At 62.5% G+C, this 115,343-nt stretch carries 110 protein-coding genes, 2 pseudogenes and 3 riboswitches (1 of these 115 running past the window's edge); of the genes and pseudogenes, 62 read left to right on the top strand and 50 right to left on the bottom strand.

Annotated elements, in window-relative coordinates:
- From B0E55_RS03510 to B0E55_RS03500, 3 genes are all read right to left on the bottom strand, one after another.
- Nucleotides 1-530: the 5' portion of an MFS transporter gene (locus B0E55_RS03510; RefSeq protein ID WP_007733487.1), read on the bottom strand. The gene continues 778 nt to the left of window position 1, outside the view; only the first 530 of its 1,308 coding nucleotides appear in the window; its start codon is at nt 528-530; its stop codon lies off the left edge, out of view.
- Nucleotides 531-682: 152 nt separating this feature from the next.
- Nucleotides 683-1,114, bottom strand: a complete 432-nt coding sequence (locus B0E55_RS03505; protein ID WP_019744926.1) for a MarR family winged helix-turn-helix transcriptional regulator — start codon at nt 1,112-1,114, stop codon at nt 683-685.
- A gap of 65 nt (nt 1,115-1,179) precedes the next feature.
- Nucleotides 1,180-2,634: an NCS2 family permease gene (locus B0E55_RS03500; RefSeq protein WP_020970489.1), complete on the bottom strand. Its 1,455-nt coding sequence runs from the start codon at nt 2,632-2,634 to the stop codon at nt 1,180-1,182.
- A 102-nt stretch (nt 2,635-2,736) separates the two neighbouring features.
- Here B0E55_RS03500 and B0E55_RS03495 point away from each other — a divergent pair, with 102 nt between their 5' ends.
- A complete protein-coding gene (locus B0E55_RS03495) occupies nt 2,737-2,994 on the top strand; it encodes a DUF2530 domain-containing protein (RefSeq protein WP_019744928.1) in 258 nt (85 codons plus the stop codon).
- 90 nt (nt 2,995-3,084) lie between these two features.
- Nucleotides 3,085-4,125 (top strand): iron-siderophore ABC transporter substrate-binding protein, encoded by a 1,041-nt coding sequence (locus B0E55_RS03490; protein ID WP_052740959.1) that lies wholly within the window; start codon nt 3,085-3,087, stop codon nt 4,123-4,125.
- Here the strand turns inward: B0E55_RS03490 and B0E55_RS03485 are convergent.
- The 3 genes from B0E55_RS03485 to B0E55_RS03475 all read right to left on the bottom strand — a co-directional run bounded on the left by B0E55_RS03485 (nt 4,115) and on the right by B0E55_RS03475 (nt 8,235).
- On the bottom strand, nt 4,115-4,666 hold the full coding sequence (locus tag B0E55_RS03485) for a phosphatase PAP2 family protein (RefSeq protein WP_020908797.1): 552 nt from the start codon (nt 4,664-4,666) through the stop codon (nt 4,115-4,117). The two genes, B0E55_RS03490 and B0E55_RS03485, sit on opposite strands and share 11 nt — an antisense overlap.
- A 6-nt stretch (nt 4,667-4,672) precedes the next feature.
- Nucleotides 4,673-7,345: a sacsin N-terminal ATP-binding-like domain-containing protein gene (locus B0E55_RS03480; protein WP_019744931.1), complete on the bottom strand. Its 2,673-nt coding sequence runs from the start codon at nt 7,343-7,345 to the stop codon at nt 4,673-4,675.
- 68 nt (nt 7,346-7,413) lie between these two features.
- Complete coding sequence (locus tag B0E55_RS03475; RefSeq protein ID WP_019744932.1) at nt 7,414-8,235, bottom strand: DUF3027 domain-containing protein; 822 nt, start codon at nt 8,233-8,235, stop codon at nt 7,414-7,416.
- A 38-nt stretch (nt 8,236-8,273) separates the two neighbouring features.
- Here B0E55_RS03475 and B0E55_RS03470 point away from each other — a divergent pair, with 38 nt between their 5' ends.
- The 3 genes from B0E55_RS03470 to B0E55_RS03460 all read left to right on the top strand — a co-directional run bounded on the left by B0E55_RS03470 (nt 8,274) and on the right by B0E55_RS03460 (nt 11,362).
- Nucleotides 8,274-9,104: a glutaminyl-peptide cyclotransferase gene (locus tag B0E55_RS03470; protein ID WP_153211771.1), complete on the top strand. Its 831-nt coding sequence runs from the start codon at nt 8,274-8,276 to the stop codon at nt 9,102-9,104.
- Nucleotides 9,105-9,173: 69 nt separating this feature from the next.
- Entirely contained in the window at nt 9,174-10,868 is a 1,695-nt protein-coding gene (locus tag B0E55_RS03465) for an MFS transporter (RefSeq protein ID WP_030244200.1), read from the top strand.
- Nucleotides 10,869-10,894: 26 nt separating this feature from the next.
- Nucleotides 10,895-11,362, top strand: coding sequence for a DUF2771 domain-containing protein (locus B0E55_RS03460; RefSeq protein WP_225989529.1), 468 nt, complete (start codon nt 10,895-10,897; stop codon nt 11,360-11,362).
- A gap of 88 nt (nt 11,363-11,450) precedes the next feature.
- On the opposite strand, the gene B0E55_RS03455 is transcribed toward B0E55_RS03460, so the two are convergent.
- The gene (locus B0E55_RS03455; RefSeq protein ID WP_007733502.1) at nt 11,451-11,864 is read right to left on the bottom strand and encodes a cold-shock protein; all 414 of its coding nucleotides are present in this window, start codon (nt 11,862-11,864) and stop codon (nt 11,451-11,453) included.
- A gap of 215 nt (nt 11,865-12,079) precedes the next feature.
- Here B0E55_RS03455 and B0E55_RS03450 point away from each other — a divergent pair, with 215 nt between their 5' ends.
- Both B0E55_RS03450 and B0E55_RS03445 read left to right on the top strand, forming a co-directional pair.
- Nucleotides 12,080-12,307 (top strand): hypothetical protein, encoded by a 228-nt coding sequence (locus B0E55_RS03450; protein ID WP_080909106.1) that lies wholly within the window; start codon nt 12,080-12,082, stop codon nt 12,305-12,307.
- A gap of 33 nt (nt 12,308-12,340) precedes the next feature.
- Entirely contained in the window at nt 12,341-12,730 is a 390-nt protein-coding gene (locus B0E55_RS03445) for a YccF domain-containing protein (RefSeq protein WP_003939919.1), read from the top strand.
- Between the two features lie 121 nt (nt 12,731-12,851).
- On the opposite strand, the gene B0E55_RS03440 is transcribed toward B0E55_RS03445, so the two are convergent.
- A complete protein-coding gene (locus B0E55_RS03440) occupies nt 12,852-14,249 on the bottom strand; it encodes a YncE family protein (RefSeq protein WP_080909105.1) in 1,398 nt (465 codons plus the stop codon).
- Between the two features lie 394 nt (nt 14,250-14,643).
- Nucleotides 14,644-14,853, top strand: a riboswitch (cyclic di-AMP (ydaO/yuaA leader).
- Nucleotides 14,854-14,861: 8 nt separating this feature from the next.
- On the opposite strand from B0E55_RS03440, the gene B0E55_RS03435 reads away from it, so the two are divergent.
- The gene (locus B0E55_RS03435; RefSeq protein ID WP_019744938.1) at nt 14,862-15,425 is read left to right on the top strand and encodes a transglycosylase family protein; all 564 of its coding nucleotides are present in this window, start codon (nt 14,862-14,864) and stop codon (nt 15,423-15,425) included.
- A gap of 83 nt (nt 15,426-15,508) precedes the next feature.
- Here B0E55_RS03435 and B0E55_RS03430 read toward each other — a convergent pair whose 3' ends face one another.
- Complete coding sequence (locus B0E55_RS03430) at nt 15,509-15,697, bottom strand: hypothetical protein (RefSeq protein WP_019744939.1); 189 nt, start codon at nt 15,695-15,697, stop codon at nt 15,509-15,511.
- A gap of 60 nt (nt 15,698-15,757) precedes the next feature.
- Here B0E55_RS03430 and B0E55_RS03425 point away from each other — a divergent pair, with 60 nt between their 5' ends.
- Together B0E55_RS03425 and B0E55_RS32430 are read left to right on the top strand one after the other, a co-directional pair.
- Nucleotides 15,758-18,082, top strand: coding sequence for a helicase-associated domain-containing protein (locus B0E55_RS03425; protein WP_020908802.1), 2,325 nt, complete (start codon nt 15,758-15,760; stop codon nt 18,080-18,082).
- Between the two features lie 87 nt (nt 18,083-18,169).
- Complete coding sequence (locus B0E55_RS32430) at nt 18,170-18,295, top strand: hypothetical protein (RefSeq protein ID WP_019744941.1); 126 nt, start codon at nt 18,170-18,172, stop codon at nt 18,293-18,295.
- A gap of 425 nt (nt 18,296-18,720) precedes the next feature.
- Here B0E55_RS32430 and B0E55_RS03415 read toward each other — a convergent pair whose 3' ends face one another.
- A complete protein-coding gene (locus tag B0E55_RS03415) occupies nt 18,721-19,371 on the bottom strand; it encodes a TetR/AcrR family transcriptional regulator (RefSeq protein WP_020908803.1) in 651 nt (216 codons plus the stop codon).
- Between the two features lie 54 nt (nt 19,372-19,425).
- Nucleotides 19,426-19,737 carry a hypothetical protein gene (locus tag B0E55_RS03410; protein WP_020970497.1) on the bottom strand — a complete coding sequence of 104 codons (312 nt, stop codon included), beginning with the start codon at nt 19,735-19,737 and terminating at the stop codon, nt 19,426-19,428.
- A 217-nt stretch (nt 19,738-19,954) separates the two neighbouring features.
- Here B0E55_RS03410 and B0E55_RS03405 point away from each other — a divergent pair, with 217 nt between their 5' ends.
- From B0E55_RS03405 to B0E55_RS03385, 5 genes are all read left to right on the top strand, one after another.
- The gene (locus B0E55_RS03405) at nt 19,955-21,148 is read left to right on the top strand and encodes an LLM class flavin-dependent oxidoreductase (protein WP_020908805.1); all 1,194 of its coding nucleotides are present in this window, start codon (nt 19,955-19,957) and stop codon (nt 21,146-21,148) included.
- Nucleotides 21,145-22,224 (top strand): alcohol dehydrogenase catalytic domain-containing protein, encoded by a 1,080-nt coding sequence (locus B0E55_RS03400; RefSeq protein ID WP_080909104.1) that lies wholly within the window; start codon nt 21,145-21,147, stop codon nt 22,222-22,224. The genes B0E55_RS03405 and B0E55_RS03400 overlap by 4 nt, the downstream gene beginning before the upstream one ends.
- 180 nt (nt 22,225-22,404) lie before the next feature.
- Nucleotides 22,405-24,063 (top strand): DNA repair helicase XPB, encoded by a 1,659-nt coding sequence (locus B0E55_RS03395; RefSeq protein WP_019744947.1) that lies wholly within the window; start codon nt 22,405-22,407, stop codon nt 24,061-24,063.
- A 102-nt stretch (nt 24,064-24,165) separates the two neighbouring features.
- Complete coding sequence (locus B0E55_RS03390; RefSeq protein ID WP_080909103.1) at nt 24,166-26,244, top strand: peptidase; 2,079 nt, start codon at nt 24,166-24,168, stop codon at nt 26,242-26,244.
- A 74-nt stretch (nt 26,245-26,318) separates the two neighbouring features.
- Nucleotides 26,319-26,981 (top strand): DUF3239 domain-containing protein, encoded by a 663-nt coding sequence (locus B0E55_RS03385; RefSeq protein WP_020970500.1) that lies wholly within the window; start codon nt 26,319-26,321, stop codon nt 26,979-26,981.
- 9 nt (nt 26,982-26,990) lie between these two features.
- Here B0E55_RS03385 and B0E55_RS03380 read toward each other — a convergent pair whose 3' ends face one another.
- The 6 genes from B0E55_RS03380 to B0E55_RS03355 are packed head-to-tail and all read right to left on the bottom strand — an operon-like array spanning nt 26,991 to nt 33,360.
- Complete coding sequence (locus B0E55_RS03380; protein WP_080909102.1) at nt 26,991-27,977, bottom strand: LLM class F420-dependent oxidoreductase; 987 nt, start codon at nt 27,975-27,977, stop codon at nt 26,991-26,993.
- 13 nt (nt 27,978-27,990) lie between these two features.
- Complete coding sequence (locus B0E55_RS03375) at nt 27,991-29,223, bottom strand: MFS transporter (RefSeq protein WP_020970502.1); 1,233 nt, start codon at nt 29,221-29,223, stop codon at nt 27,991-27,993.
- Nucleotides 29,220-30,566, bottom strand: a complete 1,347-nt coding sequence (locus B0E55_RS03370) for an LLM class flavin-dependent oxidoreductase (RefSeq protein ID WP_080909101.1) — start codon at nt 30,564-30,566, stop codon at nt 29,220-29,222. Before B0E55_RS03370 ends, B0E55_RS03375 begins: the two co-directional genes overlap by 4 nt.
- 31 nt (nt 30,567-30,597) lie before the next feature.
- The gene (locus B0E55_RS03365; RefSeq protein WP_019744953.1) at nt 30,598-31,470 is read right to left on the bottom strand and encodes an ABC transporter permease; all 873 of its coding nucleotides are present in this window, start codon (nt 31,468-31,470) and stop codon (nt 30,598-30,600) included.
- The gene (locus tag B0E55_RS03360) at nt 31,463-32,284 is read right to left on the bottom strand and encodes an ABC transporter ATP-binding protein (RefSeq protein WP_019744954.1); all 822 of its coding nucleotides are present in this window, start codon (nt 32,282-32,284) and stop codon (nt 31,463-31,465) included. The genes B0E55_RS03365 and B0E55_RS03360 overlap by 8 nt, the downstream gene beginning before the upstream one ends.
- Nucleotides 32,281-33,360, bottom strand: a complete 1,080-nt coding sequence (locus tag B0E55_RS03355; RefSeq protein WP_080909100.1) for an ABC transporter substrate-binding protein — start codon at nt 33,358-33,360, stop codon at nt 32,281-32,283. Before B0E55_RS03355 ends, B0E55_RS03360 begins: the two co-directional genes overlap by 4 nt.
- Before the next feature lie 277 nt (nt 33,361-33,637).
- On the opposite strand from B0E55_RS03355, the gene B0E55_RS03350 reads away from it, so the two are divergent.
- A complete protein-coding gene (locus B0E55_RS03350) occupies nt 33,638-34,600 on the top strand; it encodes a sigma-70 family RNA polymerase sigma factor (protein WP_080909099.1) in 963 nt (320 codons plus the stop codon).
- On the opposite strand, the gene B0E55_RS03345 is transcribed toward B0E55_RS03350, so the two are convergent.
- Complete coding sequence (locus B0E55_RS03345) at nt 34,576-36,297, bottom strand: FUSC family protein (protein WP_080909254.1); 1,722 nt, start codon at nt 36,295-36,297, stop codon at nt 34,576-34,578. The two genes, B0E55_RS03350 and B0E55_RS03345, sit on opposite strands and share 25 nt — an antisense overlap.
- A 187-nt stretch (nt 36,298-36,484) precedes the next feature.
- Here B0E55_RS03345 and B0E55_RS03340 point away from each other — a divergent pair, with 187 nt between their 5' ends.
- Nucleotides 36,485-37,663 (top strand): acyl-CoA dehydrogenase family protein, encoded by a 1,179-nt coding sequence (locus B0E55_RS03340; RefSeq protein WP_080909253.1) that lies wholly within the window; start codon nt 36,485-36,487, stop codon nt 37,661-37,663.
- A gap of 4 nt (nt 37,664-37,667) precedes the next feature.
- Here the strand turns inward: B0E55_RS03340 and B0E55_RS03335 are convergent, their stop codons facing one another.
- Nucleotides 37,668-38,294 carry a TetR/AcrR family transcriptional regulator gene (locus B0E55_RS03335; protein WP_020970505.1) on the bottom strand — a complete coding sequence of 209 codons (627 nt, stop codon included), beginning with the start codon at nt 38,292-38,294 and terminating at the stop codon, nt 37,668-37,670.
- Nucleotides 38,291-38,947 carry a TetR/AcrR family transcriptional regulator gene (locus B0E55_RS03330; protein ID WP_020908817.1) on the bottom strand — a complete coding sequence of 219 codons (657 nt, stop codon included), beginning with the start codon at nt 38,945-38,947 and terminating at the stop codon, nt 38,291-38,293. Before B0E55_RS03330 ends, B0E55_RS03335 begins: the two co-directional genes overlap by 4 nt.
- A gap of 183 nt (nt 38,948-39,130) precedes the next feature.
- Between B0E55_RS03330 and B0E55_RS03325 the strand changes: the two genes are divergently transcribed.
- Genes B0E55_RS03325 through fadD11 form a run of 7 tightly spaced genes read left to right on the top strand, consistent with a single transcriptional unit; the run spans nt 39,131 to nt 47,400 of the window.
- On the top strand, nt 39,131-40,687 hold the full coding sequence (locus B0E55_RS03325; protein ID WP_080909098.1) for a flavin-containing monooxygenase: 1,557 nt from the start codon (nt 39,131-39,133) through the stop codon (nt 40,685-40,687).
- Complete coding sequence (locus tag B0E55_RS03320) at nt 40,687-41,619, top strand: metal-dependent hydrolase (RefSeq protein WP_080909097.1); 933 nt, start codon at nt 40,687-40,689, stop codon at nt 41,617-41,619. Before B0E55_RS03325 ends, B0E55_RS03320 begins: the two co-directional genes overlap by 1 nt.
- Nucleotides 41,616-42,707 (top strand): PDR/VanB family oxidoreductase, encoded by a 1,092-nt coding sequence (locus B0E55_RS03315; protein ID WP_080909096.1) that lies wholly within the window; start codon nt 41,616-41,618, stop codon nt 42,705-42,707. Before B0E55_RS03320 ends, B0E55_RS03315 begins: the two co-directional genes overlap by 4 nt.
- Nucleotides 42,704-43,204: an SRPBCC family protein gene (locus B0E55_RS03310; RefSeq protein ID WP_080909095.1), complete on the top strand. Its 501-nt coding sequence runs from the start codon at nt 42,704-42,706 to the stop codon at nt 43,202-43,204. The genes B0E55_RS03315 and B0E55_RS03310 overlap by 4 nt, the downstream gene beginning before the upstream one ends.
- Entirely contained in the window at nt 43,201-44,634 is a 1,434-nt protein-coding gene (locus B0E55_RS03305; RefSeq protein ID WP_080909094.1) for an aldehyde dehydrogenase family protein, read from the top strand. Before B0E55_RS03310 ends, B0E55_RS03305 begins: the two co-directional genes overlap by 4 nt.
- A gap of 4 nt (nt 44,635-44,638) precedes the next feature.
- Complete coding sequence (locus tag B0E55_RS03300; protein WP_046379079.1) at nt 44,639-45,601, top strand: SDR family oxidoreductase; 963 nt, start codon at nt 44,639-44,641, stop codon at nt 45,599-45,601.
- Nucleotides 45,598-47,400 carry a fatty acid--CoA ligase FadD11 gene (gene fadD11 / locus B0E55_RS03295; RefSeq protein ID WP_080909093.1) on the top strand — a complete coding sequence of 601 codons (1,803 nt, stop codon included), beginning with the start codon at nt 45,598-45,600 and terminating at the stop codon, nt 47,398-47,400. Before B0E55_RS03300 ends, fadD11 begins: the two co-directional genes overlap by 4 nt.
- Here fadD11 and B0E55_RS03290 read toward each other — a convergent pair.
- The 5 genes from B0E55_RS03290 to B0E55_RS03270 all read right to left on the bottom strand — a co-directional run bounded on the left by B0E55_RS03290 (nt 47,376) and on the right by B0E55_RS03270 (nt 51,197).
- Nucleotides 47,376-48,461 carry a sulfate/molybdate ABC transporter ATP-binding protein gene (locus B0E55_RS03290; RefSeq protein ID WP_070385589.1) on the bottom strand — a complete coding sequence of 362 codons (1,086 nt, stop codon included), beginning with the start codon at nt 48,459-48,461 and terminating at the stop codon, nt 47,376-47,378. The two genes, fadD11 and B0E55_RS03290, sit on opposite strands and share 25 nt — an antisense overlap.
- The gene (locus tag B0E55_RS03285) at nt 48,458-49,267 is read right to left on the bottom strand and encodes an ABC transporter permease (RefSeq protein WP_020970514.1); all 810 of its coding nucleotides are present in this window, start codon (nt 49,265-49,267) and stop codon (nt 48,458-48,460) included. Before B0E55_RS03285 ends, B0E55_RS03290 begins: the two co-directional genes overlap by 4 nt.
- Nucleotides 49,264-50,073 carry a molybdate ABC transporter substrate-binding protein gene (modA, locus tag B0E55_RS03280; protein WP_058037805.1) on the bottom strand — a complete coding sequence of 270 codons (810 nt, stop codon included), beginning with the start codon at nt 50,071-50,073 and terminating at the stop codon, nt 49,264-49,266. The genes B0E55_RS03285 and modA overlap by 4 nt, the downstream gene beginning before the upstream one ends.
- Before the next feature lie 24 nt (nt 50,074-50,097).
- The gene (locus B0E55_RS03275; protein ID WP_003940157.1) at nt 50,098-50,493 is read right to left on the bottom strand and encodes a TOBE domain-containing protein; all 396 of its coding nucleotides are present in this window, start codon (nt 50,491-50,493) and stop codon (nt 50,098-50,100) included.
- A gap of 125 nt (nt 50,494-50,618) precedes the next feature.
- The gene (locus B0E55_RS03270) at nt 50,619-51,197 is read right to left on the bottom strand and encodes a carboxymuconolactone decarboxylase family protein (RefSeq protein WP_020908828.1); all 579 of its coding nucleotides are present in this window, start codon (nt 51,195-51,197) and stop codon (nt 50,619-50,621) included.
- A gap of 135 nt (nt 51,198-51,332) precedes the next feature.
- On the opposite strand from B0E55_RS03270, the gene B0E55_RS03265 reads away from it, so the two are divergent.
- Together B0E55_RS03265 and B0E55_RS03260 are read left to right on the top strand one after the other, a co-directional pair.
- A complete protein-coding gene (locus B0E55_RS03265; protein WP_080909092.1) occupies nt 51,333-52,523 on the top strand; it encodes a pyridoxal phosphate-dependent aminotransferase in 1,191 nt (396 codons plus the stop codon).
- Nucleotides 52,520-53,530 (top strand): AraC family transcriptional regulator, encoded by a 1,011-nt coding sequence (locus tag B0E55_RS03260; RefSeq protein ID WP_019744973.1) that lies wholly within the window; start codon nt 52,520-52,522, stop codon nt 53,528-53,530. The genes B0E55_RS03265 and B0E55_RS03260 overlap by 4 nt, the downstream gene beginning before the upstream one ends.
- On the opposite strand, the gene B0E55_RS03255 is transcribed toward B0E55_RS03260, so the two are convergent.
- Both B0E55_RS03255 and B0E55_RS03250 read right to left on the bottom strand, forming a co-directional pair.
- On the bottom strand, nt 53,527-53,952 hold the full coding sequence (locus tag B0E55_RS03255; protein ID WP_003940409.1) for a VOC family protein: 426 nt from the start codon (nt 53,950-53,952) through the stop codon (nt 53,527-53,529). The two genes, B0E55_RS03260 and B0E55_RS03255, sit on opposite strands and share 4 nt — an antisense overlap.
- A 57-nt stretch (nt 53,953-54,009) precedes the next feature.
- Nucleotides 54,010-54,450: an Lrp/AsnC family transcriptional regulator gene (locus B0E55_RS03250; protein WP_020970517.1), complete on the bottom strand. Its 441-nt coding sequence runs from the start codon at nt 54,448-54,450 to the stop codon at nt 54,010-54,012.
- A gap of 79 nt (nt 54,451-54,529) precedes the next feature.
- Here B0E55_RS03250 and B0E55_RS03245 point away from each other — a divergent pair, with 79 nt between their 5' ends.
- The 3 genes from B0E55_RS03245 to B0E55_RS03235 all read left to right on the top strand — a co-directional run bounded on the left by B0E55_RS03245 (nt 54,530) and on the right by B0E55_RS03235 (nt 56,875).
- Entirely contained in the window at nt 54,530-55,267 is a 738-nt protein-coding gene (locus tag B0E55_RS03245) for an AzlC family ABC transporter permease (protein WP_020970518.1), read from the top strand.
- Nucleotides 55,260-55,589 carry a branched-chain amino acid transporter permease gene (locus B0E55_RS03240; RefSeq protein WP_003940007.1) on the top strand — a complete coding sequence of 110 codons (330 nt, stop codon included), beginning with the start codon at nt 55,260-55,262 and terminating at the stop codon, nt 55,587-55,589. The genes B0E55_RS03245 and B0E55_RS03240 overlap by 8 nt, the downstream gene beginning before the upstream one ends.
- 140 nt (nt 55,590-55,729) lie before the next feature.
- Nucleotides 55,730-56,875: a HoxN/HupN/NixA family nickel/cobalt transporter gene (locus B0E55_RS03235; RefSeq protein WP_080909091.1), complete on the top strand. Its 1,146-nt coding sequence runs from the start codon at nt 55,730-55,732 to the stop codon at nt 56,873-56,875.
- Nucleotides 56,876-56,896: 21 nt separating this feature from the next.
- On the opposite strand, the gene B0E55_RS03230 is transcribed toward B0E55_RS03235, so the two are convergent.
- The 3 genes from B0E55_RS03230 to B0E55_RS03220 all read right to left on the bottom strand — a co-directional run bounded on the left by B0E55_RS03230 (nt 56,897) and on the right by B0E55_RS03220 (nt 59,161).
- Nucleotides 56,897-57,265: a hypothetical protein gene (locus tag B0E55_RS03230; RefSeq protein WP_080909090.1), complete on the bottom strand. Its 369-nt coding sequence runs from the start codon at nt 57,263-57,265 to the stop codon at nt 56,897-56,899.
- A gap of 299 nt (nt 57,266-57,564) precedes the next feature.
- Nucleotides 57,565-58,560, bottom strand: coding sequence for a type I glyceraldehyde-3-phosphate dehydrogenase (gap, locus tag B0E55_RS03225; RefSeq protein WP_080909089.1), 996 nt, complete (start codon nt 58,558-58,560; stop codon nt 57,565-57,567).
- A gap of 22 nt (nt 58,561-58,582) precedes the next feature.
- Nucleotides 58,583-59,161: a TetR/AcrR family transcriptional regulator gene (locus tag B0E55_RS03220; RefSeq protein ID WP_080909088.1), complete on the bottom strand. Its 579-nt coding sequence runs from the start codon at nt 59,159-59,161 to the stop codon at nt 58,583-58,585.
- A gap of 129 nt (nt 59,162-59,290) precedes the next feature.
- On the opposite strand from B0E55_RS03220, the gene B0E55_RS03215 reads away from it, so the two are divergent.
- Entirely contained in the window at nt 59,291-59,875 is a 585-nt protein-coding gene (locus B0E55_RS03215) for a hypothetical protein (RefSeq protein WP_080909252.1), read from the top strand.
- Between the two features lie 191 nt (nt 59,876-60,066).
- Nucleotides 60,067-60,294 carry a hypothetical protein gene (locus B0E55_RS03210; RefSeq protein WP_020970523.1) on the top strand — a complete coding sequence of 76 codons (228 nt, stop codon included), beginning with the start codon at nt 60,067-60,069 and terminating at the stop codon, nt 60,292-60,294.
- A 94-nt stretch (nt 60,295-60,388) separates the two neighbouring features.
- Here the strand turns inward: B0E55_RS03210 and B0E55_RS03205 are convergent, their stop codons facing one another.
- The gene (locus B0E55_RS03205; RefSeq protein ID WP_080909087.1) at nt 60,389-60,805 is read right to left on the bottom strand and encodes a DUF7144 family membrane protein; all 417 of its coding nucleotides are present in this window, start codon (nt 60,803-60,805) and stop codon (nt 60,389-60,391) included.
- Nucleotides 60,806-60,952: 147 nt separating this feature from the next.
- Here B0E55_RS03205 and B0E55_RS03200 point away from each other — a divergent pair, with 147 nt between their 5' ends.
- Nucleotides 60,953-61,585 (top strand): alpha-ketoglutarate-dependent dioxygenase AlkB, encoded by a 633-nt coding sequence (locus B0E55_RS03200; protein WP_029256052.1) that lies wholly within the window; start codon nt 60,953-60,955, stop codon nt 61,583-61,585.
- Here the strand turns inward: B0E55_RS03200 and B0E55_RS32115 are convergent.
- The 4 genes and pseudogenes from B0E55_RS32115 to B0E55_RS03190 form a co-directional block, all read right to left on the bottom strand.
- Entirely contained in the window at nt 61,578-62,045 is a 468-nt protein-coding gene (locus B0E55_RS32115; protein WP_338013643.1) for a class I adenylate-forming enzyme family protein, read from the bottom strand. The genes B0E55_RS03200 and B0E55_RS32115 overlap by 8 nt on opposite strands.
- Nucleotides 62,046-62,069: 24 nt before the next feature.
- Nucleotides 62,070-62,231 (bottom strand): annotated as a pseudogene (locus B0E55_RS32530) (AMP-binding protein); the annotation flags it as partial.
- A gap of 80 nt (nt 62,232-62,311) precedes the next feature.
- A pseudogene (locus B0E55_RS03195) lies at nt 62,312-63,031 on the bottom strand (AMP-binding protein); the annotation flags it as partial.
- Nucleotides 63,032-63,111: 80 nt separating this feature from the next.
- The gene (locus B0E55_RS03190) at nt 63,112-63,939 is read right to left on the bottom strand and encodes a crotonase/enoyl-CoA hydratase family protein (protein ID WP_019744984.1); all 828 of its coding nucleotides are present in this window, start codon (nt 63,937-63,939) and stop codon (nt 63,112-63,114) included.
- Nucleotides 63,940-64,044: 105 nt separating this feature from the next.
- Between B0E55_RS03190 and B0E55_RS03185 the strand changes: the two genes are divergently transcribed.
- Nucleotides 64,045-64,818, top strand: coding sequence for a hypothetical protein (locus B0E55_RS03185; RefSeq protein WP_080909086.1), 774 nt, complete (start codon nt 64,045-64,047; stop codon nt 64,816-64,818).
- Between the two features lie 22 nt (nt 64,819-64,840).
- On the opposite strand, the gene B0E55_RS03180 is transcribed toward B0E55_RS03185, so the two are convergent.
- A complete protein-coding gene (locus tag B0E55_RS03180) occupies nt 64,841-65,533 on the bottom strand; it encodes an SDR family NAD(P)-dependent oxidoreductase (RefSeq protein ID WP_080909251.1) in 693 nt (230 codons plus the stop codon).
- A gap of 134 nt (nt 65,534-65,667) precedes the next feature.
- On the opposite strand from B0E55_RS03180, the gene B0E55_RS03175 reads away from it, so the two are divergent.
- The 8 genes from B0E55_RS03175 (at nt 65,668) to B0E55_RS03140 (ending at nt 75,482) form a co-directional block, all read left to right on the top strand.
- The gene (locus tag B0E55_RS03175; RefSeq protein WP_047889918.1) at nt 65,668-66,585 is read left to right on the top strand and encodes a LysR family transcriptional regulator; all 918 of its coding nucleotides are present in this window, start codon (nt 65,668-65,670) and stop codon (nt 66,583-66,585) included.
- A 139-nt stretch (nt 66,586-66,724) separates the two neighbouring features.
- Nucleotides 66,725-68,101 (top strand): MFS transporter, encoded by a 1,377-nt coding sequence (locus tag B0E55_RS03170; RefSeq protein ID WP_021345319.1) that lies wholly within the window; start codon nt 66,725-66,727, stop codon nt 68,099-68,101.
- A gap of 63 nt (nt 68,102-68,164) precedes the next feature.
- Nucleotides 68,165-69,046, top strand: coding sequence for a shikimate dehydrogenase (locus tag B0E55_RS03165; protein WP_080909250.1), 882 nt, complete (start codon nt 68,165-68,167; stop codon nt 69,044-69,046).
- 44 nt (nt 69,047-69,090) lie between these two features.
- Nucleotides 69,091-71,043, top strand: coding sequence for an oxidoreductase (locus B0E55_RS03160; RefSeq protein ID WP_198538392.1), 1,953 nt, complete (start codon nt 69,091-69,093; stop codon nt 71,041-71,043).
- Entirely contained in the window at nt 71,040-71,864 is an 825-nt protein-coding gene (locus B0E55_RS03155) for an aldo/keto reductase (protein WP_080909084.1), read from the top strand. The genes B0E55_RS03160 and B0E55_RS03155 overlap by 4 nt, the downstream gene beginning before the upstream one ends.
- Nucleotides 71,864-72,958, top strand: a complete 1,095-nt coding sequence (locus B0E55_RS03150) for a Gfo/Idh/MocA family protein (protein WP_080909083.1) — start codon at nt 71,864-71,866, stop codon at nt 72,956-72,958. Before B0E55_RS03155 ends, B0E55_RS03150 begins: the two co-directional genes overlap by 1 nt.
- Complete coding sequence (locus B0E55_RS03145; protein WP_080909082.1) at nt 72,955-74,682, top strand: FAD-dependent oxidoreductase; 1,728 nt, start codon at nt 72,955-72,957, stop codon at nt 74,680-74,682. Before B0E55_RS03150 ends, B0E55_RS03145 begins: the two co-directional genes overlap by 4 nt.
- On the top strand, nt 74,679-75,482 hold the full coding sequence (locus tag B0E55_RS03140) for a sugar phosphate isomerase/epimerase family protein (protein WP_080909081.1): 804 nt from the start codon (nt 74,679-74,681) through the stop codon (nt 75,480-75,482). The genes B0E55_RS03145 and B0E55_RS03140 overlap by 4 nt, the downstream gene beginning before the upstream one ends.
- A 54-nt stretch (nt 75,483-75,536) precedes the next feature.
- Here B0E55_RS03140 and B0E55_RS03135 read toward each other — a convergent pair whose 3' ends face one another.
- Entirely contained in the window at nt 75,537-76,625 is a 1,089-nt protein-coding gene (locus B0E55_RS03135; RefSeq protein ID WP_003940571.1) for a 3-deoxy-7-phosphoheptulonate synthase, read from the bottom strand.
- A 373-nt stretch (nt 76,626-76,998) separates the two neighbouring features.
- Between B0E55_RS03135 and B0E55_RS03130 the strand changes: the two genes are divergently transcribed.
- Nucleotides 76,999-78,048, top strand: coding sequence for an ABC transporter substrate-binding protein (locus B0E55_RS03130; protein ID WP_241895996.1), 1,050 nt, complete (start codon nt 76,999-77,001; stop codon nt 78,046-78,048).
- Between the two features lie 47 nt (nt 78,049-78,095).
- Here the strand turns inward: B0E55_RS03130 and B0E55_RS03125 are convergent, their stop codons facing one another.
- The 3 genes from B0E55_RS03125 to B0E55_RS03115 are packed head-to-tail and all read right to left on the bottom strand — an operon-like array spanning nt 78,096 to nt 81,180.
- The gene (locus B0E55_RS03125) at nt 78,096-79,196 is read right to left on the bottom strand and encodes a DNA alkylation repair protein (RefSeq protein WP_080909249.1); all 1,101 of its coding nucleotides are present in this window, start codon (nt 79,194-79,196) and stop codon (nt 78,096-78,098) included.
- A complete protein-coding gene (locus B0E55_RS03120; protein WP_080909079.1) occupies nt 79,196-79,513 on the bottom strand; it encodes a nuclear transport factor 2 family protein in 318 nt (105 codons plus the stop codon). Before B0E55_RS03120 ends, B0E55_RS03125 begins: the two co-directional genes overlap by 1 nt.
- A complete protein-coding gene (locus B0E55_RS03115) occupies nt 79,510-81,180 on the bottom strand; it encodes a PucR family transcriptional regulator (RefSeq protein WP_080909078.1) in 1,671 nt (556 codons plus the stop codon). Before B0E55_RS03115 ends, B0E55_RS03120 begins: the two co-directional genes overlap by 4 nt.
- A 195-nt stretch (nt 81,181-81,375) precedes the next feature.
- On the opposite strand from B0E55_RS03115, the gene pruA reads away from it, so the two are divergent.
- A complete protein-coding gene (pruA, locus tag B0E55_RS03110; RefSeq protein ID WP_080909077.1) occupies nt 81,376-83,037 on the top strand; it encodes an L-glutamate gamma-semialdehyde dehydrogenase in 1,662 nt (553 codons plus the stop codon).
- Nucleotides 83,037-84,002 carry a proline dehydrogenase family protein gene (locus B0E55_RS03105; protein ID WP_080909076.1) on the top strand — a complete coding sequence of 322 codons (966 nt, stop codon included), beginning with the start codon at nt 83,037-83,039 and terminating at the stop codon, nt 84,000-84,002. The genes pruA and B0E55_RS03105 overlap by 1 nt, the downstream gene beginning before the upstream one ends.
- Here the strand turns inward: B0E55_RS03105 and B0E55_RS03100 are convergent.
- Together B0E55_RS03100 and B0E55_RS03095 are read right to left on the bottom strand one after the other, a co-directional pair.
- Nucleotides 83,999-85,297: an NtaA/DmoA family FMN-dependent monooxygenase gene (locus B0E55_RS03100; RefSeq protein ID WP_080909075.1), complete on the bottom strand. Its 1,299-nt coding sequence runs from the start codon at nt 85,295-85,297 to the stop codon at nt 83,999-84,001. The genes B0E55_RS03105 and B0E55_RS03100 overlap by 4 nt on opposite strands.
- Before the next feature lie 113 nt (nt 85,298-85,410).
- Nucleotides 85,411-85,956: a CGNR zinc finger domain-containing protein gene (locus tag B0E55_RS03095; RefSeq protein ID WP_080909074.1), complete on the bottom strand. Its 546-nt coding sequence runs from the start codon at nt 85,954-85,956 to the stop codon at nt 85,411-85,413.
- Between the two features lie 68 nt (nt 85,957-86,024).
- On the opposite strand from B0E55_RS03095, the gene B0E55_RS03090 reads away from it, so the two are divergent.
- The 9 genes from B0E55_RS03090 to B0E55_RS03050 all read left to right on the top strand — a co-directional run bounded on the left by B0E55_RS03090 (nt 86,025) and on the right by B0E55_RS03050 (nt 96,135).
- Entirely contained in the window at nt 86,025-86,972 is a 948-nt protein-coding gene (locus B0E55_RS03090; protein WP_080909073.1) for an EamA family transporter, read from the top strand.
- Nucleotides 86,973-87,017: 45 nt separating this feature from the next.
- On the top strand, nt 87,018-87,974 hold the full coding sequence (locus B0E55_RS03085) for an ABC transporter ATP-binding protein (RefSeq protein ID WP_069145719.1): 957 nt from the start codon (nt 87,018-87,020) through the stop codon (nt 87,972-87,974).
- Nucleotides 87,974-88,768, top strand: a complete 795-nt coding sequence (locus B0E55_RS03080; protein ID WP_019745005.1) for an ABC transporter permease — start codon at nt 87,974-87,976, stop codon at nt 88,766-88,768. Before B0E55_RS03085 ends, B0E55_RS03080 begins: the two co-directional genes overlap by 1 nt.
- Nucleotides 88,769-89,893: a sensor histidine kinase gene (locus tag B0E55_RS03075; protein ID WP_021332163.1), complete on the top strand. Its 1,125-nt coding sequence runs from the start codon at nt 88,769-88,771 to the stop codon at nt 89,891-89,893. It begins immediately after the preceding gene.
- Nucleotides 89,890-90,519: a response regulator transcription factor gene (locus tag B0E55_RS03070; RefSeq protein ID WP_019745007.1), complete on the top strand. Its 630-nt coding sequence runs from the start codon at nt 89,890-89,892 to the stop codon at nt 90,517-90,519. The genes B0E55_RS03075 and B0E55_RS03070 overlap by 4 nt, the downstream gene beginning before the upstream one ends.
- Before the next feature lie 220 nt (nt 90,520-90,739).
- The gene (locus B0E55_RS03065; protein WP_019745008.1) at nt 90,740-91,177 is read left to right on the top strand and encodes a helix-turn-helix domain-containing protein; all 438 of its coding nucleotides are present in this window, start codon (nt 90,740-90,742) and stop codon (nt 91,175-91,177) included.
- Between the two features lie 97 nt (nt 91,178-91,274).
- A riboswitch (cobalamin riboswitch) is annotated at nt 91,275-91,483 on the top strand.
- Nucleotides 91,484-91,642: 159 nt separating this feature from the next.
- Complete coding sequence (gene metE / locus B0E55_RS03060) at nt 91,643-93,907, top strand: 5-methyltetrahydropteroyltriglutamate--homocysteine S-methyltransferase (RefSeq protein WP_080909248.1); 2,265 nt, start codon at nt 91,643-91,645, stop codon at nt 93,905-93,907.
- A gap of 219 nt (nt 93,908-94,126) precedes the next feature.
- A complete protein-coding gene (locus B0E55_RS03055) occupies nt 94,127-95,071 on the top strand; it encodes an alpha/beta hydrolase (RefSeq protein ID WP_080909072.1) in 945 nt (314 codons plus the stop codon).
- Nucleotides 95,068-96,135 carry a quercetin 2,3-dioxygenase gene (locus tag B0E55_RS03050; protein ID WP_080909071.1) on the top strand — a complete coding sequence of 356 codons (1,068 nt, stop codon included), beginning with the start codon at nt 95,068-95,070 and terminating at the stop codon, nt 96,133-96,135. Before B0E55_RS03055 ends, B0E55_RS03050 begins: the two co-directional genes overlap by 4 nt.
- Before the next feature lie 42 nt (nt 96,136-96,177).
- On the opposite strand, the gene B0E55_RS03045 is transcribed toward B0E55_RS03050, so the two are convergent.
- On the bottom strand, nt 96,178-97,776 hold the full coding sequence (locus B0E55_RS03045) for an ABC transporter substrate-binding protein (RefSeq protein ID WP_021332161.1): 1,599 nt from the start codon (nt 97,774-97,776) through the stop codon (nt 96,178-96,180).
- 174 nt (nt 97,777-97,950) lie between these two features.
- Nucleotides 97,951-98,565, bottom strand: coding sequence for a TetR/AcrR family transcriptional regulator (locus tag B0E55_RS03040; RefSeq protein ID WP_080909070.1), 615 nt, complete (start codon nt 98,563-98,565; stop codon nt 97,951-97,953).
- A gap of 104 nt (nt 98,566-98,669) precedes the next feature.
- Here B0E55_RS03040 and B0E55_RS03035 point away from each other — a divergent pair, with 104 nt between their 5' ends.
- The 5 genes from B0E55_RS03035 to B0E55_RS03015 all read left to right on the top strand — a co-directional run bounded on the left by B0E55_RS03035 (nt 98,670) and on the right by B0E55_RS03015 (nt 104,652).
- Nucleotides 98,670-99,221 carry a MarR family winged helix-turn-helix transcriptional regulator gene (locus B0E55_RS03035; RefSeq protein WP_019745012.1) on the top strand — a complete coding sequence of 184 codons (552 nt, stop codon included), beginning with the start codon at nt 98,670-98,672 and terminating at the stop codon, nt 99,219-99,221.
- Between the two features lie 109 nt (nt 99,222-99,330).
- Nucleotides 99,331-100,530, top strand: a complete 1,200-nt coding sequence (locus B0E55_RS03030; RefSeq protein WP_080909069.1) for a homogentisate 1,2-dioxygenase — start codon at nt 99,331-99,333, stop codon at nt 100,528-100,530.
- Nucleotides 100,527-101,396 carry a hypothetical protein gene (locus B0E55_RS03025; protein ID WP_019745014.1) on the top strand — a complete coding sequence of 290 codons (870 nt, stop codon included), beginning with the start codon at nt 100,527-100,529 and terminating at the stop codon, nt 101,394-101,396. Before B0E55_RS03030 ends, B0E55_RS03025 begins: the two co-directional genes overlap by 4 nt.
- Nucleotides 101,393-102,583, top strand: a complete 1,191-nt coding sequence (gene fahA / locus B0E55_RS03020) for a fumarylacetoacetase (RefSeq protein ID WP_080909068.1) — start codon at nt 101,393-101,395, stop codon at nt 102,581-102,583. The genes B0E55_RS03025 and fahA overlap by 4 nt, the downstream gene beginning before the upstream one ends.
- A 78-nt stretch (nt 102,584-102,661) precedes the next feature.
- Nucleotides 102,662-102,755, top strand: a riboswitch (SAM riboswitch).
- A gap of 31 nt (nt 102,756-102,786) precedes the next feature.
- Complete coding sequence (locus tag B0E55_RS03015) at nt 102,787-104,652, top strand: FAD/NAD(P)-binding protein (RefSeq protein WP_080909067.1); 1,866 nt, start codon at nt 102,787-102,789, stop codon at nt 104,650-104,652.
- Between the two features lie 52 nt (nt 104,653-104,704).
- Here the strand turns inward: B0E55_RS03015 and B0E55_RS03010 are convergent, their stop codons facing one another.
- From B0E55_RS03010 to B0E55_RS02995, 4 genes are all read right to left on the bottom strand, one after another.
- Nucleotides 104,705-107,128 (bottom strand): ATP-dependent Clp protease ATP-binding subunit, encoded by a 2,424-nt coding sequence (locus B0E55_RS03010; RefSeq protein ID WP_029256076.1) that lies wholly within the window; start codon nt 107,126-107,128, stop codon nt 104,705-104,707.
- 114 nt (nt 107,129-107,242) lie between these two features.
- Entirely contained in the window at nt 107,243-107,758 is a 516-nt protein-coding gene (locus B0E55_RS03005) for a hypothetical protein (RefSeq protein WP_019745018.1), read from the bottom strand.
- Nucleotides 107,759-107,770: 12 nt separating this feature from the next.
- A complete protein-coding gene (locus B0E55_RS03000) occupies nt 107,771-108,907 on the bottom strand; it encodes an MFS transporter (RefSeq protein ID WP_080909066.1) in 1,137 nt (378 codons plus the stop codon).
- The gene (locus B0E55_RS02995) at nt 108,904-109,806 is read right to left on the bottom strand and encodes an NAD(P)-dependent oxidoreductase (protein ID WP_046379105.1); all 903 of its coding nucleotides are present in this window, start codon (nt 109,804-109,806) and stop codon (nt 108,904-108,906) included. Before B0E55_RS02995 ends, B0E55_RS03000 begins: the two co-directional genes overlap by 4 nt.
- Before the next feature lie 102 nt (nt 109,807-109,908).
- Here B0E55_RS02995 and B0E55_RS02990 point away from each other — a divergent pair, with 102 nt between their 5' ends.
- Complete coding sequence (locus B0E55_RS02990; protein WP_019745021.1) at nt 109,909-110,493, top strand: CGNR zinc finger domain-containing protein; 585 nt, start codon at nt 109,909-109,911, stop codon at nt 110,491-110,493.
- Here the strand turns inward: B0E55_RS02990 and B0E55_RS02985 are convergent.
- The gene (locus B0E55_RS02985) at nt 110,490-111,119 is read right to left on the bottom strand and encodes a TMEM175 family protein (RefSeq protein WP_019745022.1); all 630 of its coding nucleotides are present in this window, start codon (nt 111,117-111,119) and stop codon (nt 110,490-110,492) included. The genes B0E55_RS02990 and B0E55_RS02985 overlap by 4 nt on opposite strands.
- A 216-nt stretch (nt 111,120-111,335) precedes the next feature.
- Between B0E55_RS02985 and B0E55_RS02980 the strand changes: the two genes are divergently transcribed.
- The 3 genes from B0E55_RS02980 to B0E55_RS02970 all read left to right on the top strand — a co-directional run bounded on the left by B0E55_RS02980 (nt 111,336) and on the right by B0E55_RS02970 (nt 115,024).
- Entirely contained in the window at nt 111,336-112,586 is a 1,251-nt protein-coding gene (locus B0E55_RS02980) for an MFS transporter (RefSeq protein WP_078377366.1), read from the top strand.
- 16 nt (nt 112,587-112,602) lie between these two features.
- On the top strand, nt 112,603-114,267 hold the full coding sequence (locus B0E55_RS02975) for an amidohydrolase (RefSeq protein ID WP_020970557.1): 1,665 nt from the start codon (nt 112,603-112,605) through the stop codon (nt 114,265-114,267).
- Nucleotides 114,268-114,364: 97 nt separating this feature from the next.
- On the top strand, nt 114,365-115,024 hold the full coding sequence (locus tag B0E55_RS02970; RefSeq protein WP_080909065.1) for an LppP/LprE family lipoprotein: 660 nt from the start codon (nt 114,365-114,367) through the stop codon (nt 115,022-115,024).
- Nucleotides 115,025-115,118: 94 nt separating this feature from the next.
- On the opposite strand, the gene B0E55_RS02965 is transcribed toward B0E55_RS02970, so the two are convergent.
- On the bottom strand, nt 115,119-115,343 hold a 225-nt coding region (locus tag B0E55_RS02965), incomplete at its 5' end, for a DUF6537 domain-containing protein (RefSeq protein WP_133053397.1).

Here is a 115,343-nt window from a genome sequence, read left to right as displayed (position 1 = left end):
GTCGCGACGTTGAGCAGGAATACCCACCCGGTTCCGATCAGGTTGATCAAAACACCCGAGATGGCCGGACCGACGATGCGGGCCGTGTTGAACGTCATCGAGTTGAGCGCGATGGCATTGGACAGGTGTTCCTTGCCCACCATCTCGATAGTGAACGACTGACGCACCGGTGCGTCGAGCGCCGAGACACAGCCGAGGGCAAAGGCGATCAGGAAGACGTGCCACAACGCGACGAGCCCACCGACGTCCAACAGACCCAACACCAGTGCGCATACCGCACTCGCCCACTGCGTGAAGATCAGGATCCGACGCTTGTCGTACCGATCGGCCAGCACCCCACCCCACACCGACAGAAACAGCGTCGGACCGAACTGCAAGGCCATGACGATGCCCACCGCCAACGCGTTGCCGTCCGAGAGCGTCAGTACCAGCCAGTCCTGGGCAATACGTTGCATCCACGTGCCGACCAGAGAAACAATCTGTCCGGAAGCCCAAAGGCGGTAGTTGCGGTTGTGGAGCGCGGCAAACATGCCGGAATCGGGGTCTCGGGGCACCCCACCATCTTGCCCCTCGAGTAATTCGTTTGGGCAACGACCTCTATGTAGCGGAGCTACGCGACCTCTATGTAGCGGAGCTACGCGACGTCTCAGTAGCTGAGCTACACGACCTCTAACTCGCGGAACTACTCCGTCTTGTTGACCATCTCCGTGATGATCCCGACGGCACCGCGCAGCGTCGCGAGTTCTTCGCCACCCAGCCCGGCCAGCTGCTCGTTCATCCACGCCTCACGCGCATGGGTCTCGTCCGCGAGCAACGCCTGCCCGGCGTCGGAGAGATTCACGATGATCTGACGACCGTCCGTGGGATGCGGCGAGCGCTCGACCAGACCGAGCTCGGCGAGAGAAGCAACAACGCGCGTCATCGACGGCGGCTGAACTTTCTCACGTGCTGCGAGTACGCCAGGGGTCATCGGGCCGTACTGATCCAGGCTCGCCAAAGCGGACAGTTGCGTCAGCGATACCTGAGCGTCGACTCTGCGGCCGCGCAGATGCCTGGTGAGACGCACTACAGCCAGGGAAAGATCGCTGGCCAGCGCACGAGTTTCGGTGGTCACGCGTCAGACAATACGTCAAGAGCTGGCCGGTAGCTCACGTAATCGAATACCGGTCAACCCTGATTTCACGTAAGGGCGTCGGTAATGGGTCCGACAGTGAAGTAGGCCACAAAAAGTGCCGCCACGATCCAGAGCAACGGGTGGATCTTCTTGATACCACCGCTGGCAGCGTGCAGGACCACCCATGAAATGAAGCCGACACCGATGCCGTTGGCGATCGAGTAGGTGAACGGCATGACGATCATGGTCAGGAACGCCGGGAGTGCCACCGAGAACTTGGTGAAATCGATGTCTCGGACCTGTCCGATCATCAGCGCACCGACGACGACGAGGGCAGGCGCAGCTGCCTCGATCGGCACGACGGAGTAGAGCGGCGTCAGGAACATCGCGACGAGGAAGAGCAGTCCGGTCACGACATTTGCCAGGCCCGTGCGGGCGCCTTCGGCGATACCCGACGCGGATTCCACGAACACGGTGTTCGACGACGCCGAAGCGCCACCGCCGACGATGGCACCGGCGCCTTCGACGACAAGCGCGCGACCGACGTTGGGGAGGTTTCCGTCCTTGTCGGTCAGGCCGGCTTCCTTACCGAGACCCGTCATCGTGCCCATGGCGTCGAAGAAATTCGCGAGCACGAGGGTGAAGACAAGCAGGCTGGCGGCCAGAACACCGATGCGGGTGAACGCGCCGAAGATGCTGACGTCGCCGACCAGGCTCAGATCAGGCATACCACCGAGCATCTCCGGGATCGCGGGGATGCTGAGGTTCCAGCCCTTGGGGTTCGTTCCGAGCGAGGGTCCGACATCGGCAACTGCCTCGATGATCGCGGCGAGGATCGTCGTGACGACGATGCCGATCAACAGTCCACCACGAACCTTGCGCACAACCAGAACACCCATGAGCAGGACACCGAAGATGAACACCACGGTCGGCCACGAAGCGATCGAGCCGTTGATTCCGAGTCCGACGGGAACCGTCGTACCGGCGGCGTCGGGGATGCGGCGGACGAATCCGGCGTCGACCAGCCCGATGAAGGCGATGAACATGCCGATACCGGCCGCGATCGCGGACTTCAATGCCGAGGGAATCGCATTGAACACCGCAGTTCGGAAGCCGGTGAGTGCCAACAGAACGATGATCACACCGTCGATGACCACCAGTCCCATCGCCTCGGGCCAGGTGACCTGAGGTGCGATGGTGACGGCGAGCAGGCTGTTGATGCCGAGACCCGCGGCGATGGCAAACGGATAGTTGGCAACGAGACCGAAGACGATGCTCATCAGGCCGGCAACCAGAGCGGTGACCGCAGCCACTTGGTTGACCGGAAGGATGTTGCCGAGAACGTCGGTCTTCGCTGCAGCGTCGTCAGCCGAGAAACTGCCGAGGATCAGGGGGTTGAGGACCACGATGTAGGCCATCGCCACGAAGGTGACGACACCGCCGCGAACCTCGGTCGAGATCGTCGACCCTCGTTCGCTGATCTTGAAATAGGTGTCGAGGATCTTGCCGGGTGCCGCCATGTTTGTTCTTTCCCCATCGCTGTAGGTCGCCGTGTGCCGGCGCACATGAAGCCGGTCGCACTAGGGAGAGTAGGCCACCGGGGTACGGGTAGCGTTAATTTTGTGACGGAGACTCGCAACACAACCAGCCTGATCGGCAAATTGTCCGCACCCGCGCCGGCACTGATCATCGGCACCGCGTTGTGGGTGGTCGCCACGATCGTGGTCGCGGTGAGCGGCGATCGTTGGTCGGATGCACTCCCGATCTGTTACGCGGGTATCGGAGTCGGCTTCCTCGGCCTCGCTCTGTTCTCCATTCAACGACGCGCAGCTGTGCGCGGTGACAAGGGCGCACAACAGGGCGCCGGTCTGGTCGACTGAGCAGGTCGATTCACCCTGTCAGTATGGTAAGCCTACCCTGCACTCTGGTGTCGGTCTTAGCTTGTCAATGCTGAAAGGAACCACGTAACCGTGAAGATCTCCCACCGAAATCGTTGGAAAAGCCGAGGACGTTGGACGAGACTGACACCCGTTGCTCTGGTCGCCCTGGTCGGCACAGCACTCGTCTCCTGCGGTTCGAACGACGACGCAGCAAGTAGTTCGTCGAGTTCCGGTGGCGGCGCCTTCCCCGTCACGATCGATCACGCTTTCGGCAGCACCACGATCGATTCCGAACCACAACGGATCGTCACTGTCGGTTACAACGACGAGCAGGCTCTGCTGGCCTTGGGCATCAAGCCCGTCGGAATGGTCAATCAGTACCCGGGCGAGCCGGACGTCAACCGCACGTGGCCGTGGGTCACCGGCCCTTGGGGCGGAACCGAACCGACCGTCGTCGGCAGCAATCCCGAAACCACGATCAGCGTCGAAAAGATCGCTGCGCTCGAGCCCGACTTGATCCTCGCGCTCTACTCGAGCATCGACAAAGACCTGTACAGCACACTTTCCGCGATCGCCCCGACCGTCGCGAAGGATCCGGCCTACGGCGACTACGCAACTCCGTGGCAGATCACGACGAAGACCGCAGCGAAGGCAGTGGGTCGCGAGGCCGACGGCGCGAAGTTGGTCGCCGATATCGACAAGCAGTTCGCCGACGCCAGAAGCGCTCACCCGGAATTTGCAGACCAGACCGCGGTGATCATCAGCGTCGACACGACCCCGGAGTTCTACGCCTTCTCCTCCGAGGACGCCCGCGGACGGGTCCTCGGCAGTCTCGGATTCAAACCTGCTCCCGCGGTCGAGGCATTGATGAACGGTGAGTTCTACGCGCCCATCTCCACCGAGCGACTAGATCTCCTCGACGTGGACCGTCTCGTTGTCATCGGCAATCCCGATGCCGCCCAGGCGGTCCGAAACAATCCGGGCTTCCAGCAACTCGACGTGGTCAAGAACAATCGCGTCGTCTACGTCAACGACGATCAGGCCCCGCAGGTCGGTGCGGCCCTGACCGCGAGTTCCGCACTGAGCTTGCCGTGGGCGACAAGCCAACTACTCGCCGAACTCACGAAGTAACCAGCGCCCGGCGCTTCCTGATCTGCGCAGTTCCCCAGATCCACACTCCGGCCCACACCATCCCGAACGCCCAACCTGCCAGCACATCGGTCATCCAATGGGCAGCCAGGTAGACGCGGGAGAATCCGACAGCGATCGTGTACAGGCCGAGGCTCGCGAGCATTGCCATCTTCGCGAGCCTCGGCAAAGCAAGCCGAAGAATCACTGCGGCAACCGAAGTCGCGAGTATCGCGCTCATCATCGCGTGGCCCGACGGGAACGAATACGAATCGATTTCGATCAAACGCTCCGGCAGGGGTGGACGGGTTCGCGTGAAGATGCGCTTCAATCCGCTCATCACGAGCAGACCGGTCAACATCGATCCGGCGATCAGCAGAGCTTCCGTTCGGAGCCCCCGAACCAGAAGCACGATCGTGAGCAGCGTCGCGATCAGCCACGACGCGAGGGTTCCGCCGCTGTCGGTGATGACGTCGACCACGTCCACGAGCCACGCCGTCCGCTGGCTCACTGCACTGTCGAGTACCCACTGATCAAAAGACATCTGCCCTCACATCCCTTGCGGCAGAGTCCACGTGCGCATCACGTGATGAACGCCGTCCGAGTCCACCCACCACGGCACGGTCACTGTCGCCTCCACCGCTCCCGTCAGTTCCACCGACAGTTCGTGATGGATCACTACCTCGCCGCCGGGAACCTCACGGCCGAGGGCTGCGAAGCCGAGAACTGCCTGTGGTTCGTTCGCCCACGTCGTCACAACGCCGGTGCTGCTCACTCGTCCGTGAACGGATGTGGACGCCGTAGCGACGTCGAGCAGATCTGCCAGTGCGTCAGCTGTCTCGAAGCTACCGAGCACCACTCGTTGTGCAGGCAGTGCCGCTCCCAGCCACGGTCGGTCGAGAACAAGGGCGTCGCCGGGATCGACCAGATCGCCGGAAAGGCCTCGCACGAACGGCGGCAGGTGCAGTTCCTCCAGGTCGAGAACCCGTCGCTGAGCTGCCTCACCCAGCAGTCGGTGCGTCCGCGCGACGACGGCGGAGGCCGGCATCCGTAGTGGGTCGGCAAGCCGATCGAGCAGCAGCTGAGCTAGTTCCGGATCGTCGACGGTATCGGATGCCAACAATCCGGCGAAGAATCCGGCGTCGGGGTGTTCGGCAGCATCGAGCAATCCCTCGAAGGTGCGATCGCCTGGAGCGCGCAGCAAGCCAAGCACCTCACCGCCGAGTTCGGCATTCGAACGCAACCACCACGCCGTGTATCCACGACGGTCGGTGAGCAGCGCCCGCGTCGCCGGCGACTCGACCAGCAGCGACAGCGCCTGCGGCCAGCGGTCTTCGTCCACGAGATCGAGATCGCGCACGGCTTCGATGTATTCGGGGTCCTCGTCGAGGGTGTCCCACCATGCGTCTTCGGCGTCGAGATCGTGATCGGGGCCGGACGGCAATTCCTCACGGACCACCGTGAAACCCCACCCGACACCGACTACCCGTAGCGCCTGCTCCCCCACCCGCTGAACAAAATCAGCGTCGACGATGCCGAAGGGAGAATCCTCGACCAGGACGCTTGCAAGGGGAGCGCCCGGAAGCAGAAGTTGGTCGGCGGAACGCAATTCGCCCTCCGAATCAGGAAGCAGCACTTCACCGATCCACGACGGCAGCGCCCCTGGCGCCACGTGGGCCGCCAATCCGAGCACCACTTGCGCCAACTCCGTCGCTACCGAATCATCCTGATCCGCAGCATCTTCGATCAAGGCTCGCAGTGCCGGATCGGACAGCAGGTCGGTGGCACTCGCGGTCTGTGCTCCCAATCGAGACAGCAACGGGTGCGCTGCGACAGGATGAACCAACCTCGTCCACTGCACAGACGGTGCGTCTTCGCCCAATTCGACGCCGACGACGACGGTCCGCGGTCCGGTCACCGTTCGTCCATCGGAGAGCGGAACCGGCAGTGTTCCAAGCTCTTCCACCGCAAGAGTGTCGATCACCAAGGGCTCGAGAGCCGAATAGAGTCGATTCCACCACTTCGGTTCACGTTCCAAGCCGCTGAGCAGTTCCGCGATACGCGCGAGCCCGATGCGGTGCGTCGACACCGCCGCGAGCGCTCGCTCGTGCTTGGGGCCGGAGAGCTCGGGGACAACCAGGCCGCCGATGATGTCGGTGAGCAACTCGGCAAGATCGTCACTGAGCCCGGGCACCACGGATGCTCGCTGCGGCGCGCGGTCGGGTTCACCGACCACCGGAAGCCACTCGTTTTCCTGCAGCTCCTTCAGAAGTGCTTCGCGCAGAAGCGAATCGGTTTCGCTGCGGGCAAAGGCAGGAATCGGGACGAGTGCCGTTCGCTGCCGAGGAGGTAGTGCAGCAAGGAACTTCGCGTACCCCTCGGCAAGCGGAGCGATCGGTGCAGCGGGCATGAGGCGTCGCCGATCGGGTTGCATTGCAATGTCGGCAATGATGATCGCCGGGATCGACAGTTCCTCATCGGATCGGGTCGGCGCCCGCAGCACGTCGTCTGCGACCGGCTCGACGACCCCGTCGCGGACCGGCACCAACCACCGTGCATTCGGCGCCGAGTACTGCCACCACGTGCGATCTCCGATGACCACCTCGACGAGACCGGAATCCAGCACTCGTTCCGATCGCCGAAAAGTCTTCTCACCCAAACGAATTGATCCGAGAGCCGGGAGTTCGAGCAGCAGATCGACTGCCTCACGTGTCATCTGCGAAAGCAGCGCCGCGGCATCGACGTCCGGCCGAAGCGTCAGCACCACTTCCGAATCGGCACCGTCGCTCGGCAATTCGCCAGACGGCCACACCAAACGAAGTACGGGGACACCGGTTTCCGGCACGGGGAGTTCGCGAGACTCGATCTCGCGCAGAGTTTGCGAGGCAGAGAATCGAATCGATCCCGTCGACGAGCGCAGTTCAACCTCGTCACCGACCGAGAGAACTGCCGAGAATCCGACTCCGAACCGCCCCGTCACGCCTTCGTCGGCGTCGACCTTGTTCGACGCACGCAGCGCCGTGAGTGCGTGAACGCCGGATTCGTCCAGCGGACGGCCGGTGTTCGCGACGGTCAGCGTCCGACCGTCCACGTCCACCCACAAAGAGCCCTCGACGCCCTCGCGTGCAGCTGCATCGGCAGCGTTCTGCGCCAGTTCGGTGAGCAGACGGTCGCGGTACCCGGCCTTCGCGAGGTCGGATTCCGCAGCCGCGTCTTCACGCAATCGCGTCGGAGATTCCGACCACGCGCGCAGCGTCGCCTCGCGGAGTGCGTCCGTGCCGAACGGATCTTCTACTCGGTGGATACCGAATCCTCAACTGCAACAACGCTCGACGGGCGAGCGGGCACCGCAATCAGCTCGACTGCTCCGTCGTCGAATGCGTCGAACTGCGGCGAGCCCGCACCGAGCGGCAAGCTGGTGTCCGAATGCGCGCCACAGCCGTAGGACACGCTGACCACCCGGCCGTCTGCGGAGAGTTCGTTGCCGCACACGCCGAACGCTGCGTGCAGCGAACCTGCGAGTGGAAGGAAGAATCCACACAGCCCACACGTCGACGGGGCAGCCTTGGCCATCTCCGACTCCGGGCCGAAGTCACCGTCGAACCAACGCTGCGCGGCATCGAGTCGGCCCTCGAGGCTCATGACCTGTTTGCGGCCTAGCCCGATTTCGAGAGCTACCTCGTCGACTTCCGGGTCACCGGTGGCGACGTAGCCGGGAACGAGCCGAGGATCCTCGGCCGGCGGGGCGAGTAGGTCACCGACGGAGAGATCGCCGGGACGAATCCGCTGATCCCATGGCAGCCATTCCGGCGCAACCAACGCGTCGGGACCCGGCAGCAGCGCCAACTCACTGACAGTTGCGCGGGTGTCCTCCGGTCCGGCAGCGACGACAACCGCCCACTGCCAACCGCGGTATCCGGGAATGTCTGCTGCAAATCGATGGGTGGCGGCAAATTCGTCCTCCGACGTCACGCCGAGGTATGCCCCCACACCGCCTTCATGCAGGTCGACGACTGCCGTTCGGGCAAGCTCGACCGCATCGGCCAGTACTGGGCGCGGCACTGCACGCTCTGGAGAAGTAGCAACACTCACTCCTCCAGTTTGCCGCACCACCGCAAGTCCGCAACGCACTGGGCTGCCATGCTGGGCAGATGAGTAGGTCACACGCCAATTCCGTGCGCACTTTTGCAGTGGTCGCCGTGATCGCGTCGGCCCTGGCGGGGTGCTCCGATTCCCCCGGTGCTCCCGACAACCTCACGTCCGAAACCGGCTCCGTCGAGATCGTTCGAGTGTCCGCGCACGATCCCGACGCGTTCACGCAGGGCCTCGAGATCGACGGAAACCGGTTGTACGAAAGCACCGGACGCGTCGGGCAGTCCTGGGTGCGCTCGAGCGAGATCTCCGACGAGCAGTCCCCCGCTTCGGGACCGGAAGTTGCGCGTGCAGATCTCGACCCGCCGTTGTTCGGTGAGGGCATCACGGTCGCCGGAGACACACTGTGGCAACTCACCTGGAAAGACGGCGTCGCCATCGCCCGTGACAAGGACACCTTGACCGAACGTGGGCGGTTCCCACTCGACACCGAGGGATGGGGAATCTGTTCGCTCGGGGATCGGCTGGTCTCCAGCGACGGTTCGGCCACGTTGACCTTTCGCGATCCCGAAACCTTTGCGCCGATCTCGACAGTCGACGTCACCAGATCTTCGGAGTCCGTCGGCAAGCTGAACGAATTGGAATGCGCCGAAGACGGCTCCGTCTACGCCAATGTCTGGACCACCGACACCGTCGTCCGAATCGACCCGTCGGACGGCACCGTCACGAACGTGTACGACGCATCGGCGCTACGCGAAGAACTCGTCACGGATGGATCGACCAGCACCGTCGACGTTCTCAACGGCATCGCGCAGATTCCCGGTACCGATCGATTCCTGCTCACCGGCAAGTATTGGCCGCAGATGTTCGAAGTCCGTTTTGTTAACTGAGTCCGACATGACACAGGACTCGCAGGGGTGTGCGTGGTAGCCGCGCCGACACTAGGACAGAATTGAGTGGTGACCGGACCGCGCGAACCCTACGACCCCGAAACTCGGCGAATCCACGACGAGCCGGAGGGGCAACAGGTGCACCCCGGTTACGACAATTACCCACCCGCGGCCCGCCCGGACAACTACCCGCCTTCCGCTCGCCCCGCCGCGCGGCGCACGCCGTTGCCGCCGCTGCACCCGATCCCCGAATCACGGGGAGACTCGGATTCTGCGTCCGGTTCCAAGGCACCGGGTGCGGACGCCCCCAAGGCTCCCCCGATGCCCCGCAAGCTCACCGTCACCCGCGTCGCAGCGATGCGCAGCCGCGAACTGACGAACAAGGGCATCGCGACCTTCCAGCGCGCAGCGAAGGCCGACGGCGCGGACAAGTCCGGTCTGACCGCTCTCACCTACGCAGTGATGACGAACAACGCCACCGACGCCGCGATCTCCGTCGCCCTTGCGAACACGCTGTTCTTCTCGGCTGCGACGGGTGAGGACAAGACCAAGGTCGCGCTCTATCTCCTGATCACGATCGCACCGTTCGCGGTCATCGCACCGCTCATCGGTCCGATGCTCGACCGGTTGCAGCGCGGCCGCCGCATCGCACTCGCGTCGTCGTTCGGAATCCGGACGCTCCTCGCAGTGATCCTGGTCTTCAACTTCGACAGTTGGATCCTCTATCCGGCCGCGCTCGGCATGATGGTGCTCAGTAAATCGTTCTCGGTACTCAAGAGTGCGGTGACACCACGCGTCCTACCACCGGAAATAGACCTGGTGCGCGTCAATTCGCGTCTGACGGTCTTCGGGTTGATCGGCGGAACGATCGGCGCCGGCGCCGTCGCGGGTGCGCTCGCGCTCGCTTTCGGTTCCACCGGAGCCTTGTGGTTCGCCGTCGCCGTCACCGTCTTCGGCGCATATCTGAGCATGCGAATCCCGTCGTGGGTCGAAGTCACCGAGGGTGAGGTTCCCGCGACCATCACCTACCACCCGGACGAGGCGCACCACGCCGGCAGCGCCCCACCACAGCCGAACGCGAAACCGGCCAAGGTCCGACAGCCTCTCGGACGCGCCGTGATCATCGGACTCTGGGGCAACGGCACCATTCGCGTGCTCACCGGCTTCCTGACGCTCTACATCGCGTTCGTCGCCAAATCACGCACCGATCACGAGCCACTCCAGCAAGCCATGATGCTCGGCCTGGTCGGCGCAGCGGCCGGTCTGGGAAACTTCGCCGGAAATGCCACGGGTGCGCGCCTCAAGCTCGGCCGGCCCGCACTGATCGTGCTCCGGTGCACTGCGTCGGTCTGGATCATCGCGGTGATCGCAGCGCTGACGGACAACCTGATGACCGCTGCGCTTGCCACGCTCGTAGCCTCCGCCGCCAGCGCACTCGCAAAGGTCTCACTCGACGCGTCACTCCAGCACGACCTGCCCGAGGAATCGATCGCGTCCGGATTCGGCAGATCCGAGACGGTTCTGCAGTTGAGCTGGGTACTCGGCGGCGCATTGGGGGTTCTGCTTCCGACCGAATACTGGATCGGGTTCACTGTTGTATCGGTGTTCCTGACGATCGGGCTTCTGCAGACCTTCCTGAGCTACCGAGGAAGCAGCCTCCTGCCCGGCCTAGGCGGGAAGCGACCCGATCTGGCCGAACAAGAAGTGACCGAAGTGATTTACACCGGTAAATCCAACCGAGGACAAGGAAGTACTCCGCAGTGATGATGCGCTCGAGAACAAAGAAGATCGTGGCAGCGATCAGTGTCCTGATGGTGGTGGCACTAGTTGCTTACGTCTCCGTTCTTTTCGTGATCATCAAGAACATCAACGACGACCCCGAAAAGCTGCCGGTCATCACTGCATACGCACACGGCAAGACGATCGAGACGAACCCTGCCGGTTTCTGCACCATCGATCTGTCCCAGTGCGCCCAGGTGGGCGACATCTATGCCCTCGACGTTCCCGCGGGCTACCCGCTGCAGCTGTCGTTGTCGACGGACGTCTCCGATGCGCAGTGGGCCCTGCTGGCGGTCTACGAGGATGCCGACGGCAACCAGACCGGCGAACCCCGAGTCTTCGAGCCCGGCGAGGCCCTGGCAGTGACGGTCGAATCTTCGAGCGATCCCGTCAAGCAACTCGTCGGCGTCGAAATCCACCTCGCCGTCGGTGAGGGAAGCGAACAAGGACTACTGATCTGGTCGATCAAGACCGCCTGATCCCCGGAAGAACGAAAATGCCCTGCACACCGATTGGTGTGCAGGGCATTTTGTTTCGAAGCCGTGTACGGCAGCTCGAATCGAGCGATCAGGTGTCGAGCTCGCGAGCGACGGCTCGGACGACCTCGGAGATCCGCTGAGCGGTCTTGCGGTCCGGGTACTTGCCGTTGCGCAGATCCGGCTGGACCTTCGCCTCGAGCAACGTGATCATGTCCTCGACCATGCCGTGCAGCTGGTCAGGGGTGTGCTTACGCTCGACCGGCTCACGACGCGTCGCCGTAGCGCCCCGCAACGACGGCGCCGGCTCCAGCACCTTCAGGCTCAGCGCCTGCGGACCGCGGCGGCCCGCAGCCATGCCGAACTCGACGCGCTGGCCGGCCTTCAAGCCTTCGACGCCCTCGGGGAGAGCGGAAGCACGGACGTAGACGTCCTCGCCCTCTTCCTGCGACAGAAAGCCGAAACCCTTTTCGACGTCGTACCACTTCACCTTGCCGGTCGGCACCGCGTTCACCTGCTCATCACTCGACTGGGGCATCTGCCCCAATGTGCTCGGGAGGCTCTCGGAAGAGCCTCATGGCCTTGCTCGCATCGCTTCCGGTGGAAGAATGCAAAAGAACGCGCCCCACACTTGCTTCAGCGGGGCGCGCAGTCTGTTAACAGTCTACCTGTGACGAACCCGGGTCGGCACCCAGGTTTACAGGCACTATCCTCGTAGGTGTGGACCCTCAACCGAACCCGCGCACTTCCGACACCGGAAACGGTCTGTTCCGTACGGCGATGGCACTGTTCATCGTCGGATTCCTGGCGATCGTGGCCATCTTCGCAGTCCACATCTTCAGCGACACCCCGCCCGGCCTGGCGTTGTACCTGGTGGCACTCGCGTGCCCGATCGGCTTCCTTCTGGCCATCGTCTACACGCTCAGATCCGGTCGACGCGTGCGCTGATCACCCCCGCCTTCAACCGAAAGGTCACTGACCATGAGAATCCTCCTGAACGTGATCTGGCTGGTGTTCGGCGGCTTCTGGCTGGCGTTGGGTTACTTCGCCGCAGGCATCATCTGCTGCATCCTCATCATCACGATTCCCTTCGGAATCGCGGCATTCCGCATCGGCATCTACGCACTGTGGCCGTTCGGTAAGACCGTCGTCGACAAGCCGACCGCTGGCGTCGGTTCGATGATCGGCAATGTCATCTGGGTGATCATCGCCGGTATTTGGTTGGCGATCGGACACATCGTCACCGCCGTCGCGATGGCGATCACGATCATCGGAATTCCGCTCGCGGTCGCGAACCTGAAGATGATTCCGATCTCGCTGATGCCGCTCGGCAAGGAGATCGTCGACGTGGACCGCGTCAATTACGCATAGCCGTGGACCGCGTCAATTACGCATAGCCGTGGACCGGGTGAATTACGCGTAAGCGGGCCCGGAGACAGAAGAACCCGACCACAGCAGGTGCTGTGGTCGGGTTCTCTCGTATCAGGTCGGATCAGCGGCCGAGGCTACCGAGTCCGGGGAGGTTACCGAGCGAACCGGTACCCGTTCCCGGGTTGCCCGGATCAACGGGGCCGACCGGACCCTCGGAGACCACGATGGTCACACTCGAAGCGCGCGAAAGCACGCTCTTCGCAGTGATCTCGACGGTGACGCTGCCGACGGCCGTGGGGGTTCCCGAGATGGTGCCGTCCTGTGCGAGGGACAGTCCGCCGGGCAGAGTGCCGTTGGTGAGCGCAAAGGCTGCCCGGGTATCAGCGGCAGTGAGCTTCTGCGAATACGCCTTACCGACCTGAGCGGCAGGCAGTTCGACGGTCGCGGGTAGCGGGTACGCAGCAACGACGGTCACCTTGCCCCCGTTGGTCGTCGACGCGATGGCGCCGGTCGAGGTGTCGAGCGCGAGGTTTTTGACCTTCTCCAGTGCCGGAACCTTGGTATCGGTCAGAGCGGTGGTGGCGCGGGTCGTCAGATCGACCGACCACAGGTGTCCGTTCATGACGTCCGCGACATATGCAATGCCTGCAGCAGCGTCGACGACCACGCCGTTGGGAATCGCGGTCGGAGACAGCGTGGTCTTCGACAGAACCGCGCCGGCCGGGGTGATCGCCCACAGGTTGGTTGCCCGGGTGTCGGTCATGTAGATGTTGCCGGTGTTCGTGTCGACATCGACGTCGACCGGGTAGAGGTTGTCGGCACGCACGATCGACTTGAGCGCTCCGCCCTTGCGTACGTCCGCCTGCCACAGCGTGCGGCCGTAATTCTCGTCGAAGAAGTTGGTGTCCGCGATGTAGAGGAAGCCGCGGACACTGTCGAAGGCGAGCTTGGTCGGCGTTGCCGACTTGTCGACCAGAATGCTCGACACGGCGTCGGCGGCGTTGGGGTCGACAACTCGGATGTTGCCGGACTTGTAGTCCGAGAAGTACGCGCGGTGTGTTGTGGGGTCGACGACGACATCGTTGATCTGCGGCCGCGACCCGTCGGGGTTCTTCTCGCTCAGCGTGACCGTCTTTTCGACCTTGCCGGTCTTCGTGTCGACAATCGAGATCGCGCCGCCGTAGGAGGAGGACACGTATGCGCGTCCGAGGTCCGAGTCCACGGCAAGTGCCGACGGGTAACCGACGACACCGTCGATGGTGCCGACGGACTTGCCGGTGTTCGTGTCGACGACGGACAACGAGCTGGTCGGTCCGCCGTACTGCGTGATGTATCCGCGGTGGGTTGCCGAGTCGACGACGATGTCGCCGGGCTGGGTTGCGGAATAGCTTCCGACAACACCGTGTGTCGGATCCTCGGGTGAGGCGTGTGCAGCGGGAGCAGTGACGGCCAGGCCGACAGCAGCAGCGGCGACGGCGAGTGACGCGGTGACCGCACGCCGACGGTATTGCAGTTTCATGAGGGGTGCCCTACTTCTTTGGAAGACTCTGCGAACCCTGCCCATTCGGGGCAAGTCAGGCAAACCTAACCTAAGTTTCAATCTCGATGTTGAGACACAGGACACATCTTCGACCTGGATCGGCGCACCTCTCACTCGGCCGGAATTCCATTTCCACATAACGTGTGACCTTGCTCACATTACGGATGGATAACGGAACGGACACAACGGGACATTCACTCAGGCACCCCCACCTACCTGGGAAGAGTCTCCTGCGCTTTGTGTGACGCGTTGTACGTCCTTCGCCACGCCGCGTTATCAAATGGTGACACGAGAGACTCGAGCCGTTACCGTCGTTTTCGGCCGGGAAACTCGGCCACCTCCGGCCCGCCGCGCCAAGCCTTGTCCCGCGGGTACCGGACTTCCGACAGAGCATTCCAGGGACGAGGACGGGGGACCCAAAGTCCTCTGTGAGAACAGAAAAGTTCTCCAGTGGACACCGGTTCGATCGCAAGACCGAATCTTGGGGTGAAGCCAGACCCTTTCCAGCCAGGAAAGGCGAGGCCGGGCGACCTCTCAGCCCGAACCCGACAGCTGACCTCGCAGGCGCGTGTGGAGAGGATTTCGACCATCATGAGCGGACGCCATCGCAAGCCCACCACCACCGGTCGCACTGTCGCCAAGGTCGCCGTCACCGGCGCCATCATGGGCGTAGCAGGAATTGCAGCCACCGGAACCGCAAGCGCTGCCCCCGACTCCGACTGGGATCGTCTCGCCCAGTGTGAGGCCGGCGGAAACTGGGCCATCAACACCGGCAACGGTTACCAGGGCGGACTGCAGTTCTCCCCCAGCACGTGGAACGCACACGGCGGCGGACAGTACGCAGCCACCGCAAACCAGGCCACTCGCGAGCAGCAGATCGTTGTTGCCGAGCGTGTTCTCGCGAACCAGGGTTGGGGCGCATGGCCGTCCTGCTCCTCCAGCCTCGGACTGAGCAGCGGCGCCACCGAGCGTTCCGCTCCGGCCACCACGGCTCCTCAGGCAGCTCCGGCTCCGGCACAGCAGGTCGCTCAGACCGTTGCACACCCGGTCGCTGACGCCATCGATCAGGCAATCGCGTTCGCCAAGGCCAACGGCATCCCGGTCGACCCGCAGATCCTCGCAGTCGCCGACACTGCAAAGACGTTCCTCAAGTAACACCGGTAAGACTGTCCGCTCGGACGCTCGAACATCAAGAAGGCCCGCACCGAATCGGTGCGGGCCTTCTTCGTGTCGAGTTGTTATCGGTTGATGACGGTGTGCGGGTGTACGTAAGGAAGTGACTCCACCGGAACCGGAAAGGTGGTGTCCTCGCCGAAGGGTGAAAGTCCACCTGCGCGGGTCGATGACAATTCGGTCACTGCGTGATCTCCGTCTGCAGTTTCCGGCCATCCTGGATCTACATAGTGTTGCTTCGAATTGTTGGCCACGAAGTCATTTTGACAGGACGCCGTTACGCCGTACAGACCAGGTCTCTAATCTGATACCTGATGACCGAAACACGTGGCACCCCGGCGGGCAGTTCCGCAGCCGAAAGTCTGACCGATTGGCTCTCGGCGCGCAGTGACGCCGAGTTGACGGAGTTGCTGCGTCTGCGCCCCGATCTGGCCGTACCGCCGCCGAGCACGATGGTGGTTCTCAGTGGTCGAGCGCAGCAACGCGCGTCGGTCAGCCGAGCGGCGGACGAACTCGACACCCTCGATTTCGGTCTTCTCGAATTGTTGGCACTGGCTGGCGCCGAGGAAACTCCGATGACGCGGGCGGAGCTCAACAGTGCAATCGCCGAACGCGCCCTGACCGGCAAGGGCAAGGTCACCAAGAAGGCCGTCGACAAGTCACTGTCGAAGATGCGTGAGTCCGCCCTCGTCTGGGGTGTCGATCCCATCAGCGTCGTCCCGGCAGTCATCGGGATGATTCCGTGGCGTGTGGGGCGAGCCCTCGAACCTGCCGAGGCGATGACCGAGACCGAGATCTCGGCAGCCCTCGACGCTCTGGACACCCGTGAGCGGGATCTCCTCGAGACTCTCGCCAACTCCAGCCCGATCGGTCGCACCCGCGACGCCGCCCCCGGAACACCGCCTGAGCGCCCGGTTCAGCGACTGCTGGCGGCCGGCCTGCTGCGGTGGCTCGACGAGCAGACCGTCGAGCTTCCGGCGACGGTTCGTCAGGTCATCCGCGGCGAGCCGGTTTTCGATCCGACGACGCTGACCGCACCCGTCATCGGGGGCGACAAACTCAAACCCGCGGACGTGAACGCCGCAGCGGCCGGCGAGGCACTCGAGTTGGTACGCCAATGCGAGAGCGTGATCGCTGTTCTGGGCGCAGCACCGGCCCCAGCACTGCGAGCCGGTGGACTCGGTGTTCGAGAACTACGACGAGTGGCCAAGACGGCCGATCTCGACGAAGCGCGAGTGAGCCTGCTCGTCGAATTGCTCTCGGCAGCCGGACTCATCGCCAGTGGAACGCCCGATCCGGCGCCGGTCTCGGACAACGCGGACGAATACTGGACGCCCACACTCGCCGTCGACGGCTGGCTCAACGCGTCCACAGCGCGTCGGTGGGAGGTGCTGGCGTCCGCCTGGGTCGACGTACCGCGAGTTCCGTGGATGATCGGGCTGAGGGATTCCACCGACAAGCCCATCGCGGCGCTGTCCGAGGAAGGCCGGGCCCCGGCGGCTCCGCGCGATCGCCAGGCCATTCTGGGGCTGCTCTCCGAACTCGACAGTGGCCAGACTGCATCGGCCGTCGAGGTAAGTCGACTACTGGCGTGGCGACGCCCGCGATGGAGCGGGCGCCTACGGACGTTCGCAATCGAGCGGACTCTGGACGAGGCCGCCGCGCTCGGGCTGGTGGCCCGCGGCGCGTTGTCGTCACCTGGACGAGCTTTGCTGCACGGCGGGGACGCCGAAGCCGAAATGCAGTCCGCCCTACCCGAGCCCATCGACTACATCCTGGTCCAGGCAGATCTGACTCTGGTTGCGCCCGGCCCGCTCGTACCGGACCTGCTCGAGCAGGTGAGCCTGGTCGCGGACATCGAGTCGGCAGGATCGGCGTCCATGTACCGCATCAGCGAGGACAGCGTGCGTCGTGCGCTCGACGCCGGTCTGACGGCCACCGAACTGCATGCGATGTTCGCCTCGAAATCGAAGACGCCTGTTCCCCAATCACTTTCGTATCTGATCGACGATGTCGCCCGTCGACACGGGCGACTGCGTGCCGGAGTGGCGGCGTCGTTCATTCGATGTGAGGACGCGTCACTGCTGGCGGAGGTCCTCGCTTCGGCGGTGGCGGAGCCCCTGGCATTGCGCGCCTTGGCTCCCACAGTCGCGATTTCGCAGGCCCCACTGCGCGAGGTCCTGGCCGAGCTGCGCGCAGCCGGATTCGCGCCGGCAGGTGAGGACTCCTCGGGCACGTTGGTCGATCTCCGCCCACGCGGGGCGCGTGTACCGAACCGTCGCAGCCGACCGGCGTCGCGAATGCCCGCGAGCCCGTCGGCGGATCAATTGGCGTCGTTGGTACGGACGATGCGAGCAGGTGACCGCGCGTCCGCCCCGGGCCGTGGTGGTGTCCGGACGGACGGTTCGAGGGAGAACAATGCCGCCACCATCGCATTACTGGCCACAGCGGCCCGGGACAATTCGAGCGTCAACATCGGCTATGTCGACGCTCAGGGGGTAGCGACTCATCGCATCGTCGACCCCGTCAGCGTGGGCGGCGGACAGCTGGACGCCTTCGACCCGGCAAGTGGTGCCGTACGCCGTTTCACGTTGCACCGCATTACTTCCGTCAGCCCCGTCGACTCCGGAAAAAAGTAGCAGAAAAGAAGCAACTGGCTTTTTTCTGTAAATGAAGTATGGTCGAGGTCAGTTTGTGATTGCCACTTCGAAAAATGAGGAGCGACAATGGCTGACAAGGCGCCGGGAAAGAACATGAAGAAACCCGCTCAGTCGATCAAGGAACGCCGCGCGGAAAAGCGGGCGAAAACTACGGAGTCTTCCGAGTTCATTCGTAAGCGGAAGCGGAGCTGACAGCACAGTCCAGAGGAAGACGAGCTGACTGCGAAGCTGACCAATGCCTGCCTCCACCGACACCCTCGTGCACCTGCACGAAACATTCAACCTGTTCAAGTCACGTAGTCGAGGAACTGATGCACGCTCGCGCGGCTACGCAGCGGGCATGACCCTGGCATCACTGTGTGTCCTCGACGAACACGCTCGGCAATCCGGAATACTTCTTTCGGATTTACCGCAGAAAGAGAATCAACCATCGTGAAAAGAACAATCCACACCCTGGACCGTATTCAAACGAGACTCGAATCGGAGCTTGATTCCACTCCGGGTGATTCCGAAAAGAATATCGGTTATAGATCCGGAATTTCCGAAGCTATTACTCATGTAATGGAAATGCGGAAGTCAGTGGTCGCACAGAAATAGGAGGCGCATCAATTAGGCGCTCATCCCAATAACTGTCGCACTCCACCCACCAGAAAGACGACCTGGTCCTCGTAGAAGTCGGCAAGTCGCTCCGGCGCGAGCGGCTTGCTGCTTCCGCTCCAATCGTCCGCCCGGCTCAACGCCTGGAGGAAGCCCATCAAGGCAACCGCCCAGCGAGTCTCGAGCCTTTCGGGATCGGTAGCAGGAAAGGTACGACGGACCTGGTCGAGAAGATGATCACGAAGGTGCATCTCGGTCGCCTCGAGGGCTGGATGGCCCGGTCGTGACATCTGCGGCTGCGAAATCTGCGTGACGATTCTGATCCATCGCATTCCCCGCGTGCGATGGCGAAGAAGCAGTGTCTTGTATGGCGCCGTGACGGCCCGCACCAACGCTTCGACCGTCGGCGGCTCCTTGTCGGCGGCTAGGGCGTCCACGTTCGCGCTGATCTGATCTCGCACCGACGTTCCCATGTCCAACAGCACCGCGGCGACCAGATCCTCCTTGGTGCCGAAATGGTAGTGGACGGACGACGGTCCGAGACCGGCCGCCGCGTTGACCGCGCGCAGCGAAACTGCATCCAATCCCTCTGTCGCGAAAAGCCGTTCAGCAGTTTTGAGCAAACGCAGACGTGTCACGTCGCCTTGACGGTTCTGCCGGGAGTCGGTCATACGAACGAGCTTCGCACGGGCTCGCCGAACTTCTCCGAAGCGCTGACCGCGGAGTCAGAGTGATTCACGGTGTGCTCGCACCCTGTTGTCGCGATCGACCCAGCCGTGGGCGCGTGCGTAGTCCACCATCGCGGAGAACTTCTGCCTCCACTGCGCGTTTCCGACCTGGGCCGCGACGGCTTGTTCCAGGTGAGCAATGTCGAGCCAGACATGATCGTCCTCGAGTTCCCCCCACGGTTCCAATGCCCGACTCAGAGTCTCGGATTGATCGTCGCCGCCTACGACGACCGAGAGACTGGTGAAGTCGTCGACCCCGTTCAGTTCGACGGTCGAGGAGGTGGGGGTGATTGTGACGTCCAGTTGCATGACCTCTTTCAACGCTCCTTCTCAAAATGCCTGGTTCAGTTGATCGACTTGGAACAACCTTAGACGACATGATTACGCCAGATAGCGTTGAGCTACAAGTGATTACCAACCTCCCACTGTGCGGGAGATTCAACTTATTGGATCAGTTGATCCATGTTAGACATCTCCATCAGAGCGAGTGATCCAAATCACTCCCCTGTCGACAGGAGATGTCATCGTGTGGTCCGCATCGTCCATCCGCTTCGGAGCCTTCCTCGCCCCGTACCATCCGCTCGACGCCGATCCCGCCCTGCAACTCAGACGCGATATCGACCTCATGACACACCTCGACCACCTCGGATTCGAAGAAGCGTGGATGGGTGAGCATCATTCGACCGGCGCCGAGATCGTGCCTGCCCCGGACATGTTCATCGCGGCCGCCGCAGAGCGAACCGAGCGCATCCAGTTCGGCACAGGCGTGACGTCCCTGCCCTATCACCACCCGCTGATCACGGCCGACCGCATCACTCAGCTCGATCTGCAGACCCGCGGACGGCTCATCTTCGGCACCGGCCCCGGCAAGATCCCCCTCGATGCACACATGATGGGCATCAACCCGTCGGACCAGCGTCGCCGCCAGGGCGAAGCGCTCGAGGCCATTCTCGCGTTGCTTCGCGGCGAGGTCGTCAATATGGAAACCGACTGGTTCACGTTGCGTGACGCACGCGCACAGCTGCCCACATACCGTGCGGACGGCATCGAGACCGTGACAGCGTCGACGATTTCACCCAACGGTTCGGTGCTCGCCGGCAAGAACGGGCTCTCCCTGCTCTCACTCGCGGCGAGTTCACCCAGCGGATTCGACGCACTGGATCGCAACTGGGATGTGTACGAGAAGGTCTCGGCCGAGCACGGCCACCACGCCGACCGGGCGACGTGGCGTGTGGTCAATCCGATGTTCATCGCCGAGACCCGAGCCGAGGCCGAGCGCGCCGTGAGCCGACGGATCGGATCGATGGCCTCCTACGTGAATCGACAGACCGGCCAGAACCCGGCCTGGGCAGATACACCTGCCGGAATCATCGACCAGTGGCGCAACGACACGCTCGGCGAGTTCGGTCAGGCGATCATCGGTACGCCCGAAGATGCGATCGCTCAGATCGAGCGTCTGATCGAGAAGACAGGAGGGTTCGGCACGTTCCTGATCCTTCACGTGGACATGGCGAGCTGGGAGGACACCAAACGCAGCTACGAATTGTTCGCCTCCGAGGTGGTCCCGCACTTCCGGAAGCGGAATGTCGGACGTCAGGCGAGCATGCAGTTCGCCGAGGACAACCGCGAATACCTGATCGGCGGGCTGGTCGGAGCGATCACCAAAGCCCATACCGACTACTACGGCCAACCGGCCGAGACGGGAGCCGTGCGCGCATGAGGGCCGTCCGATTCCAACAGGGAGAATTCGCCGTCGCCGAGATGGCCGACGCGCCGCCGTTGGCACCCCATCAGATCCGCATCGACGTCGTCGCCTGCGGAATCTGCGGCAGCGACCTGAGCATGTCGAAGGACCCGTGCCGATTCGTCGAGATCGCACACAACGGTGGCTACCCGCTCGCCACCTTCGATCCAGACGCACCCGTGGTGCTGGGCCACGAGTACGCGGGTATCGTCTCCGAGACCGGTTCTGCAGTAGACGATTTCATGATCGGTGATCGGGTGGCCGGCATCGGCTTGGCCACCGACACGGCTACCGGAATCCCGACGATCATCGGTTACTCGAACGAATACCACGGCGCGTTCGGCGATCACATCGTTGTCGACGCATTCTGGGTCCGCAAGGTTCCCGACCATCTGTCACTCGAGCACGCCACACTGGCCGAACCTCTACACGTCGGCGAGATGCATCTCCAACAGTCCGGCCTCACCTCGGCCGATTCAGCGCTCGTCGTCGGTTGCGGCACGATCGGACTGGGTGCCATCGTCGCTGCGAAAGCGAGAGGGGCACAGATCGTCATCGCGTCCGAACCCTCCCCCAAACGCCGCGAGCTCGCCAAGAAGATGGGCGCGGACATCGTCGTCGACCCCTTCACACAGGATCCGATCGAACTGTGGAATCAGATGGTCGCCGAAGGCAACCCGCTCGTGGGCCAGGCCGCGAACGGCATCCTGATCGCCTACGAATGCAGCGGCCGGGCGGGGGTCATCGGCGAACTGATGCGCACCCTGCCGTTCAACTCGCGGATTCAGGTCCTGGCTGCGCCGTTCGGCGACGAGACCATCGTTCCCGTCATCGGGCAGTTCCGAAGGATCTCGATCAACTTCGGTCATGGCCCCTACGAGAACGCGTACGACATCACCCTTGCTCGGTTGGCCGCCGGCGAGATCGACGCCGAAGCGATCATTACCGGCCGTGTCGGGCTCGACGGAGTTTCGGACGCTTTTGCGGCTCTTCGCGCACCCGACGAGCACGTGAAGATCCTCGTCCTGCCCGCTGCAGGTCGTCCGGAATAGCGCTTGGTCCTGCTCTGTTGACGTAGGGGTGCCCGAACTCGGGCACCTCTACTTCTGGCTGTGCGAGCGTCGCCTGTTGGCGTATGCGCTCCGATACCAGGACAATGGCAGGGTTGGCGTCAGCCGACAACGCGGTGCAACGCTCTGTGGCTGCTGCGTTTGTTTCACTAGGAGGCTTCCGTGACCGACGGACCGTTGATCGTCCAATCCGACAAGACGCTGCTGTTGGAGGTCGACCACGAGCGCGCCGGCGATGCCAGGCAGGCAATCGCCCCCTTCGCGGAACTCGAACGCGCCCCCGAGCACGTCCACACGTATCGCATCACTCCCCTGGCTTTGTGGAATGCCCGCGCCGCCGGACACGACGCCGAGCAGGTTGTCGACGCTCTGGTTTCGTTCTCACGATTCGCAGTTCCGCAACCGCTGCTGGTCGACATCGTCGACACGATGGCCAGGTACGGACGCTTGCAGCTGGTCAAGAGCCCGGTGCACGGCCTCATCCTGGTCAGCCTCGACCGGGCAGTCCTCACCGAGGTGATGCGACACAAGAAGATCTCACCGATGCTCGGTGAGAAGGTCGACGACGACACCGTGATCGTCCACCCGAGCGAACGCGGCCGCCTCAAGCAGATGTTGCTCAAGGTGGGCTGGCCGGCCGAGGACCTCGCCGGCTATGTGGACGGCGAAGCGCACCCGATTGATCTCGCTTTCGAAGAGGGCCACTGGGAACTGCGCGACTACCAGCAGATGGCAGCGGATTCGTTCTGGGCCGGCGGCTCGGGCGTCGTCGTGCTGCCGTGTGGCGCCGGCAAGACGATGGTGGGCGCAGCAGCCATGGCAAAGGCCAAAGCCACCACACTCATCCTCGTCACCAATACCGTCGCCGGTCGTCAGTGGAAGCGTGAGCTCATCGCCCGCACGTCGTTGACCGAGGAAGAAATCGGCGAATACTCCGGCGAGCGCAAGGAGATTCGGCCGGTCACGATCGCGACCTACCAGGTGATCACGCGTCGTACGAAGGGCGAGTACAAGCACCTCGAACTTTTCGACTCCCGAGACTGGGGACTGGTGATCTACGACGAGGTCCACTTGCTGCCCGCGCCCGTCTTCCGGATGACGGCAGACCTGCAGTCGCGCCGCCGTCTCGGCCTGACCGCAACGCTGGTTCGTGAGGACGGCCGCGAAGGCGACGTCTTCTCGCTCATCGGCCCCAAGCGCTACGACGCTCCGTGGAAGGACATCGAAGCGCAGGGCTGGATCGCGCCGGCTGACTGCGTCGAGGTGCGAGTGACGATGACGGACGCCGAGCGCATGTCCTATGCCGTCGCCGAACCGGAGGAGCGCTACAAACTGTGCTCGACGGCGCACACCAAAATTGCTGTCGTGAAGTCGATTCTGGCGAAGCACCCGGATTCACCGACCTTGGTGATCGGTGCGTATCTCGATCAGCTCGACGAACTCGGCGAAGCCCTGAACGCCCCGGTGATCAAGGGATCCACCAAGAACAAGGAACGTGAGATCCTGTTCGATCAGTTCCGCAACGGTGAGATCCAGACGCTGGTGGTGAGTAAGGTCGCGAACTTCTCGATCGACCTTCCGGAGGCGTCTGTCGCCGTGCAGGTTTCGGGAACCTTCGGATCGAGGCAGGAAGAAGCTCAGCGACTCGGGCGACTGTTGCGCCCCAAGCACGACGGCGGTCAGGCCCACTTCTATTCGGTGGTTTCCCGCGACACTCTCGATGCGGAATACGCGGCACATCGTCAGCGATTCCTCGCCGAACAGGGCTACGCCTACCGGATCACCGACGCCGATGACCTGCTCGGACCTGCAATCGGCTGAGCATTTCTGCAACACGTTGCAGAATCAAATGGACATACGTCCAGTTACCTGTAGAGTGTCCCCTGTCACAGTCGTGTCCATCGGCCGGGGGTCACCAGCACCATGCGCTCAGTTCCACGTCTACGGGGTCGGCTCGCCGGAACCATCTCGCTGCTGACTGCCGCCGTCGTCGTCGCCACGACCGGCGTCAGCGCCGCGGCACCGAGTCCTGCTCCTACCGCGCAGAACTCGGTGTACGCACTTGCGAACGGTTGCTTCGCGCTGCGCACCGAGTCTGGTGATTTCGTCCGTCGTGACGGGTCGGCGTACCTCACCGACGTAACGAAAGCCGCAGACGCCGAACCGTTCCGACTACATGCGGCCCAGTTGGGTCGTTTCATGCTGTACGGCCCGGACGGGTCGATGCTCTCGCACGACGGCGCGGACTCGGTACTCGCCACTTCCGAAGCAACTCCCTCCACCGACTGGACAGTGATGTCCACCGGTGAATCGTTCGTTCTGACCGCGACCTCGAACGGCCGTCAACTGATCTCGCGCGACTTGACGCTCACGATGTCCGATCCCGGTGATGTTCCCGAATCTGCGTTCACGCTGATCCCGCGCGACGGCTGCTCTGACTTCCCCGAAGCGGAGGTGGGCGCAAACGGCGTTCCAGCAGAAATCGGACCGAACGGTGAAGTCACCGGATTCATCGACACACACGTGCACATGAACGCTTCCGAGTTCATGGGCGGAAACCTGCACTGCGGCCGACCTTTCGACCCTCAGGGCGTCACCGCAGCGCTCGTCGACTGCCCGGACCATCAACCCGACGGGATACCTGCGCTCCTCGAAAACGTTCTGTCGTACGGCAATCCCTTCGAAACTCACGACACCACCGGCTGGCCGAGTTTCGCCGACTGGCCGGCGCACGATTCACTGACGCACGAGCAGACGTACTACAAGTGGGTCGAGCGCGCCTGGCGTGGTGGTCTGCGAATCTTCACCAATCTCTTTGTCGCCAACCGTGTGCTGTGTGAGCTGTATCCGAGCAAGCGAAATCCCTGTGACGAGATGGAGACCGTCCGGATCCAGGCGCAGCAGACACGCGAACTCCAGGACTACATCGACGCCCAGTACGGCGGTCCCGGCCGGGGTTGGTTCCGCATCGTGAGCTCCCCTGAACAGGCCAGGCAGGTGGCCGCCGACGGAAAGCTGGCCGTCACCCTCGGGGTGGAGGTGTCCGAACCCTTCGGTTGCTCTGTGCGCAACGGTATTCCGCAGTGCACCGAGGACGACATCGACCGCGGCCTGGACGAGTTGTACGACCTCGGTGTTCGGCAGATGATCGTCACGCACAAGTTCGACAACGCCCTCGGCGGTGCCCGTTTCGACGGCGGCGTCACCGGAGTGGCCGTCAATATCGGCAACTACCTGGGCACCGGGGAGTTCTGGCAATCGGAACCATGCACCGGCGTTGCCGAGGACAATGTGCTGCCCACCAAGGTCGACGGCGCACAGAATCTTCTCGCGGTACTCCCACCCGGAGTGACGCTTCCGGTGTACCCCTCTGGTCCGCAATGCAATTCGCACGGCCTGACCGACCTCGGCGCATACACGATCCGAGGTTTGATGGACCGAGGGATGATCGTGGACATCGATCACATGAGCGTCAAGACCGCCGAAGAAGCCCTCGACATTCTCGAAGCAGCGAACTATTCCGGTGTTGTTTCCAGTCACAGCTGGAGCGACCCGAGCCTCTACAAGCGGATCTACGCGCTCGGCGGATTTGTCGCCCTGTACGCCGGGCAACTGGACGCATCGGACGACAAGCCCGAGGAGCGTGGGTTCATCGACCAGTGGCGCGACGCACGGGCAATGCGAAGCGAGAACTACTACTTCGGTTTCGGCTACGGCGCAGACACCAACGGCTTCGGGCCGCAGGCCGCACCGCGCGGTGACGCCGCCGAAAATCCGCTCCAATATCCGTACACCGCCTTCGACGGCACCGTAATGGACCAGCAGCGCGCCGGCACCAGGGTTTTCGACGTGAACACCGACGGCGTTGCCCAGTACGGGATGATTCCCGACTGGATCGCGGACATGCGTATTGCTGCGGGCGCCGACGGCGACACGATCATCGAGGACATGAGCCGTGGCGCCGAGGCTTACCTGCAGATGTGGGAGCGCGCGCGAAACTAGCTACGCTGGTGGACGGCTCCCGGGAGATCGGGGGCCGGTCCTAGATCGTCCGGCACCACCCGAAGGATTTTTTCGTGGCTGACTTCCAGTTCACCGTCGACAAGGCCCACGCCAAGTCGGTCAACGACACACTGGCCGACGTACGCCGCCTGCAGATTTCTGCGGTGATCTTCGCGATCGTCCTCGCCGCGGTCGGAGCCTGGCTGATCAGCATGGGTGAGGTGTGGTCCATCATCATCGGCGCGGTCCTCGCCATCGGTGCGGCCAGTTCACTGTGGGTCGCCTTGTGGGCACCTCGCAAGGTGGGAAGCGTCGAATCTCTGTATGCGGACAACCCACTGGTTCCCGCGATCGTCACCGAGGTTCACCCTCGAGCGGCGACCCTGACGGCACTGATCGACATCGCGAAGCCGGCGGCCGGAGCACCGAAGTACGCGCTCGTCAGCCGCAACGTTCGACTCAATCCGAAGTGGCGAGTCGGCGACCGCATTCCGTCGGTGGCACTGCGTTCGGATCGTTCCACCCGCAGCAAGGCTGACACGTGGCAGATGGTCAGCCCCATGCCGATCGAGTGGGGAACCAAGGACTCGGCAGTGCTGGCACGCGCGATCGCAGCTGTCAGTGCGAGCGAGTGGAACTTCCTGCAGAGCCGGATCCCCGACTCCGAAGAAGTTCGCACCCACCCCGATCGCCGGGTTCTGATCAACCCGGCCGATCTTCCTGACTCCCTGCGCTAGCCCTAACGGTTACGCAAGCGCGGGCAGCACTTCCTTCTCGAACATCTCGATTCCCGACGTGTCGTACGCGGCCTCGGGGAAGTAGAAGATTCCGTACTCGAGTCCCTGCGCCTTGAGCGCCGACAGGTTCTCGATGATCTGCTCGGGTGTACCTACGGCAGGCATTCCGCGGAACGCATCGAGCGACGCATCGGCGGCAGCTTCGCCGACCAACGGCGTCAGTCTGTCCTTCAGTGTCTCCAACCGCTGAGCCACCTCGGATTCCGTCGCGCCGATGGCCACGTTGTAGTTGGCCGAACGGACGATGGCATCGAAATCGGTACCGACGGTGTCGCAGTGCTTCTTCAGGATCTCGGACTTGTGCGCGAAGCCGGCCGGGGTGCCGTCGAAGTTTGTGTACTGCGCGTACTTGGCCGCGATCTTGAGTGTGACCTTCTCGCCGCCACCGGCAACCCAGATGGGAATTCCGCCCTCTTGCAACGGAAGTGGACGGCACAGCGCTCCGTCGACCTGGTAGTACTTGCCGTCGAGCGTCGAGCTGCCGGTCGACCACGCCTGCCGCATGATCTGGATTCCTTCGTCGAGGCGGCCCAGACGCTCACCGGCAGAGGGGAAACCGTAGCCGTACGCGCGCCACTCCTGCTCGTACCAACCGCCGCCGATGCCCATCTCGACGCGTCCACCCGTGATCAGGTCGGTGGTCGCGGCGACCTTGGCGAGGTACGCCGGGTTTCGGTAACTCATGGCGGTACACATCTGGCCCAGTCGGATACGCGAGGTCGACGCACCGAGTGCGGCCATCAACGTCCACGCCTCGTGAGTCGCTTCTTCCGTCGGTTGGGGAACGGTGTGAAAGTGGTCGTAGACCCACACCGACTCCCACGGCCCTGCCTCCGCGCGCAGCGTGAAATCTCGCATCACCTCCCACTGCTTCGCGGGGTCGATGCCGACCAGGTCCAGACGCCAGCCTTGAGGTACGAACAGTCCGAATCGCATGTAGCGAGCCTACCTACAGTTTCCCGACGCGCGACCGGGGTGACACCCGCGGAGAATAGACCGGAATGAAGCGGAACATCATCGCCGCGCCGGCGAACGAAGTCGCGCCCAGTGCGGCAAATGCCCACCCGAGCGGGAACACCGCGGCGAGAAGACCGATCGCGAGCGGCCCACCGAACATGCCCGTGTCGTGCGTCAATCGCCATGCAGCGAGGAACTCGGCGCGCTCTTCGGGCGGAGCGATATCAGCACCGAGAGTCATGATCACGCCGTTGCCCAGTCCGTTGCCGATCCCCATCACGACAGCGACCACGGTCAATCCCACTGCGCCCGTCGAAAACGGCAACATCAGGTACGACACACCGATCACCGTCAGCGAAGGCACCGCGACCAGCCTGCGTCCGTATCGGTCCATGATGTGTCCGGCCGGATACGAGCACAGCAGGTCCACGGCCGCACCGATTCCGAAGATCACACTCACCTGGGCTGCATCCAACCCGAGGTGCAATGCCCACAATGGAAGAACGGCCTCGCGCGAAGCGCGGGCGGCGCCCATCAGAAGGGAGCCTGTCCCGAGCGTCGACAGAGCGGCACGATGACGGCGAAGGATCTCCGGGAGGGTGACGTGCCCGTGATCGCTGTTGCCCGCCTGCACCTTTCGTGGCGGGTCGGGAACGCGGGCCATCAGCGCCCCGGCGAGCACGACGCCCACCAACTGGACGAGGAATCCTCCGCGCGCTCCCACCAGGAGAATCACGCCGGCACCGATGAGCGGTCCCAGGAAGAAACCCAACCGCCACATCGCGGCGAACGACGACATTGCTCGGGCCCGAAGACCGAGTGGCACGGTCTCGGCGAGGTAGCTCTGCCGCGCAAGGCCCCACACCGCATTCGCCAGTCCGGTCAACAGTGCGCCGATACCGAGCATCCACGGAGTCTGTGCAAGCAGACATATCACCACTCCTGTTGCACCCAAAGAACTTCCGCCGATGATCGATCTACGCTCACCGAAACGCGACACTATCCGGCCGGCAGGGAGGTCACCGAGTACGGCACCCAAGCCACCGAGCGCAACGATCAGGCCGGCGACGGCGACCGATGCACCCAGGTCGCGCGCGGTGACGGCCATGATGGGGGCAGCCGCACCCTGACCGACCCCGAAGATGGCCGCCGGCACGAAAACCGTTGTGACCAGTGGCTTGAGTCCGGCGATCGCCGGCTGTTCCTTGGGCAGTGTTTCCGTCACGCGCTCACTTCTGCCGCGTCAGCGGCCCGCGAGAACCGGTTCGCCGGACGATCGAGGCCGTAGTGGCCCCGCAGGGTCGATTCGGTGTACTCGGTTCGGAAGAGCCCACGCGCCTGCAGAATCGGCACGACCCGGTCGACGAACACCTCGAGCCCTCCGGGCAGATAGGGCGGCATGATGTTGAAGCCGTCCGCTGCGCCCTTGTCGAACCATTCGGTCAACTCGTCCGCGACCTGCTCCGGTGTCCCGGCAAATGTCCGATGCCCGCGGCCACTGCCGAGTTTGCCGATCAATTCACGGACGGTGAGGTTTTCGCTCTCTGCAAGATCTTTGACGAGCTGGTATCGACTCTTGTTCCCTTGGATGCGATCGATGTCCGGCAACGGTGGCAGCGGGGCATCCAGAGAATGCTCGGTGAGATCGACACCCACCATGTTCGAGAGCTGGCGCAGCGAATACTCCGGAGAGATCAGGTCCGTGAACGACTGCTCCAGAGCCTTCGCTTCTTCTTCCGTATCCGCGATGAAGGGCACGATGCCCGGCAGCACCTTGATCTCGTCGGGACTACGCCCGTACTTGATCAGCCTCGCTTTGAGATCGTTGTAGAAATCCTGCCCCTGCTCGAGGGTTCGTTGAGCGGTGAACACGGCTTCGGCATACCTCGCCGCGAAATCCTTACCGCTCTCGGAGGAACCGGCCTGTACAAGCAGCGGACGTCCCTGTGGAGACCTCGGCGAATTGAGCGGGCCAGCCACCGTGAATCGTTGACCGTCATGGTCGATGCGATGGACACGATCAGGATCGGCGAAGATTCCGGTCTCTTCGTCCAGGACAACTGCCCCCTCTTCCCAGCTGTCCCAGAGTCCGAGCGTCACGTCGAGAAACTCCTCGGCGCGCTCGTAACGACCGCTGTGCGTCGGTACCGCATCGAGGCCGAAGTTCGCGGCCTCGTCGGCGCCGGCCGACGTCACGATGTTCCACCCGCCTCGTCCGCCACTGATGTGATCGAGGGAAGCGAACTTCCTTGCAAGAGTGTACGGATCGCTGTAACTGGTCGACGCGGTTGCAATCAACCCCACCTTCTCGGTGGCCGCAGCGATCGCCGACAGCAAGGTGACGGGTTCGAAGATCGCCTGAGTGTTGTATTTGACCCGCGGGCCGACTGCTAGACCGTCGGCGAAGAACACCGAGTCCAGCTTGCCACGCTCGGCGATTCTCCCCAGTTCCTGGAAGTGCTTGACGTCCAGAAGGTTGGCCGCATTTGTGCGTGGGTGGCGCCACGCCGCCTCATGATGGCCGACGCCCATCAGGAAGGCGTTCAGATGAAATTGTCGTTCGGACATGAGTTCGCAGAATCTTTCCGTGAAAGTGTGGTCAGGTGGTGACGCGCCAGCGCGAGAGCCGACGTTCGATCAGGACCAGAATCGCGTTGATTGTCAGACCCAACAACGAGATCGCGACGATGCCCGCATACATGTTCGGGATCTGGAAGTTGAGTTGGGAAGCGGTGATCAGATACCCGAGACCGGCTTTGGCCCCGACCATTTCGGCGGCGATCAGCACGAGAATCGACGACGCGGCGGCCATGCGGATACCCGTGAAGATCGTGGGAACTGCGGCGGGCAGAACCACCTTCTGGAACAGCCGAATCGAGGAGAACCCCAGCGAGGCAGCGGACTTGATCAGCAGGGGGTCCACTGTTCGCACACCGGAGATCGTGTTGAGCAGAATCGGGAAGGTGCAGGCGTAGATCACCAGGGCGATCTTCGATTCCTCACCGATTCCGAGAATCAGCACGAAGACGGGAAGCAGAGCCAAGGCTGCTGTGTTGCGGAACAATTCGAGAATCGGGTTGAGGAAGTCGGAGACCGGGCGGTACCAGGCGATCGCGATTCCCAACGGAATCGCGATCGCAATGGCCACGAAGAATCCGGTCAGGGCACGCGTCAGACTGGCCGAAACATGCTCTTGCAATTGTCCGTTCTCGGCGAGAGTGAAGAATGCGGACACAACTTCGGTGAAAGGCGGGAGGAAGACCTTGTCCACCAGCCCGAGCCGAGGTGCCGCTTCCCAGATCCCGAGGAAGATCGCGATCGCAATCGACGGCTTGGCAATCCGCCAGGCGGTGGAACCAATGTAGCGCGCCGCCTTGCCGCCGGCCTGGCTCCGCTGCGCAATGTCAGGTGTTTTGTCGGGCAACGGTTTCGGGGTGGCGACCACCTCCGGCGTCGCCAATGCGCTAGACATGTGCAACCTCCTTGGCAGGATCGAGTTCGCCGGCCCGAGCGCGCTCGACTTCACCGTGCAGCAGCGTCCAGATCCGGTGCCGGAACACACGGAACTCCTCACCTGATCGCACGTCGTCGCCGGACCGGTCGATGTTGATGTCGACGATCGTCTTGACGCGCCCCGGCCTCGAAGTCAGTACTGCAACACGTTGCCCGAGGTAGATGGCCTCGTCGATTCCGTGGGTGATGAACAGGATGGTCTTGCCGGTGGCCTTCCAGATGCGCAGAAGCTCGTCCTGCAGCGACTCTCGCGTCTGTGCGTCCAGCGCTGCAAATGGTTCGTCCATCAGCAACACTTCGGGATCGAATGCCAAGCTGCGGGCGATCGCGACTCGCTGCTTCATTCCACCGGACAACTCGTGCGGATAGCGATCCGCGAAACCTTGCAGACCGACCAGTTCGAGGTAATGCTCGGCGAGCTCGCGCCGCTCGCTCTTCTTCACGCCCTTCGCTTCGAGTCCGAACTCGATATTGTGACGTGCAGTTCGCCATGGAAGTAGCGCGTATTGCTGGAAGACGATTCCCCGATCCAAGCCTGGGCCCGTGATCTGCTTGCCGTCCAGAAGGATTCGACCAGAAGTGGGCGAACTGAGTCCTCCGAGGAGGTCCAGCAGAGTCGACTTGCCGCAACCACTCGGCCCGACGAGGACCAGGAACTCCCCCGGCGCCACGTCGATGTTGATGTCCTCGACCGCGGTGAAAACTTCGTCGGTCCCACGAATGTCGAACTGTTTGGTGACGTGCTCGAGCCGTAGTTTCGGTTCTGTGCTCATTTTGCTGCCTCCCGTGCCTGTCCGTCAGCGCCGCTGTCGGGTGAATACGTTCCGTTGGCGTACGGGTTGAATTCGTTGGTGTAGATGTCCGACGGCTTCAACTTTCCTTCTTCGAGTTCACCGTTACGGGTGAGCCAGTCGATCCACGTGCTGATCTCGGTATCGGTGATCGTTCCGCCGGGACCGGCGACTCCTGGGCTCTTCCAGTAGCTGATGAGCTTGGTGTCCTCGTTGCGTCCGCGGCTGTTGATGATCGACGTCAGCTTCGCGATCACTTCTTCTCGTGGGTGCGTCTGGGTCCAGCGAATGGCCCGTGCTGTTCCCTGTACGAAATCGGCGACCGCCTCCTTGTTCTGCGCGATGTAGTCGTCACGGAACACCAACGTGCCGTATGTGAACGAGCCGAACAGCGATTCGTCGGTGAACAGCTCGCGAAGACCACCGCGTTCGAGCGCTGAGTCACGGAAGACCGAGCCGAGGGTGGCGACATCGATCTGTCCCTGCCGCAGCGCCTGTTCCGTGTTGACCGGCGGAACGACGATCAATTCAACCTGCTTGATCTCGTCAGGCGTAAGTCCCTGCCGCGCAAGCCATTCACGGACGACGAACTCGTGGTGCGCACCGAGGGTGTTCATCCCGACCTTCTTGCCGATCAAGTCCTTCGCCGACTTGATCGGACTGTCGTCGAGTACGTAGTACCCGTTGAAGCTCTCCTTGTCGGAGCCGTAGTACCCGATGACCGAGGTGATCGGTGAACCGGCGGAAGCCAACTTCACCACCGCACCGTTGAACGCTCCACCGAACTCGGTTTGACCGGTCGCTGCGTTCTGAATGCTCTGAGGGCCGCTGGTCGTATCGCCGATCCAGTTGAGCTCCACGTCGTTGAAGTAGCCGAGGTCAGCGGCCAGTTCGGGGTAGATGACCTGTCCGGTGCTGCCCTCGTACCGCAGGACGGTCTTGCCGTCGGCGGTCTTGACGACTTCGTCGGAGGAGCCCGAGCAGGCAACGGCAAGGCTGGACAGAGTGACAAAGGCGACGGCCGCGGCTACCGAGCGCGCGAAACGAGGGCGAATCATGAAGTTGCTTCCTGTAGAAGATGATTGGTTCAGTTCTCGGCTACACCTGTCCGGAGCGCCGTGTGCGGCGCTCGGCACAGGCAGGTGTGGGGAATGTCAGTTCAACGACAACAGTTGAGCGACATGAGCGGGAAAGACCGAAACACGTGAGACTCCAATGAATGTGAAGACAGAATCGAGCCGTTAGTAGTGCCGAAACCATACGTCGGCACCCACTACCTGGGTCAACGGTTACATTCATGCCGGATTTAATGTGTGAGGTCCGTATCATGAGGGCATGCTTTCGCCGACGACTGCGCAGGACTTCGAGCAACACCGTGGCCACCTGACGTCGGTGGCCTACCGTCTCACCGGAAGTTTCAGCGACGCTCAGGATGCGGTGCAGGAGGCATGGATACGCTTGCAAGTCGCACAATCGAGACAAGGAAGCGACCTCGAGATCCGGGAGCTGCGCGGATGGCTCACCACTGTTGTCGGTCGGATCTGCCTCGATCATCTCAAATCGGCCGCAGTCAGAAGAGAAAGCTATGTCGGACAGTGGCTTCCGGAGCCGATCGTCACGCCCGTCGACGCCACCGCGGGCACACCCTCAGCGACACCCGATCCGCTGGAGTACGTCGTGACGCAGGAACAGAATCGTTTTGCAGCCCTCGTCGTCCTGGACACCCTTACTCCCGCTCAGCGCGTTGCCTTCGTCCTGCATGACGGCTTCGACGTGCCCTTCGCCGAGGTTGCGCGCATCCTCGACATCGAAGTAGCCACTGCCCGTCAGTTGGCCTCGCGGGCCCGTAAAGCCGCAGCGTCGGCGTCGGTCCCGGTCAGTAGCGAGGAGCATGCTGCCGCCGTCGAGCGATTGGTGACGGCTATCGCGAGTGGAGATCTGAACGCCGTGATCGATGCACTCGATCCCGATGCCGTCCTGATCGGTGACGCAGGCGGAACGACCCGCACGGCTGTCAACATTGTGCGCGGCAGCGATCGTGTGGCGCGGTTCTACCTGGGATTGGCCCGCAAGTACGGACCGGCAGCGGTGTTCTCGATGTCACCGGTTCTCGTCAACGGACGGCTCGGCGGTGTATTCGCCGGCTCACCAGGGGATGACCAGTACCCGCAGTTCGCCGCTCGCGTCGCCGGCTTCACTGTCCGCGACGGAGTTGTGTGCGCAGCCTACGATATTGCGAATCCAGCCAAGTTCAGCGCTGTGCCGATGCTCGATCACACCGAACCCGAACGCAAGTAACGAGACTCCCATTCCTCGAGGTGTGATCTGGACACCTGCGTTCCGAACCACAGTCGGTGCAGTACATCCGATCCCAGATGATGCAATTCGGTGTGCGTCCTCCACTGCTGCGACGCCCACTCTGGTTCGTTGTGGGCGGCGTCGATCCCGGCCATCGCGCTACCTCGCAGTTCGAAGTCCAGGTCCCGTCGAAGCTCCGAAAGCTCCGACCAATTCGCCTGTGGTGCATAGTGCCTCGCGCGAATTTCGGTCAGCAGCTTGAACAGGACGCTACTCGCCCGTTCGTCGACCCAGATCAGAGTGCGTCGATGCGCACCGCGCCCCACCGTCCACAGGACCACCAACGCCACGAGGACGCCGATTGCAGTCTCGAGCATGCGGCTGAGGATCAGATGTTGGACGGTCCCGTGCGCACCACCGGCCGCGCCGAGGAGAATCGCGAGGGCGGTGATGAAGATGACGGCTATCCCGTAATTCCGCACCAGGAACAGCTCGATCCCGGCCATCAGGACTGCAAGTACCGCCACCAACCACAGACCGGTCGGACTCCAGGCATAGATGGCACCCAACAGAATCAACCCGAGGACGGTTCCGCCGATGCGGTGAATTCCGCGATAGGTGCCCAGTATTCGATCCGGTCCTTGATGAAGGACCATCGCCGCGGCGATCACCGCCCAGTCCGGGCGATCGATGCCGAGCAGGACGGTGAGGGTTCCCGCGGCCATGCAGGCAATGGACAGCCGAAGTGCCGTGACCGACGCTCGGCTGGACGGATTGCAGGCGCGGAGGAACCGATATCGGATCGTCGGATCGGGCAGAGGCGGGTGAGCCCCGACCTCGTCGACGTCGAACGCGGGGTCCGCCATGAGCTCCGGATCGTGGTCGTCGGAGATCGCTCTGGCCATCGAGATCTGCGCTCGTTCGAGTTCACGGGTCAACGGGTGGTCTTTCCCGACGATTGCGCCGCGGTAAAGGCACTGCCACGCGTCGTGCAGCCGAAGTGCTGCAGCGTGGCGTTTGTCTCGCGTGAGTTCGGGTGGGGCGTACGCCGCCTGAGCGTCCGTGTACTCCGCAACGGCCGATACGGCTGCCTGTACAGCGCTGCGTTCGACAGCTCTCGGTGCCCACAGGATTCCCGTCATCGAGACGACCACCGCGCTGATCCCACCGATTGCCGTCCACATCGCAACCTCGACCGGCGGCTGGCCGGGAGTGGCGATCACGGAGCTGATCTCGGTGGTGAGCAACAGAAAGAACGCGCCCGGTGGACCCAATCGAAGCGCGTCGACGGTGAAGGCGCAGGTCGACACCACGACGGCCATGATCAGCACGACAAAGACGAGCAGCACCGTCGGCGCTCCCTCGGCGATGGCTCGGTGGACGGGCTCACCCACTGATGCCCCGATGAAGGACAGGATCGTCAGCGACGTCGCGGCGATACCGACTGCCTTCCACCTGCTCCGGTACGGACGACCCTCACCGTAGATCGATGCAAATGCGCCGAGGCCGACCAGGAGCGAAGCAGACCCGAATCCGAGCAGTGTGGCGATGGCCGCCGGAATCGCCAGGGCGAGGGCGACGCGAACCGCTCCGGGGTACCTGTTTCCCACCGGCGGCAATCCGAACAGGACGCTGCGCGCCGGCCGCGGAGCCGGGAGGTTGGACTCGTGACCCGCTGATGTTTCTTCGGGGTCCACTGCCCATCCTTCGCGCCGGCCTGTTCGTGTCTGTGTCCTCCCATTCTTGCGGGCGGCCGACGCGGAATTCGAGGCGGGTCCGGAGGTCGATTCGACCACCCCGTTATTGACACTCTGTCAACAGTGTGGATGATAGGTGGAGTCGGATCCGCTCGCGGGTCGCACTTCATCGATCGGGAGAATCACGATGACGCAAGGATCTACCGCAACCCGAACCACCGAACGCCGGTCCCCGTGGATGGACGACGAATTGGAGGCCGTGGCCGACCTGGCAAGGAACTTCTTCGCCAAACACGTCACACCGCATCAGAAACGCTTCGCGTCCCAGGGTTTTCCCGACAAATCCGCATATCGGGAACTCGGGACGCTCGGGCTCGCCGGCATGTCGATCCCCACCGAGTACGGCGGCGGAGGAGGAACGTTTGCGCACGACGCCGTGCTGTTCCACGAGCAGGTCATGGCGGGTGATCATTCACTCCAACTCGGCGTGCACTCGGGAATCGTGCCGCACTACCTCAATGCCTACGCCGATCACGAGCACAAACTGCGCTGGCTACCGAAGCTGGTGAGTGGCGAGTGGGTGGGCGCAATCGCCATGACCGAGCCCGGCACCGGATCCGACTTGCAGAACATCACCACCCGCGCCGTCCGCGACGGTGACGACTATCTGATCAGCGGCGCAAAGACATTCATCTCGAACGGTCGCAATTGTGATCTGGTGATCATTGCCGCCAAGACCGATCCCAGCCTCGGAGCGCGTGGAGTGTCGCTCATCGTGGCCGAGGTCGATGACAACACACCGGGTTTCGAGCGCGGGCGAATACTCGAGAAGGTCGGACAGAAGGGCCAGGACACCACCGAGCTGTTCTCCGACCGTTTGCGGGTGCCTGCAACAAACCTGCTCGGGGACCGCGAAGGCACGGGGTTTGCCCAGCTGATGCAGCAGCTACTGCCCGAACGATTGATCTGTGGGGTTGCAGCCACTGCGGCAATGGAGCGTGCCGTCGCCCTCACCGTCGAGTACACCAAATCCCGAAACATGTTCGGGCAAACGCTCTTCGATCTGCAGAACACCCGCTTCGAACTTGCCGAGTGTGCGTCCATCGCTCGTATCTCACGAACGTTCATTGACGACTGCATCGTCAAATACCTTGCCGGGCAGCTCGATGCGACTACCGCCGCGATGGCCAAGTACTGGCTCACCGACCAGCAGTGCGCCGTGATCGACCGCTGCGTGCAACTACACGGCGGGTACGGCTACATACTCGAATATCCCATCGCTCAGATGTACGCCGACGCTCGTATTCAGCGAATCTACGCCGGATCGAACGAAGTCATGAAGGACCTCGTGGCGAGATCACTCTGAGCAATCAGGAATCCGCCTCGCACGCCGGCAGAACGTCACGCACGATGGCGAGCAAACTGCGTACCAACAGAAGGTGCACCTGTTCGCGGTCGAGCGCTCCCGTCACCAACCACTGCTTACTGGCGGCCTTCGCCAATCCTCCGTACGCCACGATCATCGAATGAACAGCAGCCTCGCTGCCTTCACTCGGTCGAATCTCGAGCGCATCCATCATCCGTCGCGCAGCAACGTCGTCAGCGTCCTGCAGGATCCGGTCCATCTCGGGGTCACGGCGGAGGTCGTCGGACATGACAGTCGAGATCCACATGTCGCGATGACGCCAGGCGACGTCGAGCCACCGATCGATCACGGCGCCGATCCGCTTCTCCTGGCTCGCCGATCGCGGAATGCGGTCCACCGCCACTTCGGGAATGAAGACGAATCGCCGCACGACGTCGAGGTACAACTCCCGCTTGGAGCCGAAGTAATGATTGAGCAGCGGACGACCGACCCCGGCCGCCTTGGCCAACTCGGTCATCGAGACGTCGGCAAAAGACTTCTCCTCGAAAACCTTTGCCGCGCTGACAATGATCTGCTCACGCCGGTCTTCAGGACCGAGACGCTTTCCGCCTGTGGCCGACGCGGACGTCATTCTTTTCTCGCGGGCGTGCTGTTGACCGTCGCCTGCGCTTCGACCATGAGCGAAATGTGTTCCACCAAACGCTTTCGAGAGATCTTGGAGGACGGGGTGTGCGCCTGATAGATGAACGCGAGGGCACCGAACAGCCCCACCGAATTGAGTTCGGAGTTCGCGGAGTCGGTTGCCTCGCCGCCGTACATCAGCTCGAGCGACGCGGAGATCGGATTGGTGAACTCCGCCATCAATTCTCGCCCTCGATCCCACAGCGCAGGTTCCGCCTGGGATTCGACGAACATGATGCGTCCACGGCGCGGATCCTTGAATACGTAGGTGGTGAAGGCCTTCACCACGTGACGGATCAGGGCCGACGGTTCGGAAGGCGCCGCCTCGAGAGCGTCCAGAATAGTGTCGCGTGCCCCGAGAACGACCTCGTCGAGCACGGCGACCAGCAGTTCGTCACGATTGGCGAAGCTCTCGTAGAAGTACCGTTCGGTCAGCGCAGCCTCGCGGCAGGTCGCACGCATGGTCGCGGCGGCCGCACCCTCGGTGCCCATGATCTGCAGCCCGGCTTCGATCAGCTGTGCCCGGCGCGCGGCGCGGCGATCTTCTGGTTCCTGCCCACGCCACCTGCGCGGGCCGGTGCGCCGAGCCTCGGTATCCGTCATGTCCCCATGTTCTCACTGACCGGCAGTGCTCTCGACCTCAGGTTATCGCGGCGACCTCGGCAAGCGAACTGACATCGCACGATGTCAATCAATTCAATTCTGACATCAATCGCTGTTGACATCACTTGATGTCAGACTTACTCTTCGTTCAGTTGTTCACGCACCAATCAGGAGGCGTCACACATGGTCGACATCGACCCAACCTCGGGGCCATCGGCCGGTGACGAGGAAACTCGAACTCGCCGAACACGAGTCGTCGTCATCGGAGCCGGTTTCGGCGGCATCGGAACGGCTGTCCGCTTGAAGCAGTCCGGGATCGACGACTTCGTCGTTCTGGAACGTGCCGCGGAGCCCGGGGGGACCTGGCAGGTCAATACCTACCCCGGTGCACAGTGCGACATCCCGTCGATTCTGTACTCGTTCTCGTTTGCGCCCAATCCGAACTGGACGCGGCTGTATCCGCTACAGCCCGAGATCTACGACTATCTCCGGGATTGCGTCCGTCGCTTCGGACTGGCCGGTCATTTCCACTGCAACCAGGACGTGACAGAAGCTTCGTGGGACGAGCAAGCCCAGATCTGGCGGGTACACACTGCGGAAACCGTCTGGGAGGCACAGTTCCTGGTCGCGGCCACCGGCCCGTTCAGTGCCCCCGCCACACCCGACCTTCCCGGGCTCGAATCGTTTCGTGGTCAGATGTTCCACACCGCGGACTGGAACCACGACCACGACCTTCGCGGTGAGCGGATAGCCGTGGTCGGCACCGGCGCCTCTGCGGTGCAGATCATCCCCAGACTGCAACCGCTCGCGGACACGTTGACCGTGTTCCAGCGGACACCGACGTGGATCCTGCCGCATCCGGATCAGCCGATGACCGGCTGGCCAAGCGCTCTCTTCGAGCGGGTGCCGCTCACCCAACGACTGGCACGCAAGGGACTCGACCTGCTTCAAGAAGCCCTGGTACCCGGATTCGTGTACAAGCCGTCACTTCTCAAAGGGCTGGCCGCACTCGGCCGAGCACACCTTCGCCGGCAGGTGCGGGACCCGGAGCTTCGCGCAAAGCTGCTCCCCCACTACGCATTCGGATGCAAGCGTCCGACGTTCTCGAACACCTACTATCCCGCGCTGGCGTCACCCAATGTGGAGGTGGTGACGGACGGAATCGTCGAGGTGCAGGAGCACGGAGTTCTCACCGCGGACGGAACCTTCCGGGAAGTCGACTCCATAGTCATGGGAACCGGCTTTCGGATGGGAGACAACCCGTCTTTCGACATCATCCGAGGCCAGGACGGCCGCAGCCTCGCGCAGACGTGGAACGGCAGTGCCGAGGCCTTCCTCGGCACCACTATCAGCGGTTTTCCGAACTTCTTCATGATCCTCGGACCCAATTCCGTGGTCTACACCTCGCAAGTCGTCACGATCGAAGCCCAGGTCGAGTACATCGTGAGCTGCATTCTTCAAATGGACGAGCGCGGCATCGGCAGCATCGACGTCCGCGCAGACGTGCAACGCGAGTTCGTACGCGCGACAGACCGCCGACTCGCCACCAGCGTGTGGAACGCCGGCGGGTGCAGTAGTTACTACCTCGTCGACGGCGGTCGCAACTACACCTTCTATCCCGGATTCAACCGATCATTCCGGGCCAGGACCAAACGAGCCGACCTCGCTCACTACGCGCAGGTACAACCCGTCTCGTCCGCAGCACTCACCACTGCTCGAGAAAACGTGAGGAGCCGATAATGCTCGGCATCAACGCCTTCCGAGGCACACCCGTCGTCGCACCGTCCGGCGCTCGCCGCTACACCGACGAAGCACATGCGATCGCCGCCCGTGACGTCGAATTCGACTGGGACGGCGTACCACTGCATTACGTGCCGAACGAACCGATGGTCACCCACGTCATCAACTTCATGCATCTCGTGTTACCCGAAGGAGAGCGGGCCATGTCCGCAACGCTCGCCGAAGCACTCCCGCTCATCGAAGACACTCGCCTGCACGAAGAGGTGGTGGGATTCGTCGGCCAGGAAGCAACACACGCGTCGTCGCACAAAGGTGCACGCGAGCATCTTGCGGACCTCGGCATGGACATGAAACCGATGTCACGTCGGATGGACTGGCTCGTGGAGAAGATATTGGGCGACAAAGGATTGACCGGAAAAGCCAAGCACGCCTGGCTCTGTGAACGTCTCGGCTTGTTTGCCGCCATGGAGCACTACACGGCAGTGGTCGGGGAATGGCTGCTCACCGATCCCGCCCTCGAAGATGCCGGCATGCACCCGATGATGCTCGACATGGTGAAGTGGCACGGCGCCGAGGAAGTCGAACACCGCAACGTAGCCTTCGACGCCTACATGTACGTGGACGGCAGCTACGCCAGACGCGTTCGCACGGCGCTGCTGGCCAGCTTCACGTTGTTCGTGCTGTTCATCGCCTCGATGAACTACCTGTTCCGACAGGACCCGTCCACGACGAAGGGCCGACTGTGGCCTCTCCAACTGATAAGCGCCACCCGTCGTGGCCTGGTACCCAACATGAAATTCCTGATCACCGAGATTCCTCCGTATCTGCGGCCGAGCTTCCATCCTTCCCAGATCGGGGACATGGACGTCGCCATGCGTTACCTCGCTCGCTCGCCTGCTGCCAATCGTTCTTCCGAAGCGAGCGCAGGATGAACAAGACGACTGCCGACAGTTCCCACGACGCACCCGACTTCACACCGACCCGGTCGTTGAGGTTTGCCGCGCAAGCCACCGGCGCATACCGCCGAATCTTTGCAGCAAGTCCAGCAGCGCAAATACTTTCGCGCCCCAGCCCGGTCCGCTACAGCGGGCTCGACATGACTCTGGACGTGAAGTCCGTCCGGTCAGAGTGCGACGAAGTCCTGAGTGTCACCTTGACCCCGAGGGAAGGAATCACCCTTCCGTCGTGGATTCCCGGCGCCCACCTCGACATCTTTCTCCCCTCGGGAAGGCAACGACAGTATTCGCTGTGCGGCGACCCCGACGACTTGTCCTCGTATCGGATCGCCGTCCGGAGGATCGACGAGGGTGGGGGCGGCTCGCGCGAGATACACGAGTCGCTGAAACCCGGCATGGTTGTGGACGTCCGAGGGCCACGCAATGCATTTCCGTTTGTCGCGGCTCCGTCGTACCTCTTCGTTGCGGGCGGAATCGGGATCACTCCGCTCCTTCCCATGGTGCAACGTTGTCACCGCCGCGGAATCCCGTGGCGTTTGGATTATCTCGGACGATCTCGGACGGCCATGCCATTTCTCGACGAGATCGAGGAATACTCCAGCGGCCGGGTAACCATCCGACCGGACGACGAGTTGGGCCCGACGGATATCGAAACACTGGTCACTGCTGCGGATCCCGGTGCCGCGGTGTACACGTGCGGACCGGCGCCGCTGATGAACATGGTGCGCGCGGCGACCTTCGCCGGCAATCCGACCGGATCGGTGCACAGCGAGAGGTTCTCCCCACTCCCGGTAGTCGACGGCAAGGAGTTCACGGTGCATCTGGCGCGCACCGGTCTCACCGTCGATGTGGGCGAGTCCGAAAGTGCTTTGGCTGCGATACGACGTGCACTTCCCGGAGTCGCTTATTCCTGCCAACAGGGCTTCTGCGGTACGTGCAAGGTTCGGGTGCTCTCAGGGAGCGTCGATCATCGAGACACCTTGCTCACCGAATCCGAACGTACAGATTCGATGTTGACCTGTCGATCACGTTCCACCGGTGCATCTTTGGTGGTGGACCTGTGAGGGGAGAATTCTCTCTTGCGGCCGCCGACGCAGACTTCGTTCGATCCGCGCCGCTGGTGATCACTCACCGGATCGAATCCGAAGCGACGTGCGAAAGCTTGTGGCAGACGTTGACCTCGGACGGAGCGCTCACGTCGTGGGCGCGCGGGATCACCGGCGCCGACTGGACCTCGGCCAGACCATTCGGCATCGGGACTACGCGAACCGTGCGCGCCGGCGCTTTTGCTGCACTGAACGAGAGATTCTTCCTCTGGGACGAGGGGCACCGAATGACGTTCTACGTGGAGTCAGCGTCACTGCCGGGGTTCAAACGCTTCGCCGAAGATCTGGTGCTGGAACCGACTTCGACAGGCAGCCGCCTCACCTGGACATTCGCCGTACAAGCGCAGTTGTGGTTCGCCCCGATTCTGGCTCTGTCCCGACCGATCCTCGAACGCGTCACTCGCAGCTGGGCCGACGGCGCCGTCCACCACACACTTCAAGGAACTCCACAATGACGGCGACCGAGATCGACACGACCACACAGGCGTCCGACGACACGGTGACACAGGCAGTGCGCGACGCCCGAACTGCTTCCGAGTGGTGGGCAGAACTGACATTCGAGCAACGCGCTCGTCGACTGGATCGGTGGCGTGGAATCATCGCTCGTCGAGCATCCGAACTCGCCGACGTCGTGCACCGGGACATGGGCAAGCCGCACCCTGACGCGATGCTCGAAATCGCCATGGCACTCGAACATCTCGCGTGGGCGTCGAAGAATGCCCGAAAGGTATTGGGCAGGCGCAGCGTCCGCTCCAGTTTGTTGACGGTCAATCAGGCCGCCTCGGTGGAGTATCGACCTCTCGGGGTGATCGGTGTGATCGGTCCGTGGAACTATCCGGTCTTCACCCCACTCGGTTCGCTCTCGTTCTCGCTGGCTGCAGGCAACGCCGTGGTCTACAAGCCGAGTGAGTTCGCGCCGGCAGTCGGGCAATGGTTGGTCCGAGCGTTTGCCGAGGTCGTCCCTGAACATCCTGTGCTGCAAGTTGTCACAGGCGACGGTTCGGTCGGCGCGGCACTGTGCCTGGCCGGTGTCGACAAGATCGGGTTCACCGGATCGACCGCGACGGGCAAGAAAGTCATGGCAGCGTGCGCCGGGACCCTCACACCGGTGTTGATGGAATGTGGCGGTAAGGACGCGCTCATCCTTGATGCCGACGGAAATGTTGGTGCCGCCGCGGATGCTGCGGTGTGGGGCGCATTGTCCAACTCCGGTCAAACCTGTCTGGGCGTCGAGCGTGTATACGTGCACGAACAGGTATACGACGAGTTTATCGACAAGACAATCACTTTGGCTGCCCGAGTTCGTGCGGGCCCGGGGGCCGAAGACAAGATCGGTCCGATCACCATGCCCTCGCAAGTGGCTGTAATCCGGCGCCACATCGTCGACGCGGTGTCTCGAGGTGGACGTGTCGTTCTCGGAGGGCTCGGCTCGATCTCCGGCCAGTATGTGCAACCGACCATCATGGTCGACGTCCCCGAAGACAGCCTCGCCGTCACGGAGGAAACTTTCGGCCCGACGATGACGATCACCAAGGTCGCCTCGATGGACGAGGCGGTGGAGTTGGTCAATGCGTCGCCATATGCATTGGGAGCAAGCGTGTTCGGCAAGGATGGAGTGGCTGTTGCCGATCGGCTCCGATCCGGAGGAGCGTCGGTGAACTCTTACGTGATGTATGCCGCGGTTCCCAACCTGCCACTGGGTGGGGTCGGAGCATCTGGTTTCGGACGCGTTCACGGCCCAGATGGTCTGAAGGAGTTCACCTATGCCCGGTCGATGACCAGGCAACGATTCCGTTCGCCCCTACCACTGACGACGTTTCGACGGACCGCCCGAATCGACTGGCTGGTCAAGGTTCTCATCCGCGCGCTACACGGAAGGCACTGAAGAAATGACGGGACGCATGTCCGCAATTGCGGGAACAGTCCGCGATCTGGGCATTCCACTGCCCGGACGCCGAATCGACTACGACGTTGCCGGAAAGGTCGTGCTGATCACCGGCGGAGGCGACGGTATCGGTTCCGCGCTGGCGCGCACTCTCCACCGGCGTGGGGCCACCGTGGCGCTGGTCGACGTCAACGAAAGTTCATTGGCAACGGCCGAGCGCTCATTCGAGTCACAGCGAGTCGTGACGGTGACGGCCGATGTCCGAGATCGGGACGGCATGACCGCAGCCGTGCAAACGATCATCGAGCAGCTGGGCAGAATCGACGTCGTGGTGGCCAACGCCGGAATCACCCCTCCCCCGGCAACATTGCGCCAGATCGATCCCGACGCATTCGATCGCGTGCTCGACGTCAATCTCACCGGCGTCTTCAACACAGTGCATCCGACCATCGACGAGGTGATCCGCAACAGTGGGCACATCGTCGTCGTGTCATCGGCGGCGTCGTTCGCCCCCGGTTTGGGCGGCGCTTCGTACATGATCAGCAAGGCTGGGGTCGAAGCGCTCGGCCGGGCGCTGCGTCTCGAGGTTGCCGGTTACGGCGCCACTGCCGGCATCGCGTACTTCGGGATGGTGGATACACAACTTGCACGCGCCACACTCGACGACGACGAGATCGGGCGCAAACTCGACGCTCGACTACCCGGTCCCCTCCGTCATCGAATCTCCCCAGACCGTGCCGCCACGGTGATCGCAGACGCGATCGCGCGCCGCGCCGCGCGGACCCTTGCCCCCGCTGCCTGGGAACCCTGGGCGTGGGGACGCGGATTCATCAATGTCCTGGCCGACGGCTATCTGGCCAGGGACAAACAGGCACACGACCTGATCCGCGAACTCGAAGACAGAACCACCGCTGCGGCCCCGACGAATGCATCAGCCCTGACAAAGGCATCCAGGAGAACATCATGACCACGTTGTGTGCAGCCTTCCAGCGAGTGTCGGCGGTAGCGCCCGACGCGGTGGCCCTGCGAGACATCGGCGATGCGCGAACACTGACGTGGCGCGAGTACGCCGAACAGGTCCGCGAGGTTGCCGCGGGATTGGCCGGAATCGGCGTGGGACACGGCGATACGGTTGCCCTGATGATGAGTAACCGCATCGAGTTCTATCCGATCGACGTCGGTGCCCAACATCTCGGCGCGACGTCCTTCTCCATCTACAACACGTCGGCACCCGAAGCCATCCGTTACATCCTCGCCAATTCCGGTGCACGGGTTCTCGTCTGCGAAGACCGGTACGTGGATACGGTCCGCCGCTCGGGCGCCACACTCGAGACGATCGTCGTCGTCGACGCGCAATCGCATGTCCACCAGCCCGGCACCGTGACCCTGGAGCAGATGAAGAATTCTGCCGCATCGGATTTCGATTTCGAGGGCACCTGGCGTGCGGTGAAACCGAACGACGTCGCCACGTTGATCTACACCTCCGGCACGACCGGCAACCCCAAGGGCGTCGAGACGACTCATGCATGCCTGTTGTTCGAAACCAACGCCGTAAGCGCTGTACTCCCCGTCGAATTCGGCGACCGCATCACCTCGTACATGCCGTCGGCGCACATCGCCGATCGGCTCACCTGCCTGTACATGCAAATGGTGTTCGGCACCCAGATCACTGTCGTACCGGATCCGAGCCAGGTAGCGGCCGCGCTTCCGGACTGTCGCCCCACGATCTGGGGCAGCGTCCCCCGTGTGTGGGAAAAGCTGAAGGTTGCAGTCGAATCGGCTGTCGCCAACGAACCGGACGACGCGCGGCGAGCGGCGTTGCAGTGGGCACTCGACGTCGGTCGCACTCGTCTCGCACACTTACGAGCCGGTGAAACAGTCCCCGCCGAACTGGAAGCGGACTACGCCCGAGCCGATACGATGGTTCTGTCCGCTCTGCGTGCGAAACTCGGTTTTGCCGAACTGAAGTGGGCCATCTCTGGCGCCGCACCGATTCCGCCGGACACGTTGGCATTCTTTGCGGCCCTGGGAGTTCCGATCTCGGAGATCTGGGGAATGTCCGAGCTGACATGCATCGCGAGCACCGCGCCGGCCGAGCCGACCAAGCTCGGAACGGTCGGAAAGTTGCTCCCAGGCATGGAAATGCGCATCGAGGCGGACGGCGAGCTACTGGTTCGAGGCCCGTTGGTCATGAAGGGGTACCGCGGCGAACCGGCAAAAACGGCCGAAGCGATCAGTGCAGACGGGTGGCTCTCGACCGGAGATGTCGTCACCGCCGACGCGGACGGCTACCTCACGGTGATCGATCGTAAGAAGGAGTTGATCATCAACGCGTCGGGAAAGAACATGTCACCGGCCGCCATCGAGACGGCAGTGAAGACGTCGTCGTCGTTGATCGGTGAGGTCGTGACGATCGGAGACGGCCGAAAGTTCAACACAGCGTTGATCACACTCAGCGCCGACGCCGCGGTCGGAGCGGCACGCTCACTGGGACTTGCGGCCGAGGCCGCGGTACTCGCCAAGGACGCTCGGATCGTCGACGTCGTTGCAACTGCTGTCTCCGAGGGAAACTCGCGTCTGTCGAGGGCCGAGCAGATCAAGCGGTTTCACGTACTCACCACGTTCTGGGAGCCAGGCGGCGACGAGCTGACACCGACGATGAAGCTCAGGCGCAAGCCGATAGCCGAGAAGTACGCATCCGAAATTGCAGCCCTCTATGCGGATTCGGTCGTAGAGGACGTCTACGAGCCTGCGCCCTGCGCATAGATCAGCGTCTCGGTGGCCTTGACCACAAACGTAGCGGCCGATCCCGGAACCAGATCGAGTTCGGCCGCTGCGCTCGCCGTGATGTCGGCAGACAAGCCCGGCTGGCCGGCTTCGTCCTCCGCTCGCACTCGGACGACATCGCCTCGGTTTTCGATCTCCGCGATCGTGACCGCAAACGCATTTCGTGGGCTGCCGTGCGGCGGATCCAGGAAGACCGACACTGCTCGCGGCTCGAAGACCGCCACGGCGGCGCTGCCGGCCGGTAGGTCGGTCTCCGTCTGGCCCGCGATATCCACCCCGACCGGACTTCTGAGCACTCCGTCTCCGGCCATCGTGCCGCTGCGCAAGTTGATTCCGGCGATGCGTGCTGCGAATGCACTACGCGGGCGGGTCAGAACTGTTCGTACGTCACCACGTTCGACGACCCGGCCACCGTCCATGACGACAACCGTGTCGGCCAGCGCCAGTGCGTCCAGAGCGTCGTGCGTGACGAGTACGGCAGTGCGATCGCCGGTCCTGAGCACTCGGCGCAGTAACGACCGCAGCGCGGGGGCGGAGGCGACATCGAGCGCGGACATCGGTTCGTCGAGTAGAAGCAGTTCGGGTTCAGCAGCCAATGCCCTCGCCACTGCAACCCGTTGCGCTTGGCCACCGGAGAGTTGTGAAGGTTTGCGGTCAGCCAAATCGCCGGCGTCGACTGCGTCCAGCCAATGGCGCGCGGACTCGGCGGAATCGCGACGCGACCGCCCTGCACTGCGCGGCGCGAACGCCACGTTCGCAGCCGCACTGAGATGGGGAAAGAGAAGTGCCTCTTGCGCGAGTAGGGCAGTGCCGCGCCGATGGGGTGCCAACGCGACTCCCCTAAGAGTATCGGTGAGAACGCGGGAATTGAGTTCGATCAATCCGCGCCGCGGATGATGCAGTCCGGCTACCGCCGCCAGTACCGTCGACTTGCCGGCGCCGTTCGGCCCGAGGATGGCGGTCACCTCGCCCGCCGCGACGTCGAACGTCGCAACGACGTCGCGCTCCGGAATCTCGATGTCGACGTGGAGGCCACTCACAACGAACCCGCCGATCCGCGTCCACGCACCGCAACCACGATGACCACCGCGACTACGACCAACACCAGCGAAAGCGCTACCGCTGCATCCGGATCGGTCTCGCGCTGGAGATAGATTTCCAGCGGCAGGGTACGCGTCACCCCTTGCAGACTCCCCGCGAAGGTCAGCGTCGCACCGAATTCCCCCAGTGCGCGAGCGAAAGCCAGAACTGCCCCTGACACCAGACCGGGAAGCACCAGCGGCAGAGTCACCCGGCGAAGCACGGTGGTCGGGCGGGCTCCGAGCGTCGAGGCAACGGCCTCGTATCTTGTACCCGCAGTGCGTAGTGCACCTTCGAGGCTGACGACGAGGAACGGTAGCGCAACAAACGTCTGCGCCAGGACCACCGCAGTTGTCGAGAATGCTATCTGGATGCCGAGCACTTCCAACTGCTCACCGATCAACCCTTTGCGCCCGAACGTGTACAGCAACGCGATACCGCCCACCACGGGCGGCAGAACCAGCGGGAGCAGAATCAACGATCGAAGAACGGACAGTCCCCGAAAATGACTGCGCGCCAATACCGCGGCCATCGGTACCCCGAACAGGATGCACAGCAGCGTGCTCATTGCCGCTGTCTTCAAACTCAGTTTCAACGCGGCAACCGACGATTCGGAAGTCACGAGTTCCCAGAACTGCGACCACTGCACGGTGGCCAGCATCGCCGCCAAGGGCGCGATGACAAACGCTCCGCCGATCAGCGCCGGAAGGTAAATCCATACCGGCAACCCGAGCGGAGCCCGGACTGCCGGTCTTAGGTGTGTCACGGGGCAGCGAATCCCGCGTCACTCAGAACTGCCAGGCCCTTGGGCCCCTTCACGAGATCGACGAATTTGGTTGCCGTTCCCGAATTCTTCGAATCCTTCAGCACCGCAATCTGGTACAGGTTGACCACCGTGGTGGCTTCCGGGAACGCGACCGTCTGCACCTTGTCACCCGCGGACTTCGCGTCGGTGACGTAAACGATGCCGGCATCGGCCTGCCCGGACGTCACCTTGTTGAGAACGTCCGTCACCGACGATTCCTCACTGACGGGCGAGAGGGTCTCACCTGTGGCCGTCTCGACCTTCTTCGTAGCCGCGCCGCACGGGACCTGCGGAGCGCAGATCACCAGTTGTGTCCCCTCCTTTGCCAGATCTGCGAAGGACGCGATGCCCTTCGGATTGCCAGGCGGTACAACGATCGTCAAGGTATTGCTCGCGAAATCCGAGGGCGACCCCGCGACGACACCGGCATCGGTGGCCTTGGTCATGTTGGCGGCGTCAGCCGAGGCGAACACGTCAGCCGGTGCGCCCTGGGTGATCTGGGCGACGAGATCCGAGGACCCGGCAAAGCTGAATGTGACCGATGAACCGGGGTTCTCGGACTCGAACTCCTTGCCGAGTTCGGTGAAGCTGTTCTTGAGTGACGCCGCCGCGAAGACGGTGATGCTTCCCGTGGCACTGTCACTGGAAGTGGTCGTGGTCGGAGCGGCCGACGACGTCTCCGACGACGAATTGTCGGAGGAACTACAACCTGTCACCAGGGCAAGCGAAAAGGCACCTGCTGCAACAAGTCCGACTACACGCTTCACGAATTTCCTCCAGTATGTTCAGAACTACGGCGTTTCCACGATGACCGTGGTGGCCTTCACGATTGCGACTCCGATACTCCCGACCTCGAGTCCGAGCTCCCGAACCGCGTCGGTACTCATCAACGAGACGACAGTGAAGGGCCCACACTGCATTTCGACCTGGGCCATCACCTTGTCGGTGACGACCTTGGTGACGAGGCCGGCGAACCGGTTGCGGGCCGAACTCGCACCCGTGAGCGGATCGGCCGGTGCGGGTCCGGCGTTGGACCGGGCGAAGCCCGCCAACTCGGCACCGTCGATGACCTTGCGGCCGGAGTCGTCCGTCGTCGCGGTGAGAAGCCCACCGTCGACCCACCGTCGAACGGTGTCGTCACTGACACCGAGCAGACCGGCAGCTTCGCGGATTCGAATGTTGGGCACCAGGTGATCGTAGGTCGCAAGTGCGGACCTAACAAGCCGAAATACTCCGCAGATGCGTGAACTAGTCAATCATGATCACGTATCTGCGGAGCATTGTCGATAGTTGCCGTAGACGAGTCAGCGCATCATTCTTCGGCCCAGGGCACGCGGCAGGAGTCGGTGCTGAACCCTTGCTCGGTGATCCCCAACGCCGAATACATCCGGGCGCGCATGTTTTCGAGCCCGATCTGATACGTCAGTTCCACGACGCCCGCTCGCCCGAACCTGCGCTCGAGATCCGCGACCTGCTCGTCCGTCACCCCGTTCTCCCCGTGCGGGTCACCGGTCATGGCATCGGCGTAGGCGATCGCGGCCCGCTCGTCCTCGCTGTACTTCGGTGAATCCCGGTAATTCGCGATCCCTTTCAGCTTGTCGATGTCCAAACCGTCCAGGCGCGAGAGCATCGTCCCGAAGTCGACACACCACGAGCAGCCGACAGTCCAGGCGACGCGATAGACGGCCAGTTCACGAATGTTCGACGGCAGCACCTTCGACGCCTTCTGCACGGCCATCTCGTGACGGGCAGCCGCGACGAACAATTTCCGATGGTTGGCCAGGACGGCAAAGGGCTCGGGGACTTCGTCGTACTGCCTGGCGGCGAATTTGTATGCCACTTTGATCAACGGACTGGCTTCTGACGGTGTCACTGCGGGAATGCGAGTCATGGCAAGCCTCCGTATGTTCTGGGGCACCGGATTCGATGCTCTCTACAGAGTTGGACGATGGCGGCGATTCAAACGTGACAAGCACCGCGTTCGAGCGGATGTGAGGATGCGGTGTCAGCCGACTAAGCTGCAAAGATGCCTTCGACGCCCCGCAACCGCACCGTCTCGCGTCTGCAGCCGTTCGCATCCACGATCTTCGCCGAGATGACAGCGTTGGCCACACTTCACGACGCGGTCAACCTCGGTCAGGGCTTTCCGGATACCGACGGTCCTGCGGCCATGCTCGAAGTAGCGCGTCGAGCCATCGCCGAAGGCGTCAATCAATACCCGCCCGGTCCGGGCATGCCCGTCTTGCGCCAAGCCATCGCGGAGGATCGGCGCATCCGCTACGGACTCGACAGTGATCCCGACTCCGAAGTTCTGGTCACCGTCGGCGCCACCGAGGCGATCAGTGCTGCAATTCTCGGACTGGTCGAACCCGGCGAAGAAGTAGTGCTGATCGAGCCGTACTACGACTCCTACGCTGCATCCGTCGCATTGGCAGGCGCTGTGCGTCGGACTGTTCCGCTGGTCGCCGCGGGAGACGGATTCGCGGTCGATCTCGATGCATTGCGCGGCGCGATCACCGCCAAGACGAAGATGCTGATCGTCAACAGTCCTCACAACCCCACCGGCACCGTATTCACTGACCACGAACTTCGAGCGATCGCCGAACTCGCGTGCGAACGCGACCTGATCGTGTTGAGTGACGAGGTCTACGAGCACTTGGTCTTCGACGGCCTCACCCACACACCGATGGCGTCGCTCCCGGGCATGCGTGAGCGCACCGTCACTGTGTCCAGTGCCGCAAAGACTTTCAATGTCACCGGCTGGAAGACCGGCTGGGCGATCGGCCCCCGAGAACTCATCGACGGAGTCCGTGCCGCCAAGCAGTTCATGTCATTTGTTGCCGGTGCACCATTCCAACCGGCCGTTGCCTACGCGCTGACCAACGAACAGCCGTGGGTCGTCGAACTTCGACAGAGCTTGCAGGGCAAACGGGACGTACTCGGAAAAGCTCTGACCGAGGCCGGTCTCACGGTGCATTCCGGCGGCGGCACGTACTTCCTCCTTGCCGACATCAGACCGTTGGGTGAAACCGACGCGGGAGATTTCTGTCGCGCCCTACCCGAGCGTATCGGCGTCGCGGCCGTACCTGTCGACGTGTTCGCGGACAACCGCGACGATTGGAAGCACCTGGTGCGCTTCGCCTTCTGCAAGCAGGACCACATTCTTTCCGAAGCTGCACGCCGTCTCCACCTGCTCCAAGGAGCAGCGCACCCATGACAGCGCGGACCATCCCGACCGCATTCGTCCACCGCTACCTCGCGTTCTCGCCGGACAACGACGTCGATTTGTCTGGTGCACTGCGAGCTGCTGGGATCGACCTGGAGACATTGTCGGACGCTCGCGCACGGCTGACCCCAACTCAGGTCACCACCTTCATCCAAACCACGTGGCAGATCACCGACGACGAATTGTTCGGCCTCGGATCCGCCCCGGTCCCCCGTGGCACTTTCCGATTGATCTGCCTGACGTTGATCCATTGCCCTGACCTCGGATCAGCGTTCGCTCGAATGTCCGACGTGATCCGTGCGCTACCGGCTCTGGCCCCACTGGCGATCGAAAAGGGCGAGGAAAGCACGCGGGTGAGCTTCGCAGTCCGAGCTCGCGAAGGCGTCGCCGAACCTGATGTCGCAGAACGTGTCACAACCGATTTTGTCCTGATCTTGCTGCACCGATTTTCCGCGTGGTTGATCGGAAAGCGCGTCCGACTTCGGGCAGTCGAATTTCCGTACTCGGCACCGGATGCGCGGTTGGCGCAGGACTACGACTACATCTTCGGAGCGCCGGTCACCTTCGGCGCGCAGCGAGCGGCACTGGAGTTCGACAACTCGGCCATGCGCGCACCGATCATCCAAACCGAGGAGACGTTGGAGGAGTACCTCCGAGAATCTCCGATTCAGCTCATGTCCGAACGCGACTACGACAGCACTGCGTCGGCGCAGGTGCGACGGGTCCTGGAACTCGGGGTGAAGGGGCGAACCTCCACGGCCGAGGAGATCGCCGAGATGCTCTCGATCAGCGTTCCCCATCTGCGTCGACTGCTGCGGCGTGACGGAACATCACTGAATCAACTACGCGAGGAAGTGCTCCGCGACGTAGCCATCGCTGGTTTGCGGCGCGGAGAATCCGTCGAAGTACTCTCGGCGCGATTGGGGTTCTCCGAGCCCAGCGCGTTCCGTCGGGCCTTCAAACGATGGACCGGCGACACTCCGAGTTCGTACCGCTAGCTGACGCAGAACTCGTTTCCTTCGGGATCGGTCATCGTGATCCACACGCTCGGCCCCTGCGCTCCCCGGTGCAGGATCGTCGCCCCCACCGTCTCGAGGTGCGCTGCGACATCCTCGCGCTTGTCGCCCACTCGTATGTCGAAATGGAGCCGGTTCTTCACCGTCTTCGATTCCGGAACCAGTTGGAACAGAACGCGGGGACGTTCGGGATGCTCCGGATCGCTGATGGCTGCACCTTCGCGCCAGACGAGAACGCCCTCGAAGGTCGTGGTGTCAGATTCCTTGGCGTGACCAGCAGCGACGAGGCCCCTGATGAAGTCTTCGTCGCTGGGCTCCGCTGCCCACCCGAGTGCTGCGGCCCACCACTTCGCCTGTTCGTGCGGATGTGCCGAATCTACTGTGACTTGAAATTCGTATCCCATGTTCCGACGTTAACGCCGACCACCGACACCTAGTGAAGGTTCAGCCGAGCCCGGGCATCAGTCGACACTCTTGATGGTCTTCATGGTGATCAGCGATGTCACCCGCGAGACAGCCGGAAGCCCGCTGAGCTTGGTGACCATGAAGTTCTCGTACGTCGCGAGATCTTTCACCGCGACCCGAATGAAGTAGTCGGGAATTCCGAACAACCGCCGACATTCGATCACTTCGTCGAAGGCGGCGACCTGGGATTCGAAGTCCTCGATGGTCGCCTGGTCGTTGACTCCGATCTCGGCGGTGACGATCACTTGAAATCCTCGGCCAAGCGCTTCCTGACTGACGATCGCGCGGTACCCGGTGATGATTCCGTCGGCTTCGAGCTTTTTCACGCGGCGCAGGCAAGGGGACGGTGTCAGACCCACCAGATCCGCCAATTCCGTGTTCGTCAGACTCGAGTCCTGACGGAGGTGAAACAAAATTGCGTCATCCATGGCATCCATCGCACTATTATTGCGCACTGTTCAATATGTGGGCATTCTGAGCAATCGATCACCTCGATCTTTGTTATAGATTTGCGTCGTGATCGAACCAGCTTCGTCGACGGCCGCGCCTGCCGTCGAACTCTCGCCGCGAACCCCGGCGTGGCGGCACGCCTTCCAACTGTCGCTGCCGGTCGGATTCGGCCTGCTCCCACTCGGGATAGCCCTGGGCGTTCTTGTGGTCCAACAGGGCCTCAACCCTTGGTGGGCAGTCGCTTTCACCTCGCTGATCTACGCCGGATCGCTGGAGTTTCTCGCCGTCGGAATGGTCGCGGCCATGACACCACTGCCGTACGTCGCTCTGACCGCACTGCTGGTCAACTTTCGACATGTGTTCTACGCCTTGAGTTTTCCGCTGGAAAAGATTCGCAACCCCTTCGCCCGCTTCTACAGCATGTTCGCGCTGACCGACGAGGCCTATGCGATGTCGGTAACTGCCGATCCCAAGGCACTCACCGGACGCGTCATCGTCTACTCCCAGCTGTACCTCCACGGCTACTGGATCGGTGGCGCGATCCTGGGCGCGACGGCAGGACAGTGGATTCCGGACTCGATAGTCGGTCTCGACTTCGCTCTGACCGCACTGTTCGTCGTCCTCTCGATCGAGGCAATTCGCGCACAAAACGGATTCGCGGTGCCGGTCGCTGCGGTCACCTGCGCTCTGGTCGCCCGGCTCGCAGCCCCGGATCACATGCTGCCAATTGCAATGGGCGCCTTCGTGCTCTTCCTGATCGGCCGCTTTGTCTACGACTCACGAAAGGCGAAGATCGATGCCTGACACCTCGTACATCTTTGCGGCGGTCGCAGTCATGGCCGTGGTCACCTTCGCGCTGCGCGCAATCCCCTTCGCCGCGCTCATGCCGCTGCGCTCCTCCGCCCTGGTCGGCTACCTCGGCATCTACATGCCGGCCGGCGTCATGCTGATCCTCGTGATGTATTCACTCAAAGGGGTGTCGATCACCGCCCCGTCTCACGGCCTCCCCGAACTGATTGCAGTGTGTGCCACAATCGCCGCGCACCTGTGGCGAAAGAATGCCGTCCTGAGCATCGTTGTCGGAACGACGATCTACGTTGCGCTGGTCAATACCGTGTTTGCCTGAGCAATTCCCATCCGGGAGCAAAGCAGCTTTACTCCCGTATGGGTGATTTGTAACCTCCAGGCGCTTATCTGAACAGTTGAACACTTATACGATTTCAGTAGGGTGGCCGCCGGCCGCGACTGAAAGATCGGTGAGGTTCGATGTCCACGACAATGACCACGACGGGCACCCGAATCGCCGGCGCTTGGCACAGTCTGGATCGAGGCCAGCGTCGAAGCATCATCGGAATGACCGTCACCGTCGTTGCACTCAACGTCGTCGGGTGGGCAGTTCTTCTCGGTCTGGTTGTCCCCGGCCACTACACGATCGAAGGCAGTGTCTTCGGCATCGGACTCGGTGTCACGGCGTACACGCTCGGCATGCGCCATGCTTTCGACGCCGATCACATCGCCGCCATCGACAACACCACTCGGAAGTTGGTGGCGGACGGCAAGAAACCGATGTCCGTCGGTTTCTGGTTTTCACTCGGACACTCCACCATCGTCTTTGTTCTCGTCGCACTTCTGGCGTTGGGTGTGCGGCAACTTGCCACCAGCCTTTCCGACGACAACTCCGATCTGGAAAAGTGGACCGGCTTGTTCGGCACAACCATTTCCGGAACGTTCCTGATCTTGATCGGCCTCCTGAATCTTTTCTCTCTCATCGGGATTCATCGGGTGTACACGAAGTACAAGGCCGGAACCTTCGACGAGGAACAACTCGAGAAAGAACTCGACAGCCGCGGCGCCCTCAACAAGATCCTGGGCCCGGTGATGAAGATGGTTCGCAAGCCCGGGCACATGTACCCGGTCGGTCTGCTGTTCGGACTGGGATTCGACACCGTCACCGAAGTGGGACTGTTGGTGATCGCCGGCGGCGCTGCAGCGACAGGGCTCCCGTGGTATTCGATCCTCGTTCTACCGATACTCTTCTGCGCCGGGATGTCTCTGTTCGACTCGATCGACGGATCGTTCATGAACTTCGCTTACGGTTGGGCATTTGCCCAGCCAGTACGAAAGATCTACTACAACATGGTGATTACCGGACTCTCGGTGGCAGTGGCACTGCTGATCGGGACCCAGGAAATCATCTCGATCTTCACCGACAAACTCGACATCCACGACGGGATTCTCGGCGCCATCGGGAACTTGGATCTCGGCGCGATGGGCTTCATCATCGTCGGACTCTTCGTCGTCACATGGATGATCGCCCTCCTCGTGTGGCGGTACGGCCGCATCGAAGAACGGTTGCAAGCGCAGTCCGGTGCAGCAGTAGCACGACGAGCGACAGCAGACGAAGCGATGTGAGTTCGACTCGGTCACGCAGAATCATGGGCCACCCGAAAGCGAATAGCTGATGTACGTCTCGCCCCATTTCAGGTACGCGCTCGACGTCGCCTGGCCGCGGATCTGGTCGTTCTGCCACTGGTAGACAGCGCGCCACGGAAATACGGAACTCACTTGTTCCAAGGCGTACTGCTCACGGTGGCCTTGCGCGTATCGCTGTTCGAGGTCTTCACGAGTGCGCGGCGGGAAATTACTGATCAGATAGGTCCGGCCGAGAGACTCGATGCGTCCTGGCGGCGCAAAGACATCAGCGCTGCGATAAGTGAAGGCCGCATACAGGTAGGCCGCCACCACAATCGTTGCCAGCGCTACCGCGCCGATCTTGAATGCACGTCGAAGCAGGGTCGGCATGGCTCACAGTACAACGACTGCGTCCCGATCTGATGCGGGTCGGCGGCAGCCGCACCTCCCGATTTCCTCGAGCCCAGACCACCTTCCGACTAGTACGGTGAGATCACCGGCAACCGATCTACGGCAACGATGGCGGACTCGCTCGACAACCCAGCGCCCTCTGCCACAGGTGAGGGCACATCGCGGCCAATCATTGCGGGCACCACGCACCAGTGCGGTCCATACGAGGGTCCCCCATGGGAAATCAGTTTCCGTCGCACAGCCTCCACGACCGAAGCCTTCCGCCCTGCGTCTGGTCTCTATGAGCCGACGCGCTGCGAGAGCTCGACGAGCCGGTTCGAGAATCCCCATTCGTTGTCGTACCAGGCGAAAACCTTCACTTGTTCGCCGACGACCTGTGTGAGGGGCGCATCGAAGATTGCCGAGTGGGGATTGCCGACTATGTCGGCAGAGACAAGTGGCGCCTCCGAATAGGCAAGGTAAGACGAGAGTTCGGGAGTCTGCGATGCGACGCGAAACGCTTCGTTGATCTCCACGACAGTCGCCGGTCGTGAGAGATGGGCAGTGAGGTCGGTGATAGAACCGACTGGCACGGGGACGCGCAGCGAGAGTCCGGTCAATTTTCCGTCCAACTCTGGGATGATCCGCCCGATGGTGGCGGCGGCGCCGGAGGAAGTCGGGATCGTAGACAATGCCGCGGCGCGGGCGCGCCGGAGATCGCTGTGAGGAGCATCGTGGAGGCGCTGGTCGCTGGTGTAGGCGTGGATCGTCGTCATCAGTCCGGACTCGATGCCGAACGCCTCGTGCAGCACCTTAACCATCGGTGCGAGGCAGTTGGTCGTGCAGGATCCGTTCGAGAATACGTCCTCCGACATGTCGAGGACGTCGTCGTTTACTCCGAGTACAACTGCAGAGACATCACTGTCGGCGGGAGCCGAAATGATCACCTTTCGCGCTCCCGCTGTCAGGTGTTGGCGAGCGTTGACCGAGTCCGTGAATCGGCCGGTCGACTCTATGACGACATCGACGCGTTCGGCTCTCCAGGGGATGAGGGACGGCTCGCGCTCAGAGGTAACGCGAATGCGCTTTCCTGCAACGAGAATCGCGTCCCCGTCGACCTCGACGCCGTCCAGATGACCGGACACCGAGTCCCACTCCAGGAGCGAAGCGAGGGTTGCGGCGTCGGCGATGTCGTTGATCGCGACGATCTCGACATCCGCATCGCTGCGTAGCGCAGCCCGCAGGTAGCTGCGACCGATGCGGCCGAAGCCGTTGATTCCGATACGAACGGACATTGATTTCTCTTTCTCGAGTTGGTCAGTGATCGGTGCGCAGAGCGGACTGGGCGGCGTCGAGCAGGGAAATGGCTCCACGAACCGCCGCGTCCATCGGGCCCTGTTCACCCTGCGCGCGGGCAAGTACATAGCCGCCCTGCAGGACGGCTGCCAGCGTTCGCGCGAGATCCGCCGGGACGATGCTCGTCGGAAGTTCTCCTGCAGCAATCGCGGCAGTGATCGCCCGCTCCCAATGGTTCAGCATGGTGTCGAAGGCGTTCGCAACGACTGCGATCAGTTCTGCATCCGTGACCACTTCCGGGTCCTGGGTCATCCGACCCACCCGGCACCCCCGAGTACCCGGCCGCGGCAATGAGAGGTAGCGCTTCATCTGTTCGAGGGGCGAGCCTTCTCCACCCAACGGAGATGACTCGCCCGTCATTTCTCGGGTAACTGCAGACAGCGCCTGTACCGCGAGTTCGTGCTTTCCACTGAAATGGTGATACATGCTGCCCTGGCCAACCCCGGCACGTGTCATCACGTCGCGTGGGCTCGTCGCTGCATAGCCGCGCTCCCACAACAGCTCTGCCATCGCACCCGTCAGCTGGTCCTTTGAGTTCACCAATCGACTGTAACAACTAGTATGTACAACCTCAACGTAGGTTCGACCAACAGGCCGGCCGGGCGATTGTGCGGTGATCGACCAGAGCATCGTTGCCGTTCTGGACGTGGCATCTGCAAGACTCCTGAAATGAAGCACGTCGGGCGCGAGGCAGCGGCACTGCTCAACGGGGCCGGGATCGAACTCAGCGAGGGCCTGACCGACGCAGAGTTCGATTCCGTCCACGAACGCTTTGGATTTCACTTCAACCCAGACCACCGCAGCCTTCTTGCCACTGCGTTACCACTTGGCGACCGTTGGCCGAACTGGCGTAGCGCCGACGACCTCGAGTTGGGTACTTGGCTAGATACAGTCACCGAAGGTTTCATTTGGGATGCACTGCATCAACAACCACCGTTCTGGCCGGCATCGTGGGGCAGAATGCCCGCCTCACCCGAGGACGTCACCACAATCGTGCGTCAACAGATCGGAGCGTGGCCGCGCCTTGTCCCGATCTTCGCTCACCGCTTCACGCCCGCCGCACCCTCCCCCTCGGGATCGCCGGTGATCTCCGTGTGGCAGACCGACATCGTCTACTACGGGGCAAACCTCCTCGAATATCTCGCCAATGAGTTCCCCCTCGGACAGGGCCGAAAGACACTCTCTCCCATTAGCGTCCGCGTACCGTTATGGTCCCGATTCATCGAGGCGGCCAACCGCGCGGAATCGATCTGACCGGCCAAAGGTCCTGTTCTGCCTGCCAATAGTTTCGCAGACGAATTTCGCGGGTATTGATCACTTGCGGCGGCGATTTCCAGAGCGAGGGGTCAGCCGCGCAAGGTCTGCCCCCGGCTGTCACTCGCCGGGTGGCGGGCCGCCAAAACCAGCGGGCCGCCGAAAACAATCTGTGCCAGGCGATGATTTCGATGCAAACGACACGACTCGACACCATCCTGATTCTGATCGTCGGGACGGCAATCGGACTGAGCGTCTGGCTGGCCACGCAGGAACCATTCGCGTCGATCGGACTCGGAATCGCAACGGTGGTGATCTGCTGGATCTCTTGCTCGATGATCCACGGCTTCCCACACCGATCGACGAAGGACATGCGTCCGCGCGAGAACCAGGATCGCGAGTCACCGAAACGGCGCTGACGCCGCGTAGGGATGAGGCCAACCGTGGAGGCCCGGACACAGCGAAGTGAGTGGTTCACCTGTCGCAGGTGAACCACTCACTTCGGTCAGAGGATTACACCTCGTCAGGTCGCCAGGACGCGACGGCCCAGATCACAGCGACGTCGAGGGCGATGATCACGATCGACCACAGCGGGTAGTACGGCATCCACAGGAAATTCGCCACGATCGAGAGCGCCGCGATCACAAAGGCCATGCCGCGGGCCCACGTCATGCCGACGAACAATCCCAGCGACACCGCGATGCCGATGATTCCGAGCACGATGTGGATCCAACCCCATGTCGTGACATCGAATTCGAAGGTGTAGTTGACTCCGACGATCAGCAGGTCGTTGTCTGCGAGAGCCGCGATGCCCTGGAGCAACGCGACGATTCCCGCGACGAAGAGCAGGCAGGCTGCCGCCACCGTGGTCCCGATGGCAAAGCCTTGTCGGACAGGATGGTTCGCATGAGATTGGTGCGGAGCAGTCATGACGTCCCCTTCTTCGGCGAAATAGCGTGAGAACAGTATTCAAAGGTTCACGCCGACGGACATCACCCAGCAAGGATGAACAGCCGTCCAGCACTGCAATCAAAATTCATGGGAACATATGTTCGATTTCGGTGTACGGTGGAGCCTATGACCGCCACGATGCAACCGTCTCTGTTCGACAACGGTGACCTCGGCGTTTCTTTGGCCGATCTCGACGGCACGGTGCAGCGACGCATTCTCACCGCCGGCGCATGGGTCGACCATCGCCCGGCCTGGCTGACCGGATCGGAGGCCGTGTTCGACAATCTGGAGGCTACGGTGCCGTGGCGTTCCGAACGGCGTCAGATGTACGACCGCGTTGTCGACGTCCCTCGTCTGGTGTGTTTCTACGCAGAGAATCAACCACTGCCGGACGCACTTCTCACCGAAGCCAAAGACGCGCTGAGCAGTCACTACTTCGACGAACTCGGTGAACCATTCGCCACGTCGGGTCTGTGTTTCTATCGCGACGGTTCCGACAGCGTTGCCTGGCACGGGGACGATACGGGACGAAGTCGCACCGAGGACACGATGGTGGCCATCCTGTCTCTCGGTGCGGCTCGCCCGCTCCTACTGCGCCCTCGTGGGGGCGGCGAATCCATCCGCTTCAATCTCGGACACGGAGATCTACTCGTCATGGGCGGATCCTGCCAACGCACGTGGGAACACTGTGTCCCGAAGAGTGCGCGGGCCCTCGGGCCGAGAATCAGCGTTCAATTCCGCACTCGCGGAGTTAGATAGCGTCGCGGAGTTCGTCTCGCAGCGCCTTCCGATTGAGCTTGCCGACGGCCGTCTTCGGTATGGATTCTGCGAAAACAACCCGACGCGGTTTCTTGTACGACGCCAGTCGTTCGCCAACGTGCGCGACCAATGATGCTTGCAGTGCGTCGTTTTCGACGGTCCCGTCCTCGAGTACCACCACAGCCGTGACCGCCTCCACCCACTTGGCGTCGGCGGTACCCACCACGGCGACCTCACGGACAGACGGATGCGTCAGGAGTGCATCCTCGACTTCACGGGGGTAGACGTTGTATCCGCCGCTGATGATCATGTCCGAAGCTCGGTCCTTCAAGAACAAGAATCCTTCGGCGTCGAACTGACCGATGTCACGGGTGTGAACCCAGCCGTCTTCGGTGAAGGTGTCCGCATTCAGTTCCGGTGCATTGAAGTATCCGGCGATCGCCGATGGCGAGCGGATCACGATTTCACCCGGTTCTCCCTGGGGCACTTCGTTTCCCTCGCCGTCGAGCAGCCTGATCTCGACGTCGATGGCGGGCTGACCACAGGACAGCAGGCGATCTTCCGTGTGATCTTCGGGCCGTAGGACTGCGATACACAGCGGTGCCTCGGTCTGCCCGTAGTACTGGAGAAAACGGTGTTGCCCCACGCCTGCATTGCACGTTCGATGGTGGCCAGCGGCATCGGCGACGCACCGTAGATCACGGATTTCAGACTCGAGATGTCTGCGCTCGCAAAATCAGGGCGTTCGAGGAGCATCTGAATCATCGTCGGCACCAGATTGATTGCCGTAGCCCGATGCTCGGTTATCGAGCCCAAGAAGGTCGACGGGTCGAATCCGGGAAGGATGACGGTCTTGCCGCCACGCAGCCAGAACGGAAGCACGAAGACACCGCTGGCATGAATCAGTGATGCCGCGTGCAGCATCGTATCGTCCTGAGTCGCCGGAAGCAGATTGAGCAGAACATTGCGGCAGATGCCGGCGTAGCTGCGCTGAGTGTGCTGCGCGGCCTTCAATGTTCCCGTGGTCCCGGAGGTGAACAGCGTCAGGATCACATCGTCGGGAGCTAACTCGACGTCCGGTGTGTCCGAAGGCATGCTCTGTGCTTGGTCGAGCAGCGAACGCTGCCGCGCCGAACCTGTTTCCAGCCCGATGAACGTACGTTCGGGGAACCTGGCGGACAGTTCAGCGGCGCGGTCGGCGAGGTCACTACCGAAGACGACGTGCGAGGTGTCGGTGTCCTCGAGCATTCTCGCGTGCTCGTCGAGCGAGAGACGCGAGTTGAGCGGAACCCTGTTGATGCCGGCTTTGACACAGGCAAAATCGACGGGGACGCTGGCAAGAGAGTTGTTGACCAGCAATGCAACCCGTGCACCACGCCCGATACCGAGGGCGATGAATGTGTGCGCCAATCGGCTGCTGAGTTCGTCCACTTCCGTGAACGTCATCGATCGATCGCCGAAAACGACGGCTGTTCGCGATCCGTGCTGTCGCGCACCACGGGCGATCAGGTCTCTGGTTATGGGCATCATGGTTCAGTTTCCTCGTTCGAATTCGGGTTGTTCTCGAACCGGCCGTGCCGGCCGGCGCCCGCGGCGAACGCAGCAGCGCCGCGCACACCTTCAGCGATGACAATGGGATTTCCCGCGACGCCCTCGGCCCGCAGTGCTTCGGCAAGTGGTAGATCAAAAGATCGGTAGGCCGACGCGCGATCCGCGAGCATGCAGAGTTGAGGGAAAGCGGACAACTGGTGCGCAAGCTCCTTGGCTGCCTGGAGTGACTGCCCCACTGGAACAACACGATTGGCCAGTCCGAAGGCCAGCGCCTCCGGAGCGTCGACCGGGCGACCGGTCAAGATCATGTCGAGCGCTCGCCCCTGCCCGACGATTCGCGGCAGTCGCACGGTCCCACCATCGATGAGAGGAACTCCCCAGCGCCGGCAGAAGACTCCGAACACGGAATCCTCCTCGCAGATCCTCAGGTCCGCGAGCAATGAAAGCTCGAGCCCTCCTGCAACCGCGTATCCGCTGACGGCGGCGATCAATGGCTTGGACAACACCAACCGACTCGGCCCCATCGGGCCGGTGCCGCCGCCTTCCGGATGCAACTCGTGCACGCGGGCGGGGTCAGAGACTGCGGTCAAATCCGCACCGGCACAAAATGTGCCGCCCGCGCCCCACAGAATCGCCACCTTCTGACTCTCGTCCGATTCGAACTCCAGGAAGGCATCACGCAACTGCGCCGCCATCGGCCCGTCCACCGCATTCTTGCGATCAGGGCGATTCATCACGATGACGGTGACGCCACCGTCACGCTCCACATAGACATCGCCACCTGGTCGATCGGAGTCGGTCACGATATTTCCTCACTGCTCGCGGCTAAGGTTTCCCGGTACCCACCATGCCACTTGTAACAGAATTTGTCAGGAGTTGTTCAAAAGTTGTTACAAACTGATCGAGGAATGTCCGCAACCCGAGTTGTGCTGGACCTCGCAACGGCGAGTCCGGACACCGAGTTCAGCACTGCAGTGCTGACCCGGGCCGGCGAGATCGTCGGTGTCAGCGCATCGAGCGTTCGCGTGGCAACGGGCCGCCTGTGCCGCGAGAACAAACTGCGTCGTACCGCTCGTGGAACGTACGTCCTCAACCCGGACGGCATCCCCACCTACAGCGAGGTCGAGGGGTGGCGAACTCGTACCGATCGCATACTCCCCTGGGACGGCACGTGGATAGCCGTCGAGCACTCAGCGCTCAAACGAAGCGACCGCACTGCCGCCCGAAGACACGATCAGGCGCTGCGCCTGGCGGGCTACGAGGAGTGGAAGCCCACACTCGCCGTCCGCCCGAACAATCTGCTCGGCGGCACGGACAGCGCCCGCCGCACTCTCCGCCGACTCGGCGCCGCCCCCGAATCGGCTGTCATGGAAATCGCTCACCTTGCCCCCGAGGATGATTCGACAATCCGCACACTCTGGAACTCGGAAGCACTGTTGGTCGACATCGCCGAGGCCCGTGAAGCACTCACACAGGCGCAAACACGCCTGGCGACAATCAGTCGCGAGGAGGCTGCCCGTGAATCACTTGCCTTGGGCAGCGCGGCGATCGCGGTCATCGTGCGCAATCCGCTCCTTCCGGAAGAACTCGAACCGACGCAGCCACTGCGTGAACTGATCTCGCACATGCTCGAGTACCAGGACGCATCTCGCGAACTGTGGCAGTCACTGCTCCAGTTCTGATCGACTTCTTCCAGAAGGTAATTCAGTACGTTGCGCGGCCACCGCTGGCGTCGTACACAGCACCCGTCGAGTAACTCACCGCCGACGACGACAGCCAGGAGATCAATTCGGCGATCTCGTCGGCCCGCCCCATCCGCGCCATCGGCGTCAAAGACTGCGAGCGGGCGAGGATGGCCGGATCGGTGCCGGCATTCATAGGACTTTCCACGGCCGCGGGAGCAATCGCGTTGACCAGCACACCGGTGGTGGCGACCTCTTTGCCGAGCGACTTCGTCAGCGCGACGACTGCCGCTTTGGACGCGGAATATGCACTCTGATTCGGGTTTCCGTCCTTGGCAGCAATACTCGCGAGATTGACGACCCTCCCCCACCCCGACGCAACCATCCCCGGCACGAACGCCCGGCACATCAGGAATGCCCCTTCGACGTTGATGCGGAACGTACGCTGCCAAGCCGCGAGGTCGACGTCGACGAGTGGCGCTGACGGCCCGACGATTCCCGCACTGTTGATCAAGATGTCGATTCTGCCGAGTCTGGTTCGAAGCGCATCGACTGCTGTCGGATCACTCACGTCGAGTTGTTCGTCCGCGCCTTCGGCAAGATCTGCCGTTACCACCCGAACTCCCTTCTCCGTCAACATCTTTGCACTGGCGGCGCCGATTCCGCTCGCACCGCCGGTAACGAGCGCGGTGACGCCCTCTGGATAGCCCTGCATCATCTTCACTCCCGAGTTTCTGTGCGCTACGCACTCAATTTATGTTGCATACAGGCATAATTGCCGTCACACTGTGTAGAAATTCTGAATATATGGCGTTTGTTGTCGACGTCAAATACCTGGAGGCCTAGCCGATGGAAACCCGCTGGTTGCACGCGTTTGTCGCGGTTGCGGAAGAACTTCACTTCGGGCGGGCCGCATCACGGCTCCAGATGGCTCAGTCGCCGCTCAGCCAGATGATCCGAAAGCTCGAAAAGGACATCGGCGTCAAGTTGTTCGAACGCAGCACTCGCAGCGTCGCACTCACGTCCGGCGGACATGCCTTTCTCCCCCACGCCTATCGCGTCATCGAGAACATGGAGACGGCACGACACGCTACGCGTGCGTCGTCGGGAGGCGTCTACGGACGAGTCACGATCGGGTTCACCGGAGTGCTCAACTATCAAGCACTTCCGCCGCTCACCCGCGCGTTGCGTCAGCGCTATCCGGAAGTCGAACTGACACTCCTCGGCCGAATCATGACGCGCGACGCGATCATTCAACTCGAGAGCGGCGCCCTCGACCTCGCCTTCGTCGGACTACCGGTGGAATCCGCATCACTGTCTACCCGACTGATCCGACGGGAGGCGTTCGGCGCCGTACTTCCGATCGACCATCCCCTTGCCGAGAGGGACGCGATCGATCTCCGCGAATTGGCCGACGACGGATTCGTGACCACCCCGCTCTCGGCCGGCTCGGCCCTCCAGGAAACCGCGATGCGCGCCTGCATGAACGCAGACTTCAGGCCTCGCGTCGTCCAGGAGATCACCGATCCGTACATGATCCTCATGCTCGTTGCCGCCGGCGTCGGTGTAGCGCTGATGACGTCCGGCATGGCTGCTATCACCCCACCTGGCAGTGTGTTCGTCCCACTCACCGGCGAGCCGACGTTCATGAACCACGGAATTGCCTGGTCACCCCGGCATATGACCGATGCACTCGCCGTCGCACTGGAGACGTCAGAGGAGATTCTGCCGACGCCGGAGATTGAGACCAAAAACGTCATTATCTGAGACTCATTTAGTGTTGGACGCGCCATAGTCCTTCGTGGCACTGTCGTCTCAGCCGCCGAAAGGTGAGGGACGTCACCGATGCGTGGTGCATCACCAAACGTGCCGCCACGGCCGGCCCATCGGGACGAAAGGACTTCACATGGCACCACCGATCACCTCCACCGGTTCCACGCACTCCACCGAAGAGCATCCGAATTCGAACGCGCGCCGCGCCGCCGTTTCGGGCTTCCTCGGCAGCACCCTCGAGTACTACGACTTCTTCATCTACGGCTCCGCAGCCGCGCTCGTGTTCCCCAAGATCTTCTTTCCTGGCGGCGGCTCGACGGCAACGCTGCTCTCGATCAGCACCCTGGGCGTGGCCTACGTCGCCCGCCCACTCGGCGCAGTGCTGTGGGGACACCTCGGCGATCGGTACGGACGCAAGAACGCGCTTCTCGCCTGCCTGCTCCTCATGGGTGTTGCGACGGTCATCGTCGGTTGCCTGCCGACCTACGACCAGATCGGCATCGCCGCGCCGATCATTCTCGTCTTGCTTCGCCTTCTTCAAGGGCTCTCTGCCGGCGGTGAATCACCCGGCTCTTCGGCACTGACGCTCGAACACGCACCTGATCACCGTCGTTCGTTCTTCACCTCGTTCACCATGAGCGGGATCATGTTCGGCATCGTCGTCTCCAGCCTGGTATTCATCCCAGTGGCGAGCCTGCCCGACGAAGACCTCTACTCGTGGGGTTGGCGAGTTCCCTTCTGGCTCAGCATCATCGTGACCGTCGTCGCGCTGTGGCTACGTCGCGCCCTGGATGAGCCCGAGGTATTCGAGGAACTCAAGGAACAGGACGAGACGGCCGGAATTCCCGTCGTCGAGATGTTCCGCTCGCACTGGCGCACCGTGATCCGTATCAGCATGAGCTCGACCTTCGCGATGATCAACACCATCGTCAACGTCTTCGCCCTGGCGTACGCCGTCGAATCCGGCTTCGAACGCTCCACGATGCTGTGGGCCATCGCGACCGCCAATTTTGTTGCCGTACTGACTCAGCCGCTGTTCGGCATTCTCTCGGATCGCTACGGACGTAAGCCCATCTTCGTCGTCGGCGCCATCGGAGCCGGCCTGATGATCTTCGTGTTCTTCCATTCGATCGGAACCCAAAGCGTCCCCATGGTCTTCGCTTCGGGAATCGTCATGATCGGAATCTTCTACGCGATGCCCAACGGCACGTACCCGGCATACTTCCCGGAGCAGTTCCCCGCGAAGGTCCGATACACCGGAATGGCCGTCAGCCTCATGCTCGGACTCCTTGTTGCCGGCTTCACGCCGGCTATCGCCCAGGCGATCTCGGCCGGAGACAAGAGCAACTGGACACCGGTTGCATGGATGTGCCTGGGCTTCGCCGTCATCTCCGCCATCGCGGCAATGACCGGACCGGAAACGTACCGCACGCCCACAGCAGAACTGGGCCAACCGAAGCCGAGCCTGCCGATCAAGCAGGACTCAGAGCTCACCAGCAACAACGCTTGACCGAACCGGCCCCTCGCGATGAATTGCCGCGAGGGGCCGTCCCCACTTATGCAGGAGAATGTCATGACTACCGAATACACACGTCACCGTATCGGCCTTGTCGGGTCGGGTATCGCCACCTCACTCTCGCCCGCGTTGCACGCACACGAAGCAGCAGCACTCGGACTCGACGATTACAGCTACGAACTGATCGATCTCGAGAACCTGAACATCTCGGTCGAGAAAACCGGTGAGGTGGTGCGTGGCGCCGTCGCGGGCGATTTCACCGGACTGAACATCACCTACCCGTGCAAGCAGGTTGTCGTGGACGCGCTCGACGAGCTGTCCGACAACGCGCGGTTGCTCGGTGCCGTCAACACGGTTGTGGTCGACAACGGCCGTTTGATCGGCCACAACACTGACCACAGCGGATTCCTCACAGCACTGCAGCGCGGTTTGCCCGACGCCGCCTTGGACCGAGTGGTGCTTGCCGGGGCAGGAGGGGCGGGTTCCGCTGTGGCATACGCACTCGCCGCCGCCGGCACCACGGATCTTCGCATCGCAGATATTGATCCCGATCGCGCTGCCGATGTGTGTTCTCGCGTCACCTCGGCCTTCCCTGCCACGCGCACAACGGCTTTGGCGATCGATGAGATCGCCGTCAACCTGACGACGTGTGACGGCGTCGTCAACGCATCTCCGATCGGCATGGTGGGTCACCCCGGAACTCCCTTCGACCCTGCGGCGTTGCATTCCGGATTGTGGGTCGCTGACATCGTTTATCGACCGATGCGCACCGAATTGCTCGACGCTGCAGCTGCTCGCGGATGCGCGGTTCTCGACGGTGGGCAGATGCTGGTGGCTCAAGCCTCTGACACCTTCACACTCCTGACCGGTGTCGAAGCCGATACGGATCGCATGCGCAGCCATCTGAGCGAGCTGCTCTCCGAGACGGCATGCGCATGAGCACAACCGAACACCTACTTTCTCGCGAAGTACCAGGAGCACTGATGAAGGTGACTGCGCCTTTCGCCGAACCTCTCGACATGGGCAGCGTCCGCCTCCGGAACCGGTTCGTGTCCGCCCCGATGGAACGCAACTACTGCGAAGTCGACGGCACCATGACGGACGAGTACATCGCGTACCTCGCCCGCCGCGCCGAAGGTGGTGCTGCACTGATCTTCACCGAAGCGAGCTACGTGCGTGCCGACGGCAAGGGACGCATCCGGCAGATGGGCGTCGACGTCGACGAACGGATTCCCGGCATCAAGAAGATGGCCGACGCGATCCACGCTCACGGCGCCCTCGTCGGAGTCGAACTCAACCACGGTGGACGTACGGCGCAAGGTTCTGTCAGCGGGTTTGTTCCCGTTGCCCCGACACCGATTCCGTGTTTGGTTGTCGGCGGCGAAATGCCAGAACAACTCGACGGCGACGACATCGAGCACATCATCGAATGCTTCGGTGAAGCTGCGGCGCGCTGCCAGCAGGCCGGCGTCGACGTCATCTCCCTGCACGGTGGCCACGGGTACTTGATCCACCAGTTCCTCTCCCCTGCTTACAATCACCGCGACGACGAGTGGGCCGACCCCACCTTGTTCGTCAACAAGGTCATCGCCTCCGTCCACGAGCATGCTCCGGGAATCACTCTGGGACTTCGATTCTCAGCCTTCGAAGGCATTGACGGCGGACTCGACGCCGAGACGACCCGCTCTCGCATCGACGCCATCGACACTGACCGACTCGATTTTCTCGACGTCTCGGCCGGCAACTACGAAGCGGGACAGTGGATCATCCAGCCCGGTGAATGGTCCCGCGGACTCCTCGCGCCGTACTCCGAGCAGTACCAGCGCGACTTCGACATCCCGGTGGGTGTGGCCGGACGCATCACGTCGCCGGAGATCGCCGCGCAAATCATCGAATCCGGTCAGGCGAACTTCGTCAGCATGGCCCGTACGTTGCACGCCGACCCGGACTTTCCGAATCGCGCTGTCGACGGTGGCCGCTACCGCCCCTGCATCGCCTGCAACTACTGCATCGACAGCCTGGCCGCCGGCCCCATTCCCTGTTCCGTCAACCCGTGGGTCGGACGTGAACTGGATCAGCCCACGAAGCCGGCTGATGCCACCGTACGCGTCGCCGTCATCGGTGCCGGTCCGTCCGGAATGGCCGCTGCCCGCGACCTCGCACTTGCCGGTCATCGCGTCGACCTGTACGACGAACGACCCAGCCTCGGTGGCGACTTCGCTCTGGCATCGAAGCTGCACGAATATCCCGAATACGGGCGTATCGTGGACTGGTACCTCGCGGAACTGGCCGAACTCGGGGTGCAGTGCCACACTTCGACCAGAGCTGACGCAGCATTGCTCGCAAACAGTGACTTCGACGCGATCGTCCTTGCTGCCGGGGGGCACGGTCCCGTGACTGACCTCCCCGGCGCGCAGACCCGAACCGTCCGTGACGTGCGCGAGTTCCTGGTTTCCGGAGATCCGACCCCCGAAGCAATCACCATTTTCGGCGCCGACCGCGAGGCTGCTGCCGTCGCAGACGATCTGCTCCAGAAGGGCACCCAGGTCGTCATGATCGGGCCGCAGGAAACCATCGCGCACGACGTCGGCCGACGCGGCAAGATCGTACTGCTGCCGCGCCTGGCCTCAAGTGAGAACCTCACGACCTACCTGAGCTCGATCGTCACCAAAGTCGACGCTAAGTCGGTCACGATCTCGACAGGCGGTGTACTGAGCGAAGTCGACGCCCCCGGCGAGCTGCTGATCTCACAGGGCGTCGAGCCGCGCTCGGAGCTTCTGACCGAACTCCGTTCACTGGCACCACGACTCGGGGTACATACCGTCGGAGACGCGAGCGGTGACGGCGGATCCATCCATGCCGCACTCGTGACCGCAGCCGACGTTGCCGTCACCATCACCGCCGCCGCTGCGGCCCGTCAGGAGGTTCACGCATGAGCGCACACACAGCCGCACCGGTGGCAACTGCGTTGCCACCCATCGGACTCGGAACCTGGCCACTGGTCGGTGCCGACGCCACGAAGTCGGTTCTCTCCGGCATCGAGGCCGGGTACCGCCTCATCGACACCGCCGCGATCTACGGCAACGAGGACGCCGTCGGCGTAGCGTTGGCGGAGTCTGCTCTACCGCGAGAAGAACTGTTTGTCACCACCAAACTTCGTGGAAACGACCAGGTTTCCGGTGACATCCGCGGAGCGCTCGAGCAGAGCCTGGAACGACTGGGACTGGATCAACTCGATCTGTTCCTGATCCACTGGCCGCTCCCGCGAATCGATCGTTACGTTGCGTCGTTCGAGGCGATGCTTGCCTGCCGCGACGCCGGACTGGTTCGGTACGTGGGTGTGTCGAACTTCCTGGAGCACCACGTGCGCCGCGTCGTCGCCGAAACCGGCGAGGCACCGGCAGTCAACCAGATTCAGATGGACCCGTCGCTCGCGCGAATTCCGGTGCGCCGCGTCAACGACGAACTCGGAATATTCACGCAGTCGTGGAGCCCGCTCGGCCGCGGGGATGTGCTCGACAACGCCGTTGTGAGTGAGATCGCCGGTCGAATGGGTTGCACCCCTGCGCAGGTGGTCCTTGCTTGGCATGTCGCGCAGGGTGTGGTTCCGGTCGCGCGATCAGCGAACCCGACGCGTCAGGCCGAGAACCTGGCAGCACTCGACGTGCCCCTCTCCGGCGAAGACATCGAAGCACTGAACAGTCTCGACCGCGGCGAGTCTGCGGCGCGGGACGTCGAAGCAGAGGAACATTTCTGATGACGTTGAAAGTCGGAATCGTCGGCTGCGGCAAGATCGCCGGCAACCATGCCCGAGCCCTGCAACAAGTCCCGGGCGTCGAGGTGATCGGCTGCTGCGATCCCGATCTCGGACGCGCCCAGGAGTTCGCGGCAGCGCACGGCATTCCCGCAGCCGTGAGTTCAGTGGAGCAACTTCTTGCCCTCGGACTCGACGCCTGCACCGTCTGCACGCCGCACCCGGTACATGAAGAGGTAGTCGTGGCCGCTGCCGAAGCGGGTGTACATGTGTTGTGCGAGAAGCCCATCGCGGTCGATGTTGCTGCCGCCGACCGCATGATCGAGGCCGCCGACCGCGCCGGTATCACGTTCGGGGTGCTCTTCCAACGTCGCTTCTGGCCGGCCGCGCGTCGGATCCGGGACGCCATCGACGACGGCCGGATCGGACTGCCCACGCTCGGCGAGGCGTCGGTGATCCTGCACCGCCCGTCGAGTTACTACTCGGCCGACGCGTGGCGCGGACGCTGGGACACCGACGGCGGTGGCGTGCTCATGACGCAGGCGGTGCACCAGATCGACATGCTGGCCTGGTTCATGGGCGAAGCCGTCTCGGTCAGCGGCTTCATCCGCACCCACACCCACGGTGAGCACATCGAGACCGAGGACAGTGCGTCAGCTGTAATTTCCTTTGCTTCGGGCGGCACCGCCACCGTCACCGCGACTACCGGTGCCGATCACAATCTGGGCAACCGCGTGACAGTGATCGGGCGCACCGGCGCCATCGCCAGCGTCCTCGAATTTCCTGAAGGGCACGAGGGTGTCAACGAAATCTGGACCGTGCCCGGCGAAGTGGAGTTCCAGTCGCCGTACTCTGCCGACATCGACGCCAATCTCGATGTGGGAGCGGTCAATGCGGCACTGACCGACTTCCACACCCTGCAGGTTCAGGACTTCGCCGACGCGGTCCTGACCGGGCGCGAACCCGCCGTCACCGGACGAGACGCCCGCGCGTCACTTGCCATCATCGCCGCAATCTACGAATCGTCACGAACCGGGAAGGTTGTCGATCTGACATCGACACCGACCCTCGCAACAACGGCCAAGGAGCAGAAATGAGTAGCAGTACCCCCCTCACCTACGACGTAGTTGTCGTGGGCTCCGGCGCAGGCGGGCTTTCCACAGCAATTGCCGCAGCACATGGCGGCGCGTCGGTACTCGTTGTCGAGAAGGCCGACACCTGCGGCGGCGCAACGGCCTGGTCAGGCGGGTGGATGTGGACCCCGCGCAACATGTTTGCCATCGCCGACGGGGTTGTCGAGGATCGTTCGGCGCCGCGGGCATATCTGGAGAACCGACTCGGAGACAACTTCGACGCCGCCAAAGTGGATGCTCTTCTCGACGGCGCACCGGAGATGGTCGAGTTCTTCGAACGCAAGACTGCGCTGAAGTTTGTTCCCGGAGCCAAGATCGCCGACATTCACGGCGACACACCGGGAGCCGGCACGGGTCATCGTTCCGTCGGACCGAAACCGGTGAGCTTGCGAAAGCTCGGCCCCGACGTCGCGGCGCTGCTACGTCGACAGTTGTACGAGACGTCATTCCTCGGCATGGGCATCATGGCCGGCCCCGACCTGCAGGCATTCCTGCACTCGACTCGATCGCCAAAAGCATTTGTGCACTGTGGCGTTCGCGTGACAAAGCACATGTTCGATCTCGCCACCAAGCGCCGTGGCCAGCAACTCGTCAACGGCACTGCGCTTGTCGGCATGATGCTTCGCTCAGCGCTCGATCTCAGCGTCGAGATTCGGGTGAAAACGTCGGCAACATCGCTGCAGACTGACGATGACGGTCGCGTTGTCGGTGTCCGCCTCGAAGGTCCGGATGGTGCGTACTCGGTAACTGCCACGCGCGGCGTCGTACTGGCCACCGGCGGCTTCGCCCAGGACATCGACCGCCGACGTGAACTGTTCCCCCGTACCCCCACCGGAAACGAGCACTGGTCACTCACTCCGAAGACAACCACCGGCGACGGCATCACCCTCGGCGAATCCGTGGGTGGTCGCCTCGACCGCACTCTTGCCTCCCCCGTCGCGTACTGCCCCGTCTCCATCGTTCGCTACCGCAACGGCAAGGAAGGGGTGTTCCCGCACATCCTCGACCGCGGAAAGCCCGGTGTCATCGGAGTTCTCGCGAACGGCAAGCGTTTTGTCAACGAGGCACTCGGCTACCACGACTACACCCTCGCGATGGTCGAGCAGGTTCCCGAGGACGAAGAAGTGTGCTCGTGGTTGATTGCCGACCAGCAGTATGTGCGCTACCTCCCGCTGGGCATGGCCAAGCCCCTGCCGATCCCGATCCAGCCGTACCTGCGCTCGGGATACCTCACACGGGGTCGCACTGTTCGCGAACTGGCGGAGAAGATCGGCGTTGATCCGACGCAGTTGGAAAAGACAATCGAGGCATTCAATGTCGGGGCCGTGGCCGGTGAAGACCCCGAGTTCGGTCGCGGCACAACGCCGTTCAACCGGGGATCCGGCGATACCGCCAACCCCTGGCCGAACCCGTCGCTCGCACCCTTACAGAAGGGTCCGTACTACGCGGTGAAGGTGGTGCCGGGCAGTTTCGGTACCTTCGCCGGGCTTGTCACCGACTCGTCGTCGCAGGTTCTCGATGACAACGACCGCCCCATCGAGGGATTGCTCGCCGTCGGCGTCGATCAGGCCAGCGTGATGGGCGGGCACTACCCATCCGGCGGCATCAACCTCGGCCCGGCTATGACGTTCGGTTATCTGGCAGGCCGGGAACTGGCCGGAGCCAAGACAGTTGGAGCGCACGCATGACACTCTCACTAGGACTGGCAGCCCTCACGGTGCTCGATACCGCACCGATGCAGCACGTCGACTTGGCCGAAAAGCACGGCTTCGACACCATCGGTATCCGTCTGATGCCCGCGGCACCGGGCACTACGGCGTACCCCCTGCACGAGGACAAGCAGGGGTTGAACGAACTGGTGCGTCGACTAGGCGATTCACCCGTTGAGGTATTCGACCTCGAAATCATCCGCCTTGCAGCCGACTTCGACCCCGCCGACTATGTTCCGCTTCTCGAAGCGGGTGCACAGCTCGGAGCCAAAGCCGTTCTGGTGGGCGGCGACGATCGCGACCGCGCTCGGCTCACGGACTCCTATGCCCGCCTCGCTGAACTGTGCGCGAACTACGGCATCGTCGCCTCGCTCGAATTCATGCCGTGGACTGCGGTGCCCGATGCGCGTGCGGCCATCGAGATCGTCTCGGCGGCAGACGGTCCGGCTCGTAGTGTCCTGGTCGACGCACTCCACACCGACCGCTCGGCGACAACACTGGAGGATCTTGCGTCCATCCCGCGCGAGTGGCTTCACTACGCCCAGATGTGCGACGGTTCGATCCCCGCTCCCACCGATGACGCAGAGCTGATCCGTCACGCCCGCGAGGAGCGTCTGGTGCCCGGCACCGGCGGCATCGCCCTGGCCGACATCTGGTCGACCCTGCCTGCCGGACTGCCGGTCAGCATCGAATTGCCCAACGAGCCGCTGCGTCAGGCCGTCGGCACCGACGCCTGGCTGGAGCGCCTGGTCGAGGCCACGCGAGCAGTGTTGGCCTAGCGGCCCTGTGCGCGTTTAGCGAGTCCAGGCGCTCCCTAAACGCGCACGGGGGCGTCAGCCCCTCCGAGCCGCAACGGCCTGCGCCAGACGGTCCAACTGCGCTGCGGTGGTGGACCAGTCGATGCACGCGTCGGTGATCGACTGACCGTAGGTGAGCTCGTCCGCCTTACCCAAGGTCAGGTCCTGACGGCCGGCCTCGATGAAACTCTCCAACATGACGCCGGCGATTCCCTGCTCACCCTCGGTCAGACGTCGGGCAATGTCGTCCAGCACGATGACCTGACGCTCGTGGTCCTTGCTGCTGTTACCGTGGCTCGCGTCGATGACCACGCGCTCGGGCAAGTTCGACTTACGCAGGCGAGCAAGGGTATCCGCGACGGTCTCGGCATCGTAGTTCGGTCCGTCGCTGCCGCCACGAAGAATCACATGGCAGTCCGGGTTGCCCGCGGTCCGAATCAAGGCAGCCTGGCCGTCGAGATCCGTTCCGGGGAACACATGGCTCGCCGCCGCAGCGCGAGTACCGTCGACGGCTACCTGCACATCACCTTCGGTGGAATTCTTGATGCCGACGGGCATGGACAGCGCGCTGCACAGCTGACGGTGAACCTGACTGGCGGCGGTCCGGGCGCCGATTGCACCGTAGCTGACCAGGTCGGCGATGTACTGCGGCATGATCGGATCGAGGAACTCGCAGCCGACAGGCAGGCCCAGACTCGACACGTCGAGAAGCAACTTGCGGCCGATACCGAGCCCGGTGTTGATGTCGAACGTGCCGTCGAGGTGGGGGTCGTTGAGCAGGCCCTTCCAACCCAGCGTGGTGCGCGGCTTTTCGAAGTAGACCCGCATCACGATGTGCAGGTCGTCCCGCAGTTCTTCGGCCTTGGCAGCCAACCGACGGGCGTAGTCCATCGCAGCTTCCGGATCGTGTACCGAGCACGGTCCGACAACGACGATCAAACGGTCGTCGTCACCGTTGAGGATGTTGATCGTGTCGGCACGGCCGGTCCGCACGGTTGCGGCCGCGACCTCGTCCGGAGCGTGCTGAGCACGAACAGTCGCCGGTGACACGAGCGGACTGATACTCACAGTGCGCTGATCGTCGAGGCTGTCCGAAGCTGCGGTGGTGTCGATGGTGACAGTCATGGGGTTTTCGGTTTCCTGTTCTCAGGCCGACCCCAGAGATGAAGAGAAACTCCAGCGAGCCGGTCTGTAGTCCGGCTCTTGGGTGGAGGTTGTCAGCGCGTGGTTACGCCGGCAGGCCCACCCGGGGCCGGCCTGCTAAACCAGAAATAGACGCGCTGCATGACGGCCACGATACCTCGAGTTCGGATCAGATGGGCGCGCCCCTCCACAACAAGCCGAATCCGAGGGGCGAGTCCCGTGGCACGAGTCCGTGAAGAATGGCCAAATCCGCTGAGCGGTTGGCGCTTTCGAGTAAGGCTCCGGCTGCGAAGTTCGAATACGTTGGTTAGGCACCTGCCAATGCCCGGAACATCAGATGGAGCTGCGCCTTCTCATGCCTGTGATCGAATCGACCAAAACCTTCCACCCGACGGTGTCCCCTTCTGCGACCGAAACCCCCTTGCAGTCGACAAAAGATGTGGACGACGAATTCACCCGTCTGATCGATTCCTTGACACGACGCGGGTTCCTGAGCGGTGCGGCGGCGCTCGGTGCACTGGGCGCGCTGTCTGCATGTTCGAGCGAATCCAGCGGCACCGAAGCCTCGGACGAGTGGGTCGACATCGTCGTCGCGGACCAGACCTACCGCCTCCCGCGGGACCCCAAGCGTGTCGTGGTGCTCGAAGCCCGAGGCGCCCTCGATTTTGCACTACTGGCCGAGTACCCGATCGTCGCGACCAATTGGGATCCGAAGTCTCAACTCATGCAGAAGGTACCCGCCGGCGCAGCTCGCCTCGGTGGGACGAACAACGAACCGAACGCCGAATCGATCCTGAGCTACGACCCCGATCTGTTGGTTGTCGGGAAAGGCTGGTGGGATTACTACCAGGACAAGGGCCTGCTCGGCACTGACATCGCCCCGGTGCTCGTCGTTGACGAGGGCACGACGGGCTCGTCCTGGAAACAGGCCATGACCGCGCAGCTCACGGCGCTCGATCGCCGCGAAGTCGCCGAACGCGTCATCGCCCGATACAACGCCGAACTTGCTCGAGCGCGGGCCAAGATCGGTGGTCTCCTCGAAGGCAAGTCGATTGCGATCGCCGGTGCAGACAGCGGTCAGATCTGGCTGCAGAACAACACGTTCGCCGTGTCGGTTGCACAGGACCTCGGCCTGAACGTCTTGACCGACGCCGCCCATGCCGCACCCGATCGGAAGGATTCGACTTTCTACAGCCTCGAGGAGCTCGCGATCTTCGACCAGGCCGACTTCGTACTGCTACAGAACCCCGACGCCGTCGAAGCCGAGTCGCCGACGTGGAAACGAGTCCGCGCTGTCCAGGACGGCCATGTCGGGCATCTGCGATATGACCTCAACAACGGCCTCGCTCTGACTGCGATGGCCCTGGCCGCTGACATCGCCGAGCAGGTACAGGTCATGCGCTGACGTCTGTGCGGGCATTGGATCGGCGCGTGAGTGACCGGTGGGGTCACTCACGCGTCCAAACGGAATACACCTCGCACCTGGCGTACGCCGTTGATCTGCACCTCGACGGCATGTTCGCCGGCGTAGTACTTCCGGGTGCTGATCGGTTTGAAGGAATGCCTCTTCGCGATGCGGGCCGGCACCCCAGGCTCGAGCGTTCGTGTTGTCAGTTTGAAGACCTTCGGCGTCGTGGTCCCGTTGGCCTTCACGTGGTGGACGATGTAATCGATCACGACGGTGACGGACTCGCTGCCGTTGTTCGTGACAGCGAAGTCGAAGGTGAGTTCTCCACCCGCATCGACTATTTCGCGGTCGATGACGAACCCTTCGACCACGACGTCGGTGGGCGGCGAGAACCCCAGAAGAGACAGAGCATCTGGGTCGCCGGCCTTGATCAACGTCCGCAATGCGTGTTTGACGATTTTCAGTGTGTTGGAATCCGGTGTCTGTAACCAACGCTTCGCAGTCGACACGGCGAGCGCTGCGTCAGCACGACTGAGATCGTTGAGATGGTTTGCGACCGAACGTCGTACGTATTCCGAATCATCCTGATACAGCTCGTCGAGAATGGCGATTGTCGACTCGGGACACGCCGTCAATTCTTTCACTCGTCTTCCCCAGGGCAAACGAGTACGAGTGCCTTCGGTCGCCAAGCGCCGGACGTGTTCGTCTTCATGGCCGGTCCAGGTGAGTGCGATCGCCAGCGAACGGTCAAGGTTCGTTTCGAGAAATGTGCGAATTGCGAATTCGGCCGTCAGACGCGACGTCAGCTCGGCAAGGAGAGCCATTCCCTCGTCGAAGTCCGACTCGGAGCCACTTCGTGTCGCCGTGACGGCGACGGCTTCGGTCACCGGCCAGATCATCCAACCAGTGAAGGTCTCCTCTGAAAGCGCACGGCGGATGATCTCGGCGAAGGCCGGAAGATCCTGAGGCAGTTCGGCAGTCATCGCGTCCCGCACAACGCGGGTACGTTCGCCGAGACTCATACCGTCGAATTCGGATGTACTACCCCGAACGAGGGCGAGGCGTGTGTGACCGGAGGCTCGCTCGAGACAGCCTGCCAGATCGGCGACGACGGATTTCCCGAGCAGTTCGTCAGCGGTGGGCATCAGGGGCACACCGTGAGAGCGGAAATCCGATCACCGTCGAGAGTGAAATGGTGATGTAACTGGACGGGGCTTCCGGGAAAATCACCCTCGACCTTCACCGAAACGACAACGGCCGCGCCTGGGGTGTTGACCGACTCGATCTTCTGGGTGAAGGTAAACGCCGTCGACACGGCGGACTTCCACGCCACGATTTCTTCGATCCCGACATACGTCTGGCCGTCGTCACGCACCACGGCGTCTTCGGTGAACACGTCACGGACGTCTCCGCCGTCGAAATACGCGCTCGCTGCGCCTGGCACCTTCGCTGAGTCGATCATTCGCGAAGAGTACTGCTGGGGTCCGACAGGTTCGGCGAACTCACTGCGCGAGCGGACGCCTCCAACTGAATCTCCATCAACAGCCTCGTCGAGGGCTCGGACAGGTCGGTATCTGTTATCTCCTCGACCCTTTTGATCCGATACCTGAGTGTGTTCGGGTGAATGCGAAGCTGCTCGGACGCGCGTCGGACATCGCCCGAGTGCGCGAGGTAAACGGAGACGCTTTCACGCATGTTCGACCCGTTACGCCTGTCGTAGACGTCGAGCGCGTCGATTCTCGGATCGTGCAGTTGCTCGTCGGCCGCAATCGCGTCCATGATTTCGCCCAGCAGCACCGGAGTGCGCGAGTCCGCGAGGGTGGTCACACGAACATCCCCCGACGTTCCGTCCAAGACCCGATCCACTTCGGCGCGAGCCCTAGCCACCTCCGCAAGCGTCGAAACCGGCGACGAGACTGCGGCCCGTAAACCCGAGGGCGACACCTTGTCCAAACGCGCGACAACTTCACGGGTCCACGAGACTGTGGATTTCACGGATTGGGTTCGCGGAAACAGCACATAGATCCGGGCGCCGAATGCACTCACCAGCGATTCACGGTGAAAGGCACTGGCGTGCAGGCGCAACGACGACACGAGCTCACCCGAAGCCGACAACACGCTGCCCCCGACACTCGCCACGCCGATCACCATCGCGGGTCCGGACATCGGGATGGACAACGAGGCCGCCAGAGAAGGAACATCGACGCCGCCGCCGCGAACCCCGAGCAAGCGCTGAACCTGTATCGCCTCGTTACTCGGCGCGTCTCGGATGCGCGAAATCAGCCGAGCTGCAATGGCCGCTGCACCGCGGAGCACTCTGTCGGCATCGCCGGCGATGGGAAGCGGGCCTTCCTGAACCCAGATCGTGCCGAGCAGATCAGAACTGAAACCGCTCTCCCCCTTGACGTTCTCGGAAATTCTGCGAATGGGAACCACCAACCGTCGCCTGATCGCGAGGTCTTCGTGCGCAGGCACCTCCACTACGTCGTCACTTCGCCGCAAGCTTTCGAAGACGCCCCACTCCTGCAGCTTCCGGAGGTATTCCCGAGGTCCTTCACGGCCGAGGATCGATTGCCGGCGGAGCTCGTCCGCAGCATCTCCTGATGCCGAATAGGCCATCACGTGGGAACGCTCGTCCTCGATGCTGACCATCCCCCGGGTGAGTGACGCGACGTTCTGCGCCAGCTCGAACAAGTCTGTGTCACTGCCGAATACACCGTCCTCCGAATCCTGACGAGATACCGAATGATCGAGCACGCCCCGGATCGTGGTGAACAATCGATCCCAACGAGCGTCCGGATGGACTGCCATCAAGGCGATCCCGGCGCGCTGTGCCGCCGCGCGCACCGACGTGTCCGAGGCCTCCTTCGACATGACGGCCCGAGGCGCTGATCCCTTCTGATCGACGCGGTTCAGCCAGGCTGCCAATTCGGCTGCGCCGATACCGACAGCGAGCCAGAGTTCAGAGGATTCGACGTCCGCGGTTCCGGGGCGTGTGAGGTCCCCGACCTCCGCGAACACCACGGAGTCGACGAAGACGTCATCACCTGACGGCGCGAAGACGAGCTCGACAAAGGCTCCGCCCAGCGCCCGAAGGACCGCGTCGAGCCTGACCTCACGGATAGCCACGTACCACCCACTTTCCGGACCGTTCCAACGCCTCAATTTCGAGAATAGTGCATTTTCCTGCGGAAATGGTTCAGCCGATCGAACAAACAGCGTCCGAGAAGTTTGGCCGATCAGCGGATTACTCGCCGACTCCTTTCGGCTTGACTGATGACGACACGACAACTGCCCCACCCATCAGTCTGCCGAAGGATCGTCATGGACGCCGTCACCAATGTCCCCCACCCCTCCAACGAGCCGGTCAACAATTACGGGCCGGGAAGCCCGGAACGATCACGCCTACGCACCAAACTGACCGAACTGGCCGAGGCACCCACCGACATCCGACAGGTCATCGGGGGCGTCCACCGAACTGCGGAGGGCAAGCGGGAGAACGTAGTTCAACCACACCGTCACAGCTCGGTCATCGGATCATTTGCGGGCGCAACGCACTCGGATGTTCGTGATGCCATCGACGCCGCTACACTCGCCGCCCCGGCCTGGCGCGACCTCTCGTTCGACGATCGAGCTGCGGTCTTCCTCCGCGCCGCCGATCTACTCTCCGGCCCGTGGCGCGAAACCATCGCCGCCGCAACAATGCTCGGTCAGTCGAAGACCGCATATCAGGCCGAGATCGATGCCCCGTGCGAACTGATCGATTTCTGGCGTTTCAACGTCGCGTTCGCTCGTCAGATACTCGCCGACCAACCCGTTTCCGCTCCGGGAGTGTGGAATCGCGTCGAATATCGACCACTCGAAGGTTTTGTCTACGCGATCACTCCCTTCAATTTCACCGCCATCGCCGGAAATCTCCCTACCGCACCTGCCCTGATGGGCAACACCGTGATCTGGAAGCCGTCACCGACGCAGGCCGTCGCGGCATACCTCACGATGCAACTACTCGAAGCCGCCGGCCTCCCGCCCGGGGTGATCAATCTTGTTCTCGGCGACGGACCCACGGTGTCCGAAGTCGCGCTGGCCGACCCCCGCCTGGCGGGCATCCACTTCACCGGATCGACCGCAACGTTCCAGCGTTTGTGGCGTGAGGTCGGAGCCAACATCTCGAACTACCGGACGTATCCGCGTCTCGTCGGCGAAACCGGCGGCAAAGATTTTGTACTCGCACACAGTTCAGCAGACCCCGACGTACTCACGACGGCATTGATCCGCGGGGCCTTCGACTATCAGGGACAGAAATGCTCGGCCGCGTCACGGGCATTCGTCCCGAAATCGGTGTGGGCCAAGATGGGCGACACGTTCATCGACACAGTGTCGTCACTGAAGTACGGCGACGTCACCGACCTGACGAACTTCGGCGGCGCCGTCATCGACCAGCGTTCCTTCGACCGCAATGCCGCCGCGATCGACCGAGCCAAGTCGACCGGCAGCCTCACCATCGCAGCAGGCGGCGACTACGACGACCGCGAAGGATTCTTCATCTCGCCGACGGTCCTGCTCGGTGACGACCCCAGTGACGAGGCCTTCAGCACCGAGTACTTCGGCCCCATACTCTCCCTGCACGTCTACGACGACTCCGCACCGAATGCGTACGCCGACATCCTCGCTCGTATCGACAGCGGATCCGCGTACGCCCTGACCGGTGCCGTGATCGCCACCGACCGTGCAGCCGTCGATCAAGCTCACCACGGTCTGCGGTTCGCCGCCGGAAACTTCTACGTCAACGACAAGCCGACGGGCGCGGTAGTCGGACAACAGCCCTTCGGCGGCGCTCGAGCTTCCGGTACCAACGACAAGGCCGGTTCACCGCAGAACCTGCTCCGTTGGGCGTCGACACGCACCGTCAAGGAAACCTTCGTTCCTCCCACCGATCATCGCTACCCCCACCAGGACGTCGATCCAGCCGAGAGCGAGAACCGTTGATGAGTGCCGTCTCGCTGAGCAACCCGCTGCGCCCGGTACTCCTCGCGGCGGCACGCTCGTCGCGGCTGGAGAAGACAGTCTCCGGGATGACCGTGACTCGCAAGCTGGTAGACAGGTTTGTCGCCGGGGACGCGGAACCCGCAGCGGTCTCTGCCGTACGCGACATCCTCACCAGTGGCCGGTTCGTGACGGTCGACTACCTCGGCGAGGACACTACCGATCCAACTCAGGCAACAGCTACCGTCGACGCCTATCTGTCCCTTCTCCGCTCGTACGCAACGCTTTCCGAAGCGGCTGGGACGCAACACACCCTCGAGGTTTCGCTCAAGCTCTCAGCGTTAGGGCAGTCACTTCCCGGTGACGGCGAGAAGATCGCCCTGGCGAACGCTCACCGAATCGTCACAGCGGCAGACGAAGTGGGCGCGTGGGTCACCGTCGATGCGGAGGATCACACCACCACCGACTCGACACTGTCCATCGTCGAAGAGTTGCGCCGCGACTTCCCGACGCTCGGCACGGTCCTGCAGGCGTATCTGCACCGCACCGAGGCCGACTGCCGGCACTTCTCCGGATCAGGTTCACGAATTCGGTTGTGCAAGGGTGCATACAAGGAACCGGCCGACGTTGCGTTCCAAAAGCCCGGCGAAGTCGACGCGTCGTACCTGCGTTGCCTGAAGGTCTTGATGGAAGGTGACGGATACCCGATGGTCGCCTCCCACGATCCCACCATGATCGACGCCGCCCTCGAACTCGCCACATTGACCGAACGGACAGCCGAGGATTTCGAGTTTCAGATGCTCTACGGCATCCGCGACGGCGAACAACGCAGATTGGTAGCCGAAGGCAATCACCTGCGGGTCTACGTTCCCTACGGCAGCCAGTGGTACGGCTACTTCATGCGTCGCCTGGCGGAACGGCCGGCCAACCTCATGTTCTTCATGCGCTCACTCGCCTCCAACAACTAGGTGCTGGAAACCGGTGGCAGCGGTGGCAACTCGAGGTTCTCACGGAAGGTACCCCCGACGTAATCTGTTCCCACGATTCTGCGCTGACGTAGTTCCGGCAGCAGTCCGTTCGTCACGAAATCGCGTGTACGCGGATCGGCAAGGTCACCGAGCGTGATGACGTCGAGTACGCCCGCGTCGTATCGTTCCTCGATCGCGTCCGCGAGCTGTTCCGGGGTGCCCGCCGCTGCCCAGTGGCCGGTGTCCTTGGACGCGATGATCAACTCGCGCAGAGTCTTTCCCTGTGATGCGAGCTTGCCGAAGATCTCGACCCGGCCCCGTCGTCGATTCACCGACGACGGGTCCGGCAACAACGACTCCGGGATCGGCCGGTCGAGCGGCAATTCCGAGAAATCCACGTCACCGCCGAACATGTCGGCAAGCCTCGTGCGTCCGGCGTCGAAGTCCGTCGATTCCTCGGCTTCTCTGACCAATCGTTCGACTTCGGCTTCGGTAGCGCCGTACGTTGCGTGGAACGAGCTGAAAATCAGTGGCAGTTCGTCCCCACGCCCCAACTCTGCCGCCCTGGCGCGGATCGTCTTCGTGTAGGTGACCGCGTCCTCGAAGGTTGCGAGAGAAGTGAATACGACCTCCGCGAAGCGAGCACCCAGTTCGATACCTCCGGCAGATTGGCCTGCCTGGAATTGGACCGGACGACGCTGCGGCAGGGAGGGGATGTTCAGCGGCCCCTGCACGGTGAAGTACTTGCCTCGATGCTCGATGGGGACCACCCTCGACGGATCGAGCACCGCTGAGCCCTCTCCCCGGGTCAGGGCGCCGGGCTTCCAACTGTCGAAGAGCGCGTTGACCACCTCGAGCGATTCAGCCGCTCGGGCGTACCGCTCCTCCGGACTCGGCAGGTCCAGGTCGCTGTAGTTCTCTTCTCCGAGTGAGGAAGTGACGGCATTCCATGCGGCTCGACCATTGCTGACGTGGTCCAGGGTGCCGAACAACCGTGCCAGGTTGAAAGGGTGATGAAATGTTGTCGTGACGGTGGCGATCAGCCCCACATGGGTGGTGACCGCACTCAGCGCGGCAAGGAAGATCAACGGCTCCTGCGCGCCGATCGCGCCCTGCGCGCCGAAACTCAGCAGGTCGGCGGCAAACAGTCCGTCGATCTTGTTCGCCTCGGCCGTCTTTGCGACGTCGATCGCGGACGCGACCGTCGAAGTCGTCGGATCGATCGCGGCGTCGTAGATACTCACCGCCCCACTGACACCGGTCACCGTCTTGAGTGGACGCCTACGATCGGCCACCGACCATCCTCCTGGCTTCGCGAAATCTGTTCCGAATTCACAACGCTAGACCGATCCTGGCTCCCGACAAGGTATTCACTCAGCCTGGTTCTATCCCTCCGAACGCCGCTTGGTCACGCCCCGGATTTACGGGCACGATAGGCTGCGACGTGCGCCCTGTTCCCACAGTTTCCGGTGTCGCAGTATCGCTTCGAACGATTGCGCGACAAATCCACGAAGACCGCTTCGCAGTCCGGGGCCTCGCACCATCGCAACCTCGAGAATTCGTCGGTTCGGATCAGATCGAGCACACCCATCGCCGCTTCTGCGGCCATCCGGTCCACCAGTGGCGAATCGTCAGCGGTGACGTGCAGATGCCAGCCGAGGTCGTCGTGCCTGGTGAGCCGCGGCCTCGCGCCCGATTCGAGTAGCAGTGCGTTCACCACCTCGACGGCGTCGTCCACTCCCGCGGCTTCCCAGAACTTGCGCAGTCGTGGACGCAGCGCACGAACCGCCGTCAATTCCTCCCGCGTGCCGTCCCGCCTGCCGGTCCAATGATCCGCGTCGAGAAACCGTGTCAGCTCCTCTTGATCCGGAAGCAGTTCAGCCCCGCCGCGGGCCGTGTTGACCAACGACGCGGCGAAGACGAGCGCCGATTCCGTGTCACCAGCAAAATGCACTTTGACTCCTGAGCTGTATCAACCTAATGTCAGCATCGTAATCGCTTTTACTCCTGACGGGTGACGACGTGAACTCTCGCAACGGCTTGATCTTCGCTCTGCTGTCCGCGGCAACGTTCGGCGTCTCGGGCCCGTTCGCGAAGTCTCTCATCGAATCGGGGTGGTCCCCCGGCGGCGCAGTGTTCGCGCGCGTTGCCGGCGGCGCACTGGTGATGATGGTGATCGCCGTAGCCACCCAATGGCCTCGCCTACGACAGGTGAGCGCCCACACGCGAACGGTACTGCTGTACGGGGTGTTCGCGATCTCGGGCGTTCAACTGTGCTTCTTCAATGCCGTGCAACATCTTTCGGTCGGCGTCGCATTGCTTCTCGAGTACCTTGCACCGATCATCGTCATCGGATGGGTGTGGATAACCAAGGGCGCGCGTCCGAGCGTGCAGACGCTTCTCGGTGCGGCGGTTGCCATGATCGGCGCCGCCGTGGTGATCGACGTCTTCGGATCGGCAGAGATCAGTGCCGTCGGAGTCGCCTGGGGACTGGCCGCCGCGGCATGCCTTGCAGTCTATTTCGTCATTTCCGAACGTGCGGACGGTGATCTCCATCCTGCTGTGCTCGCGGCATCGGGGCTCACGGTCAGTGCAGTGGTCATCGGCGCGCTCGGACTCGTCGGCGTCCTCCCACTCCAGTTCTCGGCCTCGAACGCCGTCGTGGCAGACCATTCGGTGAACGTATGGCTGCCGGTGGTGGTCCTGGTCCTGGTCAGCACTGTCATTGCCTATCTCACCGGCATCGCCGCAATCACGCTGCTGGGGCCGACAATCGGATCTCTCGTAGCGCTGACCGAAGTGCTGTGCGCGGTCCTCGCCGCGTGGATCCTGGTCGGGGAATCCGTCACTGCACTCCAAGCTGTGGGTGGCGCAGCAATCATCGCGGGGTTGGTCCTCGCGCGCCTCGGCCAGGTTGCACCGAAACAGATACCGGCCGACCCGATGACAAATGTCATGGCAGAAGAATGACGGACGGACGAGGGATCACGACCTCGAAGCGAGCAGATTCTATGTATGACCTCAGCACAGGCACGGCATTCACCACAGGCACTGCACACACTCAGTGAAGGATCGGCACACGACGCCGTCCGGTTGACCGGACTTCGCAAGAGTTTCGGAACCGTCGACGCCGTCAAGGGTATCGACCTGAGCATCCGCCCCGGCGAGATCGTCGCGTTCCTCGGCCCGAACGGCGCAGGCAAGACGACAACCATCGACATGATCCTCGGCCTGTCCCGGCCGACCTCGGGCGACGTGAGCGTCTTCGGAATGTCACCCCGATCGGCGATCGCCCGCGGACTCGTCTCCGCAGTCATGCAGACCGGCGGACTACTGAAAGAGCTGACGGTTGCCGAGACGGTGCAGCTGACCGCCAGCCTGTACGCCCAATCCCGTCCGGTCGACGAAGTGCTGGGGAGAGCCGGAATCCTCGACATCTCCGATCGCCTGGTCAGCAAATGCTCAGGCGGACAACAACAGCGGTTGCGATTTGCGATGGCGTTGCTGTCGAACCCGCAATTGCTCATTCTCGACGAGCCCACCACCGGCATGGACGTCGAAGGGCGTCGGGACTTTTGGTCCGCCATCCGCGCCGACGCAGATCACGGTCGCACTGTGCTTTTTGCGACGCACTACCTCGAAGAGGCCGATGTCTACGCCGACCGCATCATCCTGGTCAGGCAAGGCACCGTGGTCGCAGACGGGACCACCGCCGAGGTCAAGGCGATGGCGTCCGGACGCACCCTGCGCGCGACTGTTCCAGGCATCACCGACGAACTCCTGCGAGCCATACCGAACTCCGACGCCGTCGAGGTGCGCGGTGAGTCACTGCTCGTGCACTCGGGTGACACCGATGCCGTTGCACGGTTCCTGTTGACCAATACCCAGGCTCGCGATCTCGAAATCGTCTCGCGTGGCCTCGAAGACGCATTCATCGCACTCACGTCGAACAACTCCGAAGGACAGAAGTGATGACCACTGCAACCGAAGCGAACACCTACGGAGCCGAGCGAACCGTCGTACCTCTCGGCGGATTCAACACGACGCTACTGCGATTGGAATTTCGTCGCCTGACTCGCAATCGGCGCACGATGATCTTCACGCTCGTCATGCCGGTTGTCTTCTTCCTCGTCTTCGGGCTCGGTCAAGGCGACGACGATCACGGGATCGGGCACGGCAATGTCGCCGCGTACATCATGATCAGCATGGCCCTGTACGGCGCGATGCTTGCAACTACCAGTGGCGGAGCGATGGTCTCGATCGAGCGAGCGTCGGGATGGAGCCGTCAACTTCGGCTGACTCCCCTGACCCCGGTCGCCTACATCGCCGTCAAACTGATCATGGCGATGCTGCTCGGTCTCGTCTCGATCCTTGTCGTCTACGTCGTCGGCGCGTTCACCTCGGCGCAGATGGACGGATCACTCTGGTTCACAACGGCATTGATCGCCTGGTTGGGATCGTCGATCTTCGCGGCCTTCGGCCTGTTCATGGGGTATCTACTCCCCAGTGAGAACGTCATGCAGTTGCTCGGACCGGGACTGGCTCTGCTCGCCTTCGGCGGCGGACTCTTCGTGCCGCTCACCGACGGTTCCGTATGGGCGACCATCGCACAGTTCACCCCGATGTTCGGCATCAACGCCCTCGCCCACGCACCGTTGACGGGCAATAGCATTCACTGGACCTGGATCGTCAATATCCTGGTGTGGTTCGCCATCTTCGCCGGCGGAGCGATCTGGCGGTTCCAACGAGATACGGAGCGTGTGTAGTTGTCGCAAACGACTGACCGAGAAGATTCCGTCGCGCTCCCGCGGCGGAATCGTTTCGGCGTTCTCTTCGCGGCGGTCTGGATGGTATTTCTCGGCGGGCCGCTGATCGAGGGATGGAATCTGCGCGACGAACTGCGCGGCTGGACAGGGATTCTCGCGACGGTCGCCTTCGGTGCGCTCTATCTCTACACGTTCGCCACAACGCAGCAGCGGCGTCGAATGACAATGACTCGGCCGACGATTCGCGAAGCTGCACTGGCTTTGGCCGCCTTGACCGCGTTGGCCGCCGTGATGATCGTCAGCGTCGGGCCGACTGGTTTGGCAGCCGCACCGTATCTCGCGGTGACAGCGGTGACGCTGCTGCCGACCGTCGCGGGCGGCATTCTCGCCTTGGTGTTCGCGGCCTCCGTGGAGATAGTCAGCCTCTCGTCCGGGTGGGGGAACTACTCCGGACTCTCGCTCGGAGTCTGCGCGGCCGCATTCGCGACCTGGGGCATCATGTCCCTGATCAGCCGCAACTTCGCCATGCTCCATGAACGCGAAGAGCAGGAGCAGCGGGCAATCATGGAGGAGCGAACGAGGATGGCGCGCGATCTGCACGACATCCTCGGGCACTCGCTGACCGTCATCACGATCAAAGCCGAACTGGCCAATCGCCTACTCGATGTCGATATCGAACGTGCGCGCAACGAACTCGACGACCTCGAAAGACTTTCGCGTGACGCGTTGGCAGACGTGCGTTCAGCCGTCGAAGGATTTCGTGGGATTTCTCTTCCCGTCGAGATAGCCCGAGCACGAGAGGCATTGCGTGCGGCTGGTATCGAGGACGAGGTGCCGAGCAGTACCGACATGGTTCCCACGCGTCTTCGCGAACTCTTTGCATGGACGATCCGTGAGGGCGTCACCAACGTCGTTCGACACAGCGGTGCGACCCACTGCCGGATCACGGTCGACGAAAATAGTGCGTCGGTCGTCGACGACGGGCAAGGGGCCGGGTCGACGTCTTCCGGCAACGGTCTGATCGGATTACGCGAGCGCGCCGGAGCGTCGGGCGCACGAGTGATCATCACTCATCCCCAGCCGCAGGGGTTTGCACTTCAGGTAGTCGAACAGGAGACAGAGTGAACAGCCAGGGCGATCGAGCAACCATACGGCTGCTCTTGGCGGACGACCAGGCGCTCGTGCGAGGAGCGTTGGCCGCACTACTCGATCTGGAATCCGACCTCTCCGTGGTGGCCGAGGTCGGTCGCGGCGACGAGGTTGTGGCCGCTGTTCTCGAACACCGCCCAGATGTCGCGCTTCTGGACGTCGAGATGCCCGGCATGGACGGAATCGCCGCGACGGCGGCCCTTCGCGAGGCAGCACCCGACACCCGAGTCCTGATCGTCACCACGTTCGGACGTCCCGGATTTCTTCGCAAAGCCCTGCACGCCGGGGCCGGCGGGTTCGTCGTCAAGGACACACCCGCCAGGCAGTTGGCCGACGCAGTCAGGCGTGTCCACGCCGGACTGCGCGTCGTCGATCCCACCCTTGCGGCCGACAGCCTCGTCAGCGGCGAGTCGCCCCTGACGGAGCGTGAGACCCAAGTACTGCGCGCCGCTCATGACGGCGCACCCGTGGCAGCCATCGCAGGGGCGCTCTTCTTGTCCGCAGGGACGGTTCGAAATCATCTGTCATCCGCAATGGGTAAGACGGGTGCGTCGACGCGCGCGGAAGCCGTCAGAATCGCCGAGTCGAACGGCTGGCTCTGATCCGCGTGGCCGGAATCCACTTCCCCGGCAAATAGTTCGCCGTTCGATTCTTGACGGCGATTTGTCCAGATCACTCAAAGTAGGGACCTTCTACCCTGGGGATTTTCCCTGCAAACAACCCCCTCCGCGAGAATCCAAAACAGCTAATCGTTCGATAACTGGCTATGATGCAGTTAATTGAATCGACGGAGCCTGTGCGTAACGGGGGAAGGGACGTCTCATGTCGAACCAGTTCAACGATCGCTTGAACTCGCTGTTCGAGACTGCCGACTTTCACGTCACCAACGCGATGGTCGTTCGCGGCATGACCGAGTTCGGCTGCCGCATCTCGACGCCGTACCTGTCCCAACTGCGCACCGGCGTCCGAACCAACCCGTCACCCGAAGTGGTTGCCGCCCTCGCCCACTTCTTCAACGTCCATCCGGACTACTTCTACGCCCCGTCCGATCAAACTCCGCCCGCGATCTCGGGCGGCGAGGCGGACCTCTCTCTCCTCGAACAGCTGCACAACGTGCGCCTGCGAAACCTCACCTCTCGCGTCGTCGATCTATCGCCGTCTTCGCAGGATCTGCTTGTCGAAATGGCGGAGAATCTACGTTCCTCCGAGAATCTTCCGCGCGTACCACCGGACTCGAATTCCTACATGTCACGCGCGTAGCGCCCTTCGCCGACTCTCCTTGACTGCTCAGGGAGGGTTGGCCTTATGCTGGTCGATGCAGCTGGTTCGCCCGGCGCGGTCATGAGGAGCCCCGAAGACCGTTCCCGGCGTCGAAGCCCCGTCAGCGCAAGCTGTCGGAGTGAGAGGGAACCCGGTGAAAATCCGGGACTGTCCCGCAGCGGTAAGCAGGAACGACCGCCGTTTATGTGCACTGGGCATCCGCCTGGGAAGCGACGGCCAGTAGGTTCGATCCAACTCGATCGAGTGCCCGCGAGTCCGAAGACCTGCCGACTGTGTCGGGCACGCCGTGCCCGACGGTCCACCGCCTCGTGGAATGGGCGTGTAGATCTCCATCGGACCTCGTGTGCGGTGCGGGCAGTACTGTCCGCCGAAACTCGAGGTCTCGTGAGGTATACCCGTCTGCCGGCAGTGGCCATCAATGCATTGGCAATCTGGAGAAACTCCGTGACAACAACATTCACTTCGACCGTGCTGGGCTCACCGCGCATCGGTCCTCATCGAGAACTCAAGCGGGCAACCGAAAGCTACTGGGCAGGGCGCATCGACGCCGACGCCCTGCAGGCTGTCGCCCGTGACCTCCGTCGGCAGGGCTTGGCCGACCTCCGTGACCTGGGCCTCGACTCCATCCCGGTCAATACCTTCTCCTTCTACGACCAGATGCTCGACACCGCAGTTCTTCTCGGCGCGCTGCCCGACCGCGTCGCGTCGGTCGCCGATCCGTTGGACCGCTACTTTGCCGCTGCCCGTGGGACGGACACCATCGCGCCACTCGAAATGACGAAGTGGTTCGACACCAACTACCACTACCTGGTGCCGGAGATTTCACCGTCCACCACGTTCGCACTCGACCCGTCCAAGGTCTTGTCCGAACTGGCAGAAGCACTTTCCGACGGCATTGCAGCCCGCCCGGTCGTCATCGGACCGGTCACCTTCCTGCTGCTCTCGAAGGCTGTCGGCACAGACGAGCCGCTGCTCTCGCGGCTCGACGAACTACTCCCCCTCTACGCGGATCTACTCGGTCGGCTCGCGAAGGCCGGTGCGAGCTGGGTTCAGCTCGACGAACCCGCCCTCGTGGGCGATCGCACCGATGAGGAAATCGAAGCGGCACGCGCTGCGTACGAACAGCTTTCAGCGCTGTCCGAGCGGCCGTCGATCCTGTTGGCGTCGTACTTCGGTTCGCTGCGTGACGCGTTGCCCGCGCTTGCGTCCACCGGCGTCGAAGGATTTGCCGTCGACCTGGTGGCCGGTCAGGATTCGATCGGCTCCGTACCTGAACTCGCCCGCAAACTAATCGTCGCCGGAGTGGTCGACGGACGAAACATCTGGCGGTCCGATCTGGACTCGGCACTGAGCACTTTGGGTGCCTTGCTCGGCAGCGTGGACACGCTTGCCGTCTCCACGTCGTGCTCCCTGCTGCACGTTCCGTACACACTCGACGCTGAGTCCGATGTCGACAAGGCCCTGCGCTCGTGGCTCGCGTTCGGCACCGAGAAGGTCAAGGAAGTAGTAACTCTCGCAACCGCTCTCACACAGGGCCGAGAGTCGGTGGAGGACGAGTTCGCTCTGGCACGAGCGGCCGCGTCGACCCGCAAGGACGATCGCAGACTTAATGATGCGAGTGTTCGAGGCCGTCTGGACGCGGTGCTGAACTCGGCGACCGGTCGCGCGCCCGCCGCCGAACGTCGCGCTGCCCAGGACGAGCTGCTTTCTCTGCCGCCGCTGCCCACGACGACCATCGGTTCATACCCGCAAACCTCGAAGATCCGCATCGCTCGCGCAGCACTGCGCAAAGGTGAGATCGACGAAGCCGAGTACGTCAACCGTATGCGCGCCGAGATCGCCGAAGTTGTTGCGCTCCAGGAAAAGCTGGACCTGGACGTGCTTGTTCACGGTGAGCCGGAACGCAACGACATGGTCCAGTACTTCGCGGAGCAGTTGGACGGATTCTTCGCCACCGCCAACGGTTGGGTCCAGTCGTACGGCACCCGCTGCGTGCGTCCGCCGATTCTGTACGGCGACGTCTCGCGCCCGAAGCAGATGACCGTCGACTGGATCACGTACGCACAGTCCCTGACCGACAAGCCGGTCAAGGGCATGCTCACCGGACCAGTCACCATTCTGGCCTGGTCGTTCGTCCGCGACGACCAACCCCTCGCCGACTCGGCAAATCAAGTCGCACTGGCCATTCGAGACGAGACCGTCGACCTGCAGGCCGCCGGAATCGGAATCATCCAGGTCGACGAACCGGCTCTGCGAGAACTACTCCCACTGCGTGCCGAGGATCAGCGCGCCTACCTGGACTGGTCGGTCGGCGCCTTCCGGTTGGCCACCTCGGGCGTCGCGGATTCCACCGCGATCCACACGCACCTGTGCTACTCCGAGTTCGGAGCGGTGATCGGCGCCATCGCCGGCCTCGACGCGGACGTCACGTCCATCGAGGCAGCACGCTCACACATGGAGGTCCTCGACGATCTCAGTTCGGTCGGGTTCGACCTCGGCGTCGGCCCCGGTGTCTACGACATCCACTCGCCGCGGGTGCCGAGCGTCGACGAGATCGCGGAGTCGCTACGCGAAGCACTCAAAGCTGTTCCGGTCGAACGATTGTGGGTCAACCCCGACTGCGGATTGAAGACTCGCGGTTCCGTCGAGGTCGAAGCGTCACTGCGTAACCTCGTCGAAGCCGCGAAGGTGGTACGAGCGGAGCTTTAGGGGCAAAGCCCCGGTGCGCCTTTTTGGTAGTGGGCACTACCCAAAAGGCGCACGGGGTGTCGTGCCCTGTGACCGATCCTTCTCGAAGAATCGGATGTTCGCTTCCGGATCTCTCGCTTTCCTGTTACCTTGCCTTACTAGACAGTGACCTAAGGAGAGGCCTTACAACCGCGAAAGCGACGACCCAGGCCCGGGTTCACGTCGAAGGAGTTCACCCACGTGGACACGGTTTCGACCGATGTCCGCCATTCCACCGTCGAGTACGCCCCTGGCTTACATCTCGACATAGTCCGACCGAAGGACCCACCGCAGCCATTGCCTGCAATCGTGTGGATCCACGGCGGCGGATGGCGGCTACAAGACCGCACGGCCAGCCCAGACCTCGCGAAGCATTTCGCTTCAGCGGGATACGTGATGGTCAGCATCGACTACCGGTTGGCGCCGGACACAATTCACCCCGGCCAATTGCTCGACGTTCGGCGCGCAGTGCGCTGGCTGCGCAGCAACGCCGCCGAACATTGTGTGGATCCTGATCGAATTGGACTCTGGGGATCGTCGGCAGGAGGGCACCTCGCAGCGCTTGCCGGCATCCATTCCTCGACGCTGTGCCTCGAACACGAAGAGGCCTCGTCCGTCAGCTCCGCTGTCCACGCCGTCGTCGACGGTTACGGTCCATCGGATCTACCTGCACTGGTAGATCTTTCGTCTCCGAGTTCCGAATCCGAAAAACGATCGCCCGAGGCATCACTGTTGGGTGGACCGATTCGAGACAACCTTGCCGCCGCATACGATGCGAGCCCGGCCCGCGTAGCCAAGGGCAGCACACCCCCGTTCCTCGTCATGCACGGGAGCGAGGACACGATGGTTCCCTTCCACCAGAGCGTCACTCTGTACGAGTCGCTCGCCTCCTACGGAAACGACGTGATCCTGTATCTCGTCGACGGTTTCGGCCACGGATTCTTCAATCCGGGCCATGTGTTGGAGTTGGGACCCGGCCTCAGTCTCGATCAGGGGCACCTCGAGCGCGATCCGTCGGCGCCCGCAACCATCCGAGCCTCCACCAATCGTTGGAAGCAGTTCGTCGAACTTCACCCGTGCGCGTCGTTCGCGGCAATCGAAGCCTTTTTCTCTCGAACGCTGAAAGCAGGTGCACCCGTCACATGACCACATTCGACATTCCGAGCCTCGACGACGTCCAGTCCACAGTTCCCGAATCGGATTCTCTGCCAGGGCGTTGCGTGCCCTATCACCTTTCTGCCGGCGAAGGTGAGCGATACCAACTGGGCGGCCAACTCCTCACAGTCATCGCCCGCCCGCAGGATACGGGTGGACAGTTCGGTGCCGCCTACGTCTACGGCGGTGCCGGCGTAGAGACACCGTTCGTCCAGCACTCTGACGAATTCCGCTTCCTGTACGTCACCGATGGTCGACTCCAAGTCTGGCTTCCGGGCGAAACCAACGTCCTCGTAGCGGGAGACGCAGTGTCGATCCCACCCGGCACGCCGTACGCGTACCGCATGCTCGCGCATCGCACGCGATTCCTGAGTTGGCTCACCGTCGGTGACGGACACAGTTGGGGCGCAGCATCGGGCACCGCCACTCCGTCGCACGTCTTCGACATCAGCGCTGACCAGAAGGTTTCGGATGCGCGTCAATCCGAACTCGCAGCACAGTACGGAGTTCGGGTACTGGACCTGGAGAAGAAGGATCTTCCGTCCTCGCCGGGATCGATTTTGCCCCAGTCCAATTCGGCCTACGTCCTGCACGCTGGAGAAGGTGACCGATGGGCGAGCATGGACCAACTCAACACCTATCTCGCACGCTCCCGAAACACGGATTCAACGTACTTCGCGATGCACACCAGCGGCGGCAAGAGTCCATACATTCCGTTGCACTTCCACCGTCAGCACACTGAGAACTTCTTCTGCCTCGAGGGCCGACTTCTGTTGCACGCGAACGGTAAGGAAATCCTTCTGACCAAGGGTGACTTCCTTCACGCACCTGCCGGTACCGTGCACAGCTTCTCGTTCGCCAGCCACAGCACGCAGATGCTCGGACTCCTGACCACCGGTGTGTTCGAGAAGTTCTTCGAATACATGAACCGTCCGACCGAGGCTCACATCCACGTCGAAGGAGGCGACATGACCTTCCCGGGTGAAGGATTCGGGCGCGCTCGTGCCGAACTGGACCTGGAGGTCGTCGGGCCGCCCCCAACCACCGGTCAGTGACAGCGACGAGCGCCTCGAGGGGCACGGGCCCCTATGCGGGGATCAACTCAACCACGTGTTGCCGAAGAGCAGAATCCCGTCCGCACTCGGCATCACTCCGTGCACGTTCTCGCGCCACGGGATGAAAACCTTGCCGGAGTTGACCACGGCCATCGGCGCCGTCTCGTTGACCACGGTTTGAATATCGTCGATGACGGCTCGCCGCTCATCCTCGCCCGACGCTGTTTGCAGCTTGCCGAGCAACTCGTCCATCCGAGCGTTCTTGTAGCCGAGAATGTTCGACGGCGATTCGCTGAACAGGTTGCCGTACATACGCACGAACGGTGACTCTTCCAGCACGTTGAACGCGAAGTAGGACACGTCGTAGTCATGCTTCGCGTACAGCATGGAAATCAGATCGTTGATGCTGGTTGCGTAGGTGATTTCGACCGTGAAACCCACTGCCTGCAAGAGCGACTGAAACGTCAGTGCGCTGCGCTGCGTCGCCGGATCGTTCATACCGACGTACGTCAGTTTTCCGTCGTAACCGTCGGCCTTCGCCTCGGCGAGATACTTCTTCGCCGCCTCGGGGTCGAAGCCGTTCCCGGCCACCGATCCGTGCCACTGCGACCACGACGCGAACATGTCGGTGCCGGGTTCGCCGAAGCCGCCCTGAACTCGCTCGTTGAACGTAGTCGGGTCCACCGCAGCGACAATCGCCTTACGCACGCGCTCGTCCTTCGCTGCCCGATCGTCGCGCTGATTGATTGCCAGAACGCCGGCCATGCTGGCCGAGTACACAAATCCTGGATCACCGGCTTCGAAAGCCTCGTGTATGAAATCGGGAGACTTCAGATAGGCGACCTGAATTCCGTCGGTGTGCAATCCCTCGAGTTTGCTCTTCTCGTTGACGATTGCCGGAAAGCGCAACTTCTCGAGGTACGGCGCCCCGTCCCAGTACGTCGGACGGGCAGCGAGCACCAATTCGTCCTGGGAGGCGAACTTCTCGACGGTGAACGGACCTGCCCCGATCGGGGTGAACGTGCCGGTAGCCATCGCCGAGGGCGCGACGATCATGCCGGGACCGGTGGTGAACATGATCGGGAACTCGTCCCACGGCTGCGCCAATGTGAAGACGACCGTACTCGGATCCGGTGAATTCATCTCGCGCACAGCGGTCTTCCACACCAGCGCGTGAGTTCCCTTCTTCTGCAGATAGTGATCGATGCTCCACAGGACTGCCGCACTGTCCATCGGAGTGCCGTCGCTGAAGGTGACGCCGTCGCGCAATTTCAGTGTCCACACCGTGTTGTTGCCGTTGGCCGACAAAGACTGCGCCAAGTGGGGAACGTATTCGCCCGCCGCCGTATCGAAGCGCATCAGAAGGTCGTAGATGGCTGCCATTTCGCTACCACCGGTAGCGCCGCCGTCCTGACGGTCAGCCGGATCGAGACTGCTGATCCCGTTGTAGGTGGCAAACGACACGGTGCCACCCGAGCGCGGCTCTCCCCCGTTGTTCTGGTCACCGACAACTCCGACCGTCACGTCCGATGCATCCGTGGTCGTACCTTGGCTGCTACCGGCGCACCCCGTCACCACCAGTGTCGCCGACGCCAGGACAACCATCCAGATTCGAGAGCGAGCTCGGTACGAGCGCTTCATTGCGACTCACTTTCACAGTTCACGGACACGTCGATCCTTGGATCGGACATCCCGGCAGTTTTGTAAGTGAATTCTAGGTAAGGACGCTTCCTGCGTCTTCGTTTTCACGAAGCTGAAGCGATGATTCGCATTCACAGCGACAGAAACAAGAACTGAATTCTAGAGTGACACCGTTCAGCGAAGTACCAGTCCGATGACGTCTTCGACGTTCCGCTGGGCCTCTGCGAATCCGATCCGGCCACTGGTCCACAGTGCAAGGGCCGTCAACATCGTGCCGCCCATTGCCACGGCCGCAACCCGCGCCGTCTCGGCCGGAATACCGTCCATCAATTCGAACAGCATTCTCCGATGTGCAGTCGCGCGCTGATCCAACGACTCGATCACGAACTGATCCGAGGACGAATGGAGTTCGATCTCGAGTCGAGCGAAGTGAGGCCTACGCTCGAATGCCTTCATCTCGCGGCGATGAAGTGCCAGAACCCGTTCGTACGCGTTGCTCTCTTCGCCGCCCGTTTGCGACTCCTCAGGACGACGAGCGGATTCGAGCCCGCTCCACGCCGTCATCGCCGCAGCAAGAAGTTGCTGTTTGGTCGGAAAGTAGCGATAGAGAGTGCCTAGCGCCACGCCTGAACGCTCCGACACTTCTTTCATCTGGATTCGATCCGACGGCATCTCTGCAAGCATCTCGACCACCGCCGTGGTCAATCGTCGTCTCCGCTCGAGTTGCCCCACCGACATGAGGTCGGTATCCAGGGGAAACTCGTCGCTGCGCACAGTCACGCGCGTCACGATAGTTCAGAACCTCGACCGCAGTGCCAGGTTGCGAAGTTTCATCAGAACCCCGAAATCTAGTACATAGATTAATCACCTGCCGATCGCGCTAGGGTTAGTCCATGAATGACCGGACAACCGATGACCAGTCAACCGTCGGCGAACTCAATTTCTGGTCGTTCATCGAACTGGCCAACAAAAAGCTGGCCACCGAACACGGCTTTCGCGATCAGCTCGCCACCGAGGTTCTCCTGACGCTCAACCGAGCCTCCAACGTCGTCACGTACGATCTCGAGTCGTCGATCCACCGCCCTCGAGGCTGGTCATGGTCCTCCTTCCGACTGTTGTTCGTCACCTGGCTGGCCGGTCCGATCGAGCCGAAGGCTGCCGCCGAGCTCACCGGAATGAGTAGGGCAGCGGTCTCCAATCTGTCCAAGTCGCTGCTGGCAGACGGATTGATCGATCGTCGGCCCACCGAGAACGACGGCCGTTCGGTCCAGCTGTACCTGACCGACAAAGGCCGAGAAGCCATGGTCGAAGCGTTTCGCGAGCAGAACGAACGCGAACACGCCTGGGTCAGCGTCCTGAGCGAGGCCGAACAGCGAATTCTTGTCATGCTCCTGGACAAACTGATCACCAACCGCAGCCAGTTCGACGTACGCGGACGTAACTGACATAGACCCGAACCCCCTTGGAGGGTTGCGCCCATCACATCATTTTAGTTAATGTATTTACTATCTGGTGGAGGTGAGCCAGGCAGAACAGCACAGAAGGAGCCCCGTCATGGCGTTCTATCGACAACTCGGCAACATCCCACCGAAGCGTCACACCCAACACCGTGACGAGTCCGGCAACCTCTACTACGAAGAGCTGATGGGCGAGGAAGGTTTCTCCTCGGATTCTTCGTTGCTCTACCACCGCGAGATCCCGTCGGCCATCGTCGACGCAACGGTCTGGGAACTGCGCGATCAGAGCACAACCCCCAACCATCCCCTCAAACCGCGCCATCTGAAACTCCACACGCTGTTTCCCGAAAGCACCTGGAACGAGACCGACGTGGTAACCGGCCGTCGTCTCATCCTCGGAAATGCCGACGTGCGACTGTCCTACGTCGTTGCGGCGGCGCCATCTCCCCTGTACCGCAATGCAATCGGCGACGAGATGGTCTACATCGAATCTGGCGAGGCGACCGTCGAGACTGTCTTCGGCACACTCGAGGCCTGTGAAGGTGACTACGTCCTGATCCCGATGTCCACAACGCATCGATGGATCCCCAAGGGTGACAAACCACTTCGTGCCTACGCCATCGAAGCGAACAGTCACATCGTCCCGCCCAAGCGCTATCTTTCCCGCTTCGGCCAGCTACTCGAGAACGCACCGTTCTGTGAACGAGACCTGCACGGACCGACCGCGCCCATGATCGCCGAAGGCACCGACATCGAGGTACTGGTCAAGCACCGCACGTCGGCGGGCATCGTCGGCACCCGAATGGTTTATCCCACGCACCCTTTCGATGTCGTCGGTTGGGACGGATGCTTGTACCCGTACACCTTCAACATCTCCGACTACGAGCCGATCACGGGCCGTGTTCACCAGCCGCCGCCCACGCACCAGGCATTCGAGGGGAACAACTTCGTGATCTGCAACTTCGTGCCCCGCAAGGTCGACTACCACCCCCTGTCGATCCCCGTGCCGTACTACCACTCGAACGTCGACTCGGACGAGATCATGTTCTACTGCGGCGGTGACTACGAGGCACGCAAGGGTTCCGGCATCGGGCAGGGTTCGATATCGATTCATCCCGGCGGCCACGCCCACGGCCCACAACCCGGCGCGTACGGGCGAAGCATCGGCGCCGAGTTCTTCGACGAGCTGGCCGTGATGGTCGATACGTTCCGGCCCCTCGAATTGGGTGAGGGAGCCTTGGCCTGTGAAGACGAAGCGTACGCCTGGAGTTGGGCAGGGCGGGGGCCTCAGCAATGACGATCATCTCCCCACTCCTGCGTGGCCTGTGCGACGACGCAGCACTCTTCCCACCCGGCAATGCTCCTCTCGCCGAGGCAGTTCCGGCCCACGCGGCCTACCAGCAGGCGGACTACGACGCACTGGTCGGGCCCTTCGTCTTTCCCGCGCCGCGATTGAGCGAACTGGCCGCGTACGTTTCAGCTGACAACCCGGTGACGCTGAGTCTGACTGTGCCGGCCGGTCCAGCCGATACGGCGGCGGCACTGTCGAACGCGCTCGCTATCCCCGGTGTCAGCGTCGCCGCCGTCGAAGTGGGAATTCCTGACGGGTTGGACGCCGAAGCCGCCTTCGAGGAACTCGCTCCCGTCCATGCCGCTCATCCCGACCTGGACATTTTTGTCGAGGTACCCCGCGGTGATCGACGCGTGGACTTTCTGACGGCGCTCGAAACCGCCGGGTATTCCGCGAAGTTTCGCACCGGAGGAATTGTCGCCGAAGCGTACCCGGACGAGGACGAGCTCGCCGACGCCGTGATATCCGTTGTCCGAGCGGGTATCCCGTTCAAGGCGACCGCGGGACTGCATCACGGCGTGCGCAATACCGATCCGGAGACAGGTTTCGAGCAGCACGGCTTCCTCAACATCATGGTGGCCGTCAACGCTGTGAGGCGGGGCGCCGACCGCTCGGAAGTTGTTGCTGCTCTGGCGCAACGCGATGGCGAATCGATCGCGCAAGCCCTGGCCGAACTGACCGCGGACGAGGCCGGCGAGGTGCGTCGCCGCTTCCTCTCGTTCGGGACCTGTAGCATTTCGGACCCTCTCACCGAACTCGAAGGTCTCGGATTGATCGTCCGCTCCGACAAAACCGAAGGAACACTCGTATGACCGTCACGACCATCGACATTCCCGCCGACTCGTTGTTCGGGATCGACAATCTGCCATACGGCATCTTCTCCCCCGCCGGAGGATCACCGCGTGTTGGTGTTCGGGTCGCCGACTCGGTGGTCGATCTCGCAGCGACACTGGGAGATTCCGTCTTCGCCGAACCGAGTCTGAATGCGTTCATGGCGCTGGGCCGAGATCAGTGGGTATCGGTGCGTAATCGGATCACGGATCTAGTGACCGGCGAAATAGTCTCGGACGCAGTGTTTCCCGTCGACTCAGTCACAATGCACTTGCCGATCGCGGTGGCCGACTACGTGGATTTCTACGCGTCGGAAAATCATGCGACCAACCTCGGACGCCTGTTCCGACCCGACGCTGCCCCCTTGATGCCGAACTGGAAGCACCTTCCGGTCGGATACCACGGGCGCTCGAGCACCATCGTCGTCTCCGGCACCGATATCGTTCGCCCCTGCGGACAGCGCAAGTCACCCGATCAGGAGAACCCGGATTTCGGACCGTCCCGCCGCCTCGACATCGAGGCCGAAATGGGCTTCATCGTCGGAACTCCCTCGAAGATGGGCGATTCCATCACCCCGGACGACTTTGCCGAGCACGTCTTCGGCGCCGTCGTCGTGAACGACTGGTCCGCCCGGGACATCCAGGCGTGGGAATACGTCCCTCTCGGCCCGAATCTCGGGAAGAGCTTCGCGACGTCCATCTCTGCGTGGGTTGTCCCGTTGCTCGCGCTCGAAGAGGCCCGAATCGATACGCCGGTGCAGGACCCCGAACCTCTCTCTTACCTGCGCGGCGAGGAGAAGTGGGGGTTGGACATCGACCTGGCCGTCGAATGGAACGGTCACGTCGTCTCCCGGCCGCCCTACGCCCAGATGTACTGGTCGCCGGCGCAGATGCTCGCGCACACCACCATCAACGGCGCAGCAGCGAGCACCGGCGATCTCTTTGCATCCGGAACCATTTCCGGACCGGACAAGGATCAGCGCGGCGCCTTCATCGAACTGACCTGGGGTGGCAAGGAACCCGTGACTGTGGGCTCCGAGACTCGAACCTTTCTCGAAGACGGCGACACCATCGCCATCTCAGCCACCGCTCCCGGCGTCGGCGGATCACGAATCGGCTTCGGGGATGTTCACGCTCGGATCCTGCCGGCAACGCAAACCGAAAGATAACGATTGACAACTGTTTGATTCACGCTGATCTGATGTCCGGAATTCCTTGCCTCACGATTCTCCGAAGATAAGCTGGACTAACCATCCAGAGCGATCGAGAGTCCTGGCTCCGTGACGTCGCAGCAACCCCCTCTGCTGAGGTGCGGGTGCTTTCGGCCAGGTCCGATGGAGGACTCGTGCCAGGCGATCGACCCCGTACCTCAGTGGGGACAGCAGCTGTCGTCGTGATCGTGGGCGGTGGCCCCCGCGGGACCGGCGTACTCGAGCGAATCCTCGCTCACGAATCGGTGAACGCCGATCCCATACCGATCGACATTCACGTCGTGGACCCGTATCCGGCAGGCGCCGGCCGCATTTGGCGAGGCAGGCAGGCGCCGCTTCTGTGGATGAATTCGACAACCGCGGACGTCACGATGTTCACCGACGAGACCACCGCCGTGACCGGCCCGGTGCTGCCGGGTCCGACCCTCGCGGAATGGGTCGCCGAGCACTCGGCTGAACTTGCCGAATTTCCCGAAATCGCGGCAGAAGTTCCGATGATCACCCCGTCGTCGTTTGCATCGAGGTCACTGCAGAGCCGATACCTGAACTGGGTGTTCCAGACCGCGGTCGACTCTGCACCAGCGCACGTCGACGTTCGGGTTCATCGACGATCCGTGGTCGACATCGTGAACGTCGGCGAGATACAGACGGTTCATCTGGACGACGGAGTTGTCATCGAAGCGACGGCCGTCCTTCTCGCGCAAGGGCACCCCGATGCGTTGGCTGCCCCGCGTGAAACCGCGCTGACCAGCTTCGCGTCCGAGCACGAGTTGACCTACGTAGGTCCGGGATACACCGCCGACCTCGACGCCGATGTCATTCCCGAACGCGAACCGGTTCTGATCGCCGGACTCGGGCTGGCTTTCATCGACTGGATGGTTCTCCTCGCCGAGAGCCGCGGCGGCGTCTTCGAACGCGGTGAGGACGGCACCCTCACTTACACTCCCTCGGGTCGGGAACCTCTGTTGTACGCCGGATCTCGTCGAGGCGTGCCGTACCACTCCAAGATTTCGTACTCGATCGCCGACGCGCGGCCACCGCTACCCCGGTTCTTCACCGCTGATCTTGTGCCCGGCGACGGGCCGTTGGATTTCCGAAACGACATCTGGCCGCTGGCGTCGAAAGAATTGGCAGGCGCCCACTATCACGAACTGTTCGCGTCGCACCCGGATCGGACGGTGGGCACCTGGGAGGAGTTCGACGCCGAATTCGCCTCGCTGGCTTGGGGATCGTCTCGATTGCAGGAACTGGTCGAGAACGCAGTTCCGAAGCCGGAAGACCGTATCGATCTCGAGCGACTGAACCGCCCACTCGGCGGTGAGCGCTACGACGGACTTGCCGAGGTCCAATCCCGGATCAACGAATACATCTCGGCAGACGTCGCGCGGAGGTCGGACCCGTATTTCAGCGCCGACGCCGCTGTCTTCTCAGCGCTGCTGTCGACGTACATGACTGTCGGAGAATTGCTGCGGCGTGGCAGAATCCCGGCCGAATCCGTCGCCAAGGACGTCGAGGGTTGGCTTCATTCGTTCTTCAGCTTCATCGCCAGTGGTCCGCCACCCGAGCGACTGGAACAGTTGATCGCGCTCAACGAGGCCGGCATCGTCCAGTTCCTCGGGCCGGATTCAGCGTTCTCCACCGAGATCGACCCGGCAACGGGGGCTGGGATCTTTGTCGCTCGCAGTGCGTCGCACACCGACATCGTGGCCGCGAACACCCTCGTCGAAGCACGCTTGCCGGTTGCTTCCATCAGCGCGAGCGGTGACTCGCTCCTGCGGACGCTTCACGGTCGGGGCGAGGCAGTCGAACTTCGTGCGACCGTGGACAGTTCGGCGAAGCTCGCCGTCGACGGTACGTCACGAATTCTCGACCAGGACAACACAGCTCATCCTCGCCGCTTCGCGGCCGGGCCGTGGGTTGCAGGCCACAACTGGTCGGCGGCTTTCCCTCGTCCCCGTACCAATGCGGGGTTTTTCCGGCACAACGACGCCCTGGCTGCGGAGATTTTGGGCGCTGCGCGCCTGTGAGCAGTTAGGGAGTCCAGAGACTCCCTAACCGCTCACAGGGGCTGTGCCCCTCCTAGCTGAACACCAACTCACCCTCGTCAACCGCGACGGTGATGCTGCCGCCCTCTTCGAGGAGATCATCGAGCAGCATGTCGGCGATCTTGTCGTCGACCACACGCTGAATCGAACGTCGCAACGGGCGAGCCCCGAACTCGGGTTGATGCCCGTGCTCGGCAATCCAGTCCACTGCGTCGGCGGTGAACTCGATGTCGATGCCCTTGGACTGCAACCGCTTCCGGCTGTCGTCGAGCAACAGATCAGTGATCCGGTGCAGTTGCTCGGTGTCGAGCTTGCGGAAGATCACGATCTCGTCGATGCGGTTGAGGAACTCCGGCCGCATCGATTCGCGCAACCTGGCCATCACGCGGTCGCGCAGTGGCTTCTCCGCCGACTCTGCATCACCTGTGGTGAAGCCCAGTCCACCGGACTTGCTCGAGATGATGTCCGAGCCGAGGTTGCTGGTCATGATCACGACGGTGTTCTTGAAGTCCACCGTTCGACCCTGGCCGTCGGTCAGACGCCCATCGTCGAGCACCTGGAGCAAGGTGTTGAACACGTCCGGGTGTGCCTTTTCGATCTCGTCGAGCAGGATCACCGAGTACGGGTTACGACGCACCTGTTCCGTGAGCTGTCCGGCCTCGCCGTAGCCGACATATCCGGGAGGAGCACCGACCAATCGGCTTACCGTGTGCCTCTCACCGAACTCACTCATGTCGAAGCGCAGCATCTTGTTCTCGTCACCGAAGAGTGTGGCAGCCAGAGCTTTTGCGAGCTCCGTCTTGCCGACACCGGTGGGTCCGAGGAACAGGAAGCTACCGACGGGACGATCCGGATCGCTCATACCGGTCCGGCTACGACGCACCGCACGCGCGATTGCGCGAACGGCGTCATCTTGCCCGATGACACGACCGTGCAGTTCCTCTTCCAGACGGCGCAGGCGATCTTTCTCTGCTTGAGTCATCTGGCTGGCCGGAATACCCGTGGCACGGGCGACAACCTGGGCGATCTGTTCAGCAGTCACATCCGGAGTTTCCTCGGAAGGAACCGAGGATCCTGCCTTCTCGAGACGCTTTGCGACGCCGTTGATCTCGTCACGCAGGGTCGACGCCTTCTCGTACAATTCATCGGCGACGGCTTTCTCCTTGTCGCTCTCGAGCTGCTCGAGACGTTGCTGCAGTGCAGCGGTGTCCACGGTGGCCGTCTTCAACCGAAGCCTGGCGCCGGCCTGGTCGATCAAGTCGATTGCCTTGTCCGGCAAGAACCTGTCGCCGATGTAACGTGCCGACAGCTCCACCGCAGCGGTGATCGCCTCGTCGGTGTAGTGCACCTTGTGGTGATCCTCGTACCGACTGCGCAGTCCGCTCAAGATCGCGATCGCGTCCTCGATCGACGGCTCCCCGACCTGTACGGGCTGGAAGCGCCGCTCGAGCGCGGGATCCTTCTCGATGTTCTTGCGGTATTCGTCGAGCGTGGTGGCGCCGACGATGTGCAGTTCACCGCGAGCGAGCTTGGGCTTGAGGATGTTTCCGGCATCCATCGCACCTTCGGCGCCGCCTCCGGCACCGGCGATGGTGTGCATCTCGTCGATGAAGACGATCAGCTCGTCCTTGTGTGCGGTGATCTCGTCGATCACCTTGGTCAGCCGTTCCTCGAAGTCTCCGCGGTAGCGAGTACCCGAGACCATGCTCGAGAGTTCGAGCTGGACTATCCTCTTGCCCACCAACGATTCCGGGACATCCCCGTCGACGATGCGCTGGGCGAGACCTTCGACGATGGCAGTCTTGCCGACGCCGGCCTCACCCACCAGGACGGGGTTGTTCTTGGTGCGGCGGGAGAGGATCTCGATGGTCTGTTCGATCTCGTCGGCGCGGCCGATCACCGGATCGACGCCGCCGTTGCGTGCGCGATCGGTGAGATCGACGCCGTACTTGTCGAGCGTCGGTGTGGTGGACTCGTCTTCGACTGGACCGGCTGCAGGATTCTGAACCGCTGCCTGCAGCTTCTCCGGCGTGATGCCGGCCGAAGCGAGCAGACGACCCGGAACATGATCGGGGTCACCAGCCAATGCGATGAAGAGGTGTTCGGGATCGATGTACGTCGATCCCAGGGCTCGGGCCAGTTGATGAGCCTCGAGTAGAGCGGTTTTCACGGCGCTGCTGAGCGCAGGAGCAGAGTAGGCCCCCTGCTCACGGCCTTGTGGCAGCCGCAGGTCGACGGCGTCGACCACGGATTTCGGGTCGGCTCCGGCGCGCTGCATGAGCGTGCGGACCGGATCCTGCTCCGCCATGACGCGGAGAACGTGCAGTGCATCGAGATCCGAATCACCGCGAGCAGCCGCTACACGTGCAGCGTCAGCCATGAGTTGCTGGGTGGCCCTGCTCATGAGCCGGGAAATATCGATGCGACCGGGACCCTCGGGCCCGAAGAATGCTGGCATTCCGAAGCCTCCTTGCAGAAAGTTGAGCGTTACTGACTCAATTAACGTGCATGGGGCTCGATCAATTCCCGCGGGCTCAGATTTGTTTCAACACCTTCGGGCCACAGATCGTTCTCAACTACCAAAGGATCCGGTAGATCGACCGACCGGGTACGCCTCGACGTGCATGATCACCGATCCCTCGCAGGGACCACTCGCGATGTCGGTACGCCACGAACCTTTCAGACTGCCATCGGGCTGAGGTGTGTAATACGCCTCGGAGTGCGCCGGTGCCCACACCTTGGGCACGCCTTCCCCCTGGTAGCAATCCCACTCCCAGTCATAGGGGTGCACCCAACTGGTTCCGTCCCAGGTGTATCGCGCAGGCTGCGGCAACGTCGGATTGGCGGGAGCCGGACCGCCGACCACTGTGGCGATACAGACTCCGCTCGAGCAATCCGTCTCGAACGTGTATGTATCGGAGAAATCCGGCTCCCACTGGCTGGCGGCCAGACTTGTGCCCGTCTTGGTCGCGGCGAAACGCTTGAGCGAGTAATCACCGGACCAGTTCGCATCCGCAGCCCCCGCGGGCATCGCTCCGGCGACAAACCACGTAGCAACGAGAGCAACCACCAGCAATGACTTTCGCATGCGTGAAGTGAATCACAAGCTATGTCCGAATTGTCGGATACTGACCACAAGAACACCGACGACGATCAGCACCAGCGAAACCAACGGCAACGCTCCCGCACCCCTGTCCGCCAAGATCAGCCCGCCCACGACGCCGCCCGCTGCGATCGCCGCATTGAAGATCGTCACGAAAACCGATTGCGCAGTGTCCACAGCGTCGCCCGTCGTGTCGGCGAGCGCAGTCTGAAGGAGAGTGGGAGCGCCTCCGAATGCCACGCCCCATACCGCAACGCTGAGTGCGATCACTGCGAAGCTGTCACCGCCGGCCCGGTCGACAAACACCCCGACCACACCGATGCCCACGAAGGCGAAAAGTCCGAACACGAACAAGACGATTCCCAACCGATCGCCGAAACCGATGCGATCCAGAAACGCCGCCAGATACGTGTACACGATGTTGTGCGCGAAGATCCACAAGAACGCGACAAACAGAATCGGTCGTACGCCCGGCAGGACCAGGACTTTCCGCACCGACAGCTGCCGATCCGCTAGTTGCCCGGGAAAGTCCGGCATCACCGTGAGTATCCACACGACCAGAAGTAGCGCAGCAACCGACATCACGGCGAAGACTACGCGCCAATCGGCCAGGGTCCCGAACCACGCACCCATCGGAACGCCGATTGCCAGCGCGATCGGCTGTCCGACGGAGGCAACCGCAACGGCCCGCCCCTGCAGACGAGGGGGCGCCATCCTGCGTGCGTACCCAGCAAGCAACCCCCACACCACACCTGCTGCCATGCCCGCCAGAAACCGAACACCCAAGGTGAGAACAAGATTCGACGACAGCGCTGTCACCAGATTGAAGACACCGAATCCAACAGTCGCCGACACCAGGACAGCACGTCGTCGCAATCCCCGGGTCAATGCGATCAGTGGTACCGCCCCGACGACAGAGCCCAACGCGTATGCAGTGACCAATTGCCCGGCACCGGAGACAGATACGGACAGTCCGGACCCGATCTGCACCAGTAGTCCGGCCGGCATGGTTTCGGTTGTGATCGCTATGAAGCCTGCCATTGCGAGTGCCGACAACCCGGCCAGCGGTAGTGTCCGGACGGAATCGGTCTCCGCCAGTGCAGAAGTCGCAGTCCCGTCCGAGTTCGCGCTCACCTCGTCGATGGTTCGGGACTGCCTTCACCCGACTGGCCGGAACGGACCAGTTCTGCAATCGACGCCCAGTCCATCTCGCCCTGACCGTTCGCCAGAGCCTGAGCGAGCACGCCTCGAAGTACGCCGCCGAACGGCAAATCCAGATCGACGCTGTCGGCGGCGTCGAGCGCAAGCCTCAAATCCTTGAGGCCCAGAGTGGTGGTGAATCCTGCAGGCTCGTACTGACGCGTCGCGACGAGGTTTCCGTAGCTGGAGTAGACCGGCCCCGGGAAGATCGTCGAGGTCAGCAGTTCTACGAGTTGGCTTCCGTCCACACCTGACCTCTCCCCCAATGTGATTGCCTCACCCAAGGATTGAATCGCGGCAAGGATGAGGTAGTTGCCGATGATCTTGACGATGTTGGCCTGCTCCGGACGCTCACCCTGTGGCCACGTGCGAGCCCCGATGACGTCGAGGAAGGGTTGCACTCGCTCGAGGAGGGAACTGTCGCCGCCGGCGATGATGTTCAACTGGCCGGCCTGAGCAACAGAAACGCGTCCGAATACCGGCGCCGCGATGTACCCGATGCCGTACTCGGCGTGCAGTGCGGCGGCGCGCTTGGCAAGGCCGACGCTGACGGTGGCCATGTTGACGTGCACGGTTCCAGTCGGAACGGATGCGAGTACGGCGGGATCCAGAATGGCCGCAGACACGGCCGAATCATCCGCCAACATCGACAGCACAACACCGGACTGGAATGCCTCGGCAACGGTTTTCGCGCCAGTCGCCCCTTCCGCGACCAATTCGGCCACCGCTTCAGGGCTGCGATTCCACACCGTCACGTCGAAGCCTGCACCCATCAGATTTCGAGCGATGGGACGACCCATCGCACCCAAACCGACCACGGAAACAGAAGTCATGGATTTCCCTCTCGAAAATGCTGAACCATCTAAGACGGTTCAACACTCTCACACAGGTACAGTTGCTGTCGAACCGGTTGAGATGGTTCGCTACAAAGGAGGATGAAAGTGAACGAAGCAGGAGCTGATCAATCCGCTCGGGACGTGTTTCGACTCGACAACGACACGCTCGCCTTCCGCTTCACCGCCACCCTCACCAATCGGAACGGCTCGAGGTTCGAACGACTCACGAGCCCGCAGCGACTCGAATTATGGTTACGCGCCAACGATCTGATGGACACCCCAGCAACCGCGACAGAAGACGACCTCCGCGGCGCGCAGGATTTACGTGAGGCCATTCATCGCATCGGAACCGCCGTATGCGAGGACCGCCGCGCCTCACGCGCCGATGTCGGGATCGTCAACACCGCATCCGAACTCGGTGATGCCCACCTCGTCCTCGAGAGTGGCCGGGCCCTCTGGAAATCAGCCGGACACAATCCGATCCGCGACGCTTTGTCGATAGTGGCTGCCGACGCGATCGCGGTGCTCGGTGGACCCGACCACGACCGCGTCAAAGCCTGCCAGGGCGACGGGTGCACCGGCCTCTACGTCGACACCAGCCGCGGCAACAACCGACGCTGGTGCTCGATGAACATCTGCGGAAACAAAGCCAAGAAATCCGCGATGACCGCTCGCGCCGACTAGCTCATCTCACCTTCACCGCGACTCCATTTCGCCGCCACTCGGTTCCACAGCTTCTCGATCGGCGTCGACAGCAGGAGAAGAAACAGCGGGAAGTACGACGTCACCGGAACGAGCACACTGACGAGCAGCGCCACCACCATGATCAGGAAAGTGACGATTTCAGCGGTGAAATGCGGCTTCGCATTCTCTTCACTCAACGAAGGGTTGCGAACCAGACCCCACGCGACCACCGCCAGGCACGCAGCACTGGCTGCCATTGTCCCGATGTAGAGAGCCCTGGTTCCGAGATCCTGCGACGGCGCTGCAACGAGCGCAGTCGGGAACGGCAAGAACACGATGGTCATCACCCACAACCCCAGCCCGCGCACAACCACCTTGTCTCCGTCGACCACGAAACGAAGCAGCCGATGCTGCGACCACCAGAGACGGAAGATCACCAGAAAGCTCAGGGCGAACGAATAGAACTGCGCAGCGTGATCGCGCAGGAGTTCCGACGTGGTGCCGTGGTGGTCACTGGTGAGTTCGACCAGCGGCAGGACGAGCAGCGTGATCGCAATAGCGACAATCGCGTCGACGAAAGTGACGTAGCGCTCGAAGTAGCGGGTGCGTTCCGCAATCTCAGCCATTGCGGAAGCATAAGCCTCACAACAAGAAACAGACCGGCGACGCCACTTTGCGGGAGGCGGTATCCCGAAACATACAATTAACGAATCAAATTCGTTATACCTCTTGACCGAGGCAGGGCCCATCCCCATACTTAACGAATCACATTCATTAAGTGACTCGCATCACGCCATCAGGGGTCGGTTCCGCCACCCCCTTCAGGACATGGGGTTGCCCTAGTGCCAATCAACGCTTCTGCGATTACGCAGTCCGACCGGGTTCCACTCACCGCCAACCGCGGTATTGCCGTCTTCAGCATCGGTGTCATGGGATTCATCACCGCGAACCTCATCCCCCTGATGATCGTGGCAATGGTCGAGGACCTCGGTGTCACCGAATCCGCCGCCGGTGCCGTCCTGACCGCATCGCTGCTGGTCTGCGCGTTCACCTGCCTCGCCACCACTCGTATCGCATCGGGTCGGCATCGTCATCTCCTCGGCCGCGTCAGCCTGATGGCAATGGCAGCCGCATTCGGCGTTGCGGCCATCGCACCGTCCACGATGATCGCGTGTACCGCGATCATCGTCGGCGGCATCGGCGCTGGCGGATCTGCATCCGTTGGTGGAGCGGCACTGGCCGCGCTCACGAACCCGGACCGGGCGTCAAGCATCAGCGGCCTCGTGAACCGTGTCGTCGTCACAGCCGTCCTCGCTCTCATACCCATCCTCGGCACACACATGACCAACGCATTCGGCATCGTCGCAGTCCTGGCACTGGCTACCGCAGCAACGGTCACCTGGTTGCCGTCATCCCCGGTGAAAGAGTCGCCGGAGACGGCGAAGTCCGCCAAGACGACCACCACTCTCCCCGCCGGGGTAAGCGCGAAACGACTCACTTTTGCCGGAACCGCATTTCTCGCGATGCTTGCAGTCTGGGCGATCAGCGAAGACTCACTGTGGGCAGTACTCGGCATCATGGGTTCCGAGCACGCCGGACTCTCGGATCAACAAATGAGTCTCGCGCTGAGCGCATCAACGGCGGGTGGCGTGCTCGCGGCTGTTACCTTGACCGCGTTGGGTTCTCGGGTCAGTCGGACAGTATCGATCTCCGTGCTACTGATACTCGGGGCAATCCTGAAGCTGTCTGCCAGCCTCACCACCGATCCCACGATCTACCTGGTACTGGTCATCGCCTGGAACACTGTCTACGCGGCCACGTTCATCGTCTTGGTTGCCATCTCGGCCGCGCTCGACGCCGCCGGCCGATGGTCGGCCCCACTACTGGGCACCTACCTCATCGGCTCCGCGTTCGCGCCACTGTTCGGCACTTCGGTGACGGCCAGCCTCGGGTATCCGACCTTCGGAGCCATCATCTCCGGGATCAGCTTCGTTCTATTAGTCCCGTTCGCCTTGGTTTCCCGACTCTCCGCACGTACCGAGGGTGCGTATCGTCACCACAGCGCCGCCATCACTACTACCGTCATCGCGTAAGGATCACGTAGAAGTCATGAATGACAGCATCACTCACTACCGCAACGGAAAGATCTTCACGGCTGCCGACGACGGATGGGCCGAATCGATAGTCGTCGAGAACCACAAGCTCAGATTCGTGGGCGAAACCGTCTATGCCGATATCCTGGCTCCCGACGCCGAGGTGATCGATCTCCAAGGCGCCGTCGTGCTACCCGGTTTCGTCGACGCCCATACACATTTGGTCATGATGGGATTCGCGCTGCAGAAGTTGGATCTGCGTGATGCCACCGATCTCGCCGACATTCAGTCCAGCATCAAGCAATTCGCGGAATCGAACCCGGACGCACCACGTCTGCTGGGTCGCAGTTGGTTGTTCTCCGCGCTGGATGGAGGGCACCCGACGCGAGAGATGATCGACGCCGTCGTGCCCGATCGCCCGGTGTACCTCGACGCCAACGACGTACATTCGGTCTGGGTGAACACTGCAGCACTGCGAGAACTCGGCATCGACGCGCACACGCCCGATCCGATCGGCGGTCGTATCGGCCGGGATCCGGACACCGGAGAAGCCACCGGAATGCTGTACGAGACCGCCATGATGCTCTACGTCTGGCCGAAACTGGCGGAGCTCGCATCCGACGAGGACCGGGACGCCGCCCTCGCGCTCGCGTTCCGCCACTATCTCGAGGACGGCGTGACCGGCGCGGTCGACATGGCTCTCGGCGCGGACGAATTAGCTTCGCTGGAAAGAGCATTGGATGCAGGAGACGGCACATTGCCGCTGCGCGTCGCGGCTCACTGGCTGATGACCCGCGAGGACAACGAGGCCGACAACGTCCGACAAGTTCACGACGTGATCGAACTCCACGAGCGCGTCCAAGGTCCGTGGCTCCGTATCGCCGGAATCAAGATCATCATCGACGGTGTGATCGACAGCTGCACTGCCGCAATGAAAGAGCCGTACTCTGACGGCACCAACGCCGAGCCCATCTGGGATCTCGAGTCCTTGATCCCCGTCGTGACAGCCGCTGACGCCGCAGGCCTGCAGATCGCGATGCACGCGATCGGCGACGAGGCGTCGGAGATCGGATTGACGGCACTCGAGTACGCGATCGCCGCCAACGGAGACATTCCCCGCAGGCACCGAATGGAACACTTGGAGTCCATCACCCGGGACAACGTCGAAAGGCTTGCCCGCCTGGGAATCATCGCCTCGATGCAACCGGTTCACGCTGACCCTGCTATCCAAGAGAACTGGCAGGCGATGCTCGGCGACTACCGGGTGAATCGCGCGTACCCCTGGCCCGAATTCACCGAGGCCGGAGCGGTTCTGGCGTTGGGTTCGGACGCTCCGACGGCGCCCCACCCGCCGCTGCCGAACATGTTCATCGCCACCACCCGTCGATCCGCAATCGATCCGTCACTGGCACCCAACCTGCCGGGGTACGCACTCCCCCTCGCGGACGCGCTGGCTCACGCAACCCGCGACGCTGCCTACTCGTGCCGGTGGGAAGATGTGACCGGCCAACTGGTTCGGGGAAAAGCAGCCGATTTTGTCGTACTGAAACAAGATCCGTTCACCGAAGGGGTCGATTCTCTCCTGACCACGGAAATCGCGATGACCGTGGTTGCCGGATCCGTGCGATACGACTCCGCTCGAGCCACAAACACCGAAGCCGTCAACACCGAAGCCCGATAGCTGATCGTTATCAGTTGTTCGATAACGCACGCATGCGGCCCGGCGACAGAACGAGGGAGGGACTTGAACACGTGAACCCACACTCTCTGGAGGACGCATGCGCAGGAAAGCTCCGATTTCGGCCGCCGTCGCTGTCTCGGCACTGGTGACGGCCACTGCCCTGATGGTCGCCGGTTGCGGGTCGACCGAGGGAACACCCGAGGCGGCGGCTAGTTCAACAGCGTCAAGCTCAACGGCGTCGGCGACCTCGACGGCAAACGAATCCGGGACGACGGTAACGAGTTCTCCCCCGCCGCAATCGGGCACCCCAGCAAGCGAATCCGTGCCGGCGACGACGCCTGCAGTCCCGGCTTCAGGTCCCTGTGTCGACGTCGACTCCCCGGTCGTCACGGACGCAATCGGCACCTTGGGAACCGACGTCAACGGCGGCAGCTGGATACCGAGATCCGCGAGCGAGGAGCAGATCGGTAATTGTCCTGACCTGCTCTGGGTTTCGGTCGATGGTGACGGCGTGGGCGATGCGACGTATCAGTCACACGTCCTGTTCTTCCACGACGGGACTTACCTGGGCACGGCTACCAGCAAGCCGTACTCGTACACACACGTCATCGACAGCAACAAGGATTCGGTATCCGTCCAATACCGTTGGCTGCTGGACGACGACGCATTCTGCTGTCCCCAAGGCGGACCGAACATAGTGAACTTCACGTGGAACGGCAGCGCCGTGGTTGCCGACGGCCAGTTCCCGCCCTCCTGAACCCGTTTCCGTACGATACAGCTCTGAATACAACTGTGCCCCAGCGACAACGGTCGCTGGGGCACAGTCTTCTTCGATCTACTCGCTGACGCTCCTACTCACCGACACCGAGTTCGCGCAGGCGAGTCTTGTACAGCTCGATGTTGCCGAGCTTGATGTCCTCGTAGCCGCGAACCACGTCCGGCAGCGCCGCGATCTCGACGGCGCGATCGTATCCGTCGGTTGCGAGCGTACGAGAGAGATCAGCGATCATGGCCTCGTACTCGGCGAGCAGTTCACGCTCGACCTTGCGGACGTGCATGTAGCCGAAGGGATCGAG

This window comes from Rhodococcus sp. 66b (assembly GCF_002076325.1).
Classification (GTDB): Bacteria; Actinomycetota; Actinomycetes; order Mycobacteriales; family Mycobacteriaceae; genus Rhodococcus_F; species Rhodococcus_F erythropolis.
This window is presented reverse-complemented; position numbering and strand designations above follow the sequence as displayed.

Excerpts from the sequence above, each read along its gene's own strand:
- B0E55_RS03500 (WP_020970489.1), bottom strand. The coding sequence starts at position 2,634 with ATGGCGGCACCCGGCAAGATCCTCGACACCTATTTCAAGATCAGCGAA.
- B0E55_RS03485 (WP_020908797.1), bottom strand. The coding sequence starts at position 4,666 with ATGTCTTTTGATCAGTGGGTACTCGACAGTGCAGTGAGCCAGCGGACG.
- B0E55_RS03470 (WP_153211771.1), top strand. The coding sequence starts at position 8,274 with ATGAGTAGGTCACACGCCAATTCCGTGCGCACTTTTGCAGTGGTCGCC.
- B0E55_RS03445 (WP_003939919.1), top strand. The coding sequence starts at position 12,341 with ATGAGAATCCTCCTGAACGTGATCTGGCTGGTGTTCGGCGGCTTCTGG.
- B0E55_RS03440 (WP_080909105.1), bottom strand. The coding sequence starts at position 14,249 with ATGAAACTGCAATACCGTCGGCGTGCGGTCACCGCGTCACTCGCCGTC.
- B0E55_RS03435 (WP_019744938.1), top strand. The coding sequence starts at position 14,862 with ATGAGCGGACGCCATCGCAAGCCCACCACCACCGGTCGCACTGTCGCC.
- B0E55_RS03425 (WP_020908802.1), top strand. The coding sequence starts at position 15,758 with ATGACCGAAACACGTGGCACCCCGGCGGGCAGTTCCGCAGCCGAAAGT.
- B0E55_RS32430 (WP_019744941.1), top strand. The coding sequence starts at position 18,170 with ATGGCTGACAAGGCGCCGGGAAAGAACATGAAGAAACCCGCTCAGTCG.
- B0E55_RS03415 (WP_020908803.1), bottom strand. The coding sequence starts at position 19,371 with ATGACCGACTCCCGGCAGAACCGTCAAGGCGACGTGACACGTCTGCGT.
- B0E55_RS03410 (WP_020970497.1), bottom strand. The coding sequence starts at position 19,737 with ATGCAACTGGACGTCACAATCACCCCCACCTCCTCGACCGTCGAACTG.
- B0E55_RS03400 (WP_080909104.1), top strand. The coding sequence starts at position 21,145 with ATGAGGGCCGTCCGATTCCAACAGGGAGAATTCGCCGTCGCCGAGATG.
- B0E55_RS03390 (WP_080909103.1), top strand. The coding sequence starts at position 24,166 with ATGCGCTCAGTTCCACGTCTACGGGGTCGGCTCGCCGGAACCATCTCG.
- B0E55_RS03380 (WP_080909102.1), bottom strand. The coding sequence starts at position 27,977 with ATGCGATTCGGACTGTTCGTACCTCAAGGCTGGCGTCTGGACCTGGTC.
- B0E55_RS03370 (WP_080909101.1), bottom strand. The coding sequence starts at position 30,566 with ATGTCCGAACGACAATTTCATCTGAACGCCTTCCTGATGGGCGTCGGC.
- B0E55_RS03365 (WP_019744953.1), bottom strand. The coding sequence starts at position 31,470 with ATGTCTAGCGCATTGGCGACGCCGGAGGTGGTCGCCACCCCGAAACCG.
- B0E55_RS03360 (WP_019744954.1), bottom strand. The coding sequence starts at position 32,284 with ATGAGCACAGAACCGAAACTACGGCTCGAGCACGTCACCAAACAGTTC.
- B0E55_RS03355 (WP_080909100.1), bottom strand. The coding sequence starts at position 33,360 with ATGATTCGCCCTCGTTTCGCGCGCTCGGTAGCCGCGGCCGTCGCCTTT.
- B0E55_RS03350 (WP_080909099.1), top strand. The coding sequence starts at position 33,638 with ATGCTTTCGCCGACGACTGCGCAGGACTTCGAGCAACACCGTGGCCAC.
- B0E55_RS03340 (WP_080909253.1), top strand. The coding sequence starts at position 36,485 with ATGACGCAAGGATCTACCGCAACCCGAACCACCGAACGCCGGTCCCCG.
- B0E55_RS03335 (WP_020970505.1), bottom strand. The coding sequence starts at position 38,294 with ATGACGTCCGCGTCGGCCACAGGCGGAAAGCGTCTCGGTCCTGAAGAC.
- B0E55_RS03330 (WP_020908817.1), bottom strand. The coding sequence starts at position 38,947 with ATGACGGATACCGAGGCTCGGCGCACCGGCCCGCGCAGGTGGCGTGGG.
- B0E55_RS03325 (WP_080909098.1), top strand. The coding sequence starts at position 39,131 with ATGGTCGACATCGACCCAACCTCGGGGCCATCGGCCGGTGACGAGGAA.
- B0E55_RS03320 (WP_080909097.1), top strand. The coding sequence starts at position 40,687 with ATGCTCGGCATCAACGCCTTCCGAGGCACACCCGTCGTCGCACCGTCC.
- B0E55_RS03315 (WP_080909096.1), top strand. The coding sequence starts at position 41,616 with ATGAACAAGACGACTGCCGACAGTTCCCACGACGCACCCGACTTCACA.
- B0E55_RS03305 (WP_080909094.1), top strand. The coding sequence starts at position 43,201 with ATGACGGCGACCGAGATCGACACGACCACACAGGCGTCCGACGACACG.
- B0E55_RS03300 (WP_046379079.1), top strand. The coding sequence starts at position 44,639 with ATGACGGGACGCATGTCCGCAATTGCGGGAACAGTCCGCGATCTGGGC.
- fadD11 (WP_080909093.1), top strand. The coding sequence starts at position 45,598 with ATGACCACGTTGTGTGCAGCCTTCCAGCGAGTGTCGGCGGTAGCGCCC.
- B0E55_RS03270 (WP_020908828.1), bottom strand. The coding sequence starts at position 51,197 with ATGACTCGCATTCCCGCAGTGACACCGTCAGAAGCCAGTCCGTTGATC.
- B0E55_RS03265 (WP_080909092.1), top strand. The coding sequence starts at position 51,333 with ATGCCTTCGACGCCCCGCAACCGCACCGTCTCGCGTCTGCAGCCGTTC.
- B0E55_RS03260 (WP_019744973.1), top strand. The coding sequence starts at position 52,520 with ATGACAGCGCGGACCATCCCGACCGCATTCGTCCACCGCTACCTCGCG.
- B0E55_RS03255 (WP_003940409.1), bottom strand. The coding sequence starts at position 53,952 with ATGGGATACGAATTTCAAGTCACAGTAGATTCGGCACATCCGCACGAA.
- B0E55_RS03250 (WP_020970517.1), bottom strand. The coding sequence starts at position 54,450 with ATGGATGCCATGGATGACGCAATTTTGTTTCACCTCCGTCAGGACTCG.
- B0E55_RS03240 (WP_003940007.1), top strand. The coding sequence starts at position 55,260 with ATGCCTGACACCTCGTACATCTTTGCGGCGGTCGCAGTCATGGCCGTG.
- B0E55_RS03235 (WP_080909091.1), top strand. The coding sequence starts at position 55,730 with ATGTCCACGACAATGACCACGACGGGCACCCGAATCGCCGGCGCTTGG.
- B0E55_RS03230 (WP_080909090.1), bottom strand. The coding sequence starts at position 57,265 with ATGCCGACCCTGCTTCGACGTGCATTCAAGATCGGCGCGGTAGCGCTG.
- gap (WP_080909089.1), bottom strand. The coding sequence starts at position 58,560 with ATGTCCGTTCGTATCGGAATCAACGGCTTCGGCCGCATCGGTCGCAGC.
- B0E55_RS03215 (WP_080909252.1), top strand. The coding sequence starts at position 59,291 with ATGAAGCACGTCGGGCGCGAGGCAGCGGCACTGCTCAACGGGGCCGGG.
- B0E55_RS03210 (WP_020970523.1), top strand. The coding sequence starts at position 60,067 with ATGCAAACGACACGACTCGACACCATCCTGATTCTGATCGTCGGGACG.
- B0E55_RS03205 (WP_080909087.1), bottom strand. The coding sequence starts at position 60,805 with ATGACTGCTCCGCACCAATCTCATGCGAACCATCCTGTCCGACAAGGC.
- B0E55_RS03200 (WP_029256052.1), top strand. The coding sequence starts at position 60,953 with ATGACCGCCACGATGCAACCGTCTCTGTTCGACAACGGTGACCTCGGC.
- B0E55_RS03185 (WP_080909086.1), top strand. The coding sequence starts at position 64,045 with ATGTCCGCAACCCGAGTTGTGCTGGACCTCGCAACGGCGAGTCCGGAC.
- B0E55_RS03180 (WP_080909251.1), bottom strand. The coding sequence starts at position 65,533 with ATGCAGGGCTATCCAGAGGGCGTCACCGCGCTCGTTACCGGCGGTGCG.
- B0E55_RS03175 (WP_047889918.1), top strand. The coding sequence starts at position 65,668 with ATGGAAACCCGCTGGTTGCACGCGTTTGTCGCGGTTGCGGAAGAACTT.
- B0E55_RS03170 (WP_021345319.1), top strand. The coding sequence starts at position 66,725 with ATGGCACCACCGATCACCTCCACCGGTTCCACGCACTCCACCGAAGAG.
- B0E55_RS03165 (WP_080909250.1), top strand. The coding sequence starts at position 68,165 with ATGACTACCGAATACACACGTCACCGTATCGGCCTTGTCGGGTCGGGT.
- B0E55_RS03160 (WP_198538392.1), top strand. The coding sequence starts at position 69,091 with ATGAAGGTGACTGCGCCTTTCGCCGAACCTCTCGACATGGGCAGCGTC.
- B0E55_RS03155 (WP_080909084.1), top strand. The coding sequence starts at position 71,040 with ATGAGCGCACACACAGCCGCACCGGTGGCAACTGCGTTGCCACCCATC.
- B0E55_RS03150 (WP_080909083.1), top strand. The coding sequence starts at position 71,864 with ATGACGTTGAAAGTCGGAATCGTCGGCTGCGGCAAGATCGCCGGCAAC.
- B0E55_RS03145 (WP_080909082.1), top strand. The coding sequence starts at position 72,955 with ATGAGTAGCAGTACCCCCCTCACCTACGACGTAGTTGTCGTGGGCTCC.
- B0E55_RS03140 (WP_080909081.1), top strand. The coding sequence starts at position 74,679 with ATGACACTCTCACTAGGACTGGCAGCCCTCACGGTGCTCGATACCGCA.
- B0E55_RS03135 (WP_003940571.1), bottom strand. The coding sequence starts at position 76,625 with ATGACTGTCACCATCGACACCACCGCAGCTTCGGACAGCCTCGACGAT.
- B0E55_RS03130 (WP_241895996.1), top strand. The coding sequence starts at position 76,999 with ATGCCTGTGATCGAATCGACCAAAACCTTCCACCCGACGGTGTCCCCT.
- B0E55_RS03125 (WP_080909249.1), bottom strand. The coding sequence starts at position 79,196 with ATGCCCACCGCTGACGAACTGCTCGGGAAATCCGTCGTCGCCGATCTG.
- B0E55_RS03120 (WP_080909079.1), bottom strand. The coding sequence starts at position 79,513 with ATGATCGACTCAGCGAAGGTGCCAGGCGCAGCGAGCGCGTATTTCGAC.
- pruA (WP_080909077.1), top strand. The coding sequence starts at position 81,376 with ATGGACGCCGTCACCAATGTCCCCCACCCCTCCAACGAGCCGGTCAAC.
- B0E55_RS03105 (WP_080909076.1), top strand. The coding sequence starts at position 83,037 with ATGAGTGCCGTCTCGCTGAGCAACCCGCTGCGCCCGGTACTCCTCGCG.
- B0E55_RS03085 (WP_069145719.1), top strand. The coding sequence starts at position 87,018 with ATGACCTCAGCACAGGCACGGCATTCACCACAGGCACTGCACACACTC.
- B0E55_RS03080 (WP_019745005.1), top strand. The coding sequence starts at position 87,974 with ATGACCACTGCAACCGAAGCGAACACCTACGGAGCCGAGCGAACCGTC.
- B0E55_RS03065 (WP_019745008.1), top strand. The coding sequence starts at position 90,740 with ATGTCGAACCAGTTCAACGATCGCTTGAACTCGCTGTTCGAGACTGCC.
- B0E55_RS03050 (WP_080909071.1), top strand. The coding sequence starts at position 95,068 with ATGACCACATTCGACATTCCGAGCCTCGACGACGTCCAGTCCACAGTT.
- B0E55_RS03045 (WP_021332161.1), bottom strand. The coding sequence starts at position 97,776 with ATGAAGCGCTCGTACCGAGCTCGCTCTCGAATCTGGATGGTTGTCCTG.
- B0E55_RS03035 (WP_019745012.1), top strand. The coding sequence starts at position 98,670 with ATGAATGACCGGACAACCGATGACCAGTCAACCGTCGGCGAACTCAAT.
- B0E55_RS03030 (WP_080909069.1), top strand. The coding sequence starts at position 99,331 with ATGGCGTTCTATCGACAACTCGGCAACATCCCACCGAAGCGTCACACC.
- B0E55_RS03025 (WP_019745014.1), top strand. The coding sequence starts at position 100,527 with ATGACGATCATCTCCCCACTCCTGCGTGGCCTGTGCGACGACGCAGCA.
- fahA (WP_080909068.1), top strand. The coding sequence starts at position 101,393 with ATGACCGTCACGACCATCGACATTCCCGCCGACTCGTTGTTCGGGATC.
- B0E55_RS03010 (WP_029256076.1), bottom strand. The coding sequence starts at position 107,128 with ATGCCAGCATTCTTCGGGCCCGAGGGTCCCGGTCGCATCGATATTTCC.
- B0E55_RS03005 (WP_019745018.1), bottom strand. The coding sequence starts at position 107,758 with ATGCGAAAGTCATTGCTGGTGGTTGCTCTCGTTGCTACGTGGTTTGTC.
- B0E55_RS02995 (WP_046379105.1), bottom strand. The coding sequence starts at position 109,806 with ATGACTTCTGTTTCCGTGGTCGGTTTGGGTGCGATGGGTCGTCCCATC.
- B0E55_RS02990 (WP_019745021.1), top strand. The coding sequence starts at position 109,909 with ATGAAAGTGAACGAAGCAGGAGCTGATCAATCCGCTCGGGACGTGTTT.
- B0E55_RS02985 (WP_019745022.1), bottom strand. The coding sequence starts at position 111,119 with ATGGCTGAGATTGCGGAACGCACCCGCTACTTCGAGCGCTACGTCACT.
- B0E55_RS02975 (WP_020970557.1), top strand. The coding sequence starts at position 112,603 with ATGAATGACAGCATCACTCACTACCGCAACGGAAAGATCTTCACGGCT.
- B0E55_RS02970 (WP_080909065.1), top strand. The coding sequence starts at position 114,365 with ATGCGCAGGAAAGCTCCGATTTCGGCCGCCGTCGCTGTCTCGGCACTG.